Below are 106,602 nucleotides of genomic sequence, written 5' to 3'. Positions count from 1 at the left end.
AGATCGCCGCCGTGGCGCTGGGCGCGCTGATCTTCAACTTCATCTTCTGGGCGTTCGGCTTTCTCCGCATGGGGATGACGGGACTGACCGCGCAGGCAGACGGGCGGGGTGACGAGGCGGAATTACGCGCCAGCCTCTTACGCGGCATCATTACCGGGCTGGTCATCGGTGCTGCGCTGGTTCTGGCCCAATGGCCCTTGCGCGAGTTGGCCTTCACCCTCTTCTCCGCCGAAAGCGGCGTGGAGGCAGCAGGCCGGGCCTATTTCGATGCGCGCATCTGGAGCGCGCCTGCGGCGCTGGCCGGATTTGCCCTTTATGGCTGGCTGATCGGGCTGGGGCGCACCGGCATGGCGCTCGCCCTGCAGGCCGTGCTGAACGTCATCAATGCCGGGCTTTCCATCCTCTTCGTGGCCGGGTTTGGCTGGGGCGTGGCCGGCGTCGCCTGGGCGAGCACGCTGGCGCTGTGGCTGCATCTTCTGCCCGGCATTGCCATCGTGGCGTGGATACTGCGCAGCCGGATCGCGGCTTCTGTCCCGCTCGCGCTCATTCTGGCCCCTGCCGCCATCCGCCGCTTGCTGGGGGTAAACCGCGACATCTTCCTGCGCACGCTGGCTTTGCTGGCGGGCTTTGCCTGGTTCAACGAGGCGAGCCTGCGCGAAGGCACCGAGGTCATGGCGGGCAATGCGGTGCTGCTCCAGTTCATCTCCATCATCGCCTATTTCCTCGATGCCTTTGCCCATGTGACCGAGACCGTGACCGGCAAGGCCGCAGGCAAAGGCGACTGGAAGGGGCTTAAACGCGCGCTGCGCCTGACAACCGAACAGGCCGCGGGCTTTGCCGTGCTGGCAAGCCTCATGCTGCTGCTGGCGGGCGAAGCCCTGATCGGCCTTATCACCACAGACCCCGCCACGCGCGCGGCGGCCATGGCCTATCTGCCGTTGTGCGCGCTGGTGCCGCTGATGGGGTTTGCCAGCTGGCAGCTCGACGGGCTGATGATCGGCACCACCAGAGGCCCGCTCATGCGCAATGCGATGATCGCCGCGCTATTGATCTATCTGGCGCTGGATTTTGCGCTGCGCCCGGCCTTTGGCGGAACGGGGCTGTGGCTGGCGTTTCTGGGCTATTACATCGCGCGGGCGGGCACGCTCAGCCTTGGTCTTTCAGGGCTGAAACGCGACATCATCGCTCAGGCGTCAACACCCACCGCTTCGGCGAGAGATGTATAGCCGTCAGCTTTGAGGCGCGCGGCGAGACCGTCGCGCAAGCGCTTCACAAGTCCCGGCCCTTCATAGACCAGCGCGGTGTAGAGCTGGATCGCGCTCGCGCCTGCCCGGATCTTGGCGTAGGCGCTGTCCACCGAATTGATACCACCAACCCCGATCAGCGGCAGGTCCGGCCCGGCGGCTATACGCACCTGACGCAGCACTTCGGTGGAGGCATGGGTCAGCGGCGCGCCGGACAAACCACCCGCCTCGACTTTATGTTGGCTTTTCAGGGAATCCGGCCGGGCGAGCGTGGTGTTCGACACGATGAGGCCGGAAATGCGGTTCTCCATCGCCACGCGCACGATGGATTCAATGCCTGCCGCATCGAGATCAGGGGCCACTTTCAGGAAGACCGGCTCGGTCCAGCGCGCATCATTGACGCGAGCCAGCAGCGCGCCCAGCGCTTCCTCGCCCTGCATGTCGCGCAGGCCCGGCGTGTTGGGCGAGGAGATATTGATGGTGAAGAAGCTGGCGAGACCCTTGAGCGCCTTGACCAGCGTCACATAATCGCCCGCCCGGTCCTCGCTATCCTTGTTGGCGCCGAGATTGATGCCAACGATACCGGGCTTTCCGGCGCGTGCCTCCAGCCGGGTTTTCAGCGCGTCCAGCCCCTCATTGTTGAAGCCCATACGGTTGATGACGGCGCGGTCCTCGCGTAGACGGAAGAGGCGCGGATGCGGATTACCAACCTGCGGGCGGGGCGTAACCGCGCCCAGCTCCACAAACGCAAAACCTGCCGCCAGCAAGGCATCGGGCGCTTCGCCATTCTTGTCATAGCCTGCGGCCAGCCCGACCGGGTGGGAAAGCTCGATCCCGGCGATGGAGGTTGCCAGAACGGGGTCCGCGTCTGCCGCCAGTTTCGGGCCAAGACCGGCTGCCAGCGCCTTCAGGCTCATCCTGTGCGCGGTTTCAGGCGGCAGAAGCGTGAGGCTTTTCGCAGCGAGATCAGCAAGCGCCATTACAGCTCCTCCGGCAGGCGCCAGCCGCCCGTATCATCACGCCGCAGAATATGCACAGACTTGATCGCGGCAAACGGCAGCGCCCCGTAAATATGCGGAAACAGCTCGCCGCCGCGCGACTTTTCCCATTTCAGACTGCCGCCCAGCGCCTTTGCATCGATCACGGCCAGCGCTACGCGCTCCACGCCCTCAAAATGGGCTGCAAGCGTGCCTTCCAGCTGATGGCGGGCCGAGCAATGGATGAAGCCATCGGCATGGTCGTGGGCCTCGCCCTCATAGCTGCCCGCCAGCGCGGCAGCGCCCAGCACGGCGGGATCGGCAAAACGGTAGATCACATCATCGGTCATGGCATCGCTCTAGACCGCCAGCAACGCTCCGGCAAGGGCGGGCGCAAGGCTTGACATTCTTCCCCGGCAGAGGAATAAATTCCTTATCATTAACGAAGGAGGCGCGGCCATGCTCACCCACGCCCAGGTCTGGCGCGGTATTGACCGGCTTGCCCAGCGCGCAGGAACGACGCCATCCGGCCTCGCCCGGCAAGCGGGGCTGGACCCCACCACCTTCAACCCGTCCAAGCGCGTGGCCTCATCGGACAGCAAGCCGCGCTGGCCGTCCACCGAGAGCCTGGCCAAGGCGCTGGAAGCCGCCAAGGTCAGCTTTGCCGAATTCGCCGGCCTTGCCACCGACACGATTGCCGGACGCTCTGTGCCGCTGATCGGTCTGGCACAAGCCGGCAATCAGGGCTTTTTCGATGATGCCGGCTTTCCGGTCGGGTCGGGCTGGGAAGAGGTGATCTTTCCGGGCCTTGATGACGAGGCCTGCTATGCGCTGGAAATCTCCGGCGAATCCATGCTGCCGGTTTACCGGCCCGGAGACCGGATCGTGGTTGCGCCCCATGCCCAGCTGCGCCGCGGCGACCGCGTGGTGGCCAAGCTGCGCACCGGCGAGGTAATGGCCAAGGAGCTTGGCCGCACCACGGCGCGCACGGTGGAGTTGATCTCGCTCAATGCCGAGTACGAGACCCGTGTGCTGGATGTCAGCGAGCTGGTCTGGATGGCCCGCATCGTCTGGGCGAGCCAGTAACTAGTGATGCTCCGCACATTCGTGCGTCGCGCCTCGCATAGGCTCGGGCGCGCGGTCGCGCTTGCGGCGACCCTTGGCCGCCGGTAGGGCTTCCTGCTCTGTCCTCCCCCGTTTACGGGGGAGGTGTCAGCGAAGCTGACGGAGGGGGGAACTCTTGTGCAATCTCCCCCCCCCTCGACCCTTCGGGCCACTCCCCCCGTAAACGGGGGGAGACACCACCCCTCACCCTCTAATCCTCGTAAGAGAACACCTCTTCGAGAGGCTTGCCGAAGACGCGGGCCACGCGGAACGCCACCTCCAGCGAGGGCGAATAGCGTCCCTGCTCCATCGCAATCACGGTCTGGCGGGTGACGCCCACCGCGTCGGCGAGCTCGGCCTGCGTCATCTCGCCAGCGTGAAAACGCTGCTCGCGGATCGTGTTGGCGATGCGGGTCTTGCCCTTGCCCATCGTCATACGCCCCGGCGGTAATCGATTAGCTTGGAGACCGCCTTGACGATCTCGCCCAGCACCAGCCCGGCAAGGATTGCATTGACGATCCAGAAATGCGCGGCCGCGATCATCGCAAGGCCCATGGCGCATACCGCACCGAACGCCATGACAAACCCGCCACGCTGGTCGCCGCGCATCTCGATCAGCTTGTCGCGTTCGTCGTGCTTGTCGGCGTCTTTCGGCGCCAGCACCGCAATCAGCACATGACCGGCAATGGCAATCGCAACGAGTACCACCACACTGCCCAGCATCAGCCCGTTGGACATGACAAGCCCGGTTTCGGTGTTGATCTGCGCGCCGGTCATGAGCGGCTGGCCCAGCACCAGCACAAAATAGACCCCGTAGACCAGCACGATCGCACCGAGCATCAGGGCATTGCTTTTCTCGTGAAATGACATGTCAAACCTTTCCGACTTTTGGTATGAAATACCTTACATATCTTCATGTAGGAAATAGGCGACATTGAGTCAAGTTTTTCTTACGTGACGACGCTGGTAGACGCGTTCGGCGAGGACTAGCCCTGGCTCAGATCCTGGCCATCCAGCGCGCGCCGGATGAGAGCGATCGTGCGCGGCAGGCCGTAAATGGCCGCAAACCCGCCAAAGCGCGGGCCTTGTGACTGACCCAGCAGCACTTCGTAGAGTGCCTGGAACCAGTCACGCAGCTGCTCAAAGCCCGCATCCTTGCCCGCTGAATAGACTTCCGTCTGGATCAGTTCCGCGTCGCGTTCATCGGGTGACAGCGCTTCGAGACGCGCCACGAGACCTGCCAGCCCTTCCCGCTCCTGCTCGGACGGTGCACGGTAGGATTTGGCCGGTTTGACGAAATCCTCATAGTAGGCGAGCGCATAATCGGCCAGCCGGTCGAGGAAGGGCTCGCTCGCCGGGCTCGCGTCGGGCGCATAGCGGCCGATAAAGCCCCACAGCGTCTCCTTGCTGGACGCGTTTGCCGCCGACACCAGATTGAGCATCAACGCGAAGGAAATATCCGCGCCGGGGGCTGGCGGCTCGCCGGAATGGATGTGCCAGACCGGGTTCTCAATCCGCTGCTCGGGCGTCTGGCCCGCATAGGCGGCCAGATGCTGGCGATACTCATCGACCGCCTTCGGGATCACGTCGAAATACAGCCGCTTTGCGGTTTTCGGCTTCTGGAACATGTAGAGCGCGAGGCTCTCGGCCGGCGCATAGCGCAGCCACTCCTCCACCGCGATGCCATTGCCCTTGGTCTTGGAGATTTTCTCGCCCTGCTGGTCGAGGAAGAGCTCGTAGCAGAACTGCACCGGCGGCTCGGCGCCAATGATGCGGCAGATACGCGAATAGATGGTGCCATTGACCTGGTGGTCCTTGCCATACATCTCGAAATCGACGCCCAGCGCGGCCCAGCGCGCGCCGAAATCCGGCTTCCATTGCAGCTTGGTGTTGCCGCCGGTGACGGGCAGCGTCAGCTCCTCGCCATCCTCATCATCAAAGGTGATCGTGCCGGCCTTCGCATCAATGGATTTCATCGGCACGTAGAGCACGCGGCCCGTTTTCGGGCTTAGCGGCAGGAAGGGGCTGTAGGTGGCGCGGCGCTCTTCCCCGAGGGTGGGCAGCATTACCTTCATGATGTCGTCATAGCGCTCCAGCGCCGTGAGCAGCATCTGGTCATACGCGCCAGAGCGGTAAAGCTCGGTCGCGGAGAGGAACTCGTACTCAAAGCCGAACCCGTCCAGAAACGCGCGCAGGCGCGCATTATTGTGGTGGCCGAAGCTTTCATGCGTACCGAATGGATCCGGCACATCGGTCAGCGGGCGCTGCAGGTGCGGCTCCAGGCTCTCCGGGTTCGGGATATTGCCGGGCACTTTGCGCATCCCGTCCATATCGTCGGAGACACAGATCAGGCGCGTCGGGATTTTCCCATCCGTCAGCACCTCGAACGCATGGCGCACCATGGTGGTGCGCACCACCTCGCCGAACGTGCCAATGTGCGGCAGGCCGGACGGGCCATAGCCGGTCTCGAACACGACGGGCTTTGAGGCATCGCCGCGTTTCTCCACGCGTTTGAGGAGTTCCCGCGCGAGCTCGAACGGCCAGGCTTTGGCGTTGGCGGCTAGGGCGGAATACTCACTCATGGGACGGGCGTCCTGTCTGTCGTTGAAGGATGGGCTGGCAGGTAGACCTCGCAAGCGCACCCGTCAATGACAGCCCTGCCCTCAGTCTTGCGCACTATCATCGAAGATCGCCTCGATGGGCTGACCAAACAGGCGCGCGATTTTGAACGCCAGCGGCAAGGACGGATCATACTTGCCGTTCTCCAGCGAGATCACGGTCTGGCGCGACACATCCAGCTGCTCTGCCAGATGCGCCTGACTCCAGCCGCGCTCCCCGCGCAATTCTTTCAGCCGGTTCTTCATGAGTGGCGGCTGGTCAAGAACATGGCAGCAAAGCCGTAAATCATGGCGAAAGCCGGAAACAGAAAGATCGAGCTGAACTCCGGCAATCCGCGATGAACTGCAATAAGCCCCCAGAACGTTGCCAGGCAGAGTACTGCCCCGGCAGAGATCGCCGTCGCAGTAATCATCATGCGCCGGACCATCTCGTCGCTTTCCACGATGTTGTAGATCCATAGCGCTACCCATCCGGCAGCGAACGCTATCGGCAGGCTCTGCAACACGCCGCTCTGAAACCCCGTCAGGCCGGGGGCATAAAGAAATGAGGCCATGAGCGCCGCAACATAAGCCATCACGATGCCGGACTGCACGGGAACAAGCCAGGCAGCCTTCAACTCGCGGCGGGGGATGGCGGGCGCATTCGCCGCCGAACTGGCGATATGATTTTCCCGCACCCAGAGAGCGAAGCTGACCAGCACTGCCCCGCCCAGTATCGCGAGCGTGAGCACGCCCGGCTGCCCGCGCGTCAGCGCGAACATAAACGCGATGAACACCCCTATCGTCACCAGAAGCAGCAGGAAAGCCAGCGTGCCGGTCGCCCTTATCGGGTGGCGCACACCCACCGCTTCGTCTTGAGAAGAGCGCATCGGCATCGTCCTCCGCATTGCGTCTAATTGTATTGTCGGCTGAACCAAAACAGCGACACGTAATACCCAAGCGTCGCCAGCACGACCGACATGATCGGCTCCAAGACTGGCGCGCCTATCAGCACCGTTGCGAGGCCCCACAGGAACATCACCGTCACGGCCAGACAGCCGCCAACCGCCCAGGCGAGGATGTGGATGCGCTGCTGCAGCTCATCGAGCGCGCGGATAAGGGTGATAATCTCGTAGCTCCCCCCTGCCACGAAGACGATACAGATCGCCAGCATGGCAAGGTTCAACGGACCTGCTTCTCCCGGCTCCCCGCCCACCACATAATAGCCGGCATGCAGGGCCAGCACGGCAACCAGCATCGCCATGGTGCGCCAGATATAGCGGCGGCGGGCAGACGGCGGGGCGGAGTAGGTTTCCGGGACGAGATTGATCATGCGTGTCCTTCAGGCTTGATGGGCGTCACCAGGCTTCTGGCCGCCAGTAAACAGGCGTATTAGCCAGTGACGGTTCGCAAACGCTGTCCAGCCCAGTACGAACATGGTCAGCCAGAAAAGCGCCTCGGTCGCCAGTGCCGCTGCAATCAGCGCAACCACAAAGACCGCCCGCGGCGCGTCCAAAAAATACGCGGCCCCCGCACCCGTCCATGCCAGCAATGTTGCCGAACCTGCCAGCGCGACCAGACCGATGCGAAGTTTCTTTGAGAAAGTCATAATTCACCTCCGTTGTAAAGCGTGCTTTACGATGTAGCGTCAAGCTCGCTTTACGTCAAGGGTGCTTTACAAACTTTTTTTGCGGAGCGGTGGAACTGGCATTTGATGCCATTTATGATAATAATTATCATAAGATCAAACTGATGGAGACGTCATGCCCAGCAGCTACGCCCTTGGCGGGCATTTCGAAAGTCTGATGGACGAGTTGATCGCCTCCGGGCGCTATAACTCGAAAAGCGAGATCATCCGGGACGGGCTGCGCCTGCTCGAAGATCGCGAAGCCTTGCGTCAGGCGCGGCTCGAAGCCTTGCGCACGGCCATAGCAGAAGGCGCCAATAGCGGCCCCGGCGTTGACGCGGATGCGGTGTTTGACCGGCTGGAAGCGAAGTACCAGGCGATGGCGCAAGGCGCTGCGTAGTGAGTTTGCGCTTTTCGCCCGCAGCGGAGCGCGATCTGGAAGAGATTGCTGATTATATTGCGCAGGACAATCCGAGGCGGGCGCTGAGTTTCATCGCAGAGCTTCGGCAGACGGCGGCGGATATCGAATCCAATCCCCTCGCATGGCCGGAACGCTCCGATCTTCTACCCGGCCTGCGGATGCGGTCGTTCGGGCGATACCTGGTCTTCTACCAGCAGGCAGTGGACGGCGTTCGCATTGAAAGGATACTGCACGCGAGGCGGGATATCGGTGCCAGCAGCACATGATGTTAGACGCTACAAAAGAAAAAACCGGGCCCCTTACGGAGCCCGGCATTTCCGGCATTCCTGCGATGAATGCGCTTACTTGTTCGGCTGCGGCGTGACGCGCAGGTAGGGCTTGATCTTCTTGTAGCCCTTGGGGAAGAGCTTGTCGGCGTCTTCGTCCGAGAGGCTGGGTACCACGATCACGTCCTCACCATCGGTCCAGTTCACCGGCGTGGCCACCTTGTAGCCATCGGTCAGCTGGAGGGAGTCGATCAGGCGCAGCACCTCGGTAAAGTTGCGCCCTGCGCTTGGCGGATAGGTGAAGGTGGCGCGGATCTTCTTGTTCGGATCGATCACATAGACGGCACGCACGGTCAGCTTCGGGTCCGCCTTCGGGTGGATCATCGTGTAGAGGGTGGAGACCTCCTTGTTAACGTCCGCGATGATCGGGAAGTTCATCGCCGTGCCTTGCGTCTCCTCGATATCCTTGATCCAGGCCTTGTGCTGGTCAAGCGGGTCGACAGAGAGCGCGATCGCCTTGGCGTTGCGCTTGGCGAACTCGTCTTTCAGCTTGGCGGTAAAGCCGAGCTCGGTCGTGCAGACGGGCGTGAAATCGGCCGGGTGGGAGAAGAACACCACCCATTTGTCACCGATCCAGTCATGGAAGCGGATAGGGCCTTCAGTGGTGTCGGCGGTGAAGTCCGGGGCGGTATCGCCAAGGAGGAGGGACATGGTCTGTTAGCTCCGTTTGTCGGCTGTCAGGGCGTTATGCGCTTTACTTAGGGAGCGGGCTTGGGCGATGTAAGGTCATCGCGCCTCCACCCCTCGTTCAGATTTACTGGCGGACCCATTATGCCCAGCCTCATCATCATGCGCCATGCCAAAGCCGTTGACCGGATGGAGGCTGAAGACGATTTCGAGCGCGGGCTAACCCCCCGTGGTCATGAGGATGCGGCCCGTGCCGCAGACGCCATGAAGAACGCCGGGCTGATAGCGGATTTTGCCCTGGTCTCCCCTGCCCGCCGCACGCGCGAAACCTTCAAGCCGCTGAGCGCCATCTTCCCCGGCGCCAAGCTTGAAGACCCGATGGCGCTCTATCATGCCTCGCAGGAAATGCTCGAGCGGGCTGTTTCCGAAGCGCTGGAGGGCGGCTCGGAAGCCATCGTTCTGGTCGGGCATAATCCCGGCATAGGCGAATTTGCCCATACGCTGGCGGCGCGCGCAGACGCCATGGAAGGCGTGCCCTATGGCTGGCCGACCAGCGCCACCATCGCCTTTGATCTCGCCGATGCGAGCCTCATGCGGCCCACACGCACCTTCCTCTTCAATCCGAAGGCGTGATTCGAAACGATTCGCCCTAAACGTTAATTTGCATTAACCATACCCGCCGTTCCGCAGGGAGCTGGCGGCAATGGGGCATGCAGTGGGGCAAAGATCACGCCGCGCACCAGCGCAGGCGCAGATCATTACCGGCGCATTCAAGGCCACGCGCAACCATGCGCATGCCTATCGCGCCGCCTATGCACTTGCAGATGAAGCCCCGCAGGCGAGCGCCGCCCATCCGCTGAGCGTCCCGCGCGCCCTGTGGGCCGGCCCGGCCGGGTTTCTGGCTGTGCTTGAAACGATAAGCCCCGGCCTGGCGCTGACGGTCATGGGTGCGCTGGCCTCACTCCTCTTTCTGGGTGTGGCGGGCTTGCGCTTTGCCGCAGCGGTTCTGCCTGCATACACCAGCCCGCGCCGCACGCTGTTCTCTCACGCTCTCCCCTCGATGACGGTGATCGTTGCGCTCCACAAGGAGGCCTCTGTTGTCTCCGGGCTGGTCAGGCAGCTGGCGCAGATGGACTATCCGCGCGACCGGATGGACGTCGCCCTGGCGATCGAGGCCGATGACTGGGAGACATTGCGCGCCGCCCACGCAGCGGCGAAAGCCCATGCCAGCCGTTTGCCGGTACGGGTCATGGCGGTGCCGCCGGTCGGGCCGCGCACCAAGCCCAAAGCCCTCAACTTCGCGCTTCAGCGCACCACAGGAGCGCTTGTTGCGGTGTATGACGCGGAGGATGCCCCCGCCCCGCAGCAGCTGCGCGCAGCGGCAGAAGCCTTCGCAGCTGACCCGGCGCTTGGCTGCGTGCAGGCGCCGCTGGGCTGGTATAACCGTTCCGAAAACTGGCTGACGCGCATGTTCGCGCTGGAATATGCCGCGCAATTCCACGTTATCCTGCCGCTATTCCTGCGGATGGGCTGGCCGCTGCCGCTGGGCGGCACCAGCAATGTGTTCTTGCGTGACGCCCTTGTGGCCTGCGGCGGCTGGGACTCTCACAATGTCACCGAGGATGCGGATCTGGGTTTCCGGCTGGCACGCCATGGCTGGAAAACCGGGATGATAGACCACGGCACGCTGGAAGAAGCGCCCGTTACGCGCCGCGCCTGGGTGGCGCAGCGCAGCCGCTGGCTGAAGGGCCATGCGATCAGCTGGTGCGTACAGATGCGCCAGCCTGGCGGTCTCACGGGCGAAAGCGGCCTGCGCGCCATGGCCTCCCTGCAGGCATCGCTTGGGGTGAACGTGCTCAGCGCGCTGATACACGGGCCGGCGGCGCTGTTTGTGATCTGGATGATCGCCGGCAGTCTGGCGGCTGGACAGCTTCCCTGGATCATACTGCCCGTAGCTGCGGGATATGGCGCAGCCATATTCGCGGCGGCACGCGGCGCACGGCGCGCAGGTTTCCGGGCACGTGCCAGGGATCTGGCGGCGCTGCCGCTCTACTGGCTCTTGCAGACGCCTGCCGCCATACGGGGCTTGCGCGAAATCGCCAGCCAACCCTATGTGTGGACAAAGACCGAGCACGGCGTCACTGCCCAGCACAGGATGGCCCCTGATGAGCCTCACCCTCACGCTCATCCTGATGATTGCGGCACTGGCCCTGTTCGCCTTCAGCGCGTGGCGTAGCGGGCGGCCATCAGACCCGCTGCGCGGCCCAAGGATGGTGCCCTGGACGCTGATATGCATCGGCCTTGCCGTGTTCCTGCTGCTATTGCTGGCCCATCTGCTCAGCTTTATCGGCATCGAAACCGGCCAGCGGGTGCGAACCTTCTAGAGCGACACCGCGATCAGCCAGACAAACAGCGCGGCGAAAAACGCGATGAGCAGCCACCTTCCCCAGCGCGGCAGCCACAGCCAGCCCGCCACGATCCGGTCGCCCACCGCATAAAGCACCAGCCCCATGGCGAAATAGCGCAGGCCCCGCCCCAGCGTAATGGCCAGCGCAAACCACATGCCGCCAACCCCGGCCAGCCCTGCAGCGAGACTGGTCAGCTGTACCGGCACAGGCGTCAGCATGGCGGCAAACACGGCCACCGCGCCGCCGGTCTCGATACGCGCGCGGGCGTCTGACAGGGTTGCTGCCGCGCCGCTATCATCAACGATCATCGGTGCAATGGTATCAAAGGCCAGCCGGGCCAGCGTGTAGACCAGCAGGCCGCCAAGGATGGACCCCAGAGCCGCCGCGGCCGCGGCCGGAAAGACATACCGGCGCCCGCGCAGCATCTGCGCCGCCAGCGGCAGGGCCACCGGCCACGGGAAGATCGTGGAATCGATGAAGGAGCCAACGAACAGGGCCGGCACCGCCCATTTTCCCCGCGCGGCGCGTATCAGGCGCAGACGGACCAGCCGCACCTGACGGGCCACCCCACGTTTGGCGGGAACGGGTCTTGATGGACGGGGCCGGAGCGCGCTCATGGACGTCTCTTTAATACGCCCGTCGGCCGGGTCCAAAGGCGGCACAACGCCGCTATCCGCCAGGTACGCCGGTCTGGAAGCTCTCCACCAGCGAACCTGTCACCAGCCGCCAGCCATCCACCAGCACGAAAAAGATCAGCTTGAAGGGCAGCGAGATGATGACTGGCGGCAGCATCATCATGCCCATCGACATCAGGATGGAGGCGACCACCAGATCGATGATGAGGAAGGGAATAAAAAGCAGAAAACCGATCTCGAAGGCCCGGCGCAGTTCGGAGATCATGAAGGCGGGCGCCACCACATGCAGGGGCGTGGCCTCAGGCGTTTCGGGCTGGACCTGCGCGATGTCGAAAAACAGCGCCAGATCATCCTCGCGCGTATGGGCCAGCATGAACATCTTCACCGGCGAAGTAGTCCGCTCGAACGCCTCCTCGGTTTCAATCTCCCCGTCCAGATAGGGCTGGATGCCCTCGCCATAGGCTTGTGTGAACACAGGCGCCATGATGAAGGCGGTGAGGAACAGCGCGAGCGATACCAGCACCGCATTGGGCGGGCTCTGCTGCAGGCCGACAGCCGTACGCAGCAGGGACAGCACGACGATGATACGCACAAAACTGGTCGTCATGATGAGGATGGACGGCGCCAGTGACAGCACCGTCAACAGGATGACGAGCTGGATCACCCGCTCGGTCAGCCCATCCTCTTCGCCCACATCAATGCTGACCGATTGCGCCTCGGCCATGCCGCCAAACGCCAGCCCGGCCAGCAGCAGGCCAAGCGCGAGGCTCCAGAAAAGCGCTGACCTGGAACGCAGCCACGCCATCAGGACTGACCCTCCGGCGCAGCTTCATCGCCCGTGTCCGGCGCCACAGGCTCAAAGCGGGGCGGAGCAGGACGCCGGTCCAGCACCGTCTCACCGGCAAGGCCCAGCAGGATCACATGCTCCTCATCGTCCACGCGCACCAGCACCACGCGGCGGCGCGGATCGAGCATGAGGGTGGAGGCCACTTCCATGCGGCGCGGCGCATTCGGGCGCTGAATATTGGGGAGGAAATGGGCAAGCCCTGCACGCCTTGCCAGCAGCGCCAACGCGCCCAGCAGGCCCAGCACGAGCAGAAGCGCCGCGAAATAGCGTCCAAAATCCATTACGTCCATCTGGCGCGCTCCCCGGCGGAAGGGCGCAGCCCCTTGGGCGCCCGTCCGTTTTGCGGACTTCAACCGCTAGCGGGAGTCGCGGCTTTGGTTAAGCCACTCTTAACCGCATCAGCACAAGGGTGGGGGTGGAGCCTTGCGCGCCAGAATGGCTGCGCCGAAAAGGGAAGCGAAACGCATGCGTCCGGATGACATTCCTGTCCTTGGCATACTGCGCCAGGCGCTCGGCTATCATTCCGACCGCCAGCGCGTGATTGCCGAGAACGTCGCCAATGCCAACACGCCGGGCTATGTGCCTGATGATATTCCGCAAAGTGAGTTCGCGCGCGCCCTGTCTGGCGCCCAGAGCACCCGCCGGGTCACGCTGAATGCCACCGAAGCGGGCCATATTCAGGGGCGGGTCAATTCTGGCGGTTCGGGCGCATGGCGTTCCATGGCAACGCCCGACAGTGAAACCACGATCAACGGGAATGCGGTGGTGCTGGAAGAACAGATGGTGCGTTCAGGCGAGAACCGCATGCGCTTTGAAACCGCACTCGGCCTTTACCAGAAAAGCCTGTCGCTCATCCGCATGGCGGCCCGCGGGCCGGGCGCATAAGGCAAGGGAAGGATATAGATCATGTCCAACAACGCATCAGATACCTTGCAGATCGCCGCGGCGGGCCTTCGCGCCCAGTCCGCGCGCATGCGCATCATCGCGGAGAACCTGGCCAATGCGTCCTCTACCGGGCGCACGCCGGACGAGAACCCCTATCAGCGCCAGATGCCCGTTTTCCGCGCCGAACTGGACCGCGTTACCGGAGCAAACCTTGTGCGCATGACCGACGTGCGCGCGGACGAATCGGAGTTCCGTCTGGTCTACGAGCCGGGCCACCCGGCCGCCAACGGGGACGGTTATGTGCGCTATCCGAATGTCTCCAGCCTGATCGAGCTGATGGACATGCGCGAGGCGCAGCGCTCTTACGAGGCGAACATGAACATGGTGGAAGGTACGCGGCGCATGATGGAGCGCACGCTGGACCTTCTGCGCCGCTAGGAAAGTCTGGAGACTGAACGATGGATCTCGCAGCCATCCGCGCCTATGCGCAGGCCGCCCGCCAAGTGGCCGACCCGAACGCCGCCAGTGCCGCCAGCGCGGGCAATCCGGTCGCCTCCGGCTTTGGCGACATGGTGATGAACGCGCTCAGCGAGACGCAGGCCGTCATGCAGGCGTCCGAAAGCCTGACCGCACAGAATGCCGCCGGACAGGCCGAGCTGGTGGATGTCGTTACCGCAATGGCCGCCGCTGAAGTGCAGCTGGAAACGGTTATCGCCGTACGCGATCAGGTGATCCGGGCCTATCAGGAAATCCTGCGCATGCCGATCTAGTGCCTGAGGCTTTAAGCCTCAGGACGGCCCCTGCTCCCCGCCCGCCTCGAAACGGCGAGCAAATCCGGTCAGAAACGCATCCATCGTGCCCCGGCTGGCGAGGCTGGAGACCAGCTCTGTCAGCCTCCGGTCGCCCGGCGCGGGCAGTTCGGTGGTAACCAGGCTGAAGCTGCCGCGATGACGCGTCACCGCCATACGATCACCGTAACGGGCTTCAACACGCTCCAGAGAGCCACTATCCCCGGCCAGCGCATAGGCAATCGCCGCGCGCATCACATCGCGCGCCTCTATCTCGCTCAGCGGTTCATCCTCACGCCAGCGCGCGCCCAGAACAGCTTCCAGCCCGCGCGCGGCATTGGCCCAGTCACGCTGCTCCCATGCAATATCGGCCCGCAGACGGCGCGCCTGGGGGCTGTCATCATCCCCGATCATCTCAAGGGCGTGATCAGCCCGGCCGAGACCGGCCATGGCCCGTGCTTCCAGAAGGCGGCGTTCAGCGACGAGCGCAGGCGCCAGTCCCGCCACGCGGGTCGCGCGCAAGATGCGCAGCGCGTCTTCATGACGGCGCCCCATCAGATAGATCACGGCCAGATCAGAGGCGATGGCCGCACGCGCCTGCGCGGGCATGGAACGGTTATCGACCTGATGCTGGAGGAGCTGGGCTGCCGGATCGAGCAGATCAACCGCCACCAGCCGCTCGGCCACGCGGCGCACCATCCGGTCGCCGTCGGCTCCTTGCGGGGTCAGCGATGCATACTCGTTAAAGAGGGACAGCGCCTCCAGTGGCGACATGCGCGCGGCCTCATCGCGCAGGAACAGGCGGCGGAACAGCGCGTCCATATCGCTCGCAATAGCCCGCGCCGCCGCGCTGCCGGGCTGGCGCAGACGGGCCTGGCTCATCACATCCAGCGCATCGCCAAAACGCCCGGCCTCTGCGTAAAGCTCGCCCAGCTGCCGGGCTGCTTCCAGCTCGGTATCGTCTCCGCGCCAGCGCAAGGCGATGCTTGCCAGCGTGTCTGCAGCCTGTGTAGGCGCCACCCGTCCTTCATCCAGCTCAAGGCGGACCTGATTGAGAAGGGCGGCGGCCTGGATAGGCAGCCACGGGTCTTCGGCCAGCGCCGCGAAACGCCGGATCGCCTCGTCATTGCGCCCTGAGAGAGCAGCCACGCGCGCGGCGGCAAATTCAGCTTCGGCGCGGGCCTGTGGATCGTTGAGCTCAGGGTCCATCCCCTCCAGCACACGCAAGGCGGCGCCGACATCGCCGGTCTCGGCGGCAGCGCGGGCATAGGCAGACTGCACCCGTGCGCGCCAGAGCGGATCAAAGAAGAAGCTGCTTCCTTCGGCGGCATCAAACCGGCGCCGCGCTTCAGCCCAGTCAGACCGGCGCGCCGCGACCAGCCCGCGCCAGGGCTGCGCGGCCGGATCCTCGTTGAGTGCCGCGCCGGACAGAAACACTTCCGCGCGCGGCAGCCGCCCCATCATCAGCATGGCGATACCGTTGACCACGCGCAGCTCTGCGCTGCCAGCCAGCTCGCTATCGGCCTGCGCCGCCAGACGCGCCGCGCCGAGAGCTTCAGGGGCCAGCTCCCACGCCAGATAGAAACGCGCCAGATTGAGCAGCTCGCGCGGCTCGCCGCCTGATGCGCGCCGCAGGGCCAGCGTCAGGCCTGACTGAAAATCATCGCCGCCGCGCCATGCCACAAGGTCGGCAAAGCCGGGCGATGTCGGCATCACGGCACTGGCGGCGGACGCAGGGCCGCCCGCGCGCGACAGGGCCATGCCGCCCGGCCGGGTCAGCTCAGCACCGCCCTCCCGCAGGACAAGCTGAAGATCGTCCGCCAGCGGCTGCACGGCCACGCCATGCACAGACGGCAATATGTGCGCCTCGACCATGCGATAGGGCAGAAGAACACCGCTCTTGGCCCCATCAGCGGTGAGCACCAGAAGGCTGTCACCCAGCACCGGATCATCCACCCTGACCACCGCGCGGGCACCTTCCTGACCGAGCCGGAGGCGGGCAGGCTGGCCGGGCAATGTCTCGCGCATCAGCACGACAGGACGCGGCGGCTGGTCCACACTGTCACGCAGGGCAACCGTCCAGGTCGCGCCCGCAGCCACCGGATCAGGCAGGGTGGCCTCGGGAGACTCGATGCGCAGGGCGGTATAGTCCTCGCCTGCCACGATCTGGTATCCGCGCACATGGCGGCGCGGCGCCTCTGCAAGCTCGGACACGTCCAGCTCTGCGGCGGCATCAAAGACCAGCCACACCGCATCCGGGCGCCGGAAAACGGCAAGGCCCGGCAAGTGTGCCCATTCAAAATGCAATAGCGCGTCATTGCCGCTGCGCGTCAGGCGGACTGGCACAATGCCGCTATCGGGCACCGGGTCCGGCCGCGTGGCTGGCTGCGCAGCCTCTTCAACCCGTTCCGGTTCAGGCGGCGCTGCCGCTTCTTCATCAGCAAGGCCTGACAGCAGGGCCAGCATGGCTTCAGGCGACACATGCCCCGCTGGCAGCACGTCCAGTACGATGCGCCGCCCATCCTCATCATCCCACGCGCGGACGGTGGCCCCGTCCTCCAGCAGCACGGTAACGGTAAGCCCGGTATCCTCATTGGCAGCGCGCACCATCTCGATCAGGCGGGGCGGGCTGGCAGAAAGCTGGCGCAGATCAACCTCGCCCGGCGCATCAAAGCGCAGCGCCGCCCGGCCATTTCCGCTTTCCAGCGTGTAGCCGGTGCGCGACGGCCAGATGAACTCGATGCGCGTATAGTCCGCCGCCTCACCCGAGCGCACGGCGACATTGGCAGGCGGAGGCGGCGCACTGGCTGCTGCTGCGCGCTCGGCAGCGGCCTGCGCCTCGGCCCTGCGATTGCGCTCGAACTCGGACACAACAGGGGCCGGTGCCGCGGCCCCGGGAGGCGTCAGATCAATCGCGATGACGTTGTGGGAGACGCTGACATGCGGCTCGGCCTGCAGGTTCAGCGCAAGACGCAAGGCCCGCCCGTCCTCGTCGAGCCTTGCCATGGCAACAAGTCCGCCTGTCTGGGAAGGGATCGAGGCAGCATCAAAAAAGACAGGCTGTGAAAAGCGCGCAACCAGCACCGCGCCGGCCGCTATCTCGGCATCTGCTGACAGCTCCCCGCCCATGGACTGGGGATAGGTGACGACAAGGCGCGTGCTGGCAGATGTGCGCTCGACGGCAACGCTGCCTGTCACCTGCGCCCACGCGTCAGCGCTCACCCCCGCAAGGAGCAACGCCCCGGCAAGGGCGGCGAGCCTAGCTGTCCCGGCCGGCAAGGCGGGCCTCCACCTCGGTCTGGGTCTCCGGAGGATTGGCGCGCGAGCGCAGCCGCAAGGTCAGCTCTGCGGCAAAGCCGGGATCCATCTCCGCCAGGATTGCCGCATAGCGCCGTGCCTGATCGCGCTGCAGGGATTCCGCCAGCAGGACCAGCGTGTCCTCGTCCATGCGCGACATGATCGCGGCCGCGTTTTCCGGCTCCAGCTGGGCATAGACCGAGACGATCTCGCCGACACGGCGCTCGCGCTCGGTTTCCAGCGTGCCCAGAAGTGTTTCCAGACTGGTCTCCAGCGCCTCCATACGCGCGATACGCGCCTCGATACGCCGCTCGGCAACTTCCAGAAGCGCCTCGCGGGTATCAAGCTCATCCTCGCGCATATCGAGCTCCACACGCCGGTTCTCCACCAGTTCGCAAAGCTGGAACTGGGACCGCGTGACATTGAACTCGTCCGGTTCGGCTTCAAAAGCCGGGGCGGGGGTTGCCGCTGGCGGCGCGGCGGCAGGCTGATCCACAGCTTCCGCCCGCGGGGCCAGCACTTGCGGCTCGTCACCGCCTTGCGTGTTCATCAGCGCCACGGCGCTATCGGCCAGCGACACCGATTTCAGCGCGAACATGGCCGCCAGCAATATGGCGATAACGGCAAGGGGACGAAGGCCGGGCATGGGCAATGACCTTTTCTAGCGCAGCGTCTTGAGGTGTTCGCGCTCACGCGGGTGCTGCGCACTCTCGCGTTCACGGGGCAGCTCACTGGCCGCCTGCGGGCGGCGCGCACGGTCGAAACGGTCAAGGCGCGTCTCGCCCGCACTGGTCAGAAGGCGCAGCTCATCGGCCAGCGCGCGCGCTTCGTGCGTGCGCTGCTCCAGCACCTCGCCTGTCTCCTTCGAGGCCCGGTCCAGCGCGGCGAGGCCGGCACGCGCGCGGTCCACCGCGTCATTGAGGGCGGATACAGTCTCTTTCAACCCGTCCTGCCCGTCGCGCAGGGCTTTCAGCCGCCGGTCGACGCGCCAGCACATCACCGCCGCGCCCACCAGAAGGACACCGATCAGGGCTTCAAACAGGAAGGCCGCCATACTCATGAGAACCTCGTCAGCGTGCGCCGTGCGGCGGGGGTGAGCGGTGCATCGAGCCGGACGGCCACATTATGGTTCAGTCTGCCCATGCGCCCGCGCGTCAGCGGAATGGTGCCGCAGCGCAGCTCAACGGCGCTATCTGGCCCGGCATCGAGCATGATCGTATCGCCGACCTGAAGTTTCATGATCTCGCCCAGTGGCCGCTGCAATTCATCAACGACGGCGTGAACCTCCATCTGCGTCGACCACAACTCGGTTGCGAGGTGGCTTTCCCAGATATTGTCCCGTCCGAACTTCTCCCCCATGAATTGCTGGAGGAGCATTTTGCGGATGGGCTCAAGCGTCGCATAGGGCAGAAGAAGCTCGATTCGCCCTCCCCGGTCCTCCATATCAATGCGCAGCTTGACGAGAATGGCCGCATTGGCAGGCCGGGCGATAGCGGCAAAGCGTGGATTGGTCTCCACCCGGTCCAGGGTGAAGTCCACATCTGTCAGTGGCGCAAACGCCTGTTTGGCATCAGCCAGCACCACTTCGATCATGCGCTGGACCAGCGTACGCTCGATCGTGGTGTAGGGACGCCCCTCGATACGCATGGCACTGGTGCCGCGCCGCCCGCCCAGCAGCACGTCCACCACCGAGTAGATGAGATTGGAATCGACCGTCAGCAGGCCGTAATTGTCCAGTTGCTGCGCGCGAAACACCGACAGGATGGCGGGCAGCGGGATGGAGTTGAGATAGTCGCCAAAGCGGATGGAGGAGATGTTATCAAGGCTCACCTCCACATTGTCGGAGGTGAAATTACGCAAGGATGTCGTCATCAGCCGCACAAGGCGGTCAAAGACAATCTCCAGCATGGGCAGGCGCTCATAGGAGACGAGCGCGGAATTGATGATAGCGCGGATGCCCGAGCGCTCGGCCCCGTCCTCGTCCGACACCGAGAAGCCCAGAAGGCTGTCGATCTCGTCCTGGTTGAGGATACGCTCAGGGCCTTGCGCGCCTTGCTGGGGCAGGAAGGTTTCGCCATCGGCGCCCACCATGGCTTCCCATTCAGACGCAAGCGCATCCGAACCGGCACCGTCAAAGTCGGGCTGTTCCGCACTGGCGGCGGCTTCCCATTCGGCGGCCAAGGCATCCTGATCTACATCACTCATGGGGCAATCCGGTCATTGTCTCGCGCAAAGGGCACCATCATCACGACTGGCTGATAAGGATTTCGGTCAGGAGCACCCGGTCCACCTGGGCGGGCGCGATCGCCAGATTGGTCCGGCGCAGCAATTCCAGACGCAGGCGGTGCTGGCCTGCAGACCCGGCCAGATCATCAGGCGTCAGCTCGCGCAGGAAGCCCTGATACTGGTCCAGAATACGCTGCATACCCGCCTCCAGCGCGGGCTCCACGGCCGGATCGGTAAACTCGAAACTCACCTTGAGCGTGAGGATCGGACGCACATTGCCCGAACCGGAAATCTGCACCACCAGCGGCTGCCCGATCTCGAAGCTCAGGATTTCCGGCCCCGCCTCGGCCAATGCCTGCTCGGCAGCCTCGGCTTCGGCCATCGCAGCCTCATCTTCCCCGCCCCCGCCAAAAAGGAACAGCCCGCCCGCTACCAGCGCGAGCACGAGAATGATGGCCGGCAGGCCGATAAACAGCGCCAGCTTCTTGATATCAGGCTTGGACTTGCCTTCGCCCTCGGCATTTTCGCCGTCGGCGCCGTCTTCGTTTTCGTCGTTTTCTTCGGCCATGATGATCCCGCCAGATCGCACTGATTCACGCTTCAGCAAGGATTAGGGGGCGTCCCGGTTAACGATCCGTTGGGAAAGTTTCCCGATAGGCAGTTTTTTCCGCGTCAAGCTGCATTGCCTGCCGGGCGGAACGGGCCGGAAGCAAAGGCCGGAAACTCAAGCTATTGTAATTAATGGGTATTAACCATGGCACGCCCCTTGCGATGGCTGGGCGGCGTGGCTGGCAAAAGTCCGGCCGCACGCGGCACACGGCCAGAAAGGGCGAGGAGGGCGCGATGGACAACATGATGATGATAGGCCTGAGCCAGCAGCAGGTGCTGCGCCGGGCCATGGACATCACTGCCAACAATATCGCGAACGTCTCCACTGCGGGCTTCAAGGCCGAGCAGCTTCTGGTCGAGGCCGACCCCTATACCCGTGCGCGCGCAGAAGACGGCCCTGCCCGCCTTAACTATGTCGCCGAGTGGGGTATGGGCCGCGATTTCAGCCAGGGCACTCTGGAGCAGACCGGGCGTCCTCTGGACGTGGCCATCACTGGCGAGGGCTTTTTCACGATTGATACCCCGCAAGGCGAGCGCTTCACGCGCGACGGCCGCTTTTCCATGGACGCAGCCGGCACGCTCACATCGGCCAATGGCGCCCCTGTACTGGGCGAGGACGGTGCGCCGATAACTATCGACCCGGACGCCGGGCCCGTCACCATCCTGGCCAATGGCGAGGTCAGCCAGAACGGCCTTGCCGCCGGACGCATCGCCGTTACCCGCTTCGAAAATCAGGGCGTCCTCTCCAAGATAGGCGACAATCTCTATACCGCCCCTGACGATGCGCCGCGCGAACTCGCGCTCGAACCCGTGATCCGCCAGGGATTTGTCGAGAGCTCCAACGTGCGCCCCATCATGGAGATCACCTCCATGATGGAAGTGTCGCGCGCCTATTCCTCCGTTACCCGCATGCTCCAGCAGGCCGACGAACTCAGCCGCAAGGCGATCGAGCGTCTTGGCCGGCCGGGCTAGTGAATTCATGATAAGGAAACCCAACTGATGCGCGCACTGTCTACCGCCGCCACGGGAATGGAAGCCCAGCAGCTCAATGTCGAGGTGATTGCCCACAACCTCGCCAACATGAACACGACCGCGTTCAAGCGTCAGCGCGCGGAGTTTCAGGATCTGCTCTATCAGAATCTGGGTCAGGTTGGCGCCGCCAGCTCGGACGCCGGCACCATCGTGCCGACCGGCCTGCAGATCGGTCTGGGCGTGCAGGCGGGCTCGGTCTACCGCATCACCGAGCAGGGCAGCCTTTCCCAGACCGGCAATGAACTGGACCTTGCCATTTCAGGCCGGGGCTATTTCCGCATCGAACTGCCCAATGGCGGCGAGGCCTATACCCGCGCCGGCAGCTTCTCGCGCAGCCCGGAGGGCCAGCTGGTCACCTCTGACGGCTATCTCGTCATGCCGGGCATCGCGATCCCCGAAGAGGCGCGCCGCGTGGAAGTGAACCAGCAAGGACAGGTGCAGGTGCAGCTTGATGGCGACGCCGAGGCGCAGATCCTCGGCCAGCTCGAACTCATCACCTTTGCCAACGAGGCGGGTCTCGAGGCGGCAGGCGACAACCTCTACCTGGAAACCGCAGCGTCGGGCGCGGCCAATGTCGGCGTGCCGGGCCAGCCGGGCTTCGGCATTATCCGGCAAGGCTTTGTGGAAACCTCCAACGTGGATGCCGTCACCGAGATCACCGCGCTGATCCGCGCCCAGCGGGCCTATGAGATGAATGCCCGTGTCATCAGCGCTGCCGACGAAATGCTCGCTGCTTCTGCAAACCTGCGCTGATAGGGGTAATTATCATGCTGCGCGTCATAGCCACTGCCACGCTTCTTGCCATCGCCGGAACCGCCTTCGCCGCCGCACAGCAAAGCGTGCTTCTGCGCGAACGCGTGGTGGTCCAGGGCGCGACCGTGACGCTCGGCGACCTGTTTGAAGGGGTAGAAGGCGACGCCGCTTCGGTGACGCTTGCCCGCGCGCCGCAGCCCGGTTCACGCACCTTCCTTGACCCTGCCTGGGTCAGCCGTCAGGCCAGCCGCAACGGACTGGAGTGGGCAAACGCCACAGGCATGGAACGCGTGGCGGTTGAACGCGCTTCGCAAAGCCTGTCAGCGGGCGAGATCGCCGACATGATCGCCGCGCACATGTACCGCGAAACCGGCCGCAGCCACGAAGTCACGCTTTCCAACCGCATGCTGTCGATCCACGCGCCCGTGGACGCCTCCGGCTCACCGGAAATCGTCCGGCTGGAGCTGGATGGCCGCACCGGACCGTTCCGCGCGGAGATCCGCACCCATGATGGCGGCGATGCCGTGACCATTACCGGCCGCGCTGACCCGGTCATGGATGTGCCGGTTCTGGGCCGCCCGGTGGCGCGCGGCGAAGTCATTGAAGCGGGCGACATCGAGTGGGTGCGCATGCGCTCTGACCGCATCCGCCCCGACGCCATCACCAGCGAACGCGCCCTTATCGGTCAGGAAGCGCGCCGCGCCCTGCGCGCCGGTGAAGCGCTGCGTGGCTATGATCTGCGCGAGCCGGCTGCCATCACGCGCGGCGAAACCGTGGCACTGGTTTTCCAGTCCGGTCCGCTGACCCTGACCGCACGTGCCCGCGCCCTTGAAAACGCGGCGCTCGGCCAGACGGTCCGCTTTGTGAACCTTCAGTCCAACCGCACCGTCGAAGGTGTGGTCGAGGGACCGGGCCGCGCGCGCGTGACCGGCGCCACCAGCAATATCTTCTAGCCGTCAGGAGACGACGATCATGCCCAGCACCCACCTGACGCGCCTTGCCCGCCTCGGCGTCTGCGCGCTCGCCCTTACAGCCATGAGCGCCTGCGCCGTACGCGACCGCGCCAGCTATATCGGCCAGCCGCCACCCCTGTCGCCCATCTCTGCCGATGCGGCCATTCGCGGGGTCGGCATCACCGAACAGAACGGCGCATCGGGTCAACGCCAGCTGGAAGCCCTGCAGGCCGCCATCGCCGCCCGCCAGAACGATACTGGCAATCTGAACTCGCTCTGGCGGTCCAACTCATCCACCTTCTTCGGCGATCCGCGTGCGGCACGTGTGGGCGACATTCTCACCGTCAACATCAACATTGCCGACCGCGCCCAGCTGAACAATCAGACCAACCGCTCACGGGTCACGTCTGAACGCGCAGGCATTCCCAACTTTTTTGGCGGCGAAGCGGCCCTCGATGGGTTCTTTAACGACGCCATTGACCCGGAAAACCTTGTCCGCATGGGGTCCAACAGCTCCACGCGCGGCAGCGGCTCGGTCAACCGTTCCGAGACCATCCGCCTTACCGCCGCCGCCATCGTGGTGGACGTGTTGTGGAACGGGAACATGATCGTGCACGGCCGCCAGGAAGTGCGGATCAATAACGAGGTGCGTGAGCTTCTGATCTCCGGCATCGTACGCCCGCAGGACATCGCATCGGACAACACGATCGACCACTCCAAGATCGCCGAGGCGCGCATTTCCTATGGTGGCCGCGGGCATATTTCCGAGATGCAGCGCCCGCCAGTCGGCCAGGAAATATACAACCTCCTGTGGCCGTTCTAACGATTGCGCGCTAACGCTTTGCTCATCATTCGGCCCCTAGGATGATATTCGGGCGCAAGCTCGAAGGGGGGCTGAATGACCGGGCGTTTCTCATATATTACGCGCATTCTGGAGCCTGAAGGGCTCATGTATGTGCGCGTTTTCGGCGTCAACCGCCCGGACCTCAGCCGTGACCGGGGCGGCATGCTGCTCGACCGTGTGGCCAAGGGCGGCATCAATGCGGTGATCTTCGATTACCGGCGCATGGTCTATACCCACGACACCTTCCAGATCGGCACCCTGGCCGGACGGGTCGCGAGCCGCCTGCCAGCCGGCTTTCCGGTTGCCTATGTGCTTGCCCGCCAACATGCAGGCTTCGTTGTCACACTGATGCGCACACTGGCCCGCAAGGGGATCATTACCGAGCCCTTCGCCACCCACCGGCCTGCCATTGCCTGGGCACGCCAGCAGATCGCGATGGCCCAGCTGGCCGCCGATGCCCGCCGCGCAGGCCTGAATGTTCATGCCCGAAGCGCCTGACGCATCCGACCTCAGTATCGAACGTTTCGAGCTGGAAGGCGCAAATGTCTTCTGCGCCCGGCTGATCGGCACCCACCGCTTGAAAGACAGCCTCGTCAACGCGCAGCGCCTGGCAGAGCGCGTCGTGCGCGAGAACCGCGATGCCGTCATACTCGATTACAGCCAGTGCCAGCTGGAACATAAGCTGGAAGAGTTCATCAGGGTCGGGGATCTGTTCGTCCGGCACATGCCCGCCCATGTGCGCTTCAGCTACGTGTACCACGCATCAAACATGATGCACGCCGCCTATATGACGAAAACGCTCTTCAAGGCGGGTTTTCAGGCACGCGCGTTTGGCAACTGGGACGATGCGGAACGCTTCGCGCGCGGGATCGAATAACGGTCAGTCGTCGCGGTGGACCCGCTCGGAGCGTTCATGGCGTTCCTGGGCTTCCAGGCTCAGCGTTGCCACCGGGCGTGCATCCAGACGGGCCAGCGAAATAGGCTCACCCGTCTCATCGCAATACCCGTAGGTATCTTCCTCGATCCGGCGCAGCGCAGACTCGATCTTCGAGATCAGCTTACGCTGACGGTCGCGGGCGCGAAGCTCCAGCGAACGGTCGGTTTCGGTCGAAGCACGGTCAGCCAGATCCGGCAGGGCGCCGATATCTTCCTGCAGGGCGTAGAGCGTCGTTTTGCTCTCCCGCAGAATCTCGTCTTTCCATGCCATCAGCTTGCGGCGGAAATACTCTTTCTGCCGCGGGTTCATGAAGTCCTCGTCCTCGCTGGGACGATACCCCTCAGGCAGCTCAATCTTGGATTCAAATGCGCTCATACGCCCGCCTCCATGACGCTCACGCCCCTGCCCATGAGCGCGGCGGAGAATATCGGCGCAACTCATCAAGTCAACGGCGCATGACCGTTACACCGCAAGTTTGGTGCCAATACGATTAGATGAAGACTTTCAAGGACTAGACGGCCACGCCTTCGTCATTCAAGCGTCATATTTGGCCAGTTCGACCGCCGCGCGCGTCTCAACTTCGTCCAGCATGGCTTCCAGACGCGGGTCCGTTACGGATTCGCGCCGTGCCTTGAGCACGTCCATCAGGCGGACCAGTCTGGAACGCGGAACGCCGCCTTCCAGCAGAGCGATTTTCAGATCATCGAGCACATCAAGCAGGGTGAAGGCGCGTTCGGTTGCCCGCTGGCGCGCTCCAGCCTCGTCATGATCGCCTTGCAGCGCCAGCAGCGCCTCGACCGATCCGACCGACGCAACCGGCCCCGTTCCCGCAACACTGGACGATGCCGGCGCAGACGCCGGTGAGGCAGGCGCAAAGCTTCCCGAACCGCTCTGCGTGCGGCTGGTGCGTTTGGGAGCGCTCGGCCCCTGGGTGCTGCCCGGACCGCTGATCTTCATCGGTCATGCCTCTTCGACAGGAACATCTGAGCCAAATTGCTTAAGCTTGCTTAACAGTCCCTTAAACCGCTTCGCGCGCCCGGCAAAATCTTCCCGGCAGCGTCCGCCATGCGCGTGTTCTGCCGCCAAGCGCTTCCCGTCAAACGAAAATATATCAATGCGTTAGCTGACGCCATCTTGGCACGGAATTCGCATGGTTAATACGCGAAACACACCCAAGGCGGAGAACCGCGCGCCATGCTGACCCGGATTTTGATTGCCACTGCCCTCTGTCTGGCGCTGCTTGCGCCGGCGCACGCCAATCCGCGTATCAAGGACATCGCCGATATCGAGGGCGTGCGTGACAACCAGCTGGTCGGATACGGGCTTGTGGTCGGTCTCGACGGCTCTGGCGACACGCTGCGCAATTCCGCCTTTACCCGCCAGTCGCTGAACTCGCTCATGGAGCGCTTCAACGTCAATATCCGCGATGCCGATTTGCGCACCGGCAATGTGGCTGCCGTGCTGGTGACAGCGCATCTGCCGCCGTTTGCCACGCAAGGCTCACGCATGGATGTCACCGTATCGGCCATGGGCGATGCCAGCAGCCTGCAAGGCGGCGTTCTCATTGCTACACCGCTCATGGGCGCCGACGGGCAGGTCTACGCCGTGGCGCAGGGCTCCATCGCGGTCGGCGGCTTTGCCGCTCAGGGCGCAGGCGCCAGCATCACGCGCGGTGTGCCGACCAATGGCCGCATCTCCAACGGCGCGATCATCGAACGCGAGCTGCGCTTTGACCTGGCCAGCCGCGACGAGATCCGGCTCGCCTTACGCAATCCGGACTTCACCACCGCGCGCCGCATGGCCGATGCCATCAACGCCTATATCGGCACCGGCACCGCCCATGCCAGCGATCCGGCCACGGTCGTGGTCAGCCGGCCCGCCAGCTTTGCCGGTGATATGGTCAGCCTTGTCGCCGATGTGGAGCAGCTTCGCGTTGCCGCCGACATGCGCGCCCGCGTGGTGATTGACGAAAGCACCGGCACCATCGTGATGGGCGAGAATGTACGCGTGTCCACCGTAGCCATCGCGCAGGGCAATCTCACCATCACGGTAAGCGAGACCCCGATTGCCAGCCAGCCCGGCGCCTTCTCCGAGGGCGAGACGGTTGTGCTGCCGCGGACGCAGGTCACCGCCGAGGAAGACTCCATGCAGCTCGGCGTACTTAACGGAACGGTGTCGTTGCGTGAGCTGGTCGACGGGCTCAACGCGCTGGGCGTCTCCCCGCGCGACATGATCACCATCCTTCAGACCATCAAGGCGGCAGGCGCGCTGCAGGCCGAGATCGAGGTGCTGTAATGGACAATCTTCTCGCCAGCCAGGTTCAGGGCGCGTTCCAGACGCGCGAACCCTCTCTGCCCGGCACCGGCGGCATCAGCAATGCCGAACTGGCCCGCCGCGTCGCCGAAGAGTTCGAGGCGGTCTTCCTTGCCCAGCTCGTGGAACAGATGATGGGCGAGAGCACACAGAGCGAAATGTTTGGCGGCGGTGCGGGCGAGAGCGCCTTCCGGGGCATGCTCAACGAGGAATATGCGAAGGTGATGGCGCGCGCAGGGGGCATTGGCCTCGCCGATGACCTTACCCGCGAAATTCTGCGCCTTCAGGAAGCAGGAGCCCGGTAATGAGCGAACTGGCCGCGAACACCCCCGCCGAACGCGCTGCGGCGCTGATCCGCCTGACGGCCCGGCTGACCGAGCTGTTTGAAACCGAGACCGCGCATTTCGAGGCGCGCCAGCCCCACAAGGCCTTCGACCTTCAGGACGAGAAGATGCAGCTGGCCAATATCTACCGGCGCGAAACCCAGCTGGCCGCTGGCGATCCGGAGCGTCTGGCGGGACTGGAACCGGCTCTGAAGGCTTCCTTGCGGTCAAACGTGGAGAAGCTGGAGGCTGCCGTGCAGCGAAATGGCTTCGTGGTCGAGGCGCTCAAAGACATCACCGAAGGCCTGGTCAAGTCCATCGCCGATGAGGCCGTCCGCCAGAAGTCGCAAAATGCCGGCTACGGCCCGCAATCAGCGCGGGCAAACCAGATCGGCGCCATAGCCGTCAATCAGAGCGCCTGAGCCCTACCCGCCCAGATGGGCGATGAAGGGGGCGCACAGCGCCAGCCCCATCAGCGTTTCAAACCCGATAGCGGCTGCGTTGTAGCGCGTGCGCGTGCCGTGATCGGCGTCGGCAGCCATCGAGATGGCCCGGCCCATCGCCATGCCCAGCCAGTAAAGCCCGACAGCGAAACTGGCCCCCATGACCGCGCCAGAACCAGCCTGAGCGCTCATCATCAAGGTGAGCAATACCGCGCCATGGGCCAGTACCAGCGCGCCGCCATAGCTGGAGCGGAACTCCGCCCAGCCTCCCTTCAGATCGGGTGCCGGGGCCAGACGCACTACGTTCGCGCCCCAGCGCGGCACGGCAAGGCTCATCAATCCCATCAGGGCGCCGATTGCAGAGGCAGTGGCGGCCAGCATCCAGGGCAAGGACAGATCGGGCATGGGTCATTCCCGGCTATGAAAGGGTGTTGTGGCCGTTATACGCGAAAGGCTGGCAAACGGATTTGTGAACGCCAAGCCGCACGGATCCGGCCCTCAGGGCACGACACCTAGTCTCTTGCGGACCTCGCCGCTGGGAAGGCCGGCAATACGCACCACCTTCGCCCGCGAGGTCTGCCCCGACACCAGTTCCAGCGCCGATTTCGGCAGGCTCAGACTCTTCGCCAGCAATTTAAGAACGGCCGTGTTGGCCGCGCCCTTGTCCGGCACGGCGCGCACGCGGACCTTCAGATGAGCCAGCCCGTCAGCGCCGGTTTCCACGCCTTCGACCGCATCCATTGAGGCCTTGGGTATAACACGAAGGCGAAGGATCGCTCCCTCGCCTTCGTCACTTATCCAGTCCGCGTTCAAGAGCCTCAGGCCGGACCGGGCTTCGGTTCGATTCCGCCCGGGGCCGCCACGTCGTCCTCGTCTTCATCGTCGATGACAGGCACGGCGCTATCGGGCGTGAACGGCCCCTCACCCTTGGCAGGAACATCGGTGTTGCGCACGGGCGGCTTGCCATTGAGCAGGTCGGTGATCTCTTCGCCAGAGAGGGTCTCGTACTCCAGCAGGCCCTGGGCGATGGCTTCCCAGTCCTTGTTGTAGTCCGTCAGGATGCGGCGCGCCTCAACAAGGCCGCCCTCGACAAGGCCTTTCACCTCACGCTCGATCTTGGCCGCCGTTTCGGCAGAGACCGTACGCGATTGCTGGACCAGTTGCTGGCCGAGGAAGACATCGCCCTGATTGTCGGCGTAGTCGATGGGTCCAAGCTCTTCGGAAAAGCCCCACTGGGTGACCATGGCGCGGGCAAGGCGTGTCGCCTGCTGGATGTCGCTGGCGGCACCGGAGGTCACGTTCTCCTTGCCGAACTTAAGCTCCTCGGCAACGCGCCCGCCCATCATGATGGCCAGCCGGCTGGTCATTTCCTGATGCGTCATGGACAGCTTGTCGCCCTCGGGCAGCTGCATGACCATGCCCAGAGCCCGCCCGCGCGGAATGATCGTCGCCTTGTGGACCGGATCAGCCGCCGGCACTTTCATCGCCACGATGGCGTGACCGGCCTCGTGATAGGCGGTCAGCGTCTTTTCCTTCTCGCCCATGACCATGGAGCGGCGCTCGGGGCCCATCATCACCTTGTCCTTGGCCTCTTCAAACTCGGCCATGGAGACGAGGCGGCGGTTGCGGCGCGCGGCCAGCAGGGCCGCCTCGTTGACGAGATTGGCAAGGTCAGCACCAGAGAAGCCCGGCGTGCCGCGTGCGATCACCTTGGGATCGACATCAGCGGCCAGCGGCACGTTGCGCATATGGACTTTGAGGATTTTCTCGCGGCCCGTGATGTCCGGGTTCGGCACCACGACCTGACGGTCAAACCGACCCGGGCGCAGCAGGGCAGGATCGAGCACGTCAGGGCGGTTGGTCGCCGCGATGAGGATGATGCCCTCATTGGCCTCAAACCCGTCCATCTCGACCAGAAGCTGGTTCAGCGTCTGCTCGCGCTCATCATTGCCGCCACCAAGGCCGGCGCCGCGCGAACGGCCCACCGCATCGATCTCGTCGATGAAGATGATGCAGGGGGCGTTCTTCTTGGCCTGCTCGAACATGTCACGCACGCGGCTCGCACCGACGCCGACGAACATCTCGACAAAGTCCGAACCGGAAATCGTGAAGAAGGGCACGCCCGCCTCACCGGCGACGGCGCGCGCGGTCAGCGTCTTGCCTGTACCCGGAGGGCCGATCAGCAACGCGCCTTTAGGGATCTTGCCGCCAAGGCGCTGGAATTTGGAGGGGTCTTTGAGGAACTCCACGATCTCGGAAAGTTCTTCCTTGGCCTCGTCAATGCCCGCCACATCATCAAACGTGACCCGGCCGGTTTTCTCGGTCAGCAGCTTGGCTTTGGACTTGCCAAAGCCCATCGCGCCTTTGCCCCCGCCCTGCATCTGGCGCATGAAGAAAATCCACACCCCGATCAGCAGCAGCATCGGGAACCAGCTCAGCAGGATTCCGAACAAATTCATGCCGCCATCGGCCGGCGCACGCGCGGTGATCTGGACATTATTGGCTCGCAGCGCATCGGTGACGCGCGCATCGGCCGGCACTTCGGTACGGAAAGCCTGACCGCCGCTCAGCTCGCCGGTGACTGACTGGCCTTCAATCGTCACCTCGCGGACGCGGCCCGCCTCCACATTGTCCATGAATTGCGTGTAGGTCATCTCGTTGGTCTGCGCGGCCGGGCGCGGACCCTGAAGGATGTTGAACAAGGCAGCCAGCAGAACCAGCAGGATTGCCCAGACCAGAATATTACGCAAATTCATTTACTTATCCTTCCGCCGGGCCCATGCGCCCGCCTCAAGTCCTGTCAGTCCCGGCCAGACACGCGGCAGCAGCCAGCGTGGGACGTCAACATCAATATTGGACGGCGCACACGATTTCGCCAGCCCTGCGCGTCCAGCTGCCGCACATCATACAGTGTTTTGACCTGCCGTGCCGTATGCGGACACACCCAGCAACGCGTCCAGCCGGTCTGCAATCAACGCGCCAGCTGCCCCCTCACCGGGCGGTGTGTCCAGTCCGGCAATCACGCTTTGGCCACCACCGCTGATAACCGTCAGAGATGGCCGCAAGCGGGCAGGCACATCGGGGACTGGCCGATTCTGCATCCGCAAGGGCTGCACGGTCAGAGGCACTGATCCGGCGCATACCAGCATCCGGCTATCAAACACGCCGCAATCGCCCGGTGCCAAATGCAGCGCGGCAGCACCGCCATGGCCGTCCGCCCGGCCTGCGGCGGCGCCGGGATCGCGCCCCATCACGCCCTCACGCGTCAACATGACCCCGCCAGCATTCAACGGGATGCCTGCCAGCAGGGCATCCAGCAGGGCGGAAACACTGTCCGGCCCCGGCAGGGCGCGTTCGCCGCTGACAGCCAGCATCAGCGCCTCGCACGCCCGCAAGCCCACCTCTCGCGATCCCCCGGCAAACTTCGCCGCATTCAACCGCACAGCGCCCCATGGGAGGATGTCAGCGCCCGCCCTGACCCGCAGATGCGCCAGCTGCCTCAGGCGGGCATCTGTGCGCAGCGCCGCCTCATTGAGCGCAAGCAGGCGCCTGCCCGCCGGACTTGCAGGCGGCGGCGCGGCGGACCGCACACGCACACGCTCAAAGGCGCGGTTGGTGTTGGAGGGATCCTCCACCCATGCCTGTCCCCGTGCGCTCAGCCATTGGCGCAAATCTTCGCGCGCCATCCGCACCAGCGGGCGGGCAAGGCTGACACCTCGCCCTTCGGGCCAGGCCGGACTGGCGCTCAGCTCACCCATAGCGGCAAGAGCGCGCCAGGCTGCCTCCTTGCGCGACAGGCGCATCAGCAGTGTTTCGATAACGTCGTCCGCCGTGTGGGCAAGGAACAGCCGGTTCGCGCCCAGACCCCGCGCGGCATCGGCCAGCAGGCCATGGCGCGCGCGCCGGGCCGCCGCCTGCCCCGGTGCCGGCGCGTCCCAGATCAGAATATGGGCTGTCGCGCCCAGCGCTTCGGCCCGCCGGGCGGTCAGCGCCGCTTCGCTGGCGCTTTCGGGCCGCAAGCGGTGGTCTACGGTCAAGGTATGAAAATCGCGGCCAGCCTGACGGGCCATATCTGCGATCAGGCAGGCGAGCGCCAGGGAATCGCCACCGCCGGAGAGCGCGAGCACCAGAGGCCCGGATGGGCACAGGCGCGCGACAGCGCGCGCGCCTGCAGCAAGGTCAGTGTCTAGCGGCACCCGGCACGGCTGCGCTCACGCTCGGCACGCTGGCGCGCCTCTGCGCTGGCATTGGGATATTCCTGCCCGAAGGAGCCGAGTACGTTGCACGCAGCGCCGCTCTGATCCATCGCATGAAGCGAGGCACCCAGGCGCACCAGCGCGTCCGGCCCGCGTTCACCGCGGCGGTCCGCACGCAAGGACGCCATATAGGCATCGGCAGCGTCCTGATAATTGCCTTGCGCAAAATGGGTTTCGCCAAGCCAGTACCAGGCCTGACCCGTCATCGGGTGACCGCCATGGGCTTCAACAAAACCGGCAAAACGCTCCTGCGCCCCGGCGAAGTCACCGTCCAGCAGGCGCGCACGCGCGCTGGCAAAAGCCTCGTCCGGGTCAGACGGGGCGGAGGCTCGTTCGCGGCTTGATTCGGCGGCACCGGAAGAAGCTTGTGCGGCGTCGGCGTCTGCCCGTGTGGCCGGCAGATTGCTGCCCTGAAGGCTGAGGGGCCGCGTGGCGGCGGCACGTGCATCCGCATGCGGATCGCCCGGCTCGGTAACGGCCAGCTCGCCTCCCTCACCCGCCAGCATACGCCGCATGGCGGTGTTGAGACGGTCAACTTCCTGACGCAGGCGCCGGTTTTCAAAGGTGAGCGTTTCCAGCTCACCTGTCAGGCTGCGCTGCTCACGCTCAAGCGCCTCAACGCGCATAAGCAGGCTCTCCGCTACCGGATCACCGGCCAGCGATTGTTGCTCCATTTCGTTCAGACGCGCCTCGATGGCATCCATGCGCATCGTCAGCGCCCGGCTGGACTGGGCATGGGCGGTCCCGGCAAGGAGACCGAAACCAATCAGGAGAGAAACGAGCCAGCGCATGCCATCACCTCTGAACAACAAAAAAATCCGGATAACCGGGATCGCGCGTTGGCCGCGCAGGGTCAAGTGGGCAGCGTGACGAATGCAAGGGGCGAAATTGCGGCACAGCCCATAAGCCCCCCCTGTCACTGGCCCGCTCAAGGCCCCGGTAGAAAACAAAAGGCTCGCCAGCACGACCGGGCCGGTCATGCTGGCGAGCCTTCAAGCTCCGCAGTAGCAACGGGCAAGCCGTTGACTAGGACACCGCGCCAGACGTTACGACAGTGATGCCGTTCCGGTTCTGGGCCCAGCACGACTCGGTCGACTGGGTGCAGGTCGGACGTTCTTTGCCGTAAGAGACGGTGGAGATGCGCGACGCATCAACACCCTGGCTGACCAGGAAGTCGCGTACCGAGTTGGCACGGCGGGCACCCAGTGCCAGGTTGTATTCGCGGGTACCGCGCTCGTCGGCATTGCCGGCGATCAGGATACGCGTACCCGGGTATTGGGCAAGCCAGGCAGCCTGACGGCGCAGGGTCTCGCGCGAGGCGTTATCCAGATCCGAACGATCGAGGCCGAAGAAAACACGGTCGCCCGCATTTTGTTCAAAGTCCGCGATCGAACCGGGCACCGGACCCGTGGTACGGGTGTCGGTGGTGGTGGTGCCTGTGCTGGTGTCCTGCACGACCGGAGTTTCATCCGGGCGGCTGGCGCAGGCGGTGACGAGAAGGCTGCACGCTGCCAGAGCAGCGAACGGAGCAAGTTTCATTGGAGCAATGTCCCTCAATAGTGTCCGTGCAGCACGCCTGCACGACCGAGTTCTCCATACACCACATTTGACGGTGAATCGATATGGATTTGCGAACTATTTTCCGTCGCTGTTTCAGTCCAGAAGTGGCGACCAGGCAGCGTCGGACGCGGCGCCTTGAGTCGGCAGGCGCCTCAGGTTGAACCCGCCCAGATCCACGCTCCAGACTGAATAGCGCGTGCCCGTCGCGGAGTAATCGCCGCGTGTAAACAGCAGCATGCGTCCGTTCGGGGACCAGGCGGGCGTATCTACAAAATACCCGTCATAGAGAATTCGTTCCTCGCCGGTGCCGTCAGCGCGCATCACGCCCAGCGAGAACATCGAGCCCTGCTGCTTGATGAAGGCAATCAGATCGCCGCGCGGCGACCAGACCGGGCTGGTGTACCGCCCTGGCCCGAAGCTGATCCGGCGCTGGTCCGTGCCGTCGGCATTCATCACATAGATCTGCGGCTGGCCGGAACGGTTGGAGGCAAAGGCGATCTGGCGGCCATCGGGCGAATAGGTCGGCTCGGTGTCGTCAGACGGATTGCTGGTCAGCTGACGCAGCGCGCGCGTGCGCAAATCGAACCCGTAAAGATCGTGGCGGCCGCGCCGCTCCACCGACATCACCAGCTCGCGGCCATTGGGGTGGAAACGCGCCGAGAGCGACTGGCCGCCGCCCGTGATAGCCGCATTGCTGCTGTCAAACAGCGCTTCCTGACGGCCGGTCTGCAGATCGTAGAGATAGCTGGTCGCCTGCAGGTCGCGGAAGGACACATAGGTGATCTGCTGGTTGGTCGGCGAATAGTTCGGCAGCAACGCCATGTAGGAGCGGTCGGTCAGGAAGGACGGGTTGGCTCCGTCCTGATCCATGATGACCAGACGGCGCGTGGGCTCGCCATTGGGGCCGTCACCTTCGGACACATAGACAATGCGGGTGTCAAAAAACCCGCTCTCCCCGGTCAGACGCTCATAGACGGCATCAGACACCTTGTGGGCCAGACGGCGCCAGTTCTCCGGCACCGATGTGAACTGCATGCCGAGGATCTGCTGCTCGGCAGCCGTATCCCACAGGCGGAAAGCGACCAGGAGCCGGCCCTGCTCGTCAATGCTGACCCGGCCCACCAGAAGGGCGGAGGCGTTGATGATGCGCCAGTCAGCAAAGCGGGGACGCAGATCGATATTGGTGATGTCCTCGATAAAGGCATTCTGGTCTACCGGGGCGAACAGGCCCGAATTGGCCAGATTGTTCGTCACCACTCGTGCGATATCCGCGCCCGTCTCGGCGCTTTGCGTATCCTGCGCGATGAAGTCGGTAATCGCGATCGGGAAAGGATCGACATTGCCGTCAGTGACGGTAACAACAAGCGGACTGCCCGACTGGGCAAGCGCAGGCGCCGCAAGCGCTGCAATCATGGCGAACATGGCGGCAAGGCGGGCCAGAAAACGCATCTGTTAGCTCCTGTCGTTCAGGCGGGTTGTATCACACTATCGATTTGACGGCTCGAAATTGACCGTAATGCGGCGCCATTGCTGATATTGGCCCGCAGGCATGGTGTAGGGCGCGCACTCGATCACGGCGCGCACCGCGCGCTCACCCGCAAGGCGCATATACGGATTGGGCGAGCCCAGCACGCGGTTGGCATCAACAAGACGCGGCGGCGCACTCAACGATCCGTCACGTTCCAGCTGCACTTCCACCGACACGCGCAAGGAGGCCGGGTCCGGCGCATCGGACGGCTCGCGCCAGCAACGCGAAGTCTGGCTGCGGAAAAGGTCCGCCATCGTCACCGTCATGGCCGTGCCCGCGCCTGCGCCCTGCCGGGTATCACCCTGCTCTGCAGGACGGTTCTGCGCGCTCTGCTGGCGCGAACGGTCGACCAGCGTGGAGAGCGCATCCAGATCCAGCCCCTGCTGCTGTTGCGGCTGGGGACGTGGCTGCGGGCGTTCCGGCTCACGCCGGGGTTCGGGTTGCGGCGGAACGGGATCAGGCTCGCGCTCGGGCTGCGGTTCGGGTTCCGGCTCGGGTTGCGGCTGTTCGGTCGGCGGCAGCGGAATGGGTTCAGGCTCGGAGACCTGCGGCTCGGGCTCTGGTTCCGGCGCTACCGGCTGCGGGCGCTCGATCACTTCAGGTTCAGGCTCTGGCACCGGATCGGGCGCGGCAGCGCGGATATTGGTGATGTCGGCCAGCGTCACCAGCTCGACCGGAACCAGCACGCTTTCACCGTCGAGCTGGCTGGCCGAGCGCGGGAAATAGATGAACGCACTCGCAAACAGCGAGAGGTGCAGCACCAGCGATAGGATGAAGCTGGCAAACGAGCGCATCGGGCTAAAAAGCGTTTCCCTGCTACTGGTTCAAAGGATCGGTAACAAGACCGATATTGGCATAGCCAGCCGAGGAGACGCGCGCCATGACGCGCATGACCTCGCCATAGCCCACCGCCTCATCGGCGCGGATATAGACGCGTGCCTCGGACCCGGTGCGCGAGATCGCCTCCAGACGCGGCACCAGCTCTTCAAAGCTGACGCGCGTTTCCTGCAGGAATATGCTGCCATCGGCTTGTATCGTTATGGTCAGCGGCTCTTCCGACGTGGTCATCGCCCGCGCTTCGGTGTCAGGCAGGTTCACGTCCACGCCCACGGTCAGCAGTGGCGCGGCGACCATGAACACGATCAGCAGCACCAGCATCACGTCCACATAGGGGACGATGTTGATCTCTGCCTTGGGCTTCCAGCGGCGGCCGGTCCTGCGGCCGCCCATGTCCACATTGCCGGCCATCTAACCCTCCCGGGCTGCAAGCGCGGAAAGATCGTCCACGAACCCTTCCAGGCGCACCGCATACTTGGCGAGCTGCGAGGAGAGCGCGTTGAAGAAGATCACCGCCGGAATGGCGGCCACCAGGCCCAGACCCGTCGCAAACAGCGCCTCGGCGATGCCGGGCGCCACGACGGCGAGATTGGTGTCGCGCGAGGCGGCGATGGAGCGGAAGGAGTTCATGATCCCCCAGACCGTGCCGAACAGTCCGATAAAGGGCGCCGAGGAGCCGACAATGGCGAGAATGCCGAGCCCCTGCTCCATGCGGGTCAGTTCCCGGTTGGCTTCCGCGCCGCCAGAGCGCGAGACGGAGAAGCTGTCCCAGTCACGCAGCGCAGCGGCCAGCACCCGGCTGAACGGGTCCTTGGGATTGCGCGCATAGCGGTTGGCGAGATCATCAATCGAGCCGCCAGCCCAGAAATCATCCTCGAACCGGGCGGCCTGGGCGGCTGCCTTGCGGAACTGCAGGAATTTCTCGATGGCCACGGCCCATGACCAGACGGACATGAACAGCAAGATACCCATCACCGCCTTCACGATGATGTCGGCGCGCATGAAAAGGTAGAAAATAGTCAGTTCCTGCGCTGGCTGGGTCAGTTCTACGGCTACGCTGTCCATGACGGCTCCCTCACACTCCCGGCAAACGGATGAGCGCGTTGCTTAGCGGCGAGCAGCACTCTCGCCAAGCCTGACACGCTCAAAACCCGCCCTCATCTGTTCCCGGCAGGCTTTCTCTGATCCGATTGGGGCGATTTGAAGGAAGAAGGGTTAAGGACGCGTTTGGATTTGCAGTGGATGGGGCTCCCCCCCCACCTTCCCCAAAGCCTCTTTAAGCCCCGCAGGCAGGCGCTTGGGGCGGCCTTTGAGGTCGATGCAGACCGCTTCCACTTCGGCGCTGGCGAGTAATACGCCTTCGCGCGTGATCACCTGTTCGATCTGCATGCGTACACCGGAGAGGCTGGCAAAGCGCGTCTCCACTTCAAGCGCGTCATCGATGCGGGCGGGGGCGTGATATTCCACCGTCACTTTCCGCACCGCAAAACCCAAAGGCGGATCGGCCTTTAGCAGGTCTGCATGGCTGATGCCCGCCGTACGAAGTGCGTCGGTGCGGCCGCGCTCGAAGAATTTGAGATAGTTCGCGTAGTAGACGATGCCGGTGAAGTCCGTGTCCTCGTAATAGACCCGCACGGGCAGATAATGCGCGCCGCCCTGCCAGCGTCCGGCTTCCGGCGCGCTCATTTATCGCCTCCAAACAGGTCCGGCGAGGAGCGCGGCGGCTCCAGCCCCATATGCGTCCAGGCGCGCGGGGCGGCAATGCGGCCCCTTGGTGTGCGCTGGATGAAGCCCTGCTGGATCAGGAAGGGTTCGACCACTTCTTCCAGCGCATCGCGCGCCTCGGCGCAGGCCGCCGCCAGTGTTTCCACGCCCGCAGGCCCGCCGGCAAACCCTTCGATGAGGACGCGTAAGTATCGACGGTCGAGGCTGTCGAGGCCCACCTCGTCCACCTCAAGGCGCTTCAGGGCGAGGTCGGCGACCTTGGCGGAGATGCTGGTCTCGCCATCGGCCTCGGCAAAGTCGCGCACCCGGCGCAGGAGGCGGCCCGCCACGCGCGGCGTGCCTCTCGCCCGCCTTGCGATTTCCCGCGCGCCGTCAGGCTCTATGGCCGCGCCGAGCTTTCCAGCGGCGCGGGTGACGATGCTGGTCAGTTCCTTTTCGCCATAAAATTCCAGCCGTACCGGCACGCCGAACCGGTCTCGCAAGGGCGTCGCCAGCAGTCCCGCCCGTGTTGTCGCACCGACAAGGGTAAAGGGCGGCAGATCAATGCGCACGGTGCGCGCGCTCGGCCCCTCCCCGATCACGAGGTCCAGCGCGAAATCCTCCATGGCGGGGTAGAGGATTTCCTCCACCACCGGCAGCAGGCGGTGGATTTCATCTATGAAAAGCACGTCGCGCTCTTCCAGATTGGTCAGGATCGCAGCGAGATCGCCCGCGCGGGCGATGACAGGGCCGGAAGTGGCGCGGAAATTGACGCCCAGCTCACGCGCGACGATCTGCGCCAGCGTGGTCTTGCCCAGCCCCGGCGGACCGGAGAGCAGCACGTGGTCGAGCGCCTCGCCCCGGCTGGCGGCAGCACTCACGAAGACCTTGAGATTATCGATGGCCGCGCGCTGGCCGACGAACTCGTCAAAGCTCAAGGGGCGCAGCGCCTTGTCGCGCCCGTCCCCCGGCGCGGGTTCGGTTGAGATGATGCGGTTTGCCTCGGTCATCGCAGACTTCTCCGCTTTTCTCTCGTCATGCCCGCGCAGGCGGGCATCCAGAGATCGTAGAGCGAAGTCCATGCAAACGGCTCTGGGTTCCCGCCTGCGCGGGAACGACGAAAAAGAATAACGCCCCTCACCGTGCCAGCTCCTTCAGGGCTGCGCGGATCAGCATGGTCTCGCCGGCTTCAGGGTTGGCGGTGATGGCGAGCGCGACCGCATGGCGCGCCTCGCTCTCGCCATAGCCCAGATTGGTAAGCGCGCTGATCGCCACCTCGCGGGCGTCGTCATTTTCGGTTTCGGGAGCGGCTACGGGCGCGCTGGAGGCCGCCGGAGTCTCACCCTCGGACAATGCCCCCACAAGGCTCTCAGCGCCCTTCTGGGAGCGCCGGCGCGCGGGCGGCGCCTTGCCCTTCAACTCGACCGCAATGCGCTCAGCGAGCTTTCTACCCACCCCCTTGGCGCGCTCGAACGCCGACGCATCGCCCAGCGCCGCCGCCGTCTCGATACCGGAGGCAGAAACCGCGTCCAGCAGCGCCAGAGCGTGCTTGGCGCCGACGCCCTGCACGCCTTGCAGGCGCACGAACCAGGCGCGTTCTGCCTCGGTCAGAAAGCCGAACAGGCGAAACGCGTCCTCGCGCACATAGGTCTCAATATGGAGCGTGATCCCGGTGCCGATCTCGAGGCGCGCGCGCGCGCGGGTGCCGAGCGAGACGAGATAGCCCACCCCGCCCACATCGATGACGGCATCCTCATCGCCCAGCGCCACCACCACACCTTTGAGCATCCCGATCATGCGCTGAGCCTTGTTTTGATGCCGCGATGATGCGCGTGACAGATCGCCACCGCCAGTGCGTCGGCAGCGTCCGCCGTGGCGCGGCTGCCGGGCAGGATGACGGCGATCATCGCGGCGACCTGCCCCTTCTCTGCCGCGCCGGTGCCGACAACAGACTTCTTCACCAGACGCGGCGCGTATTCGGCAACGCTAAGCCCCGCCCGCGCGGCAGGCAGGATGGCCGCGGCGCGCGCCTGACCCAGCTTGAGGGCTGTGCCCGCGTTCGCGCTGACGAACTGGTCTTCCACTGCCGCCTCATGGGGGGCGTACTGCGCCACCAGCGCCTCGACGGCGGCAAAGATGGCTTCGAGACGCTGCGGCAGGGGCGCTTTCACCGGCGCCTTGATGACGCCGTGGGCCACCAGAGACAGGCGCGTGCCGGTCTGGTCGATCACGCCCCATCCGGTGGCGGCAAGGCCCGGATCAATGCCAAGAATGCGAATCGTCTGGCTCATCGGGCGAGCATAGCGCTGCTTGGCGCGCGCCTGCACGTCTCCATCGCGGTTCATCGGCTTTCGGCGCACGCAGGCGGCTGCCCCTACTTTTCGCTGGCGGGAACACAATTTACTTCATATCGTCATCGCACACAGGATTGGCAGCCTGGGGAGGTAGCGCCAATGTCCGACGATAATTCAGGCAAACCGAAAAAAGGCCTGCGCCCGCTCTCGCGCCGCTCTTTCCTGGCGCAGGTGGCTGGCGGCGCAACGCTTCTGGGCGTATCGGGCTGTGCGACAGCAGGCCCCGTCTATACCGGCGTGACCGACAATGATGGCGGGCTCTATGCCGACGCAGCCGGATACGGCGTGCGCGGCGGATACCGGGCATGTACCGACTCCGATGTCGGCACTTATTCCGATCCGGTCAATCAGGGCCGCTCCTGCCAGCACCAGTCAGGTATCACCGACAGCGATACCGGCCCCTACGCTGACCCTGTTGGCGGCGGACGCGGGGGCGGGCGCCCGCAAACCGGCTATACCGACAACGACACGGGGCCCTATGCGGACCCGGCGGGTGGCGGACGCGGCGGCGGGCGCCCTCCGCAGTCAGGCTATACCGATAGTGACCGCGGCCCTTATGCCGATCCGGCAGGCAATGGGCGTGGCGGGCGTCCGCAGACCGGCTACACCGACAACGATACCGGCCCTTACGCCGACCCTGTGGGTGGTGGGCGCGGCGGACCGCGGGCCTGCTCGGATTCCGATAGCGGGCCTTACGCCGACCCGGCCTATCAGGGGCGCCGGTGCTAGACACACGAATGCCGGGCGTTCTGTCACTGGATCAGCTCACCGCCCCGGCGGGTGAAGGCCGCTTCCTGCGCGAATACTGGGAGCAAAAGGCCCTTCACTGCCGGGCAGACGAGACGCGGACGGGCGGCGCCGACCGCTTCACGCCGCTCCTTTCCTCCGCCGCCATTGACGCCCTTATCTCCGGCCAGCGCTTTCGCGAAGGCGAGCTGAGTCTGGCGCGTTCCGAGCCGCGCATCGCTCCGGGTGATTATGTACTGGATAATGGCGAGATCGACCGGGGTGCGGTGATGCGTCTGTGGCAGCAGGGCGCCACCATCATCCTGCCGCATCTGGAACGCCGTCATGCGCCTCTGGCACAATTCTGCCGCCAGCTGGAGAGTGTTTTCTCCGCCCATGTGCAGACCAATATCTATCTGACACCTTCAGGTGCGCAGGGCTTTCATACCCATTACGACAATCATTGCGTGTTTGTGTGTCAGGTGGAGGGCCGCAAGCGCTGGCGGCTCTATGACACCCCGGCGGGAACGCCATTCCGGGGGGAACAGTTCACGCCGGGCAAGTTTGCCGCTGGCGAGCCCGTGGCCGAGTTCGTGCTGGAGCCGGGCGACATGCTCTACGTGCCGCGCGGCCTGATGCATGATGCGGTCAGCGAAGCGGGCTCCCATTCGCTGCACATCACCACCGGCATTATCGTGAAGACGCTGGCCGACTTCCTGCTGGAAGCGGTGGCGGAGGCCAGCCTGCACTCCCCCCATTTGCGGCGCTCCATGCCGCCGGGCTTCCACCTGGATGATTTCGACCGGGAGGGTCTGCGCGCCCTGTTCGAGGCCGCCATGGACGAGGCCCGCCAGCAAGCCGATCTCGACAGCGTGCTGGACCTGTTCATCGACACCTTTCTGCGCACACGCCAGCCAGATCTCTCAGGCGGATTGACCACAGGCCCTGTTGGGCCGGACACGCAGATACGCCGCCGTCCGCTGACACCGATGCGGCTGGCCAGTGACGGCCATCACATCGCGCTCGTCGTGGCCGGCGGGGATATCAGCTTTGATGAACCGGCCCTGTCCGCACTCGAAGCCTTTGTCGCTGGAGAGCCCGTATCACAGGCCGATTTCGCGTCCCTCGGCGAGGCCAAGGCCCGCGAGGCGATAGAGCGCCTGCTGGCCTTCGGCGCGGCGGAGCGGGCCTAAACCCGCTTCAGCGCTTCCTCGACGACGCGCTCCGCCGTGATGCCAAAATGCTCATAGAGCTGCTCAGCCGGAGCCGATGCGCCAAAGCCTGTCATGCCGACAAATCCGCCCTCGCGGCCAATGATGGCATCCCAGCCCCAGCGTATGGCCGCTTCCACCGCCACGCACGGCACGCCGTCCGGCAGGACCGAGGCGCGATAGGCATCATCCTGTTTGAGGAAACGCTCCGGAGAGGGCGCGCTGACGACGCGGGCCTTCACGCCCTTTTCCGCCAGCATGTCACGGGCCTGCACGGCCAGTTCCACTTCGGTGCCGGTGGCGATCAGCACGATCTGCGGCGCACCGCCTTGGGCTTCACGCAGCACATAGGCGCCGCGCGCGGAGAGGTTTTGCGACCCGTCATCCTCGCGCAGATGCGGCACACCCTGACGCGACAGGGCAAGGATGGCCGGACCGTCCGTGCGTTCCAGCGCGCAGGCCCAGCTTTCGGCTGTCTCCAGCGCGTCGCAGGGCCGCCAGGTCTCCACACCCGGAATGGAGCGCAGGGCCGAGAGATGCTCGACCGGCTGGTGGGTGGGGCCGTCTTCGCCCAGCCCGATGGAATCGTGGGTCAGCACGTAGATGACACTCTGGTTCATCAGCGCAGACAGGCGGATCGCCGGACGGCAATAATCAGAAAAGATCAGGAAGGTGCCGCCATAGGGCGTGATCCCGCCATGCAGGCTCATCCCGTTCATCGCGGCGGCCATGCCATGCTCGCGCACGCCGTAATGGATATAGCCGCCGGAGAAATCGTCAGACTTGATGATGGCCTGCGAGCTGGCTTTGGTGAGGTTCGAGCCCGTAAGGTCTGCCGAACCGCCAATGAGCGCGGGATAGTCCGCCGCAATCGCTTCGAGCACCTTGCCGGACGCGGCGCGCGTAGCGAGCTTCGGCTTGTCCTCGACGACTTTGGCGATATGCGCTTTCAGTGCGTCCTGCGCGGCCTTGGGCACACCGCCGGCCATGCGCGCGATGAAGGCATCACGCACATTCGATGCCGCCAGACGTTCATTCCATGCCTTGCGGTCAGCCGCGCTGCGCACAGCCATCTCCCGCCAGTCAGCATAGATGTTTTCCGGCACCTCGAACGGGCCGTGCTCCCAGCCGAGCGCCTTCCTTGCGCCGTCGATCTCTTCAGCGCCCAGCGGCGAGCCGTGCGAACCGGCAGTGCCAGCCTTTTTCGGTGCGCCAAAACCAATCGTGGTGCGGCAGGCGATCAGGACCGGGCGGTCACTGGCTTTGGCGCGCGTCAGCGCCGCGTCGACGGCGGCCGGATCATGGCCATCCACGCTGAGCGTGTCCCAGCCCGCCGCTTCAAAGCGTTTCTTGTGATCGACCGTATCGGACAGCTCCGTCGAGCCATCGATGGAGATGGAGTTGTCGTCCCACAGCACGATGAGGCGGTTGAGTTTGAGATGGCCGGCCAGCGAGATCGCTTCCTGGCTGATACCCTCCTGCAGATCACCGTCTGATGCGATGACCCAGGTATGGTGATCGACCAGCGCATCGCCGAAATGCGCATTGAGGATGCGCTCGGCCAGCGCCATGCCGACAGCGGTGGAGATGCCCTGCCCCAGCGGGCCGGTCGTGGTTTCCACGCCGGGCGTATGGCCAAACTCCGGGTGGCCGGGCGTTTTGGAGCCGAACTGACGGAAGTTTTTCAGCTCATCCATCGTCACGCCTTCCACCCCGATCAGGTGCAGGATGGAGTAGATAAGCATGGAGCCATGGCCCGCCGACAGCACGAAGCGGTCCCGGTCGGGCCATTGCGGATCCGCCGGGTCGAACTTGATATGCTTGGCCCAGAGCACGGCGGCTGCATCGGCCATGCCCATCGGCATGCCCGGATGGCCCGACTTGGCCTTCTCCACTGCGTCCATCGACAGGGCGCGGACCGCATTGGCCATCGGACGGATACGGTCAAGATCGGGAGCGGTCATGGGGATGGGCCTCTGGTGAGAGTCGTGGGTATGGCGGGGTCAAAGCCTGAATAGCCGGGCAAGGTCAAGACTGGCGGCGTCAAACCGGCTGTGATTGCCTTTCAGGAGGTCGTTTGTCAGCAGCTTGCCCAGCTCCACCCCCCACTGGTCGAACGGATTGAGGCTGTAGACCAGCCCTTCGCAGAACACTTTGTGCTCATGGAGAGCGATCAGCGCGCCCAGCCCTTCAGGATCAAGGCGTTCGAGCACGATGACGGAACTTGCCCGTCCGCCCGGCAGCGTCTTGTGCGCGGCCAGCGCGCCCTCGCCTTCATGGCCGTCGAGCAGGGCTGCGCTCTGCGCGACCAGATTGGCCCCCAGCGCTTTTGCCCGCTCATCACCGCTGGCGTAAAGCGTTTTTACGGCAATGAAGTCTACCGGCACCTCGTCCACGCCCTGATGGAGCCACTGGAAGAAGGAATGCTGGATGTCAGACCCTTTGCCACCCCACACCAGCTGACCGCCGGAATGGGCAGGCAGGGCCGAGCCATCAAGGCGCACCGGCTTGCCAAGGCTCTCCATCTCCAGCTGTTGCAGATAGGCAGGCAGAAGTTGGAGACGCGTCGAATAGGCGGCGACGCAGCGCGCCAGCAGGCCGCGCCCGGCGCGGTTCCACACATCGATCAGCGCCTTGGCGAGCGGCAGATTGTCTTTCGCCGCCGCTGTTGCGAAGTGTTCGTCAATCTGGCGCGCACCCTCAAGAATGCGGGCAAACACGTCCGGCCCCAGCGCGATCTCCAGACACAGCCCGGCCGCCGACCAGAAGGAATAGCGCCCGCCCACGCCTTCCTCGAACGGGAAGATGCGCGACGGCGCGATGCCGAAGCCTTCAGCCTTGCCCGGCGCTGCGGTGGCAGCGGCCATGCGGGCATTGGCCCCGTCTTCGCCAAGGTTTGCCGCAAGCCAGGCCTTGGCCGCGCGGGCATTCATCAGCGTTTCAGAGGTTGTGAAGGATTTTGACGTGACACAGACCAGCGTCGTTTCGGGGTCCGCGCCCTCAACAGCATCCTCAAGGTCTGCCGGGTCCAGATTGGACACGAAGCGCAGATCGACGCCCTCGCGGCGGAACGCCTTCATGGCGCTGTAGACCAGGCGGGGCCCGAGATCAGACCCGCCAATGCCGATATTGATGATGCGTGTGACCGGCTTGCCGCCGGGCGCATCCGCGCCCTGACAGGCGCGGGCAAAGGCCGCCGTGCGCGCCCGTGCTGCCTCGATACGTGCCGCATAATCACGGTCTTTCAGCGCGGAGGCATCACGCAGCGCCGCATGAAGGGCGGGACGTCCCTCTGTCGGATTGACGACATCCCCCGCAAAGAGCGCCTTGCGGGCATCATCAAAGCCCGCGCCTTCAGCCAGCGCAAAAAGCGCGTTCATCGCGTCCGCATCCAGGCGCTGATGGCGGGCATCCAGCGCAATGGGTCCGGCCTGCCATTGCAGGGCAGCGTCGCGCTGTCCGCCGCCCGCGCGCACCAATGCGCCGAGCGGTTCGCCTGCAAGGCGCTTCACATGGGGGTCTAGCTGTCGGGCAATATCCATCGGCGCAGCGCTCATACCTTGGTGGCCGAACAGATCAGGACCGTCAGCCCGCCTTCGGCCTTTTCTGACTGGAGCGGGTCGATACCCAGCGGCTTCAGCCCCGCTGCTTCCAGCCAGGCGCGCAGTTGCCCGCGCTCAAAGCCCAGATGGGCGTGATGGTATTCGGCGCGGAAACCCTCAAAATCGTGGGCCTCAAAGTCCGCCAGCAGCAGAAGCCCGCCCGGCGCGAGCACGCGCGCCCACTCGGTCAGGGCGCGCTGCGGCTGCGCAATATAGTGCAGGACCTGATGCACGGTGATGAGGTCTGCGGCCCCTGTCTCCAGTGGCAGGGCCGTCGCATCGGCCTGGCGCACCAGCCGGTTGGCAAGTCCGGCCTCGCTCATCTTGGAGCGGGCGACAGTGAGCATTTCCCGGCTGAGATCAACACCCATGCCGTCCTCGGCCCGGTCGGCAAAAATCTCCAGCATGCGGCCCGTGCCAGTGCCGACATCGAGATGCAGGCGGAATTGACGCTCGCCTGCCGCTTTCAGCATGGCCGCCTCTACCGCCTCTTCGGAGAAGTGGAGGCCCCGGATGCGCGCCCATTGCTCGGCGGCGACCTCGAAATATTTCTGCGCGGTCTCGGCGCGCAGGCGGCGCACCTCGCTCAGACGCGCCAGATCGCGGGCAACTTCGGTATCATCGCTGCGTTCCATCTCTTCCAGGAGGGCGGCCAAGCGTTCGCCCACGCGTGATCGCGCCAGCCGGTAGAACACCCAGCCCCCTTCGGGATAGCGCTCGCAAAGCCCTGCATCTGCAAGAAGTTTGAGATGGCGGCTGACGCGCGGCTGGCTCTGTCCGAGCACCTGCATGATTTCGCTGACCGTCAGCTCGCCGCGCAGCAGCAAGGTCACGATACGCAACCGGGTCGGCTCGCCCAGTGCCTTCAGCTTGGTCAGCAACTCTGCGTGCATCGGCACCCTGTCAGTTGGGAAGACTCATCCTTCCACCGGCCATAGCCAGTCTCGCGTGAAAAGTCGATTCAGGCGCTGGCGCCTGTCCCGGTAATCGCATCAGCATTGGCGGCAAGGTGTTCCGGCCGCGTCGTGGTCATCACCACGCAGTCAGCCAGCCCGTCACGGAGCGGATCTGCCAGCGCGTCCGGCATGGCCGCGCGCGGGCCGTCCGCCGCCCCCGACCGCAAGCGCCGGGCGAGCATATAGAGATCAGAGGCCTTTCGCGGCAGGCGCAAGGGTGCCGGACCATCGCCAGCCGCCTCGATCCCCATCACAGCTATGCCCGCCGCACGCGCGCGCCGCAGGCGCGACCGCGCCGCCTCGCCCACGAAAGGATGGACAGGCGCCATGAGGATTGTGAACGCGCCGGTTTCCAGCGCCGCATCCAGCTCAGCGCCCCTTCCGGCCACGCCCAGATGGCGGAAGGCTCCGGCGGCTTGCAGCGCCTTGAGGCGCGTCAGCAAGGCCGGGGTCAGCTCGGACGGTGCCGGGCCATGCAGGATCAGCCCGTCCACTCCCTCAAGGCCAAGCCGGGACAGGCTGGCGCGGATGGAGCGTTCAAGGCCATCGGGGGAAAAATCACGGACGCGTCGGGCAAGGCCGGTGGAGGAGACGCCCGCCTTTGTGGTCACGAAGACGCCGTCTCGCGGCAGCGACGCCAGCGCGCGGCCCAGCCGCTTTTCCGCCTCGCCCGCGCCATAGGCAGGGGCTGTATCGAAGACGCGCACCCCGGCGGCAAAGGCCTGCCCGACAAGCCGGACCGTACCGCCCGGTGCCACTAGCGGCGTGCCGTGCGCACCGGAAATGCCAAAGCCGAGGCGGGAGGGCAGAATGCTCATGCACACTGCCTTACTTGAACGCCTGCGCCAGCGCTATCCCGGCCCGCCACTGCGCGGCTGTATCTGCACACGGGCATTCGCGCATTGCGGGCCATTGGCGGCGCCCGGCGAACAGGTGCCAAGCGTCACCGAGCGCTGCGTGCCCTCATGGCGCGGGAAGGTGAAGTCCTGCTGGATGGTAAGCCCCGGAATATCGAAGGTGTGGCGCAACTCCCAGCGCGCAACCGCAATATCGATGGCGCCGTAGAGATCGATGAACGGCACCAGCGCCATCGTAAAACTGTACACCGGATCGGACAGGGTCAGGCTGGGATCACGCCCGCCTTCAGCCTGCAGATGGAACTGCATCTGCTCGCCTGATCCGTGTCCGGCCCGGATGAAACGCACCTCGCAGGTCTGGCCATTCACGAGCCGGTTGCTGGCAGTGGGCGAGCCCCGGCCCGGCGCGGCACACGCCCTTGAGCCCTGAGTGGCGAAAGGCGCGCCATTGGCGGCCAGGTTGAACCGCAGGTTTGCGTTGCGTGCTTCCACCCGCACGCCCGGCTCCAGACCGGCCTCGCCGATCCAGGCATTGATGCGCAGGCCCGACACGCTCGCGGGAACGGTAAAGCGCGCCAGCTCGGTGCGTCCGCCAGCGATCAGTGGCGTAAAGCGCTGGCAAGCCCAGCCCGGACATGTGCCGGCACGCGGTATGTTTACGCTGGGACAGTTGATGCGCACCGTTCCCACCACCGGCGCACGCACCTGCAGCTGGCAACCCGCCCACAAACGGAAGACAAACTCCTGGTCATCAAAGCGCAGCGAAGGGTCGAGCCCGGAGGCGAGATAGACCGAGGGCACGCCGGGCACACGCTCTGCCCCGGACACGCCGCGCGCACTCAGCTGCAGGTTCAGCGATTGCGAATGCCAGACATCGGGCAGGATTTCGTTGAACCGCTCGGTCGTGACCGCGCGCACCTCGAAGGGGAAGCGCAGACCCAACCCGAACCCGACAGAATACTGGAAGGCGACGAAATAGTTTTTGCGCCGGTTGAATGTGTGCTTGTAGCGGTCCTCTATCGAGCGCGAGATCGTGAACCCCGTCAAAAAGTAGAAGTCCTCGCTTTCGGTCACCACGGCATCGCGCGCGTCGAAGTCCGGCAGACGGTGGCGAAGGGTCGTTTGCTGCGGCATTGAGAATACCTGATAGCCGCTATCGGCAGGAGCGGAGGTGTGCGAGCCGGCAGCCCCTTGCAAGGCAGATTGCGGCAGCCGGCTTGCCGTAACCGGCCGGGTTACGCGCATCAGGTCGGCGCGTGTGATGACATGGCTGCGGAACAGCTCTGGAAACACCCGCACAGACGGACCGATTGGCTGGTCCATCAACAGGCCCTGATCAATCCGCGCAGGCGGTGCCGCACCGGGTTCCCGGCGTATGTCGGCCGGCATGCGCAGGCTCTCGTCAAGCGGTATCACCGTGACGTGCGTGATCTCGCGCTCCTCGCCATTAAGCTCCAGCGCAAGCAGCGCATCGTCTGACAGGCGCAGTGCGGCCTCCACCGTCACGTCGAAAGCGTACAGGGCGCGCGGGTTCATGGCCCGCAGCTCTTCGCGGATGGCCTCTGCCGCCTCGCGGATGTCGGCCTCGGTGGGCGGCGTGCCCAGAAGATCATCAGGATTGAGCCCGCGGCGCAGGGCATCGGGCCGCACACGGGCAAAGTCCGTGCGCTGGCCGGCAGGCACGAATGTCAGGCAGAAGCTTTCCTGAAAGGCGCGCTGTTCGGCCGTGCGCGCAGCCCTCTCGCAACTGTCACGCTCAACCGTGACCGTGACCTGGCGCGACACGATCAGCCTGTCTTCCAGCAGGAAGACCTCATTGCGCTGGACCAGCGGGCGGGTAACGCCAAGAGCGCGCGGATTGGCGATGATCGCCGCGACGTCCGGCTGCGCGGAAAGGTCGGTCTCGCGCAGATAGCGCGGCAGATCGATCTCGGCCCCCGGCGCGACGAGCAATGGAAGGGACTGCGCGTTGCTCAGCCCGCGATAATCCAGCTCCGCCAGAAACAGGGGGGAGCGGCCGACGGCCGCGCGGACCGCATCAGCATTGAGCGCCGCCATGGATGCCTGACTGGAATCAAACGCCAGAGCCGGAATACCAGCCTGTTGCGCTGTCATGCCTGGCTGACCTTGTTGGGCAGCAGGGCGCCCGGCAAGCCCCTGCATGGGTTCAGGGCGGGTGGTCAGCGTGGCCGGACCTTGCAGGGTTTCGCGTGCCTGGGGCTGGTCCTGTTCGGTCTCGGCTTCTGCCGGGCGCGCCGTCATCGCTGGCAGCGGGCGGACCGTCTGCAGCGGCTGGGACCCGCCTTGCTGCTGCGTCAGAGCATGACCGCATGGCAGCGCCAGAACCGCGCCAATAATGGCGCAGCCGAAGATAACAACACGCAACATGCAAACCCCTCCCGCTCCATCACCCACACATTGGAGCGGGCGCTATCTGAACGGTAAATGAAGGGAATTTGCCAGCGAAAATCACCCGTCCGCGACGAGGCGGCAGGCGGGCGTGCCCGGCTAGCGCCGCGCCTCCACGATGGCGATGGCAGCGCGTATGGCTTCGCCCTCATCCATGTCGGTCGTATCCAGCTCGACCGCATCAGCCGCCTTCATCAGCGGCGCATCGGGACGCGAGGCATCGCGTCCGTCACGCTCGGCCAACTGGCTCATGATCTGTTCCAGGCTGACATTCTCGCCGCGCCCGACCAGCTCGCTCCAGCGGCGCGAGGCGCGCACTTCGGCGCTGGCCGTGACGAAGAGTTTCACATCGGCGTCAGGCGCAATCACGGTCCCTATATCGCGCCCGTCCAGCACCGCGCCGCCAGGCTGGCGGGCAAATTCCTGCTGCACTTCTTTGAGGGCCGCACGCACTTTGGGATGGGCCGACACGATTGAAGCCGCCGCGCCCGCGCCGGCGGTGCGGATTTTCGCCTCATCAATGCTGGCAGGATCAAGCGCGCGCGCAGCCGCTTCGGCAGCGGCGCTGTCTGCGGGATCATCGCCTGCATCCAGCACAGCCACCGCGACCGCGCGGTAGAGCGTTCCGGTATCGAGATGGGGAAGGCCAAACTTTGCCGAGAGCGCCCGCGCAATCGTGCCCTTGCCCGAGGCCAGCGGTCCATCAACGGCAATCAGCATGGCGCGAGGCCCTTCCCGGCGGCACAGTTCACGATGCGAGCTTGCCCATCTCGTCTTCGGAAATGTCAAAATTGGCGTAAACGCTCGCTACGTCATCAAGATCTTCGAGCGCTTCCATCAGCTTCATCAGCGTGGCCGCCTTGTCGCCATCAACCTCGATCAGGTTTTGCGGACGCCAGATGATATTGGCCGATTTCGCCTCGCCAAAGCGCCCTTCCAGAGCCTCGCTCACCTCGGCCAGGTCCTCGCGGGCACAATAGATGACGTGTTCGCCCTCTTCGTCCTCACCGCCCTCTTCCTGGGTCACATCCTCGGCGCCCGCCTCGATAGCGGCTTCCAGAACGGCCTCCTCATCACCAATGGAAAGGGGAAAGCGGATCTCGCCCACCTGATCAAACATGAAGGAGACAGAGCCGGTCTCGCCCATATTGCCGCCATTCTTGGAGAAGGCAGAGCGCACGTCAGACGCGGCGCGGTTCTTGTTGTCGGTGGAGGCTTCCACGATCAGGCCGACACCGGCCGGGCCAAAACCCTCATAGCGGATCTCGAAATACTCCTCGACATCCCCGCCCTGACCTTTCTTGATCGCGCGCTCGATATTGTCCTTGGGCATGGACTGGCCCTTGGCATTGGCGACGGCGAGGCGCAGGCGCGGGTTCATGTCCGGGTCGGGGCCACCCATTTTCGAGGCAATGGTGATTTCCTTGGACAGCTTGGAAAACAGCTTCGCGCGCGCCTTGTCCTGACGGCCCTTGCGATGCTGGATATTGGCCCATTTGGAATGCCCGGCCATGGGGAACCTCCTGCAAACATGTCTGCCCGCCAGAGCGGGGAGCGCGCCTTCTATCGCATAGGCCGGACTTGGGCAAACCCGCTGCTGGCAGCGTTGTGAAAAAGTGCCGTCTGGCTTGCCGGACGCCGCTTTTCCCGGCTATGCGTTGAGCAGGCTCTTGAAAGGCTTGGCTCATGCGCATCTGGTTGAAGCGGCTGCAATCGCGATTGCAGGACCCCCGCCAGTTCTCCGTACCGAAGATGAAGCGCGAATGCCCGATCTGCGGATATGAAGGCGTGTTTCTGGCGCTGGGGACACCGCCGCGCTGGGACGGGCGCTGCCCGAACTGCTCTTCGCGTGAGCGCCACCGGCTCATCCATCTGTTTCTTGAGCGCGAGCAGATCGACCTGACCCGGCTGGGCACCATCCTGCATTTCGCGCCGGAAAAACACGTCAAGCGCATGCTGTCCGCCCACCCCGGATACAAGGCCGCCGACATCGTGCCCGGCAAGGCCGACCTGACCATGGACATTGCCGACATCACCCTGCCGGAAGGCTCGGTCGACATGGTGGTGGCCAATCACGTGCTCGAGCATGTCCCCGATGACCGCAAGGCGATGGCGGGCATTGGCCGCTGCCTGGCCCCCGGCGGCATGGCGATCATCACCGTGCCGCAGAACTGGGCGCGCGAGGAAACCTTCGAGGCCGCCCCCGATATCAGCGAAGCCGAACGCTTCGCCCATTACGACGATACCGGCCATGTGCGCTATTACGGACGCGATTTCGCGCAGCGCTTTGCCGATGCCAGCGGGCTGGATGTCGAGGTCTGGCGCCTGCCGCCGGAGGAGGAGCCGCGCTGGGGGCTGTTCCGCGGCGATGTTCTCTATATTGGCCGTAAGCCGCAGGCGGCCGCAGCCGCATGAGCGTGATCGCCGTCATACCGGCGCGTTATGGCTCGACGCGCTTTCCCGGCAAACCCCTGCACGCAATTGCAGGCGTGCCAATGGTGGAACGGGTGCGCCGGCTGGCGCTGGCCGCCGGCAGTGTTGACCGCGTCATCGTCGCCACCGACGACACTCGCATTATGGACGCCGTCACGGCGGCGGGCGGCGAGGCGGTGATGACACCGGAAAGCTGCCGCAACGGCACCGAGCGCGCCTATGAAGCGGTAAAGGCCTTTGCCGCGCCCGGCGATGTCATCATCAATCTGCAGGGCGATGCGCCGCTGACCCCGCCCTGGGTGATCGAGGCGGTTGCGGCTGAAATGGCGGCAAATCCGGACCTTGCCATGGCAACCCCGGCCGTGGCGCTGTCAGAGGATGCGTACGCGAAAATGGCCGAGGCCAAGGCGAAGGGGGAGGTCGGCGGCACAACGGTCGTCTTCGACCGGCAGATGAACGCGCTCTACTTCTCCAAGGCGGTTATCCCCTTCCAGCGCGAAAAGAGCGCCGGTACCCCCGTCTACAAGCATATCGGCCTTTATGCCTATCGCTTCGACACGCTGGAGCGGCTGGTGGCGATGGAGCCGACGCCGCTGGAAAAGGCCGAAAGCCTGGAGCAATTGCGCGCTCTGGAAAACGGTATCCCGATCCGCATTGTGCTGACCGATTATCGCGGCCGTACACCCTGGTCTGTCGATAGCCCGCGCGACGCTGAAATTGCCGCCAGCATTATCGCTGCAGAAGGCGAGATTGTCTGATGCGCCTGATCCTTGCACGCCACGGCAATACATTCGGCCCCGGTGAGACTCCGGTCTGGGTCGGCGCGCGCGAGGACCTGCCACTCACCGACACCGGCCGGGTGCAGTCGGTGCAGTTAGGTCTGGCGCTCAAAGAGGCCGGCATCGTGCCGGCGCGGATAATCGCAGGACCGTTGCAACGCACAGCCAATGGCGCACAGCTTGCCGCCGCCGAATGCGGCTTTGAGGGCGAAATCGAAATCGACACCCGCCTGCGCGAGATCGATTATGGCAGCTGGGGCGGGCGCAGCGATGCCGAGATCGCCGCCCAGTGGGGTGAAGCGGCCATCCATGACTGGCGCGAGCGCTCCATAGTGCCCGCAGGAGCAGGTTGGTCGCCCTCGCCGGAGACGATCGCAGCCAATGCCTCGGCGATCCTTCAGGACATCAACACCGCCGCAAAATCCGCAGACACGGTTCTGCTGATCTCGTCGAATGGCATTCTGCGTTATTTTCACGCGCTGCTGGGCGGTGATCCGCGGCGCCCTGAGGAGTCCAAGATGCGCACCGGGCACTGGAGCATTGGCGCTCACACTGAGTCCGGCTGGCAGCTTCACGCTTGGAACGTGCCACCCCAACCGGCCGCGCTGTCAGGGGTGAGCTGATGCGCCCGGCGATCAGCGCCATTCTGAGCGAGGAGAACCGCGCCCTGTGGGCGTGGTTTGGCGCCATGGCCCTCACAGCGCTGTTTGTTCCGGCAGGCGGGCTGGGGCTAGCGGCATCGGCGGGGCTGTTTGCGCTGTTTGCTGTCCCCGCCCACACACTCGCCACGCATTTGCGCAAGCCGGGGCTGGCAACGATCCTTGCAGCTGCCGCCCTTGGCTGGGCCACGCTGAGCTATAGCTGGTCTCCGAACCGGAACCCTGAAGAGGTTCTGAAGCTGGCCCTGCTAACGCCGCTCTTCATCATCGTGCCGGTCGCCGCGGCCCGCCTGAATGGGCCCCGTCAACAGCTGGCCCGCGCCGCATTCATTGCCGCGATTGGCTTCATCCTGTGCGTAATGGCGATAGAGGCACTGACCGGCGGCGACATGTCCCGAAGCTACAAGCTGGCGGTTGAAGGCTATGACGATGGCCGCACCGATCTCGACATCCGTGTCAACACCGTGCTCAGCCGGGGTGCCACGCCCGCCATCATGTTTGCAGGCATAGCCATCATGCTGCTGTGGACGCAGCGCAGCCGTGCCTTGCGGCTATTGGCGGCCGCCGCCGGTGTGATCACGATCGCCATCGCACTGGATTTTGGTGTGCAGGCCAACATTGTTGCCCTCGTCGCAGCCGTGGCGGCGACGGCAATAGCCTGGCGCTGGCCTGCTGTGACCCTCCGGCTCCTTCTGATTGGCCTTGCTGCCTTGATCCTCGCTGGTCCGCTCGTGTTTCTGGTGTTGCTCGCCCTGGTCAGCCCGGAGACAGGCGCGGCCATGCCCATGTCGTGGGAGTGGCGGCTGGAAATCTGGCGGTTCGCACTGGAAAAGATCGCCGAGGCACCGCTTGCCGGGCACGGTATTGGCGCGGCGCGCGTGCTGGAAGGCACGATGGAGCTGCGCGGATACGAAATCGACCTGCTGCCCCTTCACGCGCACAATGCCTCTTTGACCCTGTGGCTGGAGACCGGGCTGGCAGGCGCAATTCTGTGCGCAGCCGCGCTGGTGGCTCTTGCGCGCGCGCTGCCGTCGGCTGAAACGCTCACCCGGCCGGTTATCATGATGATCGTGTTCGCCGTGACCGTCTGGGCCGTGAATGTCGTCCTCAGCTACGGGGTCTGGCAGGAATGGCATCACGGGGCACTGGCCCTGGCCATTGCCGCAGCCTTCGTCGCCCGCTCGCGCACCAGCCCCTGAACGGCAGGATTCTTGCGTCCCTCCCCGCCTGATCCGGTGCAGAACGCGCCGGACCGCCCGGGAGGCCGTGATGGCGTATCAATATGGATCAGACAGCGCCCTGAATGCGGGCAGCGAGGCAAAGGCCGGCAGATTTCTGCGTCCCGCCTTACGGCGCACGAACGTGCTGCGCGCCTTCGGCTTGAGTGACCTGCTGGCATTCACGCTGTGTCTGTGCATCACCATGCCGCTCGCCTCCCCCCAGCACGATGATTTGCAGATGCTGCGCCATGCCGGAGCCAGCCTCGGCCTTTTCGGCGCGGTCATGCTCTGGCTGCGTTCCCGCGGCCATTACCGCGCCCGCCAGGGCCTCGCCAACCAGATCCGCCCCGTCCTGACAGCATCTTTGCTCGCCCTTCTGGGAGCCGGTACCATCCACATGATGACCGGCGAGCCGGGCCTGAGGATAGCCACGCTCGTACTCTGGGGGGCGCTGCCCGCCATGATGATGCTTCTGCGCTTCGGTACGCGTGCGGCGCTCGAAGCCTCAGGCGAATGGGCGCAGCCTGTCACCCTGCTGACCGCCGCCGCCCAGCGCGCCGAACAGCTCAGCATTCTCAAGCGCAATGCCGATCACGGGCTGAACGCCGCTACCGCCGTGCCGCTGGAAAGCCTGCAGCATCTGGATGATGCGGCACTGGCACGCTGGCTGGATGCGCTGGACGACATGCCGGCCTTCCTTGCGCCCGACGAGGCCACGCAAGGCGTTGCAAACCGCATCGCCAGCATGCTCAGCGCGCGCGGCGAATGCTTCTACTACCAGCCTTCGATCGGGCGCATCCCGACACAGAATATCGACCTCATCGACTACCCGCCTGCCGACGGGTTCGTCTTCCGTATCGGTGACAGTCTGGACCGCCCGCTGGCCCAGCGCGCCAAGCGCGCCTTCGATCTGGCAACCAGCGCGTTCGGACTGCTCCTCCTCGCCCCCGCCATGCTCGCCTTCGCTTGGGCCATCCGGCGTGATGGCGGACCGGCCCTGTTCGTCCAGCCGCGCGTTGGCAAGGATGGCCAGACATTCGGCTGCCTGAAATTCCGGACCATGTGGGCGGACGCGGAGGAGAAGCTCGCCAGCGTACTGGCTGAGGATCCTGAACGTGCCGCACAGTGGAACACCTTCAAGAAGCTGGACAATGATCCGCGTATCACTGGCGTCGGACACTGGCTGCGCAAGTTCAGCCTTGATGAGCTGCCCCAGCTCATCAACGTGTTCAGGGGCGATATGAGCCTTGTCGGCCCGCGCCCCATGACGCTGGACCAGCAGGCCGATTACGGCTTGTCCCTGAGCGCCTACGTGCGCATGCGCCCCGGCATTACCGGCCTGTGGCAGGTCAATGGGCGCAATGCGACGAGCTTTGCCGAGCGCGCCCGGCTGGATGACTGGTATGCGCGCAACTGGTCGCTCTGGCGTGACGCCGTGATCCTGGTGCGGACAGTGCGGGAAATCGTGATCCCGTCTGGGCGGTGACAAGGCGGACCGGCCATGCCAAAAGGGCGCCTGTCGACCCCGTAACACTGAAACCAAGCCCTGCCCGGGAGGCAGTTCCGGCACCATGATGTCCAGGCTCGCCACACTTGGCCGGATCAATATTCCTGACGCGGTATTCTATCCGTCAGCCGCCGCCCTGGCGGCCTTGCTGATTGCCATCGCCCTGATGATGCAGCCGCGCAATGCCAGCGCGGTCGTAACCGAACGCGAGCTGGTGTTTCAGGGCGCTGCGCTTGCTGACCTTGTGAACGGTCCAGGGACGAATGTCCGTTTCGATCCCGGTCACAGCGACGGCCCGGTAGCGCGCGCCTCTTCGGCAGCAAGCTTCGAGATGGCCGGCAACATGTCAGCCGGTGTCGCCGCTTTCGTTCCCGATGAGTTCGAGACGCGTATTTCGGGCCGCCGGATAAGGGTGGAGTTCGAGGTGCGTACCGCTGGATCCAACGGGCCGGACACGGTGCGGATCGGGTATTTCACGACCGGGTATGGCGATAGCGGATGGCGCGAACTGCCTGTATCGCCGCGATACGCCACGATTTCCTTCGAGTGGGACGCGCCAGTCTATGAGGGTCAGGAGTTCAACGAAGCCATTGGCATCTGGCCCGACCCGCAAGGGGAAAACCGGGAAATCCTGATCCGGCGTATCCGCGTCTTCATTCTTCCTGACAACTCCTAGATTCCGGCACCCATACCATGCAGCTTTTCCTCGACACCGCAGACATTTCGCAAATCACCGCCCGCGTGGAAGGCGGGCTGGTGGACGGCGTTACCACCAACCCGTCCCTGATCGCAAAATCGGGCGCAGACATTATCGAGCGCATCGCGGAGATCTGCGCGGTGGTGCCGGGGCCTGTCTCGGCAGAAGTCGTCGCCACGGGTTTTGAGGGCATGCTGGAAGAGGGACGCCGCCTGCGTACCATCGCGGACAATGTCGTGGTCAAGTTGCCGTTGACTACCGACGGGCTTAAGGCCTGCCGCACCTTTGCCGATGAAGGCATTCCCACCAATGTGACACTGTGCTTCTCGCTGAACCAGGCGCTGCTCGCGGCCAAGGCCGGGGCCACATTCGTGTCGCCCTTCGTCGGCAGGATTGACGATATGGGCGGTGACGGGCTCGGCCTGCTCGAAGCCATCCGCGAGGTTTATGACCAGTACGGATATGAAACGGGAATTCTTGCAGCCTCCCTGCGCTCTGTTACACATGTGGAGATGGCAGCCCGGATTGGCTGCGATGCAGCCACGCTGCCGCCGGGGATATTCGACGCATTGGTGACCCATCCGCTGACGGATAGCGGTCTGAAGGCATTTCTTGAGGACTGGAAAAAGACTGGGCGCAACGGGTTGAGCCAGGGGTAAACTTTCATGATCAAACGGTATTTTGGCACAGACGGCGTTCGCGGCACGACCAACCAGTCGGTGATGACCGCCGAAACGGCCCTTCGCCTTGGCATGGCAGCGGCGCATTATTTCAAGCGCGAGAATGGCCGCCGGCATACGGTCGTGATCGGCAAGGACACGCGCCTGTCAGGCTATATGATCGAGTCCGCACTGGTCGCCGGCTTCACCTCCGCCGGTATGGATGTCTACCAGTTCGGCCCGGTACCCACGCCCGCCACCGCCATGCTGACCCGTTCGCTGCGCGCAGACATGGGCGTAATGATTACCGCCTCGCACAATCGCTACGAAGACAACGGCATCAAGCTGTTCGGCCCGGACGGATACAAGCTGGACGATGCTGCCGAGCTGGAAATCGAGGCGCTCATGGATGCCGATACGGCCGACCATCTGGTCGCGCCGCGCCATATCGGCCGCGCCAAGCGCATTGATGACGCCGAGGCGCGCTATATGGAAATCGCCAAGGCCACCCTGCCGCGCTCCATGCGCCTTGCCGGTCTTCGTATCGTGGTCGATTGCGCCAATGGGGCGGCCTACAAGGTCGCGCCGAAAGTACTGTGGGAGCTGGGCGCGGACGTGATCCCGCTGCACAACAACCCCAACGGCTTCAATATAAACGAGGATTGCGGCGCCACCGCGCCTCAGGATCTTGCCGAGAACGTGAAGCGCTACCGCGCCGATCTGGGCATTGCCCTGGACGGCGATGCCGACCGCGTCGTGCTGTGCGACGAAAAGGGCAAGCTCGTTGACGGCGACCAGATCATCGGCCTTCTGGCGACCGCGTGGAAGGCCAGCGGAAAGCTTGCTGGCGATACGGTCGTGACCACCCAGATGTCCAATCTGGGCCTGGAACAGTATCTCGAAAAGCAGAAGATCAAGCTGCACCGCACGCAAGTCGGTGATCGCTATGTGGTCGAGGCAATGCGGACCTCCGGCGCCAATCTGGGCGGCGAGCAATCCGGCCACGTGGTGTTGAGCGACTTTGCCACGACCGGCGACGGGCTGATCGCGGCGCTGCAGGTGCTCTCCCTGCTCATCGAGTCCGGCAAGCCCGCCAGCCAGCTCCTGAAGGTCTTCACGCCCGCGCCGCAAATCCTGAAAAATGTGCGCTACACCAACGGGGCCCTGCCGCTGGAGAATGAGAGGGTGAAGGACGCGATCTACGAAGGCGAGACGCGCCTTAATGGCAAGGGCCGTCTGCTGGTGCGCAAATCGGGCACCGAGCCGCTGATCCGCGTCATGGCCGAAGGCGAGCGCAAGGTGATCGAAGCGGTCGTCAGCGATATCTGCAGCGCGCTGGAGAACGCGAAGGGGGCTTGAGGTTTCCGCGCGCCGCAGCCTGAACCCCCGGGCGGCGAAGCCGATCCGGGGCAGAACCGCTTTCTCCCCCCGTTTACGGGGGGAGTGGCTCGAAGAGCCGAGGGAGGGATTGCAAGAAAGCTCCCCCCTCCGTCAGCTTCGCTGACACCTCCCCCGTAAACGGGGGAGGAAAGTGTCGCGATGAAACTCAAACCACCGGCACGGTTTCCGACAGCACGCCGCCAAAGCGGATAGGCTCCACGCGTACCGCAAGCCCGGTACGGTCATCGGTTTCCACGAATACACCACAGGCCGTCGCCGGGCCGCTGGCCGCCTGCATGCGCCCGGAGCGCATATGGGTCGTGAAGCGGCGCATGGGCTCTTCCTTGTCCATGCCGATGACAGAGTCGTAGCTGCCGCACATGCCTGCATCGGTCTGATAGGCCGTTCCGCCCGCGAGGATCTGGTGATCCGCCGTTGGAATATGTGTATGCGTGCCAACCACAAGGCTAGCCCGCCCATCGCAGAAATGGCCCATGGCATGCTTTTCACTCGTCGCCTCGCCGTGCGCATCGACGATAATGGCATCGGCCACCTGCCCCAGCGGGGAGGCGGACAGCGCCTCATCCACGCAGGCAAACGGATCGTCCAGCGGCTGCATGTAGAGGCGCAGGAGCACGTTCATCACCATGACGCGCGCGCCTGATTTCGTCTCATAGAGTCCGGTGCCGCGCCCCGGCGCGGTGCCGGTGGGATAGTTGGCCGGGCGAAGCAGGCGCGGTTCGCGCTCGATATAAGTGAGGGCTTCTGACTGGTCCCAGGAATGATTGCCGAGGGTGAGCACGTCCGCGCCCGCATCAAACAGCTCGATGGCCGTGCGCTCGGTAATGCCAAAACCGCCCGCGGCGTTCTCGGCATTGACCACCACGAAATCGAGCTTCAGCCGGTCGCGGAAAGAGCTGAGCTCCTCCACCAGCACATCGCGGCCCGACTTGCCGACCACATCTCCAAAAAACGCTAATCGCATCACAGCCCTATAACGCGGTGCTGACGCGATGACCATGCCCGCCATCACCCCGCCCAGAACCGCCCGTGGTTGGGACAAGGCAGCAGGTCAGGACTGCGGCTATCGGTTAAGGGCATCGGCGCGGCAGCGGGCTGAGACGGTCTGCCGGTCGCGTTCCAGCTCTTCGCGTACGACAAGCAGCTCTGAACACGCTGAGAAAAAGCTTCGGCCTAGATAGAGGGTCGGCGCATAGGCGGTCCCCCTGAGATCATGGTGGACTACGATAACCTCGCCCGCCTCATCATTCCGAGGCGCAAACGGATCGTACTCTGGATCGACTTCACCGAGAATTTCGCCGGCAGGCAGACCGGAAACCATTACGGGCGGGCGTACCGAAAACGTCACATGCGGCCTCACATTGTTTAACAGGCGCATGAAGGGTTCGCTCTGCGAAATGGGGACGAGGCGCCCTGCCGCATGAAGATAGAAGACGGCCTTGCGATTGGCGCTGACGGGTTCCTGGTAGAGCGCCAGATCATGACTGAACTCCAGCGCTGCGTAGTCGCGGGACTGCTCCAGCGCTTCCGACCGCCCTTCCAGAACCATGGGGACCCACACCTCCTCCACCCCTGCTGGCGGAGCGTCGTTTAAAAGGATCCGGAACCGGCTTGCCGGGATAGCGCCAAAGGAGATTGCGCCGTTATACCCGGGGTAGAAATTTTCCTCCATATCGAGAACCCAGGCACGCTCGTAAGCGCCCGGGGCGATCCGGTAGCGCGCGCGTCTGACCGCCCCGCTCACGCGGTGGTCCCCATCGCGAACGGCAGCCGTCCCCAGGCCCAGCATTGCGCTTTGCAGGCCAAGCGACCCGGCAATATCCCGATTGAGCGCAACCAGCGACTCCGCTCGCGCCAGAAGCACCAAATCAACATGCCGGCCTTCCACCTCCACAGTCACACCTGCACTCTCCCGGAGGTCGAACGTCAAAACACCCTGTCCAGGCTCCGAGGACAGATCCTGTACCGGGCGCGGCTCAACCCCATCCAGCCGGAGCGTGCAGGCCGCAAGATTCAGCGCAAAGCAGGCTGTAACTGTCGCGCGCCAGCAGACCGAACAAAGGCCAGACATTCATTGCATCCTTCGCTAAGACGTCACGAAAGCCGATCGCATCACCCAATAGCCTCGGAAACCAACTGGTTAACCCGCTGCTGAACACCTCCAAACACTGACCCATGCAGGGCCTTCTCAACATCATAATATCCAAAATCTCCGTTCGCACGAGCTTGGAGACGTAAAAACTGCCGCAAACTATGCTCGACCACACCACCCGGTTTAATAATGCCAATCGGCTGCGAGGCGAGGAGCAGGGATGCCAGCTTCTCCAGATCATACCTTTCAGCCGCTGCCAGCATTTCACCAACGGCCAATGCAGGGCTCGCCTCTGAAAGCCGTCTAACCCTGACCCCTTCAAGTATGTCCATAACGCCGCAAGCCGGGCTATTCCAAGCGGAATAAAGTCTCGAGTTTACATAGGGCAACAGATCATCAACATCTAAATACATTATTATTAATAGAAACACTATCGTCGGATGATAGCATGCGCCAAATGAAAACCGTTCTTTTACTTCCCGAGGGCTGCGTGAATTATTTTCTTTATAATCAAAAATATAGGCCGGCACACTTCCATGCGCATGGACACATTCCAGCGCGATCGATATTATTTGCAGATGTATATTGGATATCGGAAGTTTATACAGTATAGCAACCAGAACGAACTCAAGCGCCAGGTCCAGCTGGCCTTGCAGTAAGAACTTCGCGCTCAAAGCGTCCAGCATCTCTGGCAAGTGGCGGGGAGCCGGTGCCACCGCAACACTATTATCATACAACCCATGAATACGAAATCCGGTATGATAAAATGCTGCATGTGTAATTTTATATCCGTCTAATACACTTAAAAAACATATATTCCGCTCTTTAAATAATTCAGAGCTCTTCAACACACCTTCTATATCGGAAAAATCAACGCTGCCACCCAGCAAGGCCTTGCTGAATAAAGTTTCTGCTTTTTCCCAACACTCTATATCGTGGCCCCACAATCCCCCCTCCTCAATAAGCGCGCGAACGTAACGCGCCTCTTCGCGCACATCGACACCCAGTCTCTGGGCCAACGCGACATTGTGGATGCAAGCCCCAAACCGGGCTCGCTCGCGGGTAACCCTGTGCATAAATTCCGGTAACTTGAGGGGTTCTACCAAGCGACGGGATATATTCAAAGCAATGCGGTCGCCGAAACTGAAATAATTCAACAACAGAAATAGCATGGAGCATTCCGCCCATACTTTTTCATAGGATATTTTTTTATCTCGAAATGACTTTGGATCAAGCGGGGCAAACGTTTTAAAAAATTCGTCGAACCACAGCAGAATATTATTAGCACAGCTGTCCAGATATTGCGGTGAATGCTTATCCATTACGGCAACCTGCAGGAAAGGTTCAGCGCTATCGGCATTTGACGATAGCGCTGAAATATTATCAAAATTCCCGATAATACAGGAACAGGATTCTGACAGGAGAATCTTCATCAGGGTTGATGAAGAACCACCACGCGACCGATTTGTCGAACCCCAGATCCGCCAACAAATCGTTAAGTTGAAGGTCTGGCTGTTGCAGGCCGAGTTCGGCGAGGGCGATGTCACCAACGCTCATTCCAGCCACAATAGCAGCGGAAGCGGTCGTGATGGCCAACGCACCGGCTCCGATATTCGTTAGAACACTCATCTTCCTTCCCCTTCTCTCAATTAGCGCACAAGCATTTCGACTTATGGTGCTGCGTAAGCGCAACACAATTTCAGGTTATCATCCTCTCGGTGGCGGTCAAGCTTAATGCATCGACAGGTTGTATTTTTTGCGGCTTGGAGCCTCTGCCCCAGGATGCAGCGATTGGTTTGACTATCCTACAAACGCCTTCTCGACGACAAAGGCGCCGGGGCGGGCATTGGAGCCTTCCTCCAGCCCGGCCGCTTCAACGCGCGCCTTGCAGTCATTGATCATATTGATGGACCCGCAGATCATCACACGGTCAGTGGCCGGATCGAGCGGCCCGCCCGTCTCATCCCAGAGCTGACCTGTATCCATCAGCGCTGTAATGCGGCCCGTGCGCGGATGATCCTCGCGCGTCAGCGAGGTGTAGTGGATCAGCTTGTGCGCATGCTCGCCCACCAGCGGATCGTCCTTGAGACCCGTCACCAGCTCCTCGCCATAGGCAAGCTCAGCCGCCTCCCGGCAGGTATGGGTAAGGATCACCTGTTCAAAGCGCTCATAGGTCTCAGGATCGCGGATAATGCTGGCAAAGGGCGCGATCCCGGTGCCGGTGGAAAGCAGGTAAAGCCGCTTGCCCGGCAGCAGTGCATCATGGACCAGCGTGCCGACCGATTTGGTGCCCAGCAGGATGTCGTCACCCTCCTTGATGCCTTGAAGGCGCGAGGTGAGCGGGCCATCGGCGACCTTGATCGAGAAGAAATCGAGCCCATCATCCCAGGCCGGGCTGGCAATCGAATAGGCGCGCAAGAGCGGCTTGCCGTCGACTTTCAGGCCCAGCATCACGAACTCGCCGGAGCGGAAGCGGAAGCTCGCCGGACGCTCCACCCGGAAGGAGAAAAGACTGCCGGTCCAGTGGCGCACGGAAAGGACGCGCTGTTCGCTGAAAGCTGCCATGGGGGAAGAGGTCTCGTATCTGGGCCGTTTGCAAATCTGGTGCGGGATGTAGCGGCTCCGCCCCCTTTCGCCAATGCCTGCCGGTGAGATCGGCGGCATCAGACCGCCCGGTAGCAGCCTGCCTCGGTCACCACATAGTCCAGTGCCACATCATGGCGCCCTGCCGGCACCTTGCCAACGCGCTGGCCCTCATAGGCAAGCCCGACAGCCAACACAGGACCGGAGGTGCGCAGCGCGCTTAGCGTGCGGTCATAAAAGCCCGCGCCATAACCAATCCGGTGGCAGCGCGTGTCGAACGCCACCAGCGGCACCAGCAAAAGGGTGGGCGTCAAGACGGGCCGCTTCGCCCCCGGCACGTCAATGCCAAACGCGCCGGACTCCAGCACATCGTCCGGGTGCCAGGCGCGGAACTGCAAGGGCGCGTCCTTGGCCGCCACCACCGGCAGGGCGAGCTGGGCCTGTTCGAGGAGGAAAGTCTCCATCAACGGGCGCGGATCGATCTCGCCGCGCACCGGCCAGTATCCGGCGACCACCGCGTTTACGGCTGGCCATGCGGCGTCGGGAAAATGGCTGGCAAGAGCGTGACCGGCATCGCCCTGCGCCCCGGCCAGCACCTTGCGGCGGGCCAGCGCCTTGCGGCGAAGGCGGTTCTTCTGCCAGCCGCTCAGCATGTGGCCCTGCCCGAAGAGAGAAGTGTGGCGGCACCAGACGGGCCGTTGGCTATGTAACAACCCTGATGACCCGGACTACCAGGTGGGCGCCGCGTGATGTAGGCCACGGCCAGCATCAGAGGCAGCTCCCGTTCAGAGATGTAAGGTCGCCGGGATGTGAGAGCCTGACGAGAACTCCAGTCACCGCCACAACGATGAACATGGGCCTTTGCGGGGCTTTGCTCAAGCCTCACTGCCATCTGCTCCGGCGAGCGCTTCGAGACGCTCGGCGGCCTTCACGATCGCTTCGGCTGCGCGGGCCCGGTCGGCGCGGCGCCGCGCCTCGCCCTGCGAGATGGTGCCCTTGGCGTCCAGCAGTTGGGCTTCCAGCGCCTCGGCCTTGCCTTGTGCCTCGCGCATCTCGTCAGCGACGATCAGTGATGCCATCAGCAAAAGCCGCAGTTCGCCGATCTGGCCAACCTTCTCGGCGAGATCGCGCACATGTGTATCCAGATGCCCGGCGAGCTCTTTCAGATAGGCCTGCTGGCCATCCTCACACCCTATCGTGAACGGGCGGCCGTTCAGGGAAATCGTGACCTTCGACATTAGCGGCCGCCCCCGGCGAACAGATCATCCGGTCCGCTATCGGCAAGCCCGGCCCCGGCAATGGCTGCTTTCAGCTCGCTCATCGCCTCTGCCAGCGCCGCGCTGGCTTCGCTGGCAGCCTCGGCCAGTTCCGCTTCGCTGGCGCGGGCAGCATCAAGCTGTTCGGCCAGCCGGGAACGGTCCTCATCGGCATGACGGGCGGCGCGTGCATCGCCCTCGGCCTCGCCCATGCGGCTGGACAGCTGACCAAGCCGGGTTTCGACCGCGCCGATGGCGGCCAGCAGCCGGGCCTCGGCCTCGCTCAGAGGGTCGCTATCAGGAGTATCGGCGGGCGGGGTTGCGGTCATGGGCGTTAAAATCCGCTCTTGCGTACAAAAGTTCAAGTGTCAGATGAGGTGTGCGCGCGCTTCTATACACCGGGTTTTCAAGCCCGTCCCCATCCACTAGACAGGCGGCGGCGCGGATAAGGCCGGTTATTGAAGGGGTTGAGGCGTGGAACGGGAAAATGACAGGCTCGCGCACGCCTTTGCAGACATCTGTCTGAAAGCCGCCATCGAGGTGATGGATGTCTATGACAGCGGCTTTGTCGTTCAGTCCAAGGATGATCGCTCGCCCGTTACAGCCGCCGACACCCGCGCCGAGGCTGTCATTCTCGAAGCGCTCAGACACATAGCGCCCGGCGTGCCGGTACTGGCCGAGGAAAGCTTCTCCGCCGGCGTGCGGCCCGATATTAATGGCGATTTCCTGCTGGTCGATCCGGTCGATGGCACCAAGGAATTCATCAACCGCAATGGCGAGTTCACCATCAATATTGCCCTCATCTCCGGGCGGGTGCCGATAGCGGGCTGCGTCTACGCCCCGGCCCTGAAGCGCATCTTCATTGGCGGAAAATCCGGGCTTAGCGGCACTTTTCCGCCGGGCGCAAAACTCGACGCAGGCGCGCTGTCGCCGATGCAGGCGCGCGCCATGCCGCAGACGGGCCGTATCGCGGTGATGAGCCGTTCGCACGCCGATGACCAGACCCGCGCCTTTGCCGCCGCCGAAGGGGTGAGCGAGACCGTCAGCGCCGGGTCATCGCTGAAATTCTGCCTGGTCGCAGATGGCAGCGCAGATCTCTATCCGCGCTTTGGCCCGACCATGGAATGGGATACGGCGGCTGGTCATGCGGTGGTGCTGGCAGCGGGCGGCGATGTCACCTGCCCGGACGGATCGCCCTTCCTCTACGGCAAGACAGAGACCGGCTATCTCAACGGCGCGTTTGTGGTGCGCGGGCGTCAACCGGCCTGACCAGAGGCCGCCGGGTCAACAGATCCAGCGGGCTATAGGCCAGCATGCGGGCGAAATCGGCTGCTGCAACCTTGCGGGCAGACTGCACCGCCCGGCGCTTCTCCCACAGGCCGGGCAGGCCCTTGAATGCATCTTTGAGCGCGCGGCCAAACAGGGCGAAATGCCCGAAGCGCGCCGCCGACGCCCATAGCGCCAGCGTCATCGCGCCGTGCAGTGGCGCGGTGAGCACCAGCAGCGGAAACGGCATGATCTTCATCCAGGTCCACAGCCGGTTGCGCGTGCCGTGATACGTGGCAAACACCGAGCGCCGCCCGCTGGATCCGTAGCCGACATGATCGACCACCGCGTTCTGCACATGGATGGCGGTGTGACCGGCCAGACGCGCGCGCGCGCCGAGGTCCACATCCTCCACATAGCAGAAATAGTCTTCATCAAAGCCGTTCAAATCCCCGAACACATCGCGGCGGATCATCATGGCGGCAGCGCAGGGCGCGAATATTTCGCCATCGGGCGGGGAGGCCATCTCGCGTCCATACGCCCCGCGATAAGGAATACCGGTGATGTGCCAGACATCGCCAGCCCCATCGAGCACGCCCGCATGTCCGTAAGCGCGCTGGGTGGAGCCAAAGAGGCTCACGTAGGGATAGCGCTCCGCCGCCGCCATCAGCTGTTCCAGCCAGTCTGGCTTAGGAAAGGCATCGGGGTTTAAAAGGACCAGCCAGCGCGTATCAGCCATCGCCGCCAGCCGGTTATTGCCGCCGGCAAAGCCCAGATTGGTGTCGGAGACGGCGAGCTCGATCCCATCCGGCATGTCAGCCGGCATCAGCTTGCCGGTCTGCGAGCCGTTTTCCAGCACCAGTATGCGCGCCGGGCGAAGGGACTGCGCAGCGAGGGCGGCTTTGAGCTGCGCCCAGTGCTGCGCGCTCTCATAGGCAACGATCAGGATCGTGACGTCCGCAACCATCCCGCTCGCCGCCACCGCCACTAGCCTATAGCCGGGCCGGGCAGCAGGCGCGCGCGGATCGTCCCCTCCAGTGCGTTGATCCGGTCAAGGAAGTCTGCCGGCAGATCACCTTCCAGATCGGCCAGCGCATAGCCGATCTCGGCATCGGTCTGCAGGAACTGGGCGGCCACGTTCGCGCCCGCCTTTTCGGCTGCATCATTGAGACGGCGCAGGAAGCCCGGCGCGTTGATATGGGGCACGGCCACGCGGGTCCGGCCCGGCTTGATCGGCCCCGGCTCCACTTGCGGGAAATTCACCGCATGCCCCGTCGAGCCCAGATAGAGATATTTGGCCAGCTTGATCGCGCTGTCCTGACCGATGGCGGCCTGCGCCTCCAGCGTCGAACCGCCAATATGCGGGGTCAGGATGACATTCTTGAAGTGCTGCAGGGGCGATTCAAACGTGTCGCCCTTGGCGCTCGGCTCCACCGGGAACACGTCCACCGCCGCACCGGCCAGATGTCCGCTGTCCAGTGCCGCCGCCAGTGCATCAATGTCGACCAGATCGCCGCGCGCCTGATTGATCAGGAAGCTGCCCGGCTTCATGGCGCGGATGCGCTGCGCATTCATCAGATTGCGGGTCTGCGGGCTGGACGGCACGTGCAGCGTGACCACATCACACTCGGCCAGCAGGGCCTCAAGGCTCTCCATGGGCCGCGCATTGCCGTGAGCGAGCTTGGGCTCCACATCGTAATAATAGACATGCATGCCCAGCGCCGAAGCGAGCACGGAGAGCTGGGCGCCGATATTGCCGTAGCCGACAATGCCAAGCTTCTTCTTGCGCACCTCGTTGCAGCCATCGGCGCTTTTCAGCCAGCCGCCCTCATGGATGGCGAACATTTTTTCCGGCACGCGGCGCATCAGCATGATGATCGAGGCAAGGGTGAGCTCGGCCACCGAGCGCGTATTGGCAAAGGGCGCGTTGAACACCGGAATGCCCCGGCGCGCAGCTTCGGCCAGATCAACCTGGTTGGTACCGATGCAGAAACACCCCACCGCCTGCAGGTCCGGCGCGGCATCGAGGATGTCTGCATCAATATGGGTGCGTGAACGGATGCCCAGCACCGACCGTCCTTTGAGCGCAGCCTTCAGCGCCACAGGCTCCGGCGATCCCGAGGCGCGGATTATCTCCATCGGACCATAGCTGGTCAGCGCGCTGTCAGCATCTTCATGAACATTTTCGACAAGGAGGGCGCTGAATGGAGTGTTGCTCACGGTAGGGACGGGCCTTCATTTCTGGAGTTGCTGCACTGCGGCAGTGAGCATGCGCCTGCTGCGCGCTTTCTTGCAACACCCTTGCTGGAATCAGGACGGCGCCGAGGGCAGATTTACCGTTACTGGCTGGCCATCCACCGTCACCGGCTGGTCTGCCGCTTCAAGCCGGTCGATCCGGACAAGGCCCAGCGCGAAGCGCTGCCCGCCAGACAGTATCTCGCCCAGCGGCGTCTCGCCCGCCATGACGGGACTGCCTTGCGCAAAGCCGCCCTGCCCGGTCAGATAGGCTGTCCGCTTCCTGACCCCGCCCTTGCGGTGCATGCGGCTGGCCACTTCCTGTCCGACAAAGCAGCCTTTCTTGTAATCGATCATGTGCAGAAGATCGTGGTTCACATCGGTGGAGAACACCTCCGCCGGGCCATAATCCAGCGGCATTTCGGTCACGCACGCCGCCGCATTGGCCGCGAAATAGCCGGATGTGTCTTCGCCAATTTCCGCCGTAGCAGGCACAATCGCCCGCATGCCCAGCCCCGGCCCGCGCGGGTCCGGCGCCAGGGCCAGTGCGGCCGCTTCCAGTGCCGCCGTCCCGTCACCGCGCGCCGCCGCCACGGCGAGATCATCGCGCAAGCCAAGCTCGGCCTTGGCGCGCAGCCGGTAGAGCGTGAAGCGTTTCAGGAGGGCGTCGGCCTCGCTTCGCGGCACATCGACAAACAGCCCGCCCTCGCCATCATCAAGGAAGATGAAATCGGCCAGCACCTTGCCTTGCGGGGTCAAAAGCGCCGATCCGACCGCCTTGCCGGGCGTGACGCCTTGCGGACCATTGGTGACGACGCGCTGCAGGAAATCGCGCGCATCCGCTCCGGTGATATGGATCACGGCGCGGTGGGAAAGACGGGTGAGGAAGCCGGTGTCTGACATGGCTTCGATGTGGCCCATCCATCGCCTGGCTGCAAGGGCGTCACTGGCGTGTCATTTGCCCCTTGCCGCTTTATCGGCAATCATCACCCACCGGCATTGAAGGAGGGGGCGATGTTTGGACGGGGCAAGGACCGCCTTCGCGGCGCCAGAGCCAGCTTTCAGGACGTGCTGACGGCTCTGCCCTACCGGCAGTCGATGTCTTTCGATCCCGGCCAGCCAAACCTCATCACCCACCAGCTCAAGCATGGCGACTATCTGGCCGGCGTCGGTACCGACAGTCTCGGCTCGGCCATCGCCATCATGAAGAAATTCCGCGACTGGGCGAGCGTGCGCGCCAGCACGACCCTGCTGCGCAAGGTGGAGGCGGTCTGCCCCGACATCCTGTTTGATCTCGAACAGAAGCTCTCCTTCACCAGCAATCTGGTGGAGTACTCGCTGGACTTCATGGACTGGGCGCAAAAGGCCCTGCAGGCGGTGGAGGATGCAAGGGCGGCAGGTGACAGGCAGCGCACGGCGGACGCACTTGTTACGCTCGTTACCGGCTTTGCCGCCTATATCAGCCAGATCGGCAGCTATTATCATGATTTCCAGAGCTATTTCGGCAAGGAAACCTATGAGCGCTACCGCGAGAATCTGAACACGCTGGCCAATGATGACCGGCGGGCCATCCACGCCTTCTACGCCCATTTCGAAGTGGCCGTCGCCAGCGTGGGGCGCATATACGGCCAGGAAATTCCCGCCATCCGCGCCATGGGCGAGATACCGCCCGCCTTCATCGTGAAATGGGCGGTATCGCTCGCAGGCTCGATCCAGAAACTCTATGGCAGCGCGCTCGATCTGCTGCAGCGCTGAAGCGCCGCGGCGGCTTGATCTGGCGGGCAGGCCCGCTCTGCGCTAAGCCACGCGCCATGACGCGAATTCTCTTCATCACAGCGACGCGCATTGGCGACGCGATCCTCTCCAGCGGCCTGCTGGACCATGTGCTGCGCACCCATCCTGATCCGCGCGTGACGATTGCCTGCGGACCGCTGGCTGCGCCGCTGTTCCGCGCCGTGCCGGGGCTGGAGCGCGTCATCGTGATGACCAAGAAAAAGGGTGGCGGCCACTGGTTCGATCTGTGGCTTAGCACCGTCACGCATCGCTGGGACATCGTGATCGATCTGCGCGAGAGCGCGACGAGCTGGTTCCTGCTGGCGGGCAAGCGCCATGTGAAGCGCAACTGGCCGGGCGACGGCACGCCGGTTCACCGGGTCGAGGAGGCGGCAGCCTTTCTGGGCATATCGCCCGCGCCCTCGCCCGTGCTCTGGCTGGATGATCTGGCGCGCGCGCGTGCTCGCGCCCTGATGCCCGATGCGCCGGTGCTGGCACTCGCGCCTGCCGCCGCTGCGCGCTTCAAGGAATGGGCGCCGGAGCGCTTTGCCGGGCTGGCCCTGGCCCTCACGGGTCCCGATGGCGCGCTGGCGGGGGCGCATGTCGCCATTTTCGGTGGACCGGGCGATGAAGCCACCGCGCGCGCCGTCACCTCGCAGCTGGACCCTGAGCGCACACACGATTTTACCGGCCAGCTGGATCTGGTTGAAACCGGGGCCTGCCTGTCACAAGCGGCGCTGTTTGTTGGCAATGATAGCGGGCTGATGCACATGGCGGCGGCCGCCGGCACGCCGACGCTTGGCCTGTTCGGGCCGACCGATGAACGCATCTATGGTCCGTGGGGCCGCAGAACCGCCACCGTACGCGCGGGCGATCAGGCCGATGAGCGCACGCGCGACCGGCTGAAAACGTCTGAGACCGGCCTGCTGGCCGATCTGGAGCTTGCGCCGGTACTGGCAGCGGCGGACAATCTGATCAGACAGGAGAGCGCAGCATGAGCGAGACATTCGACACCCTCATCAAGGGCGGCACAATCGTCAGCCATGCCGGGCGCATGAAGGCCGATATTGGCATTCGCGATGGCCGCTTTGCCGCCATGGGCGATCTCTCCGCCGCCAGCGCGGGCGAAGTGATCGATGCCAAGGGGCTGCATGTCCTGCCCGGCGTGATCGATACGCAGGTCCATTTCCGCGAGCCGGGCCTGGAATGGAAGGAAGACCTTGAAAGCGGCAGCCGGGCTGCGGCTCTTGGAGGCGTGGTGTGCGTCTTTGAAATGCCCAACACCAATCCGGCGACGACCACGCCGGAGCTGATGGCCGACAAGGTGAAGCGCGGTACACACCGCATGCACACCGATTTTGCCTTCTATGCGGGCGCGACCAAGGAAAACGTCCACCTGCTTCGCGAGATGGAGCTGATGGCCGGGTGCTGCGGCGTGAAAGTGTTCATGGGCGCGTCCACCGGCGATCTGCTGGTCGATACCGATGAGGGCGTGGCAGCCGTGCTGAACGTGATCGAGCGGCGCGCGGCCTTCCACTCCGAGGATGAATTCCGCCTGGCTGACCGGCGCGCGCTGGCCCGCCATGGCGACTGGACGAGCCATGTGGAGGTGCGCGACGACATCGCCGCCATGCAGAGCACGCAGCGCCTGGTGCGCCTCGCGCGTGAGGCGGGCAAGCGCATCCACGTGCTGCACATCTCCACTGCTGACGAGATCGACTATCTCCAGCACCACAAGGATATTGCCAGCGTGGAGGTGACGCCCCAGCACCTGACCCTGGCCGCACCGGAATGCTATGAGCGCCTGGGCGCCTACGCGCAGATGAACCCGCCCGTGCGCAACGCAAAGCACCGCGAAGGGCTGTGGCGCGGCGTCGATCAGGGCATTGCCGATATTCTGGGCTCTGACCACGCGCCCCATACGGTGGAAGAAAAATCCAAGCCCTACCCGGCCTCGCCATCGGGCATGCCGGGCGTGCAGACGCTGGTGCCGCTCATGCTCGATCATGTGAGCAAGGGCAAGCTGACGCTGGAGCGCTTTGTCGACCTGACGAGCCACGGGCCGCAGCGCGTGTTCGGCCTCGCGAACAAGGGCCGCATCGCCGCCGGATACGATGCCGATCTGACGCTGGTCGATCTGCACGCCGTGCGCACTATCGAGGAAAGCTGGCTGGCCTCACGCTGCGGCTGGTCGCCCTTTACCGGCGACACGGTCACCGGCTGGCCGATGGGCACAATCGTGCGCGGACGCACGGTGATGCGCGATGATGAGCTGGTCACGCCGTCAACCGGCGAAGCGGCCCGCTTTGTGGAGACGCTGGGGGCGGTTTAGACCTTACGTTCTGAAACCCCGGACGCGAAGCGATCCGGGGCCCCTCTCCGGGTCATCCTGCACGAGGTCCCGGCTCTGCGCTGCGCTTGGCCGGGATTTCAGTGAGGAAAGAAGCCTCACCCCAGCTCGATTACCGCATCGACCTCTACCGCCGCACCCAGCGGCAGGACCGGACAGGCGACGGCGGAGCGGGCGTGACGGCCCGCATCGCCAAACACTTCCACCATCAGGTCTGAACAGCCATTGATGACTTTGGGAATGTCGGTGAAGGCCGGGTCTGCGGCGACGAAGCCGCCAAGGCGCACCACGCGCTTTACCCGGTCGAGATCACCCTCACAGGCAGCCGCAAACTGGGCGATGAGATTGAGCCCGCACAGGCGCGCAGCCGCCTGGCCTGCGGCCACATCCATGTCCTGCCCCAGCGTACCCTTCACGAGGCCGTCCGGCCCGATCGAGACCTGTCCCGACACGAACACCAGATTGCCCGAGCGCACGAAGGGCACGTAATTGGCCACCGGGGCGACGGCCTGCGGCAGGGTGATACCAAGCTCTGCGAGGCGCTTTGCGAACTGGGACATGGGGAACTCCTGGAAGAAAAGTGGCCTGTCTTGGCCGGGGCACCAACGGTTTCTCCCCCCGTTTACGGGGGGAGTGGCCCGAAGGGCCGAGGGGGGGGGGGGATTGCAGGAATGCTCCCCCCTCCGCCTTCTTCGAAGGCACCTCCCCCGTGAACGGGGGAGGACAAGTCAGCTTAAAACCGCTCCACGGCCATGGCGGTAGCTTCGCCGCCACCAATGCAGAGCGAGGCGACGCCGCGCTTCTGATCGTGCTTTTCCAGCGCCGAAAGCAGCGTGACGAGGATGCGCGCACCAGAGGCGCCGATCGGGTGGCCGAGGGCGCAGGCACCGCCGTTTACGTTGATGACATCGTGTGAGAGGCCCAAGTCCTTCATCGCGATCATCGGCACGCTGGCAAACGCCTCGTTGATCTCGAACAGGTCTACGTCCTTGGTGGCCCAGCCCGCACGCTCCATCACCTTGCGCATGGCCGGCACCGGCGCGGTCATGAAGTAGGCCGGCTCGTGGGCATGCGCCGCCGTGGCGACGATTTTCGCGATGGGTTTGAGGCCCCGGCGTTCCGCTTCAGACAGGCGCATCAGCACCAGAGCCGCCGCGCCATCAGAGATGGCAGAGGCGTTGGCGGCTGTCACCGTGCCGTCCTTGGTGAAGGCCGCGCGCAGCTCCGGGATTTTTTCGGGGCGCGCCTTGCCGGGCAGCTCGTCATGCTCGACCGTCACATCGCCCTTGCGGGTGGAGATGGTGACGGGGGCAATCTCGCGCTTGAACACCCCGTCCTTCGTGGCGGCCTGCGCACGTTTGAGCGTCTCGATGGCGTAGGCGTCCTGGTCTTCGCGGGTGAACTGGTATTCCTGCGCCACCATGTCGGCATAGACGCCCATGGCCTTGTGCTCATAGGCATCTTCAAGCCCGTCGAGCGCCATGTGATCTTTCAGCGTGTCATGGCCGTACTTGAAGCCCGCGCGGTGGGTGGGCAGAAGGTGCGGCGCGTTGGTCATGGATTCCATGCCGCCTGCTACGATCACGTCCGCCTCACCAGAGGCGATCATCGCGCGGGCATAGATCGCCGCCTGCATGCCCGAGCCGCACACCTTGTTGAGCGTGGTGGCCTGAGCCGATTTGGGCAGGCCCGCCTTGATGGCGGCCTGACGGGCGGGCGCCTGACCCTGACCGGCGCTCAGCACATTGCCCATGAAGACCATGTTGACGTCGTCGCCGGCGACACCGGCTTCGGCCAGAGCGGCCTTGATGGCGATGGAGCCAAGCTCGGGCGCGGCCATAGCCGCCAGATCGCCCAGCAGCCCGCCCATGGGGGTGCGCGCCATGCCCACAATGACGATGGGATCGTCTGCGCTCATGATTATCTCTCCTGTTTCAGGATGAAAGGGGTATGCGTGTTAAAAACTGGCGCGCATGTGAAGGCCCCGCGCCGCGCTGCGTCAAGGCTTTTCGCAGGTGCAATGTCAGGCGCGGTCGAGCCCCACCGCTTCCGCCAATATAGTAGCGAGCCCGTCATCGAGATCGTCAACCGCGTAAATTTTCACGTGACGCAAGGCCTTTCCACTGCCTTCCACGCGCACATGACCTGCCAGTTCAGCCCCGCGGAAAAACTGCAGATTGATGTGCGCCTTGTGCGGCACGATCGAGCAGATCCGACCCTCGCCTGAGTAGCAGGGATACCCCCAGGCCAGCGCCTCCGTCAGTTGCGGCGCACGCGCCCGGATCCAGCCGCGCACCTCACGCGCCAGCGGCGCGGTGGCCTTTTCGCGGTCCAGCTTATCGAAATAGGCATCGGCGCTCATGCGGCCTTGTCCTCGCTCCTGGTAGCCGTGATCCAGCCCCCGCCCAGCACGCGCGATTCCTCGTCCACGCTGTAGAAGACACACGCCTGACCGGGGGCCACACCTTCCTCGCCCGCGGCCAGTGTCACACTGACAGCGCCGTCTGCACTCACATGCAGGCTGGCGGGGCTGGGCGGGCGCGTGGAGCGGACTTTCACCGCGATCTCCATCCCGTCGGCATCGACAAGGCTGCCATCGCCAATCCAGTTCACATCGGCAAGCTGGATGGTGCGCACGGCCAGCGCCTCGCGCGGGCCGACAACGACCTGCGCCTTGGCAGCATCGAGGCGGATCACGTAGAGCGGCTCGCCGGTGGCCACGCCGAGCCCGCGGCGCTGACCCACCGTGTAGTGGATCACTCCCTCATGGGTGCCAAGCACCCGGCCATCCTCATGGACGATCTCGCCGGGGCGCGCAGCGTCCGGGCGCAGGCGTTTGACCACGCTGGCGTAATCGCCATCGGGCACAAAGCAGATGTCCTGACTGTCAGGCTTGGCGGCCACGATCAGACCCATCGCCAGGGCCAGCTCGCGCGTCTGGTCCTTGGTCAGATGCCCCAGCGGGAAGCGTAAGTAATCCAGCTGCTCAGGCGTGGTCGCGAACAGGAAATAGGACTGGTCCTTGCCGTGGTCTTCGGCGCGCAGCAGCACCGGCCCGCCTTCGCGGTCCTCGCGGCGGATATAATGGCCCGTCACCAGCGCGGCTGCGCCCAGTTGCTGCGCGGTGCTCAGCAGGTCGGCAAATTTCACAGACTGGTTGCAGCGCACGCACGGGATCGGCGTGGAGCCCGCCAGATACGTGTCGGCGAAGTCTTCCATCACCGCTTCACGGAAGCGGCTCTCATAGTCCAGCACGTAATGCGCAAAGCCCATGGCCTCCGCCACCCGGCGTGCATCATGGATGTCCTGCCCGGCGCAGCACGCGCCCTTGCGGTGGATGGCCGTGCCATGATCGTAGAGCTGCAGCGTCATGCCGACGACCTGATAGCCCGCACGGTGCAATATGGCCCCGACGACGGATGAGTCCACGCCGCCGGACATGGCCGCCACAACACGGTGATCTTGCGGGTTACCGCCCAGCCCCAGAAACTCGCCGGTCAGGCCGAACTCGGCCATCAGCGCGTCGACACGCGCCGCATCGGCAGCCGGGTTGGCAGAAAGCGTGTCGCGCAGGCCCCCTGCGGGGCGCGCCTGAATAAGGGTCGTCATCTCTTTTTCCTTTCCCGCCGGTTCAAGGCCGGTGGCAATGGGTGTCAGGGGCGGCATATAGCGCATGGACGCGGCAAATAGAAGGCATGCCCGCGTCGCGCCCCGCCGTTAGCATGGCGTTTACGATTATTACGGGTTTCGATGGATTTCCGGCGGCGCGGCGCGCATGCTTTCCTCATGAACGCTGCATTCGCATCCGGTGTTTCGGGCTTTGCCTCTGCCACGGCTCTTATGAACCGCGCGGCAGACCGGGTGTCTGGCGTTCGTGACCTGACCATCCCCGACCGCTCTTCCCGCGCGGTCAACACTCCAGGCGCGCCTGCCGGCAATTCCCCTCAAAAACCCGCACCCGGCGGGCGCGTCACTCCTTCCCCCGACTACGCCGCAGCCGCCGTGGACATGATCCAGGCGCAAAACCTCGCCGCCGCATCGGGCGCCATCGTGCGCGCCGCTGACGACATGGTTGGCGCGCTGCTGGACGTGAAGGCCTGACCCTTCAAATCCTGCGACCGGCCCCTTAACCTTGCGCTGCAACAAGAAGGGGTGATCCATGACCGAGACGATGCGCCGCCGCGCGCAGTACCGCAGGCTCGCCTTCCGGCTGGAATCCTGGATGCGCACCCGGCTGTGGGCACAGGTCATGGCCGGGCTGGTGCTGGGCGTACTTGCCGGTCTGTTGCTGGGTCCTGAAGCCGGTCTCATCCCGCGTGACACGGCGGAACTGATTGGCGGCTGGCTCGCCCTGCCCGGCAGCATCTTCCTTTCCCTCATCAAGATGGTGCTGATGCCGCTGGTCCTATCCTCCATCGTGCTGGGGCTGGCCGCGAGCGCGTCCGACCCTGCGGGCCTGCGCGCCTCGGGCACGCGCCTTGCCGGATTCGTAGGTGTCACAACGCTTGCTGCGGCCCTGCTGGGGGCGACGCTGGGCCTGACCATCGCGCCGGGCACGCTGATCGATTCTGCCACAGCCGAGGCCGTGGCGGGCGATGCGCCGCTGGTGGTTGATGCGGCAGAAGAGGCTCCCGCCAATAATGACCGGCTGGGCGAGATCATCCAGACCGCGCCGGATCTGATCGTGGGATTGGTGCCGGACAACCCCCTCGCCTCCGCCGTCCAGAACGAGATGCTGGCGATCGTGATTTTCGGCCTGTTCCTCGGCGCCGCCTATGTCAGCTCCACCAACAAAACCCGGCTCGACCCGCTGCTCGGCGTGTTCGAGGGGCTATTGGAAGTCTCGATGACGGTGGTGCGCTGGGCGATGTATATCACGCCCTATGCCGTGTTCGGCCTGACTGCCCAATTGCTGGCGCGCCTCGGCGTGGGGTCGCTGGCAGCACTCGGAGCCTATGTGGGCACGGTGCTGATCGGATTGGCCATCCTCCTGATCCTCTATCTGGCGCTGGTCGCTTTGCTCGGCCGGATGAACCCGCTGAAGTTCCAGTCAGCCGTCGGCGAAGCGCAGCTGCTTGCCTTCTCCACCTCCTCATCCGCCGCTGTCATGCCGCTTTCCATCCGTATCGCGGTAGAAAAGCTCGGCGCACCACCCTCCATGGCCAGCTTTGTCATCCCGCTGGCCGCCACCGTGAACATGGCCGGCACGGCGCTCTATCAGGCCGTCGCCGTGATCTTCGTGGCGCAAGTGGCCGGCGTCACGCTGGCACCGGGCGAAATTGCCATTATCGTGCTGACGCTGGTGGCTGCCTCCATCGGCGCGCCGGGTGCTCCGGGCGTGTCCATCGCCATTCTTTCCGGACTCATCGCCAGCTTCGGCATACCCCCCGCCGGGCTGGTCTTCGTGCTGGGCGTGGACAGGTTCCTCGACATGGCACGCACATCGGTCAATGTAACGGGCGATCTGGCCGCGACGCGGATTCTCGCCGTCAGCACGCATCGCAAGGAAGAGGACTGAAAAAAGCGCCCATGGCTTCGGTAAACGTCGATCTTGTCCTTGATCCGGTGTGCCCGTGGTGCTGGCTTGGCCATCGCTACTGGCAGGCGGCGCAGGCCCTTGTGCCGGAAATCCCGGTGGAGACCGTGCTGCGCCCCTTCCAGCTGGATGCCTCCATCCCCAAGGCTGGCCTGCCCTATCAGGACTATATGAGGAAGCGCGTCGGCGAAGACAGTCAGGGCCGCTTCAAGGCCATGCGCGAGCACCTGGAAGCCGCAGGCCCCGAAGCAGGCATCGTCTTCAATTTCGATGAAATCCCCATGCGCCCGAACACGATGGATGCGCACCGCCTGATCCGCTGGGCGCAAGGCCAGGGCAAGGGGGCAGAGGCTGCCGAAGCGCTCTTTAAGGCCTATTTCGAGGAGCGGCGCGATATAGGCGCGGCCTCAGAACTGACCGCGATAGCAGAGAGTATCGGGCTGGATGCCAATGTGGTGGCCGACCTTCTCTCCACCCATCGCGACAAGGATGTGCTGGAGCGCGAGGAGAAGTTCTACCGCTCGCTGGGCGTGGCGGGCGTGCCCTGCTTCATCTTCAACGGTGCGTTCACCGTCTCCGGGGCCGAGGCGCCTGAAGTGCTGGCGGACGCCATACGCAAGGCTGCCAGCCTGCCACCTGAGGAAGACGCATGATGCGCGCGCTCCCCGCTCTGGCCGCTGTCCTGCTGGCGGCATGCTCGCCTGGCCCGCGCACCCCGCCTGACGGGGCCGAACAGGCCCGCTTCATTGCCGTGTGCAGCGAACGTTTCGACTATGGCGATGAAGCCTGCACCTGCCTGTCAGAGCGTGCCGCACGCCGCTTTGATGCGGTGGCCTACTCGATCCTGATCGAGTCCATGACCGGCCAGCCTGTCCGCGCGCGCATGGATGCCGCCGGGCTCAATTCCAGCGTCCAGGGCGCGCTCAGCCGCTTCGTCGCTGAGACCGCCCTCTCCTGTTATCCGGAAACCTGATTGCGCACAGCTGCGGCGCACCCGATAGTGCGCGTCAAAGGCTGAGCTCAATCGGCCTCGCGGGAGGACTATCACCATGACACCAGTGGCCGTCGCCGGTCTCTATATCGGCATCAATCTGCTCATTCTGCTCGCTCTGGCCTGGAACGTCATCGATGGCCGGCGGAGCAGCAAGGTCGGCTTTGGCGATGGCGGTGATGAAAGCCTCGCCCGGCGCATCCGCGTGCATGCCAACGCGACCGAGTGGGTGCCGGGCATGCTGATCGGCCTGCTGACGCTGGCGCTGCTCGACGCGCATATCTACGTCCTGCACGCGCTCGGCATCGCCCTGACGCTGGCGCGCGTGCTGCACGCCTTCGGCCTGACAGGCAGTTCCGGCACCAGCTTTGGCCGGTTCGGCGGCGCGCTGATCACGCTTCTGGTCTATCTGGCGGGCAGTGTTGCCATTCTCTGGTACGCGCTGACCTGATTGCGGGGCGGGTGATTGCCCGGCGCGCGGCACACCGCTATAGCCGGTGACCATGACCGATAAAGCCCGAAACACCGCCGCATCGCCCGCCAGCGGGCCGAGCACCGAAACCCTGCTGCCGCTGGCTGAAAGCCTGCTCAAACGCGCCATGGCCGCCGGGGCCGATGCCGCCGAAGTAATCCTGGGCGAAGCGCGCTCGCTGGAAGTCTCGGTACGCGAAGGCGCGCTGGAGGATGTGGAGCGCTCTGAAGGGCGCAGCGCGGGCCTGCGCGTCTTCATCGGCAAGCGCATGGCGGGCACCAGCTTTTCAGACCTTACCGACGAGGGCGCGCGCCTTGCAGTGGAGCGCGCCATCGCCATGGCGCGCGTGGCGCCTGAAGACCCGTATTGCGGCCTTGTCGAGCCTGACCAGCTCGCCCGCACCATCCCCCATATCGATCTTTACGAGGATATGGACTGGGATGCAGGCGCGCTGGAGGCCGAGGCGCTGGAAATGGAAGCGGCCGCGCGCGCCGTTGACGGGGTGGCAATGGTTGCCAGCTCCGGCGCCAGCCTGTCGGCCAGCGCCGCCGTCATGGTCACCTCCACTGGCTTCACCGGCGCCAAGCTTGGCTCCATGGCTTCACGCGGGATCGCGGCCATCGCAAAATCGGGCGAGCTGATGGAGCGCGATTACGACCAGCATTCCATGCGCCAGCGCGCCGCCTTGCGCAGCGCAGAAGAGCTGGGCCGCTCTGCCGGTGAGCGTGCCGTTGCCCGCCTCGGCGCCGAAAAGATGAAATCCGGCAAAATGCCCGTCGTCTTTGATGAGCGCGTGGCGACCAGCTTCCTCGGCGCGCTGCTGGGCGCGATCTCCGGGCCGTCAATTGCGCGCGGCACCTCCTTCCTGCGCGACAAGAATGGCGCGCAGATTTTCGCCGAGGGCATCGACATCGTTGAAGACCCGCTAAAGCCCTGGGGCCATGGCAGCCGCGCCTTTGACGGCGAAGGCGTCGCCACGCGCCCGCGCGCCATCATCGAGGATGGCGTGCTGACCGGCTGGCTTCTGAACGCCGCCAGCGCCCGCCAGCTCGGCCTGCCGCTCACCGGCCATGCCAGCGCCGATCCAGGCGGCCCTCCGGGGGTCAGCGTCTCCAATCTGCACCTTGCACCGGGCGAGCGCTCGCGCGCCGAACTCATCGCGGATGCGGGCAATGGCCTGCTGGTGACAGAAATGTTTGGCGCCTCGCTCAATTCCAATACCGGCGACTGGTCGGTCGGTGTAGCAGGGCATCGCATCGAGAACGGCAAGATCACCGGCGCAATCAGCGAGAGCACCGTGGCGGGCAACATGCTGGATATTTTCGCCCGGCTGCAGCCCGGCAGTGATCTGGAATTCTCTGGCCGGATCAACGCCCCCAGCGTGCTGGTGGACGCGCTTTCCGTTGGCGGGCGCTAGCGCGGATATTGACCTTCTGGCCGGAGCGGCGCGCGACGCTGGCCACCTCGTCATGGACTATTTCGGCGAAGGCTCGCGCCTGAAGCACTGGGAAAAACGCCCCGGCGATCCGGTCAGCGCGGCAGACATGGCCGCCGATGCCTTCCTGAAAGACACGCTGCTTAACGCCCGGCCCGATTATGGCTGGCTGTCAGAGGAAAGCCGCGCCGAACCCGGATCGTCGGGCCGGATCTTTGTCGTCGATCCGATTGATGGCACCCGCGCCTTCATCAAGGGTCGTACTGATTTCTGCGTCTCGCTGGCTATCGTGGAAAACGGCCAGCCCATAGCCGCCGCGATCTGCGCGCCCGCACGCGGGGAGTTCTATACCAGCGTGCGCGGCGAGGGCGCGCTGTGTAACGGCGAACGCCTGCAGGTCTCCCGCCAATCTGCCATCGCCGGAGCAAAGCTGCTGGGCGATGCGGGGCGGCTGGGCGATCTGCGCTCCATCGGAGCTCAGACCATCCACATCAATTCTGTGGCGCTAAGGCTCGCTCTCACCGCCAGTGGACAGGCCGATGGGCTGGTCGCGGTGCGCCCGAAAAATGACTGGGATCTGGCGGCTGGCCATCTCATCGTGACGGAGGCGGGCGGGCGCCTCTCCTCGCCGGATGGCGTGAAGCTCAGCTATGATGACGAAAGCCACCGCCAGCCAGCGCCCATCGCCGCTGGCCCGGCGCTCCATGCTTTGCTATTGGAGCGCCTTGCCCTGCGATCAAAGGAATCACCATGAGCCAGCAGCTTCTCCATCTCGTGATCGGCGGCGAGTTGACCGAGGTTCGCCCGGACGTTCACGAGTTCAAGGATTTGGGTGCCGTCGAATTCGTCGGCGCATTCCCCGACTATGAAAGTGCGCGCATGGCGTGGAAGGCCGCTGCGCAAAACACGGTCGACAACGCCCATATGCGCTTCTTCATCATCCACGCCCACAAGCTGCTCGACCCCGCCAATGGCGGGCCGCAGGGCTAAGAGGCAAGGACGCTGAGCGATCCCGCCCTTCCGGTACGCTCCGGCCCGCAATCGGCCGGAACGCTCGCACTCGCCGCGCGGCTGTTTTCCGGCTGGATCGCGCCCAGATGGCCTTTGCTCCTGCTGGGCCTCTTCCTCTCTGCCGTCACGGCCGCCTCGGTAAGTGGCTATGCGCTCGTGGTGCGCGAGATGACCGCGCTGATGGAGCTGCGCGATGCGCGCGTCATCTGGCTGGCCCCGGCGATTGTGCTGCCACTGGTGCTGATCCGCAGCCTTAGCCTCTACTGGCAGACGCTGGCCACCAACCGGCTGGCGCTGGGCGTGATGCGCGATCTGCAGACCGCCATGTATGCCCGCCTGATGGACGCCGACTTTGCCCGCCTGCAGGGCGAGGGCGCTGGCTCGCTGGTGTCGCGCTTTACCAATGACATCACCACCTTGCGCGAAAGCCTTGTACGCGCCGCCAACAACCTCACCCGCGACACGCTGCAGGTGATTGGCGGGGTGGCGGTGATGATCTGGCTGGACTGGGTGCTGGCCCTATTGCTGCTGCTGATCCTGCCTCTGGCTGGCGCGCCGGTGCTGCGCATTGGCGCCATCATCCGCAAGCGTTCACTCAGCGTGATGAGCCAGATGGGCAATGTGACGAGCTTTCTGGAAGAAACCCTGAGCGGCACGCGCCTCATCAAGACCTTCTCGCTGGAAAACTACGCCCGTGGCCGCTCGCGCACGGCCTTTCAGGAGCGCTTCCAGCTCTTGCAGGCCATGGTGCGCGACCGCTCCAAGATCGAACCGCTGATGGAGATCGCCGGCGGTGTCGCGCTGGCGGGCATTTTCGCCGTCGCGGGCTGGCGCATGGCGACAGGCGACAGCGATGTGGGCCGCTTCCTTGGCGTGATCGCGGCGCTTCTGATCGTCAGTCCGGCCTTGCGTGCGCTCGGCTCGCTGGCCGGTGCCATACAGGAAGGCATGGGCGTGCTGGAGCGCGTCTTCAACCTGCTCGACGAAGACCCGCGCCTGGTGGAACGCTCCGGGGCAAAGCCGCTGAAGCTGAAGGGTGGCACAATTGCCCTGAAGGACGTGCGCTTCGCCTATGGCCCCGAAGCCCCGGCCCTCAATGGCGTCTCTCTGAAGGTACCAGCGGGCAAAACGGTAGCGCTTGTCGGACCGTCCGGTTCGGGCAAAACCAGCGTGCTCAATCTCATTGCACGCCTGTTCGATCCGCAGTCTGGCACCGTGGAGATTGACGGGCAGGACATCGCCACGGCTACACTGGCCAGCGTACGTGGCTCGCTGGCCCTTGTCAGCCAGGACACGACCCTGTTTGACGACACCATCGCCGCCAATATCGGCTTTGGCGCGCTGGACGCCGGTCAGGACGCCATCGAGGCCGCCGCGAAGGCCGCCGACGCGCACGACTTCATCATGAGCCTGCCCGGCACTTACGAATTCCGGGCCGGGCCGCGCGGCAATCTGCTCTCCGGCGGACAGCGCCAGCGCATCTCCATCGCCCGCGCGCTTCTCAAAGACGCGCCCATCTTGCTGCTGGATGAAGCGACATCCGCGCTGGATGCCCAGTCGGAAGAGCGGGTCCAGGCGGCGCTGGAGCGCCTGAGCGCCGGGCGTACCACGCTCGTCATCGCGCACCGGCTCTTTACCGTGCGCAATGCAGACTGGATCTATGTGATGGATCAGGGCCGGGTGGTGGAAGAAGGCCGCCATGATGATCTGGTGGCCAGAGGCGGGCTCTATGCCCAGCTATGCCGTATCCAGTTCCGCGACGGCGATCAGGCGACGTAGAGCGTATCCTCGTCGGCTTCCGAGCGCAGCCACGCATCCGCCTCGGCAACAGACTCAAAGACGAAGGATTCATGGCCGGTGGCACTCAGGCCGCGCCGCCAGACACGGGCATAGGCGCAATCAAATTCGCGTGCCACAATGGCAATCCGGCTGGCTGGCATCTGGCGGCCACAGGCTTCCGCCAGGTCCATGGCCTTGCTGCTGTCGATCGCGGCGTGGGCGAGCCGGGTGTCAAACAGCACCTTGCGGGCAGGCTGGGCCAGGAAAAATTCAAGGAAGTCGGGCGTGCTTTGTGAATAGGTTGAGGTGTCACGCGCGCCGGAAACGGCGATAATCACAATCGAGCGATCGGGGCTCAGTGATATGTGGTGACGGCCCATATGCCCTCCCAATGGAGAACGATATTGCCATGGGAAAGGTTAATATCCGGTGGCCCTGATAACGGTATCATTCCCGCCTGAGCAGGCGTTCGGTAATAAATGACCCCCACCAGCTGGCCATGAAACCATCATGACAGGCCTGCCGGTCGTACTCGGTTCTTACCCAGGTCAGGAAATCGACGGGCTCTTTCGCGTTGCGGTCCACATAAAGCTGGAAGAAATGATCCAGCATGCCGGTCTTGCCCTGCTTTACATGGCCATATTTGAGCGACAGGTGTGCCAGCGCCGCTTCGACCGTCCAGCCCTCGTGCAGGATGAGGTAGAGCACGGCCACAATGCCGGCCCGGTCAGAGCCGGACTTGCAGTGCATGAAGGCGGGGTACTCGATGGTATTGAAGACCTCGATCAGCCGCTCGATACGCTCGACATAGGGCGCCTCGCGTGAACCCCAGCCCAGATCAATCACGGTCATCCCGTGCTTCTTCGCGGCCCAGTGCTCAAGATCGTAATAGGCTTTTCCCGGCTGCACGCCGCGCAGGTTCAAAATGGTCTTGAAACCCTCGTCTGCCAGCCACGCAATGCGCTCCGGGTCAGGCTGATTGCCGCGCCACATCTGCCCGGCAACATGGCGGTGATTGCGGAAGGCCCGGCGCAGCACGCCATGATCGTCCCACATGAGGCTGTTGCGGGCACGCGCCAGAACGGCCGGATCATCAAAATTCTCGCTCATGGAGGGCGGACTTAAGCGTTAAGCACGATGCGCGCAACAACACTTGATGCTTGACGTAAGGCGGCGCTCTGGCCAGCAACAGGACATGGCAAGGTCCGTATTGAGCTTTACGCCCGTCCAGATCGCGCTTGGCGCGCTGATGGGCGGCTATATGTCCCTCGTCCAGCACACGACGCGCTGGGACGTGCGGCGCAGCGAAGCCATGCGCGAGATCGCCGCGCGCGGCGGCGGCGCCATTGGCGCCTTCTGGCATGGCCGTCTGCTGATGAGCATCGCGCTCTGGCCGCCCCGCACGCAGCAGCCCGCCATCCTGGTCTCGCGCTCGGTCGATGGCGACATTATCGCGCGCGCCGCCGCCCACCATAAGGTCGCCGGCATCCGCGGCTCCACACGCAAGCGCCGCCGCGACGGCACCCATGACGACAAGGGCGCGATGAGCGCCTATCGCGCCATGGTGCGCCATATTGATGAGGGCGGCGTGATGGCCATTACGCCGGACGGTCCCAAAGGCCCGCGCATGCGCGTCACACCGGGTGCCTTGCGGCTGGCAGAGGCCACTGGCGCGCCCCTGCTGGCGGTCAGCTGGTCGATCCGCTGGCGCAAGGTGTTCAACTCCTGGGACCGCTTCGTGCTGCCCTTCCCGTTTTCGCGCGGCGTCATCATCTGGAGCGAGCCCTACCAGCTGCCGGAAAATCCCACCGCCGAAGACCGCGAAGCGGCCCGTGTCTGGCTGGAGGAGACGCTGATCGCGCTGACGCGTGAAGCGGACCTAGCCTGCGGCGTCGAGCCGGTTGAACCGGCACCTCCAGGAGGCGCGCGCAAAGCATGACCGGCCTGCCCCCTGCCCTCTCCCTCTATCGCCTTGCATCCGGGCTGGCCGCGCCGCTGGCCCCTGCCCTATTGTCGTCGCGCGCGGCCAAGGGCAAGGAGGATCAAAGCCGCGTGGCCGAGCGTCTGGGCCGTGCCTCCCTGCCCCGGCCTGAAGGCAGCCTTATCTGGATCCATGGTGCCAGCGTCGGCGAAAGCCGCGTTGCGCTTACCCTTGCCAGTGCGCTGATCGCGGCCCGTCCCGGCCTCAACGTGCTGCTGACCTCCGGCACCGTCACCTCCGCGGCCCTTGTCGGACGCGAAGCACCGCCCGGCGTCATCCATCAGTACATCCCTGCAGACACCCCCGGCGCCGCACGGCGTTTCGCCGCGCACTGGAAGCCGGATGTGGCCGTGTTTGTGGAAAGCGAGCTGTGGCCGAACCTCATTCTCGAAACGGCACGCTCCGGCGCGCGTCTGGCGCTGGTCAATGCGCGGATGAACGAGGCCTCCTTGCGCCGCTGGCAACGCTGGCAGCGATCCGGCAAGGCGCTGGTCGGCCTGTTTGACTGGATCAGCCCCGCAGACGGGCGCACCGCGCGCGGGCTTGGTCAGTTGCTCGGCCGCAAGCTGTCCGTCGCAGGCAATCTGAAGCTGGAAATCCTCCCCGCCATGCCGTCCAGGGACAAGCTGGCCGCGGCCCGCACCATCGTCAATGGCCGCCCTCTATGGGTGGCGGCCAGCACGCATGCGGGCGAGGAAGAGATCGTTCTGGACGCCCACCAGCATCTTCTCGCCCGTCATCGCGACGCCCTGCTCATTCTGGTGCCGCGCCATCCTGACCGTGCCGGCGCAATCGGGAACCTCATGGAGCAGCGCCAGCTCGGGTTTGCCCTGCGGTCGCGGCGTGAAGCCCCCGGCCAGGACACGCCCGTATGGCTGGCAGACACGCTGGGCGAGATGTCTCTCTGGTTTGAACTGGCGCCCGTAGCCCTGATCGCTGGCAGTCTGAAACCCGCCATTGGCGGGCATAACCCGATCGAAGCGACACGGCTGGGCTGCCCGGTCATTTCCGGTCCATGGCGTGACAGCTTCTCCGACATTTTCGACGCCTACGAAACCTATGGCGCCGTCACCACGGTGCAGGACGCCGCCGGGCTGGCCGAAGCCGTACGGCGGACATGGGCTGGTGAGGGCGCAGACGTGAGCGCAGGCCAGGCCGCCCTGTCAGCGCTGACCGGCAATGTGCTGGAGACCACCACGCGCAAGCTACTATCCCTTCTCGACACGCCTGCGGAGAAAAGCTGATGCGCCCGCCCGCCTTCTGGAATGACAAGGCCGGCCGCTCCTCAGGTGCCGTCACGCGCGCCCTGCTCTCCCCGCTGGGCTGGGCCTATGCGGCGGCAGGCGCGGCGCGCATTGCACGCACAACGCCCTTCAAGGCGGATGTGCCGGTGATCTGCGTCGGCAATCTGACCCTTGGCGGCACCGGCAAGACGCCCGTCAGCGCAACACTGCTGGCCATGCTGCAGGACATGGGCGCGAACCCGTTCGCCCTGTCACGCGGCTGGGGCGGGCGTCTGAAAGGTCCGGTGCGGGTCGATGCGGGCCAACACAGCGCAGACGATGTGGGCGATGAGCCGCTATTGCTGGCGCGCGCCGCGCCAGCAATCATCTCGGCTGACCGCCCCGCAGGGGCGCAGCTCGCCGCCAATGAGGGCGCCGGCATCATCGTCATGGATGACGGCCACCAGAACCCTACCCTGCACAAGGATTTCTCTTTCGTCGTGGTCGATGGCGAGACCGGCTGGGGGCCGGGCACCATCTTTCCGGCTGGACCATTGCGTGAGCCCGTCAGCGCCGGACTGGCGCGCGCGGACGCCGTGATTGTGATGATGGGTGACAGCGAAACCCTGCCCGACCTTGCCCGACTGAAGCTCGACACGCTGGAAAAGCCGGTTTTCCGCGCATGGCTCGCTCCGTCCGCCTCCGTGCCGGAGGGCAGATTGCTGGCCTTTGCCGGCATTGGCCGGCCGCAGAAATTCTTTGATGGCCTCAAGGCTGCAGGCGGCGACCTGGCCGATGCCATCCAGTTTCCCGACCATCACCGCTTCAGCGCGAGCGATCTCAAACGCCTGGCAGACCTCGCCGACAGTTGGGATGCCCGGCTTGTCACCACCGAGAAGGATTATGTGCGCCTGCCTGCTGACTGGCGCGAGCAGGTCTCAAGCTATCCGGTGCAGGCCGTATTTGCCGACGAGGCCCGGATCAGGGATTGTCTGGCACAGATCACGGCGAAGGCAGGGACGTCATAGTGTCAATTCTGCAGGCTATGGGGCGGCGCGCCGAAGCGCTGGGCTGGGACGGCTATCAGAGCCTGATGCGCACCATGAGCGTGGAGGCCGCCAGCGATTTTGGCGCCTCCGTGGGCGCGCGTCTGGGGCCGCGCCTCAGCCCGCATAAAGTCGCCCGGCGCAATATGGAGCTGGTCTTTCCTGATGCCGGCCGGCGCGAGATCGACGCGCTTCTGGTCGCCATGTGGGACAATATCGGCCGGCTGCTCGGCGAGTTTCCCAACCTGCACCGCATGGATCTCAAAGTCACCGGCGACAGCATCCGCCTTGAGGGACGCGACGTCATCGACGAACTGGCGCGCAAGGGCGATCCGGTCGTTTTTGTCGGCGGGCATTTCGCCAACTGGGAAGTGCTGGCCGCCGTGCTGGCAAACGCCATGCCCAAATGCCGGATGACCTACCGCCATGCCAATAACCCGCTGATCGACCGGCGCATCGTCAACCAGCGCGCGGCCTATGGCGTGGAGATATTCGCGCCCAAGGGCGAGGCGGGCGCCAAGGAAGCGCTCAAGGCGCTGCAGACCGGTCACTCGGTGGCGCTGATGAACGACCAGAAGATGAATGACGGGATCGAGGCGCCGTTTTTCGGCCTGCCCGCCATGACCGCCTCCGGCCCTGCGCGCATGGCGCTCAAATACGATGCGCCCATGGTGCCGATGTCGATCGTGCGCCGCCATGGCGCGAATTTCACGGTGAAGGTCTACGAGCCACTACCGCGTCCGCAGGCAGCAGACCGCACGCAAGCCATTCTGGAAATGGTCACAGGCGTGAACCGCTTTATCGAGCAGCGCATCCTTGAAACGCCGGCCCAGTGGTTCTGGGTACACCGGCGCTTTCCCAAGGACATCTACCGCAAGGCGTCCGGCTGAACATCCAGTGTCGCGAACGGGTCCACATTGCGCCCGTGCCAGCGTATGCGCCAGCACAGGTGGGGGCCGGTGGAGCGCCCGGTGGAACCGACGCGGGCGATCAGCTGGCCCTGCTCGACCACATCACCTTCTTCAACAAGGACTTCGGACAGGTGCAGATAGGCCGAGTTGAAGCCCTGCCCGTGATCGATGAAGATCAGACCGCCTTCAAAATACATGTCGGTGTCAGCCAGCCTGACAATGCCGCCAGCCGGTGCCAGTACCTCGGTGCCCGTCGGCGCGGCGATGTCTACCCCGTAATGGGGGGTGCGCGGCTCGCCATTATAGATGCGCTGACCGCCGAACCGGCTCGAGATGCGCCCCTGTGCGGGCTGGATGAAGCCGGTCATGAACCCGTCACCTTCCCAGCGTGAGGCATGGGCCTGGCCTTTGCGCACGCCTTCGGCGCGAATACGCTCCAGCACTTCCGGCGGCGGCGTGACCATGGCAGGCGGCAGGCCCTCAATGCGCTGGATGTCATACTCCGCTGGCGCCACATCATAGCGCGCATCGAACACCCATTCCCCGTCGATCCGGACACGCAGGCGCGTCTCTTCGGGCGCGTCGCGGTCATGGCCGAGAATGACCCAGCCCTCGTCATTGGCGCGGGTCTCGACATCATCGATCATGACGGTGGCACCGGGCGCAGTACGGCATACCAGCACACCGCCCTGACGGTGTTCACCGCTGCACGCAATCGCAGGCTCAGGGCTGGCAATCGCCAGCACAGCCGCAAGAAGCACGCTCATGTCTGCATCCCCGGCTGTGAATGGATTTCCAGCCAGCGTTTGGTCGCGGCCTGTGCATCCTTGAAGGCTTCCTGAAGCTCAGAGCTCCAGTAGCGCAGCTGGTTGAGCGGGATTTTCTCGCCTGTGACGGCGCACAGCACATAAGCGCCCGGCTCCAGTATCATGAAGTCGGCATCGCCATATTCCAGCTTGGCTTCGCCTGTAAAATCGCGCTCGAAGCGGTTCATGTGCACTCCCGGATTGTGTTCTGCCGCTTTCTATCACGGGCGCTGCGCTGCATCAAAGTGCGAGACAGCGCCTTGACCGCACCGGCAGCAACGCCATCTGATAACGGCGACCTTATCCCTCCTATCCTCCTCGCAGGACGATCCCATGACCAATGCTGCTGCCCTGTTCCAGCCCTTCCAGCTGGGCTCGCTCTCCCTTGCCAACCGTATCGTGATGGCGCCGATGACGCGCTCCTTCTCGCCGGGCGGCGTGCCGGGCGACGACGTGGTGGCGTATTACCGCCGCCGCGCGGAAAATGCGGTGGGCCTGATTATCACCGAAGGCACGACCGTGGACCGTCCGGGCGCGAGCTTCGACCCTGCCATACCGAACTTCCACGCGCCGGAATCGCTGGCCGGCTGGAAAAAGGTTGTCGATGCGGTGCACGCCGCCGGCGGGAAGATCGCGCCCCAGCTCTGGCATGTCGGTCTTGCCCGCCGTCCCGGCACCGGGCCGCATCCCGACGCCCCCTCCGACAGCCCATCGGGCATATTGCCGAACGGCAAGACCATTGGCGAGCCCATGAGCGAGGAGGACATTGCCGACACGATCCACGCCTTTGCCAAGGCGGCAAAGGCTGCGGTGGAGACCGGCTTTGACGCGGTCGAGCTGCACGGCGCCCACGGCTATCTGATCGACCAGTTCTTCTGGGAGGGGCTCAACAAACGCAGCGACCGCTTTGGCGGCGATCTGAAAGGCCGTCTCACATTCGGCGAGGAGATCGTCCGGGCCGTGCGCGCCGAGATGCCGGCCGCCATGCCGCTCATCCTGCGCTATTCGCAGTGGAAGCAGCAGGACTACACCGCGCGCCTGGCCGAAACGCCGCAAGAGCTGGAAGCCTTCCTTAGCCCGCTGGCCGGCGCCGGTGTCGACATTTTCCACGCCTCCACGCGGCGCTTCTGGATCCCCGAGTTCGAGGGCTCCGACCTCAATCTTGCCGGCTGGACGAAAAAGCTCACCGGCAAGCCGGTCATCACTGTCGGCTCAGTCGGCCTCAATTCGGATTTCCTCGGCGCCTTCATGGGCGAGGGTTCGCCCGCAGCCTCGCTCGACGGCCTGATGAAGCGCTTTGAAAACGGCGAGTTCGATCTCGTCGCCATCGGCCGGGCGCTGCTGTCCGATCCGCAATGGGCCGCCAAGGTGCGCGATGGCCGGTTTGACGAGCTGGCTGATTTTTCGGCTGAAGCGCTCAAGGAGCTGGTGTAGGCATTGGCCGCAACAATTACAGGGGAGAGACGGCCATGAGCCTTCTGGAACAATATGCCGGACGCATCGGTGAAACTGTCACGTCAGACTGGTTTGAAGTGGATCAGGCGCGGGTCAATGCCTTTGCTGATGTGACGCTGGATCATCAGTTCATCCATGTGGACCCGGAACGCGCCGCGAAAGAAACGCCGTTTGGCGGGCCTATCGCCCACGGCTTCCTGACGCTCTCGCTTCTCTCCCATTTTGCCGAAGCCACCCTGCCGCCTCTGCCGGGCAAGGTGATTGGCATCAATTACGGCTTTGACAAGGTACGCTTCCTGTCGCCGGTGCGGGTGGGTTCGCGCATCCGGGGCAAGTTCACGCTGGCAAGGGCAGACGAGCGCAAGCCCGGCCAGATCCAGCTGGTGCAGAGCTGTTCGGTCGAGATTGAAGGCTCCGATACGCCTGCTCTGGCCGCAGACTGGCTGAGCCTGATCGTTTACGGCTAGGATCGCGGGCTAGCGCAGGAAGGGCAGCAGCGACACCTGGCTCATGTCCGAGAAGACCAGAGCTGATACCTGAACGGCGGCCTGCGCCTGTGCCAGGCGCGTTGCCGCCACGGCCATGTCGGCCTCCTCGAGCCCGGCGATCATGCTTTTCAGATAGTCCGAGCGCTGCGCGTTACTCGCTTGCGCTGTTTCCAGGCGTGACTGCATCGAGCCGTTCTTGCCAAGGGCCGTGGAGATATTCTCGAACGCCGCGATCACATTGGCGATCTCGGTGGAGAGGAAATTCTGCTGCGCCTCGGTGACCGTTCCGTCGAACGGTCCGTCTGGCCCGGCATTGAAGTCGGCGATCCGCTCGAAAATGCCCATCAGGTCGGCAGCCAGATCACTCGCCAGAAAGCCGGTTTCCACCAGCGTGTTTTCCTCGATCCGGCCGGTCTGCGCCTTGCTGGAATTCTGGAACAGATCGGCAATGTTCGCCGCACCCTGTACGTCGGCGATCGTGTTGGCCGTGAACGGGACGGCGTCCGTGCGCGTGCCGCCAAAGATGAAAGAGCCGTTGAACTTTGTGTTCAGCGCGCTGGTGAACCGGCTGAAGGCCGCTTGCACATCATTCATCAGGAAGGTGCCGTCATTGGTCGTAAGTGCCAGCCGCAAATCCTGCACCGCGTCCGACATCTCGTTCAGCGCGAGGTCCTGCACATCCAGGCGGCTGGCAAGGCGCTTGCTGGCTTCGACAAAATTGTCTGACCGGGCCAGCGCGCCGCGCGCGAAGAGAATTGTCTCCGCCTGATTACCGTAACCTTTCAGGTCCGGCGCCTTCAGGCCGGTCGATATCTGCTGGCTGGATTCGTAAAGCTCGCGCTGCGCACGCATCAGGTCAATCAGGGCGGACTGGGACGCGGCCTGTGTCGAAATACGCATGACAGTCAAACCCTTTCCTAGCGGCCCATATTCAGAAGCACGTCCGTCATTTCCTTGGACGCCTGGATCATGCGTGCGGCGGCGTTGTACGCCTGCTGATAGAGGATCATGTTGGCCAGCTCCTCATCCATATTGACGCCTTCGACATCCATGCGCTTGCGGTCGGCGGCCTCCTTCACCGACAGGGCGGACTCGGCCGCCCTTTCCGCCCGCGCGGCCCGCGAGCCGACATCACCGGCCAGGCGCGCGCCGTATTCCTGCAGGCTGGCGGTACCGCCCGCGAACCCGCCTGCCCCGTCAAAGCGGCGGGAGGCGGAAAACGCATCATAAAGCGCCTGTCCGCCTCGCCCGTCACCTTCGGTCAGGACCAGATCACCCGGCACGGTGCCCGCACCGATATCAAGCCGGGAGAATGCGATGGCGGAAGAATTGCTGCGCAGATCGTTTCTGACCGAGAACGCTTCGGACCGTGACATGCGTGCCGCATCGCCAATGCCAAAAACCTGCGACAGGGCAAGCCCGGTATCGCCGCGCGATGTGGTATCGCCAATGAGATCGAAGTTGTAGCTCGCATAAGCCGTAGAGGGCGTGAAGTTCAATGCGCCATCACCATTGAGCGACCAGGTGCCAAACCCGCCCATGCCACTCGCCGGATTGTTAAGCGCATTGACGAAATCGCCAAGCGTTGCCTGATCGGCCGGAATGGTGATTTCGGTGGTCGAGCGGCCATCGGGCGTCGAGACGCGGAACGTCATATCCTGCCCGGCGCTGGTGCCCAGCGGCGTTCCCGCTCCCAAGCCGGTATCAAAGAAGGACGGTCTGGCGGATGTGATGATGTCATTAAGACCGAAGAAATGCGCAAAGCCGCGCCCGCCGCCGAGATCGGACGGGCTGGACTCGTCCTGCACCGCCGCCAGCCCGGTACCAGGCGCTGTCGCGTTGATGACCAGACGCCCGCCAGAAAAGCTGGCCGTACCGTCCCCGCCCAGCGCCGCATTGAGCTGGGTGACAAGATCATTCACCGTGGTCCCAGCATTGCCATTGACCGTGAAGCCACCGGCGGTGAATTCCAGATCGATCCGGTTCACCAGCTCGCCGCCATGGGTAACGACCGCCAGCGTGGCACTGCCGCTGCCGCCCAGAAGATCATTGGCGATCAGCCCCGTATTGCGCCCGTTCATCGCTGCAGGGGGGGGATAGGAGGAAGAATTATTGTGCGCGGCGTTGAGTGCATCGGAGGTACCCGCCGTGAACTCGGCAAGTTGTGCCGCGATGGCGGGCAGCTCGTTGTCACGCATGTCCATGAGGGCACGCAGTTCGCCAGACCGGATCGAACTTGTCAGGTCAACCGTTGCCCCTGAGGAGGATACGACCGCCGTGATACGTCCGTAGTCGGCGCCATACGCACCTGTTCCGGCCGGAATGTAACGCAGCTGCAGCCGCGAATTGTCCAGCAGGGCCGTACCGTTCTCCGTGCGCACGAACAGCCGCCCATCTGGCTGAACCTCCGAGCGGATATCCATAAGGCCGGACAGCTCATCAAGCAGCTCGGCCTGCCGGTTGGTCACACCGGTGGAATCCGAGCCCGACGCGTTGAGGGTCTGGGCCTGTGTGTTGAGCGATTGCAGCTCGATGAGTATCTCGTTGACGCGCTCTACCCCGCCACCAATGCGCCGGTCTGCTTCATCCCGAAGGGCGCGCACCTCGGCAGACAGGCGGCTGGCCTCGTCGAAAAAGGATTGCAGATCGGACGCCGCCGACAGCCGCGCCACGCGCTCGGCCGGATCAACCGCCGCCGCCCCAATGGATTCAAAGGCACGCACAAGCCGCCCGTACAGGCCGCCAGCATCCTGCGTGCTTCCAAACTGGGTCTGCAGCCGGTCCAGCAGGGCAGCACTGGTGCTCGCCTTGGCGGCATCGGACCCGGCGCGCAGGGAAGCTGCCTGCAGGAACACATCGGCCACGCGGGTGATACCCGCCACTTGAACGCCCATGCCCATGCCGGCAGCCGAACGGGCGATCAGGTCTACCTTGGTGCGTGCATAGCCGGGCGTGTTGACGTTGGCGATGTTGTTGGAGACCGAGCGCATCCCCAGCTGACTTGCCTGGATACCGGACATCGCATTGCCGAGAATTCCATTCAGCGCCATGTCCGGCCTCCTTCAACTCCGCTGGCCCTCACACCGGCCTGCACATAGGCAGAATCCGCCCCTGCGCGGCAATTCCTGCCGGGGGCACAGGCCTTCCTGGCCCAACGCTCTGCCGATATGTTGACTGCGCAAGTCATTGAAAGTGTGAACCTAAACCTTCTTCTGCCTCCGGTCCGCGAGCACGAGCGAACCATTTGCGGGATCCATGCGGCGCAAAAGCCGGGCCAGACGCGCGATCAGAACAGCGACAGGGCCGGGATTACCGGACAGGCCGGGATCGCCCCCGATTTACCCCCTCACCCGGCAAGACTCGGCCCTGCCACCGGGGAGTTTTTGCCGCCCGGCACGTCTCCGCCCACGCGCAATGACAATCAACACATTGTTTTTATTGGCCCTATTGAAATCCTTTCAGTGGCATGAAGCTTGAAAGCCAGTGTTCGACCGGCTCGTGCCCCCTGGGGCATGAAACGCCGCCCGCCGCAAAACGCGCGCAACATCCCGATACGATCCTGTCGAAGGACTGCCGCGCCCATGCTGCCTGGCTATGCCATTGCTGACACCTTGTTTGCTGCCCTGTCTGCGGGGCGTGGCGAGGCTGCGCGCCCTGTAGCCGGTGACACAGGCGAGGCCGGCGGGTTCGAGGCCCTGCTCCGCGATGAAGCTGGCGGCAACAACGCGCCCGCCAAATCATCTTCCGGCCAGACAGGCGGGCAGGCAAAGCTTGTGGATGTCAGCACCGAGGCCAGCGCCGAAATCACCGGGCAGCCAGCACCCGCGCTATCTGTAGCGCCGGAGCCTGACGCGCCGGAACTGCTGGTCAGCGTTGAAGGCAGCCATGTTGAAGGCACGCAAGACGGCACCGATCCCGCCATCACGGTCATGCAGCCCGGAACCAGCGCGGCACCCGGCAACGGTGAAAGCATCGCGGCTAACGAACCCGAACCGTCCGATATTCGCGCCAACAGCCTGATTGAAACGCAGTCCCCGTCTGCGGGCATGCAGAACGGCGCCGCTGAAGCGGACATACCTGACGCTGACACAGCTGAAGACAGCAGGCCTGACGAGGCCCGCGATACAACCGGCAGGGCTGACGCTGGCAAGAGCGCCGGAGCCGAACCTGCCCCCCCTGCCGCACCCTCTAAAGATGTTGCGTCCGGGGCAGGCAAACCTGCCGAGGTCCCGGCCAGTCAGACGACAGCCCAGCCCAGCCAGCCGAAAGCTGCTGCCGGTCAACAGGCTTCCGTGCAACCGCAAACACCGGCGCAGGCCCCGGCCCCGCAGCCCGCAACCGCCGGTGATCCGGCAGGCGGAACACGCGCGCCTGAAGTGGCCCAGACCGCCTCCACTAACGCCCAGCAGGCAAAGGCGGACCTCATCGCACAGCCGGGTAAAGCCGAGGGCGATGTGCCCAACGCGGCTGCCCTGCGCCGTGAGACGGAGCGCGGCATGACGCGCGGCAGCGAAGGGCTGGAGAATGCCCGCCTCACGGCGGACAAGGCTGAATCCGGCGCCAAAGACGCGCCCGCCATCCAGCGCGCAGCCATGACCGCCTCCGCTCCTGCACAGGCTGCCAACAGTGCGCCCCAGCCCGCCGCTCCGGCGGCATCAATGGCCGCCATGCTGACGGCCCTGCAATCTGGTATCGCTGCGCCCGAAACGCTTGAGGCCAGCGAAGCCACAGAGCTCCGTCTGGAGAGCAGCTCGCCGCTTCTGGCCCGCAATGAGAGCGCCAGCTTGGCGGGCACCCGCACAACATCCGCCCTGCCGCATCTGCGCATGGCATCGGGCCATGTGGCCGAGCTGGGCCAGATGATTGCCCGGCGCTTTGCCGACGGTTCGCGCAGCTTTGATATCCGCCTTGATCCGCCAGAGCTTGGCCGGGTGCAGGTGCGTCTTGAGATCGGGGCCGACCGCTCCGTCCAGGCCATGCTGACGGCAGACAAGCCCGAAGCGCTCGCCGAACTGCAGCGCAATGCGCGCGAGCTGGAAAAGGCGCTGGCTGATGCCGGGCTGGACCTCGGTGAAAACGGCATCGGTTTCGCGCTGAGCGAAGGCGGCGGCGACGAGCAGGCAGAGCGTGACCATGACGGGCGCGCCACCGGGCCTTCCACCACCAGCACTGCCACTATTTCAGAAGAGTCCATCTCCGCCCCGGTAAGCCGCTACGGCTTTCTGATGACCGGACGGACCGGCGTGGACATGAGGATTTGATCTGATGAGCGAGCTTAACCCCATTGCCCAGGCCCAGCAGGCAGCCGCCGGCGTCAACCAGACGACAACGGCCTCCTCGGCAAAGAGCCTGACGGACAATTTCGATACCTTCCTGACCCTGCTGACCTCCCAGCTGCAGAACCAGGATCCGTTAAGCCCGATGGATTCACAGGAATTCGTCTCCCAGCTGGTGCAGTTCTCCTCCGTTGAGCAGCAGATCCAGTCCACACAGGCCATTCAGGCACTCCTGAACGTCCAGGCCGCGCTCGCCCAGCTTTCCAGCGTTGATTACATCGGCAAGTATGCGCTGGTGCAGACCAGTGGCGCGCTGCTGAGCGAAGGCCGTGCGGAGTGGACCTACCAGCTACCCCAGGACGCCACCTCAACCCAGCTTGTCATTACCAATGAGCAGGGCGCTACCGTTGGCACTATGAGCGGCCAGACCGGCGCAGGCGAGCACCGTCTCGTCTGGGACGGCAAGGACACCGATGGCAACGCGCTGCCTGACGGCGTCTATAACCTCGAAGTTGTCGCCTTCGACGCGGACGGCCAGCGCATCGAGAATGTCAGTGTTCTTGTGGGCGGCCGCGTAACCGGCGTGGAGCTCAGCGAAGGCCAGGCCATCGTCGAGATAGGCGGCATGCAGGTGCCCGCCTCGCGCATTATCCGCCTGCGCGAACAGCCCGCCGATCCGGTTGAACAACCGCCCGTAACCGACCCCATCGATGAAGAGGAAGACGAGCCCGAAGCCGTCTCGTGATCCCGCCCGTCCACACCCGATAACGTTCCAGAAAACGAAAAATAAGCAGGAGCAAGACTATGAGCCTCAATTCAGCCCTGGCAGCCGGCGCATCCGGCCTGATCTCCAACTCCTCTGCCCTGGCGGGGATTTCGGACAACATCGCCAACGTGAACACGGTCGGCTACAAGCGCGTCAACACGAATTTCTTCCCGAACTACTCGCTGACCTCCGGCGCCGGTGATGTGCGCTATGCAGCCGGCGGCACCTCGACGCTGTCCAAGCTGGACGTGTCCACAAGCGGGCTTCTCAATCCGGCCAGTTCCTCCACCTCGCTGGCGATTGACGGAAATGGCTTCTTCGTGGTGCGGCCCAACTCCCAGAACGCCACCGGCTTCGACCCGGTCCTGTTCACCCGCTCGGGCAATTTTGAAACCGATTCCGCCGGCTTTCTGCGCAATGCGGCGGGCATGTATCTCTATGGCTGGCCGGTACAGGCCGACGGCACGGTCAACGCCAACCCGTCAAATCTCGACCAGCTTGAAGCCATCAACCTGTCCAATATCGGCGGCGCGGCGGAAGCGACCTCCTCGGTGCGTATCAACGCCAATCTGCAGGCCAGCCAGGCGATCTCGCCTGCGGCTGCTACCTACGACGCCGCCGACCCGGCCGAAAACATGGCGTCTGGCGCGGTGACCCCGGACTTCCAGCGCACCATCCAGATCTATGACAGCCAGGGCGGCGTGCGCTCCGTGACCCTGTCGCTTCTGAAATCGGCCAACGCCAATCAGTGGCACGCGGAACTTCACATTGACCCGGCCACCGACATCACCACCGGCGCTGGCCTCAATTCAGGCCAGATCGCAACCGGCCTTCTGGCCTTCAACACGGACGGCCAGATCGACGTCGCCAACACCACCCTGCCCTCTACACTGAACTTCCTTGGGTCGGACAATGCGGCCGCCCTGGGAGCCAATGATTTCCAATGGTCAGCCGGTACGGGTATCGGCGCCCAGTCGATCCAGCTGGATCTGGGCGCAGCCGGTACACCCGGCGGCATCACCCAGTATGACAGTCCGTCGACACTGAACTCGACGCGCGTCAATGGTGCGATCTTCGGCGCGTTTGCCAGCGTTGATGTAGATAATCAGGGCTTTGTGTCGGCCCGCTTCACCAATGGCGTGGTGCGCAAGATCTACCAGATCCCGGTGGCCACGGTGGCCAACCCGAACGGACTGGCAACAGCCGGTGGCTCGGCCTTCTACGTCACGCCTGAGTCTGGTGCGTTCACACTGAATATCCCCGGCGCGGGCGCGTCCGGCCAGATCGCCCCCAAGGCGCTGGAAAACTCCAATGTCGATATCGCGACCGAGTTCTCCAACCTCATCATCACCCAGCGCGCCTATTCGGCATCCTCACGCATCATCACCACGGCCGACGAGATGATGGCCGAAGCGATCCAGATGAAGCGGTAATCTTTCTCGCTCACGCCGAGTGTGCCTAACGGCACACCGGCTCCGCGGGGGCGCTTGTTTCATTAGTGCCCCGCGCATCCGCGCTTTTCGGGCGGCCTCTGGCCGCCCGCAAGGCCAAGGGCCGTCCGCGCTCGTGCGCGGAACATCGCAGCCCGGATGGGCTGCGCAGCTAAAGATCACGCCCGCCCGCGACTTTTCGCGGAACCGACCCCACGGATGTGGGGGAGGACAGGAAAAAGACCCCACGGGGGTGAATCATTTCTAAACCGCTGATTTATAGAAGATTTACCAAGGCGTTTAGGCCGTCGTTAAAACGTCTCACGTATAACGGTCCCATCAAGAGCGCCATTAAGAGCGCCTTCGTGGTGGAAGGACCGGGTTGGATGGAACGTCGTATCAAGAAAGAAAACTATGTGATCGGGCCCGATGGCAGCCCGCTCACGGTAGCGGATCTGCCGTCTGCCAACACCAAGCGCTGGGTGATCCGCCGCAAGGCTGAAGTCGTCGCAGCCGTACGCGGCGGACTGATCAGCCTGGATGAAGCGTGCGAGCGTTATCGCCTGACCGTGGAGGAATTCCTCGGCTGGCAGCGCGCTATCGAGCGTCATGGCCTGGCCGGCCTGCGCACGACCCGCATCCAGGACTACAGGCACTAGTTTTAGTGATACTCCGGGGCATCCGCCCCGTCGCTCCTCGCATTAGCTCGGGCGGGCGGTCGCCCTTGCGGCCCCTGACGGGGCCGGACTGGCTCCCCGACGCGCAGCGTCGCAAGCGCAAACGCGCGCCCGGCCTCGTGGCCGGAACCGACCCTACGGATGTGGGGGAGGACAGAAAAAATCTGGGTCTCCCGTCGGTGCGGGAGACCCCGGCTGTTTCACCGATGCTGCTATATATCCAGCTTCAGCGATGCCCTTTCCACCGGGTTCCCCCGCCCTGACGGGGGACCCATATTGCTTTTCGCCCTTCAATTCACCCTTGAAAACGGCCCACCAACAATAACGGCGCTTTTCCACAACCCTGCGCTGGGATTTGGTAACTCTCGTTAAACACTCGTTTACGCGGGCAGTGGGAAAAACTTGCCTACCAGTCCGGCAAATCGCCGCGCTGGCCAGAGGGGCAGGGCTTTTTCACCCGTGAACGCGCTATTTGAACAACTCGCAAAGTTTGGCGTTGGCCGCCTGACGGCCATACTCGGCCTGACCATCGGGGTGGCCGCAGCGCTGGTCATCTTCACGATGAGCATGAATGGCTCACGCGAGGCGCTGCTCTATTCCGGCCTGCAGCCGCAGGACACGGCCGCCGTCAGCGAACGTCTCGGTCAGGCCAACATCCCCTATTCCCTGCGTGAAGGCGGCACAGCCGTATTCGTCGACCGCCAGCGCGTGGACGAGGCGCGCCTGCGCGTGGCGCAGGGCGGCGCGCTGGGCTTTGGCTCGGTCGGCTACGAGATTTTTGACGAAACCGATGCGCTGGGCACCACCAGCTTTGTCCAGAACATCAACGCCAAGCGCGCACTGGAAGGCGAGCTGGCCCGCACCATCAACACGATCGGTGTGGTCAGCGGCGCGCGCGTGCATCTGGTGCTGCCCGAACGCCGGCTGTTTTCCCAGCAGGTGCAGGAACCGTCAGCCTCGGTCATCCTCAATCTGCGCGGCCAGATCACGCCTGAGCAGATCGCCACCGTGCGCGACCTTGTGGCGACGGCTGTTCCGGGCTTGAGCGCCAACCGCATCACCATTGCCGATGACCGGGGCCGGCTGCTGGCCAGCCCCTCTGATGACGGCTCACTGACCAGTGCCGCTCTGGAAGGGCGCCGCTCCAGCCTGGAGTCCCAGCTGCGCGACCGTGTGCGCGATGTGGTGGAGGGCATTGTCGGCCCCGGTGCGGCCCGTGTTGTGGTCACCGCCGATCTCAGCCGCGAAAGCATCACCGAAAGCAGCCAGACCTATGACCCTGAAGGCCAGGTGCGTTCGGGACGGGAGTCCACTGAAGAATTCACGCGCGAACCGGCCGGGCGCAATACTGGCGCGGTATCTGTGGCCGAAAACCTCCCCGAAGCCGGGCAGGGCGCGGACGCTGGCGGCGCAGGCATGGCCGAAACCGGCCGCAATTCGCGGGTGGAGAACTTCCTGAATTCCTCCACCACCCGCACCCGCATCATCGAGGCCGGTGCCATCGAGCGCCTGTCTGTGTCGGTTGTCGTCGACGAGGTGATGACGCGCGGTGAGGATGGCTCGCCCGTCTTCACGCCGCGCAGCGAGGAAGAGATCGCCCGCATCCGCCAGCTCGCCGGCGTCGCGGCCGGGCTTAATGCCGATCGCGGCGACGTTATCGAAGTGGCCCAGCTGCGCTTCTCGCGTCCTGATCTGGATATCGGCACGCCAGCCAGCTCCGGCTTTTCGCTCAGCCGCGGCGACATCATGCGCATTGCCGAGATCGCGGTTCTGTTCATCACCGCTCTGCTGATCGTGTTCATGGTTGCCCGTCCGCTCATCAAGGGCGCGATAAGCGGTCCGGCCCCTGCACTGGCCGGCGCAGGCGCCGGCGCGCAGGCCCTGCCCTCGCAACCGCGCCAGGCCGCCATAAGCCATTCCGGCGACGGCCCGTTCGCTTTGCCTGACTCCGGTGATCCGGAAGAAACAATCGATATCGCCCATATCGATGGCCAGGTGAAAAAGTCGTCTGTGAAGAAGGTCTCCACGCTCGTCGAGAAGCATCCTGACGAGTCCATGGCGATCCTGCGCACCTGGATGCACGAGAGCTAGTCGATGGTTGTACCAGCCGTAAAACGCAAACTTATCGACGACCCCTCAGCGCTTGACGGGCCGGAGAAGGCTGCCGTCATCCTGATGGCGTTGGGCGAAGAGCAGGCCGCGCTCTGGGAGATGATGGATGAGGAGGAAATCCGCATCGTCTCGCAGGCCATGGCCTCGCTAGGCAACGTGTCCTCACAGGCGGTCGAAAAGCTGATCGTGGAATTTGTCGGCTCCATGTCGACCACCGGCTCGATCTCCGGCTCGGTGGAGCGCACCCAGCGCCTTCTGGCCAGCTTCCTGCCGGAAGAACGCGTCGAAGCCATCATGGAAGAGCTGCGCGGCCCGGCCGGGCGCACCATGTGGGACAAGCTGGGCAATGTGAACGAGATGGTTCTGGCCAACTATCTCAAGAACGAATACCCGCAGACCGTGGCCGTGGTCCTGTCCAAGGTGCGTTCCGAGCATGCTGCCCGCGTGCTCTCCGCCCTGCCGGAGGATTTCGCCCTCGAGGTCGTGCAGCGCATGTTGCGCATGGAGCCGGTCCAGCGCGAAATCCTCGACAAGATCGAGATGACCTTGCGCAACGAATTCATGAGCAATCTGGCGCGCACATCCAAGCAGGACAGCCACGAAATGATGGCTGACATCTTCAACAATTTCGACCGCCAGACCGAGAACCGCTTCCTGGCGGCACTGGAAGAACGCAACCGGGACAGCGCGGAGAAGATCCGCTCGCTCATGTTTGTCTTCGAGGATCTGGGCAAGCTGGACCCGCAAGGCATCCAGACATTGCTGCGCGCGGTCAACAAGGATCAGTTGGGCCTGGCGCTGAAAGGCGCCTCGGACACGCTGCGCGACCTGTTCTTCTCCAACATGTCAGAGCGCGCCGCGAAAATCCTGCGCGAGGACATGCAGACCATGGGCCCCGTGCGCCTGAAAGACGTCGATCAGGCCCAGCAGGCCATGGTCAACACCGCCAAGGACCTCGCCGCCAAGGGCGAAATACTCATTGCCGATGGCGGCGGTGATGACGAGCTGATCTACTAGGATGACCGTTTTGACCACGCGCCACACTCCTTTCGGCTTTGACCGGGTCTTCGCATCCGACGGCACGGTGCTGCGCGATGGTGAACGTGTCAAACGCATGCTCACCCTGTCCGAAGCACAGGAAAAGGCCGAGGCAGCCGCAGCCGAAGCGCTGAAAGCGGACAATGCCGAGGCGGCCCGCGCGGCAGCAGAGGCGCTGAAAGTCCTGACCGGGCGGATACAGGCCATCCTTGCGCGCATGGAAGCCGAATCCGAGGCCATGCGGGCAGACGCGGCCCGCCTGGCCGTCGCCGCCGCCCGCCAGATCGCCGGCGCCGCGCTCGCCGCCCATGGCGAGGAAACAGTTCTGGAGTGTGCCCGCTCGATCATGGATGATCTGCGCGCCGAACCGCGCATTGCCGTCCGCGTCACACCGGCACTAGCCGACACCATTGCCGAACGTCTGCAGACCCAAGCTGACCATTTCGGGCTGGAAGGCGCCGTCATCGTGCGCGCCGACGAGGAAATTGCCATCGGCGACTGCGTGCTGGAATGGCGCTCGGGCGCCATTGAACGCACCGCATCGGACATCGAAGCGCGCATAGCCGAGCTGGTCGAGCGCTGGCTGGCCGCGCCGCGCGATGACGTAAGCGAAACACAAAACTCAGACGAAGCCGAGCCGCTCAAGGAGCTCAACCATGGCTGATTCAACCGATCTGGACCTGCCCGACCTCAATACCGGGCAAGGCGGCGCAGGAGCGGAGGATTCCGGCCCCGCCGCCCTACCCTCCCAGTCGCTGGTCGATGAGTCTATCCGCACCGCAGTGGACCTCGCGCCCGTCTACGACGTGCCGGTCAATATCTCGGCGGTGCTCGGCAAGACGCATATCGACGTGAGTTCGCTGCTGAAGCTCACCTCCGGTTCGGTGCTGGAGCTCGACCGCAAGGTCGGTGAGGCCATCGACATCTACGTCAATAACCGCCTCGTGGCGCGCGGCGAGGTCGTCGTCGTCGACGACCGGCTGGGCGTGACCATGACCGAGATCATCAAGGACGGGGATTCCGCATGACCCACCCCGCCCCGACACAGTCTGCAAGGAGAAACTGAGCCATGCGTGTACTCATAGTCGGCTCGCTCGCAGGGCAATCAGGAACCGCCACCAAGATGGCGATGGACCGGGGTGCCAAGGTCTCCCAGGTCGACACACCCGCCCAGGCGACGGCCTATCTGCGCGCCGGGCGCGGGGCCGATCTGGTGATGGTCGATGTCAGCCTGGACATAGGCGCTTTCATTGCCGCCAACGAGCTGGAGCGCATCACCGTGCCGGTCGTCGCCTGCGGCGTGAATGTGCGCCCAGATGCCGCCGCAGCGGCCATCCGCGCCGGGGCGAAGGAATTCATTCCACTCCCCGCCGATGCCGAACTGATGGCGGCCGTTCTCGAAGCGGTCAGCGATGATGAGCGGCCCATGGTGGCGCGCGACAAATCCATGCTGGCCGTCGTCGAACTGGCCAACCGGATTGCCGCCTCGGATGCCTCGGTGCTCATCACCGGCGAAAGCGGCGTCGGCAAGGAGGTGATGGCACGCTTCCTTCACCGCAAGTCAAAGCGCGCAGCCAAGCCCTTCGTCTCGGTCAATTGCGCCGCGATCCCTGAAAACCTGCTGGAGTCCGAGCTTTTCGGTCACGAGAAGGGCGCGTTCACAGGCGCCGTGGCGCGCCGGGTCGGCAAGTTTGAAGAGGCCGATGGCGGCACCCTGCTACTGGATGAAATCTCCGAAATGGATGCCCGCCTGCAGGCGAAGCTCCTGCGCGCCCTGCAGGAGCGCGAGATTGACCGGGTGGGTGGCTCCGGCCCGGTAAAGGTCAATATCCGCGTTATCGCCACCTCCAACCGCGACCTGCAAAAGGCCGTGCGCGAGGGCGTGTTCCGCGAAGACCTGCTGTTCCGGCTGAATGTGGTCAACCTTGCCATTCCACCCTTGCGTGAACGCCCGGAGGACGCGCTGGCGCTGGCCGAGCACTTCCTGAAGAAATACGCCGCCGCCAATGGCCTGCCGCACCGCGCGCTCAACGAAGCAGCCAAGCTGCAGATCACCACGCGCAGCTGGACGGGCAATGTGCGCGAGTTGGAAAACGCCATGCACCGCGCCGTGCTGCTCGCTTCCGGCACCGAGATCGGACCCGATGCCATCCGGGCGCCGGACGGCTCTGCCTTCCATTCCAGCGGCGGGGTGGCCCGGCAGGCGGCAGAGGCCGCCGATGCGGCCCACCACATGGTCGGGCGCACCGTGGCGGAAGTTGAACAGGACCTGATCCTGGACACGCTGGACCATTGCTTTGGCAACCGCACCCATGCCGCGAACATTCTCGGCATCTCGATCCGCACCCTGCGCAACAAGCTCAAACTCTACACCGATCAGGGCATCACGGTGCCTGCGCCCGGTGAGAGCCGCGCCGGAGCGGCGTAAGACGAAGGTTGATGTCCTCCCCCGCCTGCGGGGGAGGTGTCAGCGAAGCTGACGGAGGGGGGAGCTTGTTTCGTGCAATCCCCTCTCGGCCCTCCGGGCCACTCCCCCCGTGAACGGGGGGGGGAGACAAGAATGGAAGAAGGACAGAAAGTCCCTTGGCTGACACACCCGCACCCGGTTCCTCACTCGGCCTTGACTGGCAGAAAATCGGCCAGCGTTTTGCGCGTGGTGATGTCGCCATGGCGGTGGGCGTGCTGGCGATCCTCGTCATGCTCATCCTGCCCATGCCGCGTGCGCTGCTGGACATTTCGCTGGCGATCTCGATCTGCTTTTCGGTGCTGATCCTGATGACGGCGCTGTTCATCCGCACGCCGCTGGAATTTACCGCCTTCCCGGCCATTCTGCTGATCGCGACCATGCTCCGGCTGGGCCTGAATGTCGCCTCCACCCGCCTTATCCTCTCGGAGGGCCATCAGGGCACAGCGGCGGCGGGCGACATCATCCAGGCGTTTGGCGCCTTCGTGATGCAGGGCAATTTCGTCATCGGCATCATCGTGTTCGTGATCCTGGTGATCGTGAACTTCGTCGTCATCACCAAGGGTTCGGGCCGTATCG

At 64.4% G+C, this 106,602-nt stretch carries 121 protein-coding genes and 1 other RNA gene (1 of these 122 running past the window's edge); 59 read left to right on the top strand and 63 right to left on the bottom strand.

Annotation, left to right across the window (positions count from 1 at the left end; genetic code table 11):
• Positions 1-1,226 carry the 3' portion of an MATE family efflux transporter gene (locus tag ACTIGC_RS04615; RefSeq protein WP_439633285.1) on the top strand. Its footprint begins 133 nt before the window's first position, so only the last 1,226 of its 1,359 coding nucleotides appear in the window; its start codon lies beyond the left edge, outside the window; the stop codon is at positions 1,224-1,226.
• Here ACTIGC_RS04615 and ACTIGC_RS04610 read toward each other — a convergent pair.
• Complete coding sequence (locus ACTIGC_RS04610; RefSeq protein WP_439633284.1) at positions 1,187-2,224, bottom strand: quinone-dependent dihydroorotate dehydrogenase; 1,038 nt, start codon at positions 2,222-2,224, stop codon at positions 1,187-1,189. The two genes, ACTIGC_RS04615 and ACTIGC_RS04610, sit on opposite strands and share 40 nt — an antisense overlap.
• Entirely contained in the window at positions 2,224-2,571 is a 348-nt protein-coding gene (locus tag ACTIGC_RS04605) for a DUF952 domain-containing protein (RefSeq protein WP_439633283.1), read from the bottom strand. The genes ACTIGC_RS04610 and ACTIGC_RS04605 overlap by 1 nt, the downstream gene beginning before the upstream one ends.
• A 109-nt stretch (positions 2,572-2,680) precedes the next feature.
• Between ACTIGC_RS04605 and ACTIGC_RS04600 the strand changes: the two genes are divergently transcribed.
• Entirely contained in the window at positions 2,681-3,307 is a 627-nt protein-coding gene (locus ACTIGC_RS04600; RefSeq protein WP_439633282.1) for a S24 family peptidase, read from the top strand.
• Positions 3,308-3,536: 229 nt separating this feature from the next.
• On the opposite strand, the gene ACTIGC_RS04595 is transcribed toward ACTIGC_RS04600, so the two are convergent.
• The 7 genes from ACTIGC_RS04595 to ACTIGC_RS04565 all read right to left on the bottom strand — a co-directional run bounded on the left by ACTIGC_RS04595 (position 3,537) and on the right by ACTIGC_RS04565 (position 7,531).
• A complete protein-coding gene (locus ACTIGC_RS04595) occupies positions 3,537-3,755 on the bottom strand; it encodes a helix-turn-helix transcriptional regulator (RefSeq protein WP_371392339.1) in 219 nt (72 codons plus the stop codon).
• A 2-nt stretch (positions 3,756-3,757) separates the two neighbouring features.
• The gene (locus ACTIGC_RS04590) at positions 3,758-4,195 is read right to left on the bottom strand and encodes a hypothetical protein (RefSeq protein ID WP_439633281.1); all 438 of its coding nucleotides are present in this window, start codon (positions 4,193-4,195) and stop codon (positions 3,758-3,760) included.
• A 116-nt stretch (positions 4,196-4,311) separates the two neighbouring features.
• Positions 4,312-5,907: a lysine--tRNA ligase gene (locus ACTIGC_RS04585; RefSeq protein WP_439633280.1), complete on the bottom strand. Its 1,596-nt coding sequence runs from the start codon at positions 5,905-5,907 to the stop codon at positions 4,312-4,314.
• Positions 5,908-5,988: 81 nt separating this feature from the next.
• A complete protein-coding gene (locus ACTIGC_RS04580) occupies positions 5,989-6,189 on the bottom strand; it encodes a helix-turn-helix transcriptional regulator (protein ID WP_439633279.1) in 201 nt (66 codons plus the stop codon).
• Positions 6,186-6,812, bottom strand: a complete 627-nt coding sequence (locus ACTIGC_RS04575; RefSeq protein WP_439633278.1) for a hypothetical protein — start codon at positions 6,810-6,812, stop codon at positions 6,186-6,188. Before ACTIGC_RS04575 ends, ACTIGC_RS04580 begins: the two co-directional genes overlap by 4 nt.
• 23 nt (positions 6,813-6,835) lie before the next feature.
• Positions 6,836-7,255 (bottom strand): hypothetical protein, encoded by a 420-nt coding sequence (locus ACTIGC_RS04570; RefSeq protein WP_439633277.1) that lies wholly within the window; start codon positions 7,253-7,255, stop codon positions 6,836-6,838.
• Positions 7,256-7,264: 9 nt separating this feature from the next.
• On the bottom strand, positions 7,265-7,531 hold the full coding sequence (locus ACTIGC_RS04565; protein WP_439633276.1) for a hypothetical protein: 267 nt from the start codon (positions 7,529-7,531) through the stop codon (positions 7,265-7,267).
• A gap of 154 nt (positions 7,532-7,685) precedes the next feature.
• Between ACTIGC_RS04565 and ACTIGC_RS04560 the strand changes: the two genes are divergently transcribed.
• Together ACTIGC_RS04560 and ACTIGC_RS04555 are read left to right on the top strand one after the other, a co-directional pair.
• Complete coding sequence (locus tag ACTIGC_RS04560; RefSeq protein ID WP_439633275.1) at positions 7,686-7,949, top strand: type II toxin-antitoxin system ParD family antitoxin; 264 nt, start codon at positions 7,686-7,688, stop codon at positions 7,947-7,949.
• Positions 7,949-8,236, top strand: coding sequence for a type II toxin-antitoxin system RelE/ParE family toxin (locus ACTIGC_RS04555; RefSeq protein ID WP_439633274.1), 288 nt, complete (start codon positions 7,949-7,951; stop codon positions 8,234-8,236). The genes ACTIGC_RS04560 and ACTIGC_RS04555 overlap by 1 nt, the downstream gene beginning before the upstream one ends.
• 75 nt (positions 8,237-8,311) lie before the next feature.
• Here the strand turns inward: ACTIGC_RS04555 and ACTIGC_RS04550 are convergent, their stop codons facing one another.
• Complete coding sequence (locus ACTIGC_RS04550; protein WP_439633273.1) at positions 8,312-8,947, bottom strand: peroxiredoxin; 636 nt, start codon at positions 8,945-8,947, stop codon at positions 8,312-8,314.
• Between the two features lie 120 nt (positions 8,948-9,067).
• Here ACTIGC_RS04550 and ACTIGC_RS04545 point away from each other — a divergent pair, with 120 nt between their 5' ends.
• From ACTIGC_RS04545 to ACTIGC_RS04535, 3 genes are all read left to right on the top strand, one after another.
• Positions 9,068-9,556 carry a SixA phosphatase family protein gene (locus ACTIGC_RS04545; protein ID WP_439633272.1) on the top strand — a complete coding sequence of 163 codons (489 nt, stop codon included), beginning with the start codon at positions 9,068-9,070 and terminating at the stop codon, positions 9,554-9,556.
• Positions 9,557-9,626: 70 nt separating this feature from the next.
• Positions 9,627-11,159: a glycosyltransferase gene (locus ACTIGC_RS04540; RefSeq protein ID WP_439633271.1), complete on the top strand. Its 1,533-nt coding sequence runs from the start codon at positions 9,627-9,629 to the stop codon at positions 11,157-11,159.
• The gene (locus ACTIGC_RS04535; RefSeq protein ID WP_439633270.1) at positions 11,089-11,307 is read left to right on the top strand and encodes a hypothetical protein; all 219 of its coding nucleotides are present in this window, start codon (positions 11,089-11,091) and stop codon (positions 11,305-11,307) included. Before ACTIGC_RS04540 ends, ACTIGC_RS04535 begins: the two co-directional genes overlap by 71 nt.
• Here ACTIGC_RS04535 and ACTIGC_RS04530 read toward each other — a convergent pair.
• Genes ACTIGC_RS04530 through ACTIGC_RS04520 form a run of 3 tightly spaced genes read right to left on the bottom strand, consistent with a single transcriptional unit; the run spans position 11,304 to position 13,103 of the window.
• Positions 11,304-11,948 (bottom strand): YqaA family protein, encoded by a 645-nt coding sequence (locus ACTIGC_RS04530; protein ID WP_439633269.1) that lies wholly within the window; start codon positions 11,946-11,948, stop codon positions 11,304-11,306. The genes ACTIGC_RS04535 and ACTIGC_RS04530 overlap by 4 nt on opposite strands.
• A 52-nt stretch (positions 11,949-12,000) precedes the next feature.
• Positions 12,001-12,771, bottom strand: a complete 771-nt coding sequence (fliP, locus tag ACTIGC_RS04525) for a flagellar type III secretion system pore protein FliP (protein ID WP_439633268.1) — start codon at positions 12,769-12,771, stop codon at positions 12,001-12,003.
• A complete protein-coding gene (locus ACTIGC_RS04520; RefSeq protein WP_439633267.1) occupies positions 12,771-13,103 on the bottom strand; it encodes a flagellar biosynthetic protein FliO in 333 nt (110 codons plus the stop codon). The genes fliP and ACTIGC_RS04520 overlap by 1 nt, the downstream gene beginning before the upstream one ends.
• 145 nt (positions 13,104-13,248) lie before the next feature.
• On the opposite strand from ACTIGC_RS04520, the gene ACTIGC_RS04515 reads away from it, so the two are divergent.
• From ACTIGC_RS04515 to fliE, 3 genes are read left to right on the top strand one after another with little or no spacing between them, the layout of a single operon-like run.
• Positions 13,249-13,698, top strand: coding sequence for a flagellar basal body protein (locus tag ACTIGC_RS04515; RefSeq protein WP_439633266.1), 450 nt, complete (start codon positions 13,249-13,251; stop codon positions 13,696-13,698).
• A gap of 21 nt (positions 13,699-13,719) precedes the next feature.
• Entirely contained in the window at positions 13,720-14,136 is a 417-nt protein-coding gene (flgC, locus tag ACTIGC_RS04510) for a flagellar basal body rod protein FlgC (protein WP_127568081.1), read from the top strand.
• Between the two features lie 20 nt (positions 14,137-14,156).
• Entirely contained in the window at positions 14,157-14,468 is a 312-nt protein-coding gene (gene fliE, locus ACTIGC_RS04505) for a flagellar hook-basal body complex protein FliE (protein WP_439633265.1), read from the top strand.
• Between the two features lie 18 nt (positions 14,469-14,486).
• Here the strand turns inward: fliE and ACTIGC_RS04500 are convergent, their stop codons facing one another.
• From ACTIGC_RS04500 to ACTIGC_RS04480, 5 genes are read right to left on the bottom strand one after another with little or no spacing between them, the layout of a single operon-like run.
• Positions 14,487-17,708 (bottom strand): hypothetical protein, encoded by a 3,222-nt coding sequence (locus ACTIGC_RS04500; RefSeq protein WP_439633264.1) that lies wholly within the window; start codon positions 17,706-17,708, stop codon positions 14,487-14,489.
• A gap of 37 nt (positions 17,709-17,745) precedes the next feature.
• A complete protein-coding gene (locus tag ACTIGC_RS04495; protein ID WP_127568087.1) occupies positions 17,746-18,429 on the bottom strand; it encodes a MotE family protein in 684 nt (227 codons plus the stop codon).
• A 15-nt stretch (positions 18,430-18,444) separates the two neighbouring features.
• Entirely contained in the window at positions 18,445-18,843 is a 399-nt protein-coding gene (locus ACTIGC_RS04490; protein ID WP_439633263.1) for a DUF6468 domain-containing protein, read from the bottom strand.
• Positions 18,840-19,988: a flagellar motor switch protein FliM gene (fliM, locus tag ACTIGC_RS04485; protein ID WP_439633262.1), complete on the bottom strand. Its 1,149-nt coding sequence runs from the start codon at positions 19,986-19,988 to the stop codon at positions 18,840-18,842. Before fliM ends, ACTIGC_RS04490 begins: the two co-directional genes overlap by 4 nt.
• Before the next feature lie 40 nt (positions 19,989-20,028).
• Complete coding sequence (locus ACTIGC_RS04480) at positions 20,029-20,577, bottom strand: flagellar basal body-associated FliL family protein (RefSeq protein WP_439633261.1); 549 nt, start codon at positions 20,575-20,577, stop codon at positions 20,029-20,031.
• A gap of 203 nt (positions 20,578-20,780) precedes the next feature.
• Between ACTIGC_RS04480 and flgF the strand changes: the two genes are divergently transcribed.
• From flgF to ACTIGC_RS04450, 6 genes are all read left to right on the top strand, one after another.
• A complete protein-coding gene (gene flgF / locus ACTIGC_RS04475) occupies positions 20,781-21,590 on the top strand; it encodes a flagellar basal-body rod protein FlgF (RefSeq protein WP_439633260.1) in 810 nt (269 codons plus the stop codon).
• Positions 21,591-21,617: 27 nt separating this feature from the next.
• Positions 21,618-22,403 carry a flagellar basal-body rod protein FlgG gene (gene flgG / locus ACTIGC_RS04470; protein WP_439633259.1) on the top strand — a complete coding sequence of 262 codons (786 nt, stop codon included), beginning with the start codon at positions 21,618-21,620 and terminating at the stop codon, positions 22,401-22,403.
• 14 nt (positions 22,404-22,417) lie between these two features.
• Positions 22,418-23,356: a flagellar basal body P-ring formation chaperone FlgA gene (gene flgA / locus ACTIGC_RS04465; protein WP_439633258.1), complete on the top strand. Its 939-nt coding sequence runs from the start codon at positions 22,418-22,420 to the stop codon at positions 23,354-23,356.
• 19 nt (positions 23,357-23,375) lie between these two features.
• Positions 23,376-24,179, top strand: coding sequence for a flagellar basal body L-ring protein FlgH (gene flgH, locus ACTIGC_RS04460; protein ID WP_439633257.1), 804 nt, complete (start codon positions 23,376-23,378; stop codon positions 24,177-24,179).
• 75 nt (positions 24,180-24,254) lie between these two features.
• The gene (locus tag ACTIGC_RS04455; RefSeq protein WP_439633256.1) at positions 24,255-24,698 is read left to right on the top strand and encodes a hypothetical protein; all 444 of its coding nucleotides are present in this window, start codon (positions 24,255-24,257) and stop codon (positions 24,696-24,698) included.
• A complete protein-coding gene (locus tag ACTIGC_RS04450) occupies positions 24,682-25,077 on the top strand; it encodes a hypothetical protein (protein WP_439633255.1) in 396 nt (131 codons plus the stop codon). The genes ACTIGC_RS04455 and ACTIGC_RS04450 overlap by 17 nt, the downstream gene beginning before the upstream one ends.
• 3 nt (positions 25,078-25,080) lie before the next feature.
• Here ACTIGC_RS04450 and dksA read toward each other — a convergent pair whose 3' ends face one another.
• Entirely contained in the window at positions 25,081-25,512 is a 432-nt protein-coding gene (dksA, locus tag ACTIGC_RS04445; protein ID WP_439633254.1) for an RNA polymerase-binding protein DksA, read from the bottom strand.
• 159 nt (positions 25,513-25,671) lie between these two features.
• Positions 25,672-26,094 carry a flagellar assembly protein FliX gene (locus tag ACTIGC_RS04440; RefSeq protein WP_439633253.1) on the bottom strand — a complete coding sequence of 141 codons (423 nt, stop codon included), beginning with the start codon at positions 26,092-26,094 and terminating at the stop codon, positions 25,672-25,674.
• A gap of 237 nt (positions 26,095-26,331) precedes the next feature.
• Between ACTIGC_RS04440 and ACTIGC_RS04435 the strand changes: the two genes are divergently transcribed.
• Genes ACTIGC_RS04435 through ACTIGC_RS04425 form a run of 3 tightly spaced genes read left to right on the top strand, consistent with a single transcriptional unit; the run spans position 26,332 to position 28,195 of the window.
• On the top strand, positions 26,332-27,432 hold the full coding sequence (locus ACTIGC_RS04435; protein WP_439633252.1) for a flagellar basal body P-ring protein FlgI: 1,101 nt from the start codon (positions 26,332-26,334) through the stop codon (positions 27,430-27,432).
• Positions 27,432-27,755, top strand: coding sequence for a rod-binding protein (locus ACTIGC_RS04430; RefSeq protein ID WP_439633251.1), 324 nt, complete (start codon positions 27,432-27,434; stop codon positions 27,753-27,755). The genes ACTIGC_RS04435 and ACTIGC_RS04430 overlap by 1 nt, the downstream gene beginning before the upstream one ends.
• Positions 27,755-28,195, top strand: a complete 441-nt coding sequence (locus ACTIGC_RS04425) for a flagellar basal-body protein FlbY (protein WP_439633250.1) — start codon at positions 27,755-27,757, stop codon at positions 28,193-28,195. The genes ACTIGC_RS04430 and ACTIGC_RS04425 overlap by 1 nt, the downstream gene beginning before the upstream one ends.
• Positions 28,196-28,198: 3 nt before the next feature.
• On the opposite strand, the gene ACTIGC_RS04420 is transcribed toward ACTIGC_RS04425, so the two are convergent.
• The 4 genes from ACTIGC_RS04420 to tilS all read right to left on the bottom strand — a co-directional run bounded on the left by ACTIGC_RS04420 (position 28,199) and on the right by tilS (position 32,286).
• Entirely contained in the window at positions 28,199-28,621 is a 423-nt protein-coding gene (locus ACTIGC_RS04420; RefSeq protein WP_439633249.1) for a hypothetical protein, read from the bottom strand.
• A gap of 93 nt (positions 28,622-28,714) precedes the next feature.
• Positions 28,715-29,014, bottom strand: coding sequence for a DUF167 family protein (locus ACTIGC_RS04415; RefSeq protein ID WP_439633349.1), 300 nt, complete (start codon positions 29,012-29,014; stop codon positions 28,715-28,717).
• A 20-nt stretch (positions 29,015-29,034) separates the two neighbouring features.
• The gene (gene ftsH, locus ACTIGC_RS04410; RefSeq protein ID WP_439633248.1) at positions 29,035-30,972 is read right to left on the bottom strand and encodes an ATP-dependent zinc metalloprotease FtsH; all 1,938 of its coding nucleotides are present in this window, start codon (positions 30,970-30,972) and stop codon (positions 29,035-29,037) included.
• A gap of 147 nt (positions 30,973-31,119) precedes the next feature.
• Positions 31,120-32,286: a tRNA lysidine(34) synthetase TilS gene (gene tilS / locus ACTIGC_RS04405; RefSeq protein WP_439633348.1), complete on the bottom strand. Its 1,167-nt coding sequence runs from the start codon at positions 32,284-32,286 to the stop codon at positions 31,120-31,122.
• On the opposite strand from tilS, the gene ACTIGC_RS04400 reads away from it, so the two are divergent.
• Complete coding sequence (locus ACTIGC_RS04400; protein WP_439633350.1) at positions 32,257-32,406, top strand: hypothetical protein; 150 nt, start codon at positions 32,257-32,259, stop codon at positions 32,404-32,406. The two genes, tilS and ACTIGC_RS04400, sit on opposite strands and share 30 nt — an antisense overlap.
• Here ACTIGC_RS04400 and ACTIGC_RS04395 read toward each other — a convergent pair.
• The 10 genes from ACTIGC_RS04395 to ruvC form a co-directional block, all read right to left on the bottom strand.
• The gene (locus ACTIGC_RS04395) at positions 32,403-33,263 is read right to left on the bottom strand and encodes a tetratricopeptide repeat protein (RefSeq protein WP_439633247.1); all 861 of its coding nucleotides are present in this window, start codon (positions 33,261-33,263) and stop codon (positions 32,403-32,405) included. The two genes, ACTIGC_RS04400 and ACTIGC_RS04395, sit on opposite strands and share 4 nt — an antisense overlap.
• Positions 33,264-33,498: 235 nt before the next feature.
• Positions 33,499-34,011: a peptidoglycan-associated lipoprotein Pal gene (gene pal / locus ACTIGC_RS04390; RefSeq protein WP_439633246.1), complete on the bottom strand. Its 513-nt coding sequence runs from the start codon at positions 34,009-34,011 to the stop codon at positions 33,499-33,501.
• A 114-nt stretch (positions 34,012-34,125) separates the two neighbouring features.
• On the bottom strand, positions 34,126-35,481 hold the full coding sequence (gene tolB, locus ACTIGC_RS04385; protein WP_439633245.1) for a Tol-Pal system beta propeller repeat protein TolB: 1,356 nt from the start codon (positions 35,479-35,481) through the stop codon (positions 34,126-34,128).
• Positions 35,482-35,517: 36 nt separating this feature from the next.
• Positions 35,518-36,354 carry a hypothetical protein gene (locus ACTIGC_RS04380; protein WP_439633244.1) on the bottom strand — a complete coding sequence of 279 codons (837 nt, stop codon included), beginning with the start codon at positions 36,352-36,354 and terminating at the stop codon, positions 35,518-35,520.
• 22 nt (positions 36,355-36,376) lie between these two features.
• On the bottom strand, positions 36,377-36,808 hold the full coding sequence (gene tolR / locus ACTIGC_RS04375; RefSeq protein WP_439633243.1) for a protein TolR: 432 nt from the start codon (positions 36,806-36,808) through the stop codon (positions 36,377-36,379).
• Complete coding sequence (locus ACTIGC_RS04370; protein WP_439633242.1) at positions 36,809-37,462, bottom strand: MotA/TolQ/ExbB proton channel family protein; 654 nt, start codon at positions 37,460-37,462, stop codon at positions 36,809-36,811.
• 150 nt (positions 37,463-37,612) lie between these two features.
• Positions 37,613-38,083 (bottom strand): tol-pal system-associated acyl-CoA thioesterase, encoded by a 471-nt coding sequence (gene ybgC, locus ACTIGC_RS04365; RefSeq protein ID WP_439633241.1) that lies wholly within the window; start codon positions 38,081-38,083, stop codon positions 37,613-37,615.
• Positions 38,080-39,111 carry a Holliday junction branch migration DNA helicase RuvB gene (gene ruvB / locus ACTIGC_RS04360; RefSeq protein WP_439633240.1) on the bottom strand — a complete coding sequence of 344 codons (1,032 nt, stop codon included), beginning with the start codon at positions 39,109-39,111 and terminating at the stop codon, positions 38,080-38,082. Before ruvB ends, ybgC begins: the two co-directional genes overlap by 4 nt.
• Positions 39,112-39,238: 127 nt before the next feature.
• Positions 39,239-39,898, bottom strand: coding sequence for a Holliday junction branch migration protein RuvA (gene ruvA / locus ACTIGC_RS04355; protein WP_439633239.1), 660 nt, complete (start codon positions 39,896-39,898; stop codon positions 39,239-39,241).
• Positions 39,895-40,392 (bottom strand): crossover junction endodeoxyribonuclease RuvC, encoded by a 498-nt coding sequence (gene ruvC / locus ACTIGC_RS04350; RefSeq protein WP_439633347.1) that lies wholly within the window; start codon positions 40,390-40,392, stop codon positions 39,895-39,897. The genes ruvA and ruvC overlap by 4 nt, the downstream gene beginning before the upstream one ends.
• A 162-nt stretch (positions 40,393-40,554) precedes the next feature.
• Here ruvC and ACTIGC_RS04345 point away from each other — a divergent pair, with 162 nt between their 5' ends.
• Positions 40,555-41,184: a hypothetical protein gene (locus ACTIGC_RS04345; protein ID WP_439633238.1), complete on the top strand. Its 630-nt coding sequence runs from the start codon at positions 40,555-40,557 to the stop codon at positions 41,182-41,184.
• Positions 41,178-42,374: a cupin domain-containing protein gene (locus ACTIGC_RS04340; RefSeq protein WP_439633237.1), complete on the top strand. Its 1,197-nt coding sequence runs from the start codon at positions 41,178-41,180 to the stop codon at positions 42,372-42,374. Before ACTIGC_RS04345 ends, ACTIGC_RS04340 begins: the two co-directional genes overlap by 7 nt.
• Here ACTIGC_RS04340 and tkt read toward each other — a convergent pair.
• From tkt to ACTIGC_RS04305, 7 genes are all read right to left on the bottom strand, one after another.
• Complete coding sequence (gene tkt / locus ACTIGC_RS04335; RefSeq protein ID WP_439633236.1) at positions 42,371-44,356, bottom strand: transketolase; 1,986 nt, start codon at positions 44,354-44,356, stop codon at positions 42,371-42,373. The two genes, ACTIGC_RS04340 and tkt, sit on opposite strands and share 4 nt — an antisense overlap.
• A 39-nt stretch (positions 44,357-44,395) precedes the next feature.
• Complete coding sequence (pgi, locus tag ACTIGC_RS04330) at positions 44,396-45,949, bottom strand: glucose-6-phosphate isomerase (protein WP_439633235.1); 1,554 nt, start codon at positions 45,947-45,949, stop codon at positions 44,396-44,398.
• Positions 45,946-46,887, bottom strand: coding sequence for an ArsR/SmtB family transcription factor (locus ACTIGC_RS04325; protein ID WP_439633234.1), 942 nt, complete (start codon positions 46,885-46,887; stop codon positions 45,946-45,948). Before ACTIGC_RS04325 ends, pgi begins: the two co-directional genes overlap by 4 nt.
• 68 nt (positions 46,888-46,955) lie before the next feature.
• Complete coding sequence (locus ACTIGC_RS04320; protein ID WP_439633233.1) at positions 46,956-47,768, bottom strand: aldo/keto reductase; 813 nt, start codon at positions 47,766-47,768, stop codon at positions 46,956-46,958.
• Between the two features lie 33 nt (positions 47,769-47,801).
• Positions 47,802-50,195 (bottom strand): hypothetical protein, encoded by a 2,394-nt coding sequence (locus tag ACTIGC_RS04315; RefSeq protein ID WP_439633232.1) that lies wholly within the window; start codon positions 50,193-50,195, stop codon positions 47,802-47,804.
• A gap of 120 nt (positions 50,196-50,315) precedes the next feature.
• Positions 50,316-50,936, bottom strand: a complete 621-nt coding sequence (gene cmk / locus ACTIGC_RS04310) for a (d)CMP kinase (protein WP_439633231.1) — start codon at positions 50,934-50,936, stop codon at positions 50,316-50,318.
• 28 nt (positions 50,937-50,964) lie between these two features.
• Positions 50,965-51,729: a YebC/PmpR family DNA-binding transcriptional regulator gene (locus ACTIGC_RS04305; RefSeq protein WP_439633230.1), complete on the bottom strand. Its 765-nt coding sequence runs from the start codon at positions 51,727-51,729 to the stop codon at positions 50,965-50,967.
• Positions 51,730-51,968: 239 nt separating this feature from the next.
• On the opposite strand from ACTIGC_RS04305, the gene ACTIGC_RS04300 reads away from it, so the two are divergent.
• From ACTIGC_RS04300 to glmM, 8 genes are all read left to right on the top strand, one after another.
• A complete protein-coding gene (locus ACTIGC_RS04300; protein WP_382436571.1) occupies positions 51,969-52,631 on the top strand; it encodes a class I SAM-dependent methyltransferase in 663 nt (220 codons plus the stop codon).
• Entirely contained in the window at positions 52,628-53,407 is a 780-nt protein-coding gene (kdsB, locus tag ACTIGC_RS04295; RefSeq protein ID WP_439633229.1) for a 3-deoxy-manno-octulosonate cytidylyltransferase, read from the top strand. The genes ACTIGC_RS04300 and kdsB overlap by 4 nt, the downstream gene beginning before the upstream one ends.
• Positions 53,407-54,051, top strand: coding sequence for a histidine phosphatase family protein (locus tag ACTIGC_RS04290; protein WP_439633228.1), 645 nt, complete (start codon positions 53,407-53,409; stop codon positions 54,049-54,051). Before kdsB ends, ACTIGC_RS04290 begins: the two co-directional genes overlap by 1 nt.
• On the top strand, positions 54,051-55,286 hold the full coding sequence (locus ACTIGC_RS04285) for an O-antigen ligase family protein (protein WP_439633227.1): 1,236 nt from the start codon (positions 54,051-54,053) through the stop codon (positions 55,284-55,286). The genes ACTIGC_RS04290 and ACTIGC_RS04285 overlap by 1 nt, the downstream gene beginning before the upstream one ends.
• A 70-nt stretch (positions 55,287-55,356) precedes the next feature.
• Positions 55,357-56,793 (top strand): exopolysaccharide biosynthesis polyprenyl glycosylphosphotransferase, encoded by a 1,437-nt coding sequence (locus ACTIGC_RS04280; RefSeq protein WP_439633226.1) that lies wholly within the window; start codon positions 55,357-55,359, stop codon positions 56,791-56,793.
• An 85-nt stretch (positions 56,794-56,878) separates the two neighbouring features.
• Positions 56,879-57,490 carry a hypothetical protein gene (locus ACTIGC_RS04275; RefSeq protein WP_439633225.1) on the top strand — a complete coding sequence of 204 codons (612 nt, stop codon included), beginning with the start codon at positions 56,879-56,881 and terminating at the stop codon, positions 57,488-57,490.
• Between the two features lie 17 nt (positions 57,491-57,507).
• Positions 57,508-58,170 (top strand): fructose-6-phosphate aldolase, encoded by a 663-nt coding sequence (fsa, locus tag ACTIGC_RS04270; protein WP_439633224.1) that lies wholly within the window; start codon positions 57,508-57,510, stop codon positions 58,168-58,170.
• 6 nt (positions 58,171-58,176) lie between these two features.
• Entirely contained in the window at positions 58,177-59,529 is a 1,353-nt protein-coding gene (gene glmM / locus ACTIGC_RS04265) for a phosphoglucosamine mutase (protein ID WP_439633223.1), read from the top strand.
• 187 nt (positions 59,530-59,716) lie between these two features.
• Here glmM and ACTIGC_RS04260 read toward each other — a convergent pair whose 3' ends face one another.
• The 9 genes from ACTIGC_RS04260 to ACTIGC_RS04220 form a co-directional block, all read right to left on the bottom strand.
• Positions 59,717-60,535 (bottom strand): TIGR00282 family metallophosphoesterase, encoded by an 819-nt coding sequence (locus tag ACTIGC_RS04260; protein WP_439633346.1) that lies wholly within the window; start codon positions 60,533-60,535, stop codon positions 59,717-59,719.
• A gap of 99 nt (positions 60,536-60,634) precedes the next feature.
• Complete coding sequence (locus ACTIGC_RS04255; RefSeq protein ID WP_439633222.1) at positions 60,635-61,501, bottom strand: hypothetical protein; 867 nt, start codon at positions 61,499-61,501, stop codon at positions 60,635-60,637.
• Between the two features lie 182 nt (positions 61,502-61,683).
• Positions 61,684-63,096 carry a DUF6895 family protein gene (locus ACTIGC_RS04250; protein WP_439633221.1) on the bottom strand — a complete coding sequence of 471 codons (1,413 nt, stop codon included), beginning with the start codon at positions 63,094-63,096 and terminating at the stop codon, positions 61,684-61,686.
• The gene (locus tag ACTIGC_RS04245; protein ID WP_127568184.1) at positions 63,047-63,292 is read right to left on the bottom strand and encodes a hypothetical protein; all 246 of its coding nucleotides are present in this window, start codon (positions 63,290-63,292) and stop codon (positions 63,047-63,049) included. The genes ACTIGC_RS04250 and ACTIGC_RS04245 overlap by 50 nt, the downstream gene beginning before the upstream one ends.
• Before the next feature lie 171 nt (positions 63,293-63,463).
• Positions 63,464-64,228, bottom strand: coding sequence for a ferredoxin--NADP reductase (locus ACTIGC_RS04240; RefSeq protein WP_439633220.1), 765 nt, complete (start codon positions 64,226-64,228; stop codon positions 63,464-63,466).
• A gap of 98 nt (positions 64,229-64,326) precedes the next feature.
• Entirely contained in the window at positions 64,327-64,899 is a 573-nt protein-coding gene (locus tag ACTIGC_RS04235) for a 5-formyltetrahydrofolate cyclo-ligase (protein ID WP_439633219.1), read from the bottom strand.
• A 26-nt stretch (positions 64,900-64,925) separates the two neighbouring features.
• A non-coding RNA gene (gene ssrS / locus ACTIGC_RS04230) (6S RNA) lies at positions 64,926-65,085 on the bottom strand.
• 36 nt (positions 65,086-65,121) lie between these two features.
• Entirely contained in the window at positions 65,122-65,484 is a 363-nt protein-coding gene (locus ACTIGC_RS04225) for a cell division protein ZapA (protein ID WP_439633218.1), read from the bottom strand.
• Entirely contained in the window at positions 65,484-65,831 is a 348-nt protein-coding gene (locus ACTIGC_RS04220) for a DUF4164 family protein (RefSeq protein WP_439633217.1), read from the bottom strand. Before ACTIGC_RS04220 ends, ACTIGC_RS04225 begins: the two co-directional genes overlap by 1 nt.
• Positions 65,832-65,976: 145 nt before the next feature.
• On the opposite strand from ACTIGC_RS04220, the gene cysQ reads away from it, so the two are divergent.
• On the top strand, positions 65,977-66,771 hold the full coding sequence (gene cysQ / locus ACTIGC_RS04215; RefSeq protein ID WP_439633216.1) for a 3'(2'),5'-bisphosphate nucleotidase CysQ: 795 nt from the start codon (positions 65,977-65,979) through the stop codon (positions 66,769-66,771).
• Here cysQ and ACTIGC_RS04210 read toward each other — a convergent pair.
• The 3 genes from ACTIGC_RS04210 to ygfZ all read right to left on the bottom strand — a co-directional run bounded on the left by ACTIGC_RS04210 (position 66,731) and on the right by ygfZ (position 69,906).
• Positions 66,731-67,735: a glycosyltransferase family 2 protein gene (locus tag ACTIGC_RS04210; protein ID WP_439633215.1), complete on the bottom strand. Its 1,005-nt coding sequence runs from the start codon at positions 67,733-67,735 to the stop codon at positions 66,731-66,733. The two genes, cysQ and ACTIGC_RS04210, sit on opposite strands and share 41 nt — an antisense overlap.
• A gap of 20 nt (positions 67,736-67,755) precedes the next feature.
• Positions 67,756-68,988, bottom strand: coding sequence for a phosphoglycerate dehydrogenase (gene serA, locus ACTIGC_RS04205; protein WP_439633214.1), 1,233 nt, complete (start codon positions 68,986-68,988; stop codon positions 67,756-67,758).
• A gap of 90 nt (positions 68,989-69,078) precedes the next feature.
• Positions 69,079-69,906 carry a CAF17-like 4Fe-4S cluster assembly/insertion protein YgfZ gene (ygfZ, locus tag ACTIGC_RS04200; RefSeq protein WP_439633213.1) on the bottom strand — a complete coding sequence of 276 codons (828 nt, stop codon included), beginning with the start codon at positions 69,904-69,906 and terminating at the stop codon, positions 69,079-69,081.
• Between the two features lie 111 nt (positions 69,907-70,017).
• On the opposite strand from ygfZ, the gene ACTIGC_RS04195 reads away from it, so the two are divergent.
• The 3 genes from ACTIGC_RS04195 to ACTIGC_RS04185 are packed head-to-tail and all read left to right on the top strand — an operon-like array spanning position 70,018 to position 73,108.
• Positions 70,018-70,758 carry a hypothetical protein gene (locus ACTIGC_RS04195; protein WP_439633212.1) on the top strand — a complete coding sequence of 247 codons (741 nt, stop codon included), beginning with the start codon at positions 70,018-70,020 and terminating at the stop codon, positions 70,756-70,758.
• A gap of 56 nt (positions 70,759-70,814) precedes the next feature.
• Positions 70,815-71,774: a glycosyltransferase family 9 protein gene (locus ACTIGC_RS04190; protein ID WP_439633211.1), complete on the top strand. Its 960-nt coding sequence runs from the start codon at positions 70,815-70,817 to the stop codon at positions 71,772-71,774.
• Entirely contained in the window at positions 71,771-73,108 is a 1,338-nt protein-coding gene (locus ACTIGC_RS04185; protein WP_439633210.1) for a dihydroorotase, read from the top strand. The genes ACTIGC_RS04190 and ACTIGC_RS04185 overlap by 4 nt, the downstream gene beginning before the upstream one ends.
• A 116-nt stretch (positions 73,109-73,224) precedes the next feature.
• On the opposite strand, the gene ACTIGC_RS04180 is transcribed toward ACTIGC_RS04185, so the two are convergent.
• The 4 genes from ACTIGC_RS04180 to mnmA all read right to left on the bottom strand — a co-directional run bounded on the left by ACTIGC_RS04180 (position 73,225) and on the right by mnmA (position 76,642).
• Entirely contained in the window at positions 73,225-73,686 is a 462-nt protein-coding gene (locus ACTIGC_RS04180; RefSeq protein WP_439633209.1) for a RidA family protein, read from the bottom strand.
• 173 nt (positions 73,687-73,859) lie between these two features.
• Complete coding sequence (locus ACTIGC_RS04175) at positions 73,860-75,044, bottom strand: thiolase family protein (RefSeq protein WP_439633208.1); 1,185 nt, start codon at positions 75,042-75,044, stop codon at positions 73,860-73,862.
• Between the two features lie 105 nt (positions 75,045-75,149).
• Positions 75,150-75,488 carry a DUF1801 domain-containing protein gene (locus ACTIGC_RS04170; protein WP_439633207.1) on the bottom strand — a complete coding sequence of 113 codons (339 nt, stop codon included), beginning with the start codon at positions 75,486-75,488 and terminating at the stop codon, positions 75,150-75,152.
• Positions 75,485-76,642, bottom strand: coding sequence for a tRNA 2-thiouridine(34) synthase MnmA (gene mnmA, locus ACTIGC_RS04165; RefSeq protein ID WP_439633345.1), 1,158 nt, complete (start codon positions 76,640-76,642; stop codon positions 75,485-75,487). Before mnmA ends, ACTIGC_RS04170 begins: the two co-directional genes overlap by 4 nt.
• Before the next feature lie 270 nt (positions 76,643-76,912).
• Here mnmA and ACTIGC_RS04160 point away from each other — a divergent pair, with 270 nt between their 5' ends.
• The 9 genes from ACTIGC_RS04160 (at position 76,913) to ACTIGC_RS04120 (ending at position 84,350) form a co-directional block, all read left to right on the top strand.
• The gene (locus ACTIGC_RS04160) at positions 76,913-77,227 is read left to right on the top strand and encodes a hypothetical protein (RefSeq protein WP_439633206.1); all 315 of its coding nucleotides are present in this window, start codon (positions 76,913-76,915) and stop codon (positions 77,225-77,227) included.
• Positions 77,228-77,285: 58 nt separating this feature from the next.
• Positions 77,286-78,644 (top strand): dicarboxylate/amino acid:cation symporter, encoded by a 1,359-nt coding sequence (locus ACTIGC_RS04155; protein ID WP_439633205.1) that lies wholly within the window; start codon positions 77,286-77,288, stop codon positions 78,642-78,644.
• A gap of 11 nt (positions 78,645-78,655) precedes the next feature.
• Positions 78,656-79,315 carry a DsbA family oxidoreductase gene (locus ACTIGC_RS04150; RefSeq protein ID WP_439633204.1) on the top strand — a complete coding sequence of 220 codons (660 nt, stop codon included), beginning with the start codon at positions 78,656-78,658 and terminating at the stop codon, positions 79,313-79,315.
• On the top strand, positions 79,312-79,635 hold the full coding sequence (locus ACTIGC_RS04145; RefSeq protein WP_439633203.1) for a hypothetical protein: 324 nt from the start codon (positions 79,312-79,314) through the stop codon (positions 79,633-79,635). The genes ACTIGC_RS04150 and ACTIGC_RS04145 overlap by 4 nt, the downstream gene beginning before the upstream one ends.
• Before the next feature lie 76 nt (positions 79,636-79,711).
• Positions 79,712-80,104, top strand: a complete 393-nt coding sequence (locus tag ACTIGC_RS04140; protein ID WP_439633202.1) for an MAPEG family protein — start codon at positions 79,712-79,714, stop codon at positions 80,102-80,104.
• A 52-nt stretch (positions 80,105-80,156) separates the two neighbouring features.
• Positions 80,157-81,542 (top strand): TldD/PmbA family protein, encoded by a 1,386-nt coding sequence (locus ACTIGC_RS04135; protein ID WP_439633201.1) that lies wholly within the window; start codon positions 80,157-80,159, stop codon positions 81,540-81,542.
• Positions 81,529-82,314: a 3'(2'),5'-bisphosphate nucleotidase CysQ gene (locus tag ACTIGC_RS04130; RefSeq protein WP_439633200.1), complete on the top strand. Its 786-nt coding sequence runs from the start codon at positions 81,529-81,531 to the stop codon at positions 82,312-82,314. Before ACTIGC_RS04135 ends, ACTIGC_RS04130 begins: the two co-directional genes overlap by 14 nt.
• Positions 82,311-82,550, top strand: a complete 240-nt coding sequence (locus ACTIGC_RS04125; RefSeq protein ID WP_439633199.1) for a DUF4170 domain-containing protein — start codon at positions 82,311-82,313, stop codon at positions 82,548-82,550. Before ACTIGC_RS04130 ends, ACTIGC_RS04125 begins: the two co-directional genes overlap by 4 nt.
• A 12-nt stretch (positions 82,551-82,562) precedes the next feature.
• Positions 82,563-84,350 (top strand): ABC transporter ATP-binding protein, encoded by a 1,788-nt coding sequence (locus tag ACTIGC_RS04120; RefSeq protein WP_439633344.1) that lies wholly within the window; start codon positions 82,563-82,565, stop codon positions 84,348-84,350.
• Here the strand turns inward: ACTIGC_RS04120 and ACTIGC_RS04115 are convergent.
• Together ACTIGC_RS04115 and ACTIGC_RS04110 are read right to left on the bottom strand one after the other, a co-directional pair.
• Positions 84,338-84,730 (bottom strand): hypothetical protein, encoded by a 393-nt coding sequence (locus tag ACTIGC_RS04115; RefSeq protein ID WP_439633198.1) that lies wholly within the window; start codon positions 84,728-84,730, stop codon positions 84,338-84,340. The genes ACTIGC_RS04120 and ACTIGC_RS04115 overlap by 13 nt on opposite strands.
• A 67-nt stretch (positions 84,731-84,797) precedes the next feature.
• Positions 84,798-85,460: a fused DSP-PTPase phosphatase/NAD kinase-like protein gene (locus ACTIGC_RS04110; protein ID WP_439633197.1), complete on the bottom strand. Its 663-nt coding sequence runs from the start codon at positions 85,458-85,460 to the stop codon at positions 84,798-84,800.
• 46 nt (positions 85,461-85,506) lie between these two features.
• On the opposite strand from ACTIGC_RS04110, the gene ACTIGC_RS04105 reads away from it, so the two are divergent.
• The 4 genes from ACTIGC_RS04105 to ACTIGC_RS04090 are packed head-to-tail and all read left to right on the top strand — an operon-like array spanning position 85,507 to position 89,490.
• Positions 85,507-86,289, top strand: a complete 783-nt coding sequence (locus ACTIGC_RS04105; protein WP_439633196.1) for a lysophospholipid acyltransferase family protein — start codon at positions 85,507-85,509, stop codon at positions 86,287-86,289.
• Entirely contained in the window at positions 86,286-87,575 is a 1,290-nt protein-coding gene (locus ACTIGC_RS04100; protein ID WP_439633195.1) for a 3-deoxy-D-manno-octulosonic acid transferase, read from the top strand. The genes ACTIGC_RS04105 and ACTIGC_RS04100 overlap by 4 nt, the downstream gene beginning before the upstream one ends.
• Positions 87,575-88,582 (top strand): tetraacyldisaccharide 4'-kinase, encoded by a 1,008-nt coding sequence (lpxK, locus tag ACTIGC_RS04095; RefSeq protein WP_439633194.1) that lies wholly within the window; start codon positions 87,575-87,577, stop codon positions 88,580-88,582. Before ACTIGC_RS04100 ends, lpxK begins: the two co-directional genes overlap by 1 nt.
• Positions 88,582-89,490 carry a lysophospholipid acyltransferase family protein gene (locus tag ACTIGC_RS04090; protein WP_439633193.1) on the top strand — a complete coding sequence of 303 codons (909 nt, stop codon included), beginning with the start codon at positions 88,582-88,584 and terminating at the stop codon, positions 89,488-89,490. Before lpxK ends, ACTIGC_RS04090 begins: the two co-directional genes overlap by 1 nt.
• Here the strand turns inward: ACTIGC_RS04090 and ACTIGC_RS04085 are convergent.
• Together ACTIGC_RS04085 and ACTIGC_RS04080 are read right to left on the bottom strand one after the other, a co-directional pair.
• On the bottom strand, positions 89,469-90,278 hold the full coding sequence (locus tag ACTIGC_RS04085) for a peptidoglycan DD-metalloendopeptidase family protein (RefSeq protein WP_439633192.1): 810 nt from the start codon (positions 90,276-90,278) through the stop codon (positions 89,469-89,471). The genes ACTIGC_RS04090 and ACTIGC_RS04085 overlap by 22 nt on opposite strands.
• Entirely contained in the window at positions 90,275-90,505 is a 231-nt protein-coding gene (locus ACTIGC_RS04080) for a DUF2093 domain-containing protein (RefSeq protein WP_439633191.1), read from the bottom strand. Before ACTIGC_RS04080 ends, ACTIGC_RS04085 begins: the two co-directional genes overlap by 4 nt.
• A gap of 145 nt (positions 90,506-90,650) precedes the next feature.
• Here ACTIGC_RS04080 and ACTIGC_RS04075 point away from each other — a divergent pair, with 145 nt between their 5' ends.
• Together ACTIGC_RS04075 and ACTIGC_RS04070 are read left to right on the top strand one after the other, a co-directional pair.
• Positions 90,651-91,751, top strand: a complete 1,101-nt coding sequence (locus tag ACTIGC_RS04075; RefSeq protein WP_439633190.1) for an NADH:flavin oxidoreductase — start codon at positions 90,651-90,653, stop codon at positions 91,749-91,751.
• A 35-nt stretch (positions 91,752-91,786) separates the two neighbouring features.
• Complete coding sequence (locus tag ACTIGC_RS04070; protein WP_439633189.1) at positions 91,787-92,239, top strand: MaoC family dehydratase; 453 nt, start codon at positions 91,787-91,789, stop codon at positions 92,237-92,239.
• A 9-nt stretch (positions 92,240-92,248) separates the two neighbouring features.
• Here the strand turns inward: ACTIGC_RS04070 and ACTIGC_RS04065 are convergent, their stop codons facing one another.
• Together ACTIGC_RS04065 and flgK are read right to left on the bottom strand one after the other, a co-directional pair.
• The gene (locus ACTIGC_RS04065; RefSeq protein WP_439633188.1) at positions 92,249-93,160 is read right to left on the bottom strand and encodes a flagellin; all 912 of its coding nucleotides are present in this window, start codon (positions 93,158-93,160) and stop codon (positions 92,249-92,251) included.
• Positions 93,161-93,177: 17 nt separating this feature from the next.
• Complete coding sequence (flgK, locus tag ACTIGC_RS04060; RefSeq protein WP_439633187.1) at positions 93,178-95,310, bottom strand: flagellar hook-associated protein FlgK; 2,133 nt, start codon at positions 95,308-95,310, stop codon at positions 93,178-93,180.
• Between the two features lie 531 nt (positions 95,311-95,841).
• Between flgK and ACTIGC_RS04055 the strand changes: the two genes are divergently transcribed.
• The 10 genes from ACTIGC_RS04055 to ACTIGC_RS04010 all read left to right on the top strand — a co-directional run.
• On the top strand, positions 95,842-97,521 hold the full coding sequence (locus tag ACTIGC_RS04055) for a flagellar hook-length control protein FliK (RefSeq protein WP_439633186.1): 1,680 nt from the start codon (positions 95,842-95,844) through the stop codon (positions 97,519-97,521).
• A 4-nt stretch (positions 97,522-97,525) separates the two neighbouring features.
• Positions 97,526-98,281 carry a flagellar hook assembly protein FlgD gene (locus ACTIGC_RS04050; protein ID WP_439633185.1) on the top strand — a complete coding sequence of 252 codons (756 nt, stop codon included), beginning with the start codon at positions 97,526-97,528 and terminating at the stop codon, positions 98,279-98,281.
• Positions 98,282-98,340: 59 nt separating this feature from the next.
• Complete coding sequence (locus tag ACTIGC_RS04045; protein ID WP_439633184.1) at positions 98,341-99,735, top strand: flagellar hook-basal body complex protein; 1,395 nt, start codon at positions 98,341-98,343, stop codon at positions 99,733-99,735.
• Positions 99,736-100,118: 383 nt separating this feature from the next.
• Positions 100,119-100,391, top strand: a complete 273-nt coding sequence (gene sciP, locus ACTIGC_RS04040) for a CtrA inhibitor SciP (protein ID WP_127568256.1) — start codon at positions 100,119-100,121, stop codon at positions 100,389-100,391.
• A gap of 477 nt (positions 100,392-100,868) precedes the next feature.
• Positions 100,869-102,500, top strand: a complete 1,632-nt coding sequence (fliF, locus tag ACTIGC_RS04035) for a flagellar basal-body MS-ring/collar protein FliF (protein WP_439633183.1) — start codon at positions 100,869-100,871, stop codon at positions 102,498-102,500.
• A 3-nt stretch (positions 102,501-102,503) separates the two neighbouring features.
• A complete protein-coding gene (gene fliG / locus ACTIGC_RS04030) occupies positions 102,504-103,538 on the top strand; it encodes a flagellar motor switch protein FliG (protein WP_439633182.1) in 1,035 nt (344 codons plus the stop codon).
• 1 nt (position 103,539) lies between these two features.
• Positions 103,540-104,223, top strand: coding sequence for a FliH/SctL family protein (locus ACTIGC_RS04025; protein WP_439633181.1), 684 nt, complete (start codon positions 103,540-103,542; stop codon positions 104,221-104,223).
• Entirely contained in the window at positions 104,216-104,587 is a 372-nt protein-coding gene (gene fliN, locus ACTIGC_RS04020) for a flagellar motor switch protein FliN (protein WP_439633180.1), read from the top strand. The genes ACTIGC_RS04025 and fliN overlap by 8 nt, the downstream gene beginning before the upstream one ends.
• 41 nt (positions 104,588-104,628) lie before the next feature.
• Complete coding sequence (gene flbD, locus ACTIGC_RS04015) at positions 104,629-105,987, top strand: sigma-54-dependent transcriptional regulator FlbD (RefSeq protein ID WP_439633179.1); 1,359 nt, start codon at positions 104,629-104,631, stop codon at positions 105,985-105,987.
• A 155-nt stretch (positions 105,988-106,142) separates the two neighbouring features.
• Positions 106,143-106,602, top strand: a 460-nt coding sequence (locus ACTIGC_RS04010) for an FHIPEP family type III secretion protein (RefSeq protein WP_439633178.1), incomplete at its 3' end; no start/stop codon positions are given.

Origin of the sequence: Glycocaulis sp., from assembly GCF_051859565.1 — a bacterium.
In the GTDB taxonomy this organism is placed as follows: Bacteria; Pseudomonadota; Alphaproteobacteria; order Caulobacterales; family Maricaulaceae; genus Glycocaulis.
Note: the sequence above shows the minus strand (reverse complement) of the source record. Positions and strands in the feature narration are given on the sequence as shown.

What these genes read in the sequence shown, in the direction of transcription:
- ACTIGC_RS04080 (WP_439633191.1), bottom strand. Translation starts at nt 90,505, where the DNA reads ATGAACCGCTTCGAGCGCGATTTTACAGGCGAAGCCAAGCTGGAATAT.
- ACTIGC_RS04160 (WP_439633206.1), top strand. Translation starts at nt 76,913, where the DNA reads ATGAACGCTGCATTCGCATCCGGTGTTTCGGGCTTTGCCTCTGCCACG.
- ACTIGC_RS04305 (WP_439633230.1), bottom strand. Translation starts at nt 51,729, where the DNA reads ATGGCCGGGCATTCCAAATGGGCCAATATCCAGCATCGCAAGGGCCGT.
- ACTIGC_RS04290 (WP_439633228.1), top strand. Translation starts at nt 53,407, where the DNA reads ATGCGCCTGATCCTTGCACGCCACGGCAATACATTCGGCCCCGGTGAG.
- pal (WP_439633246.1), bottom strand. Translation starts at nt 34,011, where the DNA reads ATGAAACTTGCTCCGTTCGCTGCTCTGGCAGCGTGCAGCCTTCTCGTC.
- ACTIGC_RS04495 (WP_127568087.1), bottom strand. Translation starts at nt 18,429, where the DNA reads ATGCCCGGCCTTCGTCCCCTTGCCGTTATCGCCATATTGCTGGCGGCC.
- lpxK (WP_439633194.1), top strand. Translation starts at nt 87,575, where the DNA reads ATGCGCCCGCCCGCCTTCTGGAATGACAAGGCCGGCCGCTCCTCAGGT.
- ACTIGC_RS04395 (WP_439633247.1), bottom strand. Translation starts at nt 33,263, where the DNA reads ATGCGCTGGCTCGTTTCTCTCCTGATTGGTTTCGGTCTCCTTGCCGGG.
- ACTIGC_RS04055 (WP_439633186.1), top strand. Translation starts at nt 95,842, where the DNA reads ATGCTGCCTGGCTATGCCATTGCTGACACCTTGTTTGCTGCCCTGTCT.
- ACTIGC_RS04065 (WP_439633188.1), bottom strand. Translation starts at nt 93,160, where the DNA reads ATGCGTATTTCGACACAGGCCGCGTCCCAGTCCGCCCTGATTGACCTG.
- kdsB (WP_439633229.1), top strand. Translation starts at nt 52,628, where the DNA reads ATGAGCGTGATCGCCGTCATACCGGCGCGTTATGGCTCGACGCGCTTT.
- mnmA (WP_439633345.1), bottom strand. Translation starts at nt 76,642, where the DNA reads ATGGCCGAGTTCGGCCTGACCGGCGAGTTTCTGGGGCTGGGCGGTAAC.
- ACTIGC_RS04105 (WP_439633196.1), top strand. Translation starts at nt 85,507, where the DNA reads ATGCTTGACGTAAGGCGGCGCTCTGGCCAGCAACAGGACATGGCAAGG.
- ACTIGC_RS04430 (WP_439633251.1), top strand. Translation starts at nt 27,432, where the DNA reads ATGGACAATCTTCTCGCCAGCCAGGTTCAGGGCGCGTTCCAGACGCGC.
- ACTIGC_RS04595 (WP_371392339.1), bottom strand. Translation starts at nt 3,755, where the DNA reads ATGGGCAAGGGCAAGACCCGCATCGCCAACACGATCCGCGAGCAGCGT.
- ygfZ (WP_439633213.1), bottom strand. Translation starts at nt 69,906, where the DNA reads ATGTCAGACACCGGCTTCCTCACCCGTCTTTCCCACCGCGCCGTGATC.
- ACTIGC_RS04300 (WP_382436571.1), top strand. Translation starts at nt 51,969, where the DNA reads ATGAAGCGCGAATGCCCGATCTGCGGATATGAAGGCGTGTTTCTGGCG.
- glmM (WP_439633223.1), top strand. Translation starts at nt 58,177, where the DNA reads ATGATCAAACGGTATTTTGGCACAGACGGCGTTCGCGGCACGACCAAC.
- ACTIGC_RS04115 (WP_439633198.1), bottom strand. Translation starts at nt 84,730, where the DNA reads ATGGGCCGTCACCACATATCACTGAGCCCCGATCGCTCGATTGTGATT.
- ACTIGC_RS04225 (WP_439633218.1), bottom strand. Translation starts at nt 65,484, where the DNA reads ATGTCGAAGGTCACGATTTCCCTGAACGGCCGCCCGTTCACGATAGGG.
- fsa (WP_439633224.1), top strand. Translation starts at nt 57,508, where the DNA reads ATGCAGCTTTTCCTCGACACCGCAGACATTTCGCAAATCACCGCCCGC.
- ACTIGC_RS04045 (WP_439633184.1), top strand. Translation starts at nt 98,341, where the DNA reads ATGAGCCTCAATTCAGCCCTGGCAGCCGGCGCATCCGGCCTGATCTCC.
- ACTIGC_RS04100 (WP_439633195.1), top strand. Translation starts at nt 86,286, where the DNA reads ATGACCGGCCTGCCCCCTGCCCTCTCCCTCTATCGCCTTGCATCCGGG.
- ACTIGC_RS04480 (WP_439633261.1), bottom strand. Translation starts at nt 20,577, where the DNA reads ATGGCCGAAGAAAACGACGAAAACGAAGACGGCGCCGACGGCGAAAAT.
- ACTIGC_RS04610 (WP_439633284.1), bottom strand. Translation starts at nt 2,224, where the DNA reads ATGGCGCTTGCTGATCTCGCTGCGAAAAGCCTCACGCTTCTGCCGCCT.
- ACTIGC_RS04530 (WP_439633269.1), bottom strand. Translation starts at nt 11,948, where the DNA reads ATGAGCGCGCTCCGGCCCCGTCCATCAAGACCCGTTCCCGCCAAACGT.
- fliM (WP_439633262.1), bottom strand. Translation starts at nt 19,988, where the DNA reads ATGAGTGATGTAGATCAGGATGCCTTGGCCGCCGAATGGGAAGCCGCC.
- fliN (WP_439633180.1), top strand. Translation starts at nt 104,216, where the DNA reads ATGGCTGATTCAACCGATCTGGACCTGCCCGACCTCAATACCGGGCAA.
- ACTIGC_RS04325 (WP_439633234.1), bottom strand. Translation starts at nt 46,887, where the DNA reads ATGCACGCAGAGTTGCTGACCAAGCTGAAGGCACTGGGCGAGCCGACC.
- ACTIGC_RS04455 (WP_439633256.1), top strand. Translation starts at nt 24,255, where the DNA reads ATGACCGGGCGTTTCTCATATATTACGCGCATTCTGGAGCCTGAAGGG.
- ACTIGC_RS04250 (WP_439633221.1), bottom strand. Translation starts at nt 63,096, where the DNA reads ATGAAGATTCTCCTGTCAGAATCCTGTTCCTGTATTATCGGGAATTTT.
- ACTIGC_RS04050 (WP_439633185.1), top strand. Translation starts at nt 97,526, where the DNA reads ATGAGCGAGCTTAACCCCATTGCCCAGGCCCAGCAGGCAGCCGCCGGC.
- ACTIGC_RS04560 (WP_439633275.1), top strand. Translation starts at nt 7,686, where the DNA reads ATGCCCAGCAGCTACGCCCTTGGCGGGCATTTCGAAAGTCTGATGGAC.
- fliE (WP_439633265.1), top strand. Translation starts at nt 14,157, where the DNA reads ATGGATCTCGCAGCCATCCGCGCCTATGCGCAGGCCGCCCGCCAAGTG.
- ACTIGC_RS04380 (WP_439633244.1), bottom strand. Translation starts at nt 36,354, where the DNA reads ATGCGCTCGTTTGCCAGCTTCATCCTATCGCTGGTGCTGCACCTCTCG.
- ruvC (WP_439633347.1), bottom strand. Translation starts at nt 40,392, where the DNA reads ATGAGCCAGACGATTCGCATTCTTGGCATTGATCCGGGCCTTGCCGCC.
- ruvA (WP_439633239.1), bottom strand. Translation starts at nt 39,898, where the DNA reads ATGATCGGGATGCTCAAAGGTGTGGTGGTGGCGCTGGGCGATGAGGAT.
- ACTIGC_RS04170 (WP_439633207.1), bottom strand. Translation starts at nt 75,488, where the DNA reads ATGAGCGCCGATGCCTATTTCGATAAGCTGGACCGCGAAAAGGCCACC.
- ACTIGC_RS04150 (WP_439633204.1), top strand. Translation starts at nt 78,656, where the DNA reads ATGGCTTCGGTAAACGTCGATCTTGTCCTTGATCCGGTGTGCCCGTGG.
- ACTIGC_RS04025 (WP_439633181.1), top strand. Translation starts at nt 103,540, where the DNA reads ATGACCGTTTTGACCACGCGCCACACTCCTTTCGGCTTTGACCGGGTC.
- dksA (WP_439633254.1), bottom strand. Translation starts at nt 25,512, where the DNA reads ATGAGCGCATTTGAATCCAAGATTGAGCTGCCTGAGGGGTATCGTCCC.
- fliG (WP_439633182.1), top strand. Translation starts at nt 102,504, where the DNA reads ATGGTTGTACCAGCCGTAAAACGCAAACTTATCGACGACCCCTCAGCG.
- ACTIGC_RS04550 (WP_439633273.1), bottom strand. Translation starts at nt 8,947, where the DNA reads ATGTCCCTCCTCCTTGGCGATACCGCCCCGGACTTCACCGCCGACACC.
- tkt (WP_439633236.1), bottom strand. Translation starts at nt 44,356, where the DNA reads ATGACCGCTCCCGATCTTGACCGTATCCGTCCGATGGCCAATGCGGTC.
- ACTIGC_RS04515 (WP_439633266.1), top strand. Translation starts at nt 13,249, where the DNA reads ATGGCTGCGCCGAAAAGGGAAGCGAAACGCATGCGTCCGGATGACATT.
- ACTIGC_RS04490 (WP_439633263.1), bottom strand. Translation starts at nt 18,843, where the DNA reads ATGAGTATGGCGGCCTTCCTGTTTGAAGCCCTGATCGGTGTCCTTCTG.
- ACTIGC_RS04400 (WP_439633350.1), top strand. Translation starts at nt 32,257, where the DNA reads ATGAAAATCGCGGCCAGCCTGACGGGCCATATCTGCGATCAGGCAGGC.
- ACTIGC_RS04370 (WP_439633242.1), bottom strand. Translation starts at nt 37,462, where the DNA reads ATGGACAGCGTAGCCGTAGAACTGACCCAGCCAGCGCAGGAACTGACT.
- tolB (WP_439633245.1), bottom strand. Translation starts at nt 35,481, where the DNA reads ATGCGTTTTCTGGCCCGCCTTGCCGCCATGTTCGCCATGATTGCAGCG.
- ACTIGC_RS04180 (WP_439633209.1), bottom strand. Translation starts at nt 73,686, where the DNA reads ATGTCCCAGTTCGCAAAGCGCCTCGCAGAGCTTGGTATCACCCTGCCG.
- flgF (WP_439633260.1), top strand. Translation starts at nt 20,781, where the DNA reads ATGGCTGGGCGGCGTGGCTGGCAAAAGTCCGGCCGCACGCGGCACACG.
- ACTIGC_RS04110 (WP_439633197.1), bottom strand. Translation starts at nt 85,460, where the DNA reads ATGAGCGAGAATTTTGATGATCCGGCCGTTCTGGCGCGTGCCCGCAAC.
- flgC (WP_127568081.1), top strand. Translation starts at nt 13,720, where the DNA reads ATGTCCAACAACGCATCAGATACCTTGCAGATCGCCGCGGCGGGCCTT.
- ACTIGC_RS04575 (WP_439633278.1), bottom strand. Translation starts at nt 6,812, where the DNA reads ATGCGCTCTTCTCAAGACGAAGCGGTGGGTGTGCGCCACCCGATAAGG.
- sciP (WP_127568256.1), top strand. Translation starts at nt 100,119, where the DNA reads ATGGAACGTCGTATCAAGAAAGAAAACTATGTGATCGGGCCCGATGGC.
- ACTIGC_RS04605 (WP_439633283.1), bottom strand. Translation starts at nt 2,571, where the DNA reads ATGACCGATGATGTGATCTACCGTTTTGCCGATCCCGCCGTGCTGGGC.
- flgA (WP_439633258.1), top strand. Translation starts at nt 22,418, where the DNA reads ATGCTGCGCGTCATAGCCACTGCCACGCTTCTTGCCATCGCCGGAACC.
- ACTIGC_RS04580 (WP_439633279.1), bottom strand. Translation starts at nt 6,189, where the DNA reads ATGAAGAACCGGCTGAAAGAATTGCGCGGGGAGCGCGGCTGGAGTCAG.
- ACTIGC_RS04195 (WP_439633212.1), top strand. Translation starts at nt 70,018, where the DNA reads ATGTTTGGACGGGGCAAGGACCGCCTTCGCGGCGCCAGAGCCAGCTTT.
- tolR (WP_439633243.1), bottom strand. Translation starts at nt 36,808, where the DNA reads ATGGCCGGCAATGTGGACATGGGCGGCCGCAGGACCGGCCGCCGCTGG.
- ACTIGC_RS04565 (WP_439633276.1), bottom strand. Translation starts at nt 7,531, where the DNA reads ATGACTTTCTCAAAGAAACTTCGCATCGGTCTGGTCGCGCTGGCAGGT.
- ACTIGC_RS04260 (WP_439633346.1), bottom strand. Translation starts at nt 60,535, where the DNA reads ATGCGATTAGCGTTTTTTGGAGATGTGGTCGGCAAGTCGGGCCGCGAT.
- tilS (WP_439633348.1), bottom strand. Translation starts at nt 32,286, where the DNA reads ATGGCCCGTCAGGCTGGCCGCGATTTTCATACCTTGACCGTAGACCAC.
- ACTIGC_RS04185 (WP_439633210.1), top strand. Translation starts at nt 71,771, where the DNA reads ATGAGCGAGACATTCGACACCCTCATCAAGGGCGGCACAATCGTCAGC.
- ACTIGC_RS04520 (WP_439633267.1), bottom strand. Translation starts at nt 13,103, where the DNA reads ATGGACGTAATGGATTTTGGACGCTATTTCGCGGCGCTTCTGCTCGTG.
- ACTIGC_RS04425 (WP_439633250.1), top strand. Translation starts at nt 27,755, where the DNA reads ATGAGCGAACTGGCCGCGAACACCCCCGCCGAACGCGCTGCGGCGCTG.
- ACTIGC_RS04320 (WP_439633233.1), bottom strand. Translation starts at nt 47,768, where the DNA reads ATGAGCATTCTGCCCTCCCGCCTCGGCTTTGGCATTTCCGGTGCGCAC.
- ftsH (WP_439633248.1), bottom strand. Translation starts at nt 30,972, where the DNA reads ATGAATTTGCGTAATATTCTGGTCTGGGCAATCCTGCTGGTTCTGCTG.
- ACTIGC_RS04135 (WP_439633201.1), top strand. Translation starts at nt 80,157, where the DNA reads ATGACCGATAAAGCCCGAAACACCGCCGCATCGCCCGCCAGCGGGCCG.
- ACTIGC_RS04210 (WP_439633215.1), bottom strand. Translation starts at nt 67,735, where the DNA reads ATGGTTGCGGACGTCACGATCCTGATCGTTGCCTATGAGAGCGCGCAG.
- ruvB (WP_439633240.1), bottom strand. Translation starts at nt 39,111, where the DNA reads ATGACCGAGGCAAACCGCATCATCTCAACCGAACCCGCGCCGGGGGAC.
- ACTIGC_RS04175 (WP_439633208.1), bottom strand. Translation starts at nt 75,044, where the DNA reads ATGAGCGCAGACGATCCCATCGTCATTGTGGGCATGGCGCGCACCCCC.
- ACTIGC_RS04125 (WP_439633199.1), top strand. Translation starts at nt 82,311, where the DNA reads ATGAGCCAGCAGCTTCTCCATCTCGTGATCGGCGGCGAGTTGACCGAG.
- flgG (WP_439633259.1), top strand. Translation starts at nt 21,618, where the DNA reads ATGCGCGCACTGTCTACCGCCGCCACGGGAATGGAAGCCCAGCAGCTC.
- ACTIGC_RS04535 (WP_439633270.1), top strand. Translation starts at nt 11,089, where the DNA reads ATGAGCCTCACCCTCACGCTCATCCTGATGATTGCGGCACTGGCCCTG.
- ACTIGC_RS04220 (WP_439633217.1), bottom strand. Translation starts at nt 65,831, where the DNA reads ATGACCGCAACCCCGCCCGCCGATACTCCTGATAGCGACCCTCTGAGC.
- ACTIGC_RS04240 (WP_439633220.1), bottom strand. Translation starts at nt 64,228, where the DNA reads ATGGCAGCTTTCAGCGAACAGCGCGTCCTTTCCGTGCGCCACTGGACC.
- ACTIGC_RS04140 (WP_439633202.1), top strand. Translation starts at nt 79,712, where the DNA reads ATGACACCAGTGGCCGTCGCCGGTCTCTATATCGGCATCAATCTGCTC.
- ACTIGC_RS04545 (WP_439633272.1), top strand. Translation starts at nt 9,068, where the DNA reads ATGCCCAGCCTCATCATCATGCGCCATGCCAAAGCCGTTGACCGGATG.
- ACTIGC_RS04235 (WP_439633219.1), bottom strand. Translation starts at nt 64,899, where the DNA reads ATGCTGAGCGGCTGGCAGAAGAACCGCCTTCGCCGCAAGGCGCTGGCC.
- ACTIGC_RS04145 (WP_439633203.1), top strand. Translation starts at nt 79,312, where the DNA reads ATGATGCGCGCGCTCCCCGCTCTGGCCGCTGTCCTGCTGGCGGCATGC.
- ACTIGC_RS04570 (WP_439633277.1), bottom strand. Translation starts at nt 7,255, where the DNA reads ATGATCAATCTCGTCCCGGAAACCTACTCCGCCCCGCCGTCTGCCCGC.
- ACTIGC_RS04190 (WP_439633211.1), top strand. Translation starts at nt 70,815, where the DNA reads ATGACGCGAATTCTCTTCATCACAGCGACGCGCATTGGCGACGCGATC.
- ACTIGC_RS04245 (WP_127568184.1), bottom strand. Translation starts at nt 63,292, where the DNA reads ATGAGTGTTCTAACGAATATCGGAGCCGGTGCGTTGGCCATCACGACC.
- ACTIGC_RS04085 (WP_439633192.1), bottom strand. Translation starts at nt 90,278, where the DNA reads ATGAGCGTGCTTCTTGCGGCTGTGCTGGCGATTGCCAGCCCTGAGCCT.
- ACTIGC_RS04280 (WP_439633226.1), top strand. Translation starts at nt 55,357, where the DNA reads ATGGCGTATCAATATGGATCAGACAGCGCCCTGAATGCGGGCAGCGAG.
- ACTIGC_RS04315 (WP_439633232.1), bottom strand. Translation starts at nt 50,195, where the DNA reads ATGTTGCGTGTTGTTATCTTCGGCTGCGCCATTATTGGCGCGGTTCTG.
- flbD (WP_439633179.1), top strand. Translation starts at nt 104,629, where the DNA reads ATGCGTGTACTCATAGTCGGCTCGCTCGCAGGGCAATCAGGAACCGCC.
- ACTIGC_RS04420 (WP_439633249.1), bottom strand. Translation starts at nt 28,621, where the DNA reads ATGCCCGATCTGTCCTTGCCCTGGATGCTGGCCGCCACTGCCTCTGCA.
- ybgC (WP_439633241.1), bottom strand. Translation starts at nt 38,083, where the DNA reads ATGAGCGCGCCGGAAGCCGGACGCTGGCAGGGCGGCGCGCATTATCTG.
- flgH (WP_439633257.1), top strand. Translation starts at nt 23,376, where the DNA reads ATGCCCAGCACCCACCTGACGCGCCTTGCCCGCCTCGGCGTCTGCGCG.
- pgi (WP_439633235.1), bottom strand. Translation starts at nt 45,949, where the DNA reads ATGAGCGCTGCGCCGATGGATATTGCCCGACAGCTAGACCCCCATGTG.
- ACTIGC_RS04345 (WP_439633238.1), top strand. Translation starts at nt 40,555, where the DNA reads ATGTCCGACGATAATTCAGGCAAACCGAAAAAAGGCCTGCGCCCGCTC.
- ACTIGC_RS04590 (WP_439633281.1), bottom strand. Translation starts at nt 4,195, where the DNA reads ATGTCATTTCACGAGAAAAGCAATGCCCTGATGCTCGGTGCGATCGTG.
- cmk (WP_439633231.1), bottom strand. Translation starts at nt 50,936, where the DNA reads ATGCTGATTGCCGTTGATGGACCGCTGGCCTCGGGCAAGGGCACGATT.
- ACTIGC_RS04440 (WP_439633253.1), bottom strand. Translation starts at nt 26,094, where the DNA reads ATGAAGATCAGCGGTCCGGGCAGCACCCAGGGGCCGAGCGCTCCCAAA.
- ACTIGC_RS04075 (WP_439633190.1), top strand. Translation starts at nt 90,651, where the DNA reads ATGACCAATGCTGCTGCCCTGTTCCAGCCCTTCCAGCTGGGCTCGCTC.
- ACTIGC_RS04540 (WP_439633271.1), top strand. Translation starts at nt 9,627, where the DNA reads ATGGGGCATGCAGTGGGGCAAAGATCACGCCGCGCACCAGCGCAGGCG.
- ACTIGC_RS04285 (WP_439633227.1), top strand. Translation starts at nt 54,051, where the DNA reads ATGCGCCCGGCGATCAGCGCCATTCTGAGCGAGGAGAACCGCGCCCTG.
- ACTIGC_RS04275 (WP_439633225.1), top strand. Translation starts at nt 56,879, where the DNA reads ATGATGTCCAGGCTCGCCACACTTGGCCGGATCAATATTCCTGACGCG.
- ACTIGC_RS04585 (WP_439633280.1), bottom strand. Translation starts at nt 5,907, where the DNA reads ATGAGTGAGTATTCCGCCCTAGCCGCCAACGCCAAAGCCTGGCCGTTC.
- ACTIGC_RS04450 (WP_439633255.1), top strand. Translation starts at nt 24,682, where the DNA reads ATGCCCGAAGCGCCTGACGCATCCGACCTCAGTATCGAACGTTTCGAG.
- ACTIGC_RS04155 (WP_439633205.1), top strand. Translation starts at nt 77,286, where the DNA reads ATGACCGAGACGATGCGCCGCCGCGCGCAGTACCGCAGGCTCGCCTTC.
- ACTIGC_RS04435 (WP_439633252.1), top strand. Translation starts at nt 26,332, where the DNA reads ATGCTGACCCGGATTTTGATTGCCACTGCCCTCTGTCTGGCGCTGCTT.
- ACTIGC_RS04070 (WP_439633189.1), top strand. Translation starts at nt 91,787, where the DNA reads ATGAGCCTTCTGGAACAATATGCCGGACGCATCGGTGAAACTGTCACG.
- flgK (WP_439633187.1), bottom strand. Translation starts at nt 95,310, where the DNA reads ATGGCGCTGAATGGAATTCTCGGCAATGCGATGTCCGGTATCCAGGCA.
- ACTIGC_RS04600 (WP_439633282.1), top strand. Translation starts at nt 2,681, where the DNA reads ATGCTCACCCACGCCCAGGTCTGGCGCGGTATTGACCGGCTTGCCCAG.
- fliP (WP_439633268.1), bottom strand. Translation starts at nt 12,771, where the DNA reads ATGGCGTGGCTGCGTTCCAGGTCAGCGCTTTTCTGGAGCCTCGCGCTT.